The following is a 113,674-nucleotide window of genomic DNA, read 5'->3' as shown; positions in this document are numbered from 1 at the left end:
ATCTACCCACATCATGCCGCGACCGCCGCCGAGCTGCTGCAGAAATCCGACATGGCCATGTATGCCAAGAAGCGGGACGGCAAGAACGGCGCACAGCTCTTCGACAAAGCCATGCTCGACCGCGCCCGCAGCCGCGCCGAGATCGAGGCCAATATCGAAGCCGGTCTCTCCGAGAACTGGTTCGAGGCGTTCCTGCAGCCAATCGTCAATCTGAACGGCCGCGGCGTCGCCGGTTTCGAGGCGCTGATGCGGCTCAACCATCCGCAGAAGGGCCTGATGCCGCCGGCCGAAATAATCAGCGTCGCAGAGGAGACGGGCAAGATCGTCCGCGTCGGCAACCTCATCATGGAAAAGGCGATCTCCAATCTCGCGAAAATCTCTCGCATATCGGGGATGCAGGATACCTACCTTGCCATCAACTTCTCGCCGCTGCAGTTCGAGCCGGCGCTGCCTGCCCGTCTTGCTGCGATCGTCGGTCGCCACGGCATCCGCCCCGAGCGCATCGTCGTCGAAATCACGGAAGCCGTGCTGATGCACGACAACCCGCAGATTCGCATGATTGTCACGGAACTTCGCCGCTTCGGCTGCCGCATCGCGCTCGATGATTTCGGCACCGGCTACTCGTCGCTGAGCTACCTCAATCGTTTCCCTGTCGATATCATCAAGATCGATCAGTCCTTCACCCGCGCGATTAACGACGGCGACGACGACGTGCGCCAGAAGAGCCGCATGCTGATTGAAGGCATCACCACCCTGTCCCACAAGATGAACTGCACCGTCATTGCTGAGGGCATCGAGACGGAAGAGGAATGCCGCACGCTTCACCAGATGGGTCTGGACTACGGCCAGGGTTATCTCTTCCATCGTCCGCAGCACGCAGCCGCACTCATCGAGGAACTGATGGCCCCGCAGTCGGCCGTCGCGCGCGCCTCATAAACGAAGACCCAAGGAGATGAGACGATGAAAAAGCTCCTGCTTCTCGCATGCCTGGCGCTGCCCTGCGCGGCTCACGCACAGACGGTTGCCTTCACGACCGAGGATTACGCTCCCTTCAACTATCGCGAAGGCAAAGAGATCAAGGGCGCGACCGTCGAGCAGGTCGAGAAGGTGATGGCCGCGATCGGCGTCGACTACACGATCGAGGTCATGCCTTGGGCGCGTGCTTTCAGCCTTGCCCGCACCGCGCCGATGACATGTGTTTTCGCCACCGCCCACAACAGCGCGCGCGACCCACTGTTCAAATGGGTCGAACCGCTGCTCATCGACCGAAACATCCTGATCACCCGCAAGGGTTCGGGCATCACCGCCAGCAATCTCGAAGAGGCAAAGAAATATACGATCGGCACCCAGCGCGAGGACTACACCGAGACGATCCTGAAGGAGAAGGGTTTCACCAAGCTGGACGTCGCCAGTGACTTCAACGCCACACTGCGCAAGCTGCTCAGCGGCCGCATCGACATGATGCCGATCTCCGAACTCTACTTCGAAAAGCTGAAGGCCGATCAGCCGGTGGAGATCGTAACCGTGCTCTCCTCCCAGCCAATGGGCATCGCCTGCGAGAAGAGCTTTCCCGACGATCTGCACGCCAAGATGCAGGCTGCCCTCGACAAGCTGATCGCTGATGGCGACCAGAGGCAGATCTTCCAGAAATACGGCATGAACCTGTCGGACTGATGCCGCTCGGTGCGCCCGCCGCCCTTTCCGCTTGACTTTGCTCCCGTTTCCGGGTGGTGAACGTCGGAAAAGCTTAAGCGAGGACGACAGGCCATGCTGATCATTGCGGGTCTCGGCAATCCCGGCGGCAAATACGCCGGCAACCGCCACAATATCGGCTTCATGGCCGTCGACGCCATCCATCGGCGCCACAGCTTCTCCCCCTGGTCGAAGAAGTTCAAGGCGGAAATTGCGGAGGGAGAGCTTGGCGGCGACAAGGTCCTGCTGATCAAGCCGCAGACCTACATGAACCTCTCCGGCGAGGCCGTCGGCGAGGCGATGCGCTTCTACAAGCTCCAGCCCGCCGACCTCGTCGCGATCTATGACGAACTCGACCTGCCCCCTGGCAAGGCGCGGCTGAAGACCGGCGGCGGCCATGGCGGCCATAACGGCATCAAGTCGCTGGACGCCCATTGCGGCAAGGAATACCGGCGGCTGCGCCTTGGCATCGGCCATCCCGGCGTCAAGGAAATGGTGCAGAACCACGTGCTCGGCGATTTCGCCAAGGCCGACAAGGTCTGGCTGGAGCCGCTTCTCGATACGCTCGCCGACAATGCCGACATGCTGGTGCGAAACGAGGATTCGCAGCTGATGAACAAGATCGCGCTGGCGCTCGGCGGCAAGGCCGAGGAAGAGAATCCGCGAAAGGAAAGCAGGGATAGCGACAAGAAGCCGGCCGGCCAATCGCATATCCGCCAGGCCCGCAACAGCAATCAGCCGAAGCTGCCGACCAGCGGCCCGATGGCCGAGATGCTGAAGAAGATGTTCGGCAACAAGGGGGAATAAGACGGATGCCGGACCAGGATCTTAACATCCCTCCGGCGCCGGCAATCTTGTCCGCCAACCTCGCTCAGCCCGGCATGACCTGTTCATCGGCTTTGCTGGCAATTTTGCTGCTGCGACCTCGCGGTGATCATCGTCCCAAATCTGACGCGGAACGCCGGCTGTTACAAGGTGATGCGGCTCACCGGCTATAAAAACCCGGCGACGCTGCGCTTCTACGAGACTTGCCTCTTCCTGCAGGACAAGACGGGCTATCAGATGCGCCGGCCCTGAGCCCAGCTATTCCTCAGGCTCGGTGGTGAACATCAACGGAAAGCCCATCTCCTTGGCAAGGTCGATGCCCTCCTTGGCCTTGGTCTCGGCAATATCCTTAGCGCAGACGACGACCACGCAGGAGCCGAGCTTGTGCGCCGTCATCATCACCCGATAGCCGGTCTCCTCGCTCATGCGGAAAACGACCTTCAGGATCACGATGACGAATTCGCGCGGCGTATAATCGTCGTTGACGAGAATGACCTTGTAGAGCTTCGGCCTGTCCAGCTTCGGCTTCACCTTGGTCTTCGGTTTCAGGGCAACGTCATTGTCACTCATCGGAAAATCCACCCGTTGATGACATGAAAAGGCGGAAGAAACATCCGCCGGACTATATTGCACCGTCAGCACGGCAGTTCAATGACGGATATCACTCCGACGAGAGCAGCAGGCAGGCTCGCCCGGCGCTTTCGACGATGGCGGCAGCCTTCCTGTTGAAGGTCGCGAATACTTCGCCGCCAAGCCTGCGGCCTTCCAAGACGATGACGCCATCGGCGAAATCCCCGCCGGCATCGAGGAAGGACAATCCAGCCTCGACAGCTGCTCTATCGTAGACGACCTTCCTGTCGGCTATCAACAGCCGGATTGTCGCGGCGATCTCGGCGGCGCTTTTGCGATAAATCCGACCGACGACCCAAACGAACTCGCAGAACGTCAGGTTGGAGACGAACAGCTGCTCAGCCTCGCGCATCAACATCCTTGCACGTTCCGTTTGCTTCGGATCGTCATCCACGGCCGCCCGCACGAGCACATTCGTATCAACGATCATCAGCGACGCCGACCTCGCCAGCCCCGCCCGCCTTTATGGCCTCATCGATCTCCTTGAGCGTCGCATGGACATTGCCCTTGTTCTCGATACTTCCGAAGAAACTCTCGATGGAGCCGCTGGCCGGCTGCGTTTTGACCGCAACGACCTCAAGCTTGCCACCAGGCAGGAGATCGACATCGATCTTGTCGCCGGGCCTAATCCTGAGGTGCCGAAGCACTTCTTTTCTCAAGGTGACCTGTCCTTTTGCCGTCACTGTCAGGGTTGTCATGTCAGCTCTATCCTTTCCGCCAAAGGTAAGGCTAAACCGCCTTACCTTCAAGCCGGCCGGCCTTGCTTTTTCGATTCGTGCCGCAAACCCTTGACCCGAGCCGGCCATTCCCGCATAGGCAGGGCAAAGTTTACCACTAGATATGGATCAAGCCATGGGCTTCAAATGCGGCATCGTCGGTCTGCCGAACGTCGGCAAATCGACCCTCTTCAACGCGCTCACCAAGACGGCGGCCGCGCAGGCGGCGAACTACCCCTTCTGCACCATCGAGCCGAACACCGGCGAAGTCGCGGTGCCCGATCCGCGCATGCGCAAACTTGCCGACATCGCCAAGTCGAAGGAACTGATCCCGACCCGCATCTCCTTCGTCGACATCGCCGGCCTCGTCCGCGGGGCCTCGAAGGGCGAAGGCCTCGGCAACCAGTTCCTCGCCAATATCCGCGAAGTCGACGCCATCGTGCACGTGTTGCGTTGTTTCGAGGACAGCGACATCACCCATGTCGAGGGCCGCATCAATCCTGTCGCCGATGCCGAGACGATCGAGACCGAACTGATGCTCGCCGATCTCGAGAGCCTGGAGCGCCGCACTGAGCAGACGCGCAAACGCGCCACCGGCAAGGACAAGGAGTCGATGGCGATGCTGCCGATCATGGAAGCCTCGCTGAAGCTCTTGAACGAAGGCAAGCCGGTGCGCACGCTTCTGTCGAAGCTCGATGCCGAGGAGATCGCCATCCTCAAGGGGCTCAACCTTCTCACCTCGCATCCGGTGCTCTACGTCTGCAACGTCGCCGAAGGCGATGCCTTGACGGGCAACGAATTCACCGCCGCCGTCGCCGCCATGGCGAAGGAGCAGGGTGCCGAAACCGTCATCATCTCGGCGGCGATCGAAGCTGAGGTGGCGCAGCTTGCCGAAGAGGAAGCCAAGGAATTCCTCTCTGCCCTCGGCCTTGACGAGGCCGGCCTCGACCGGCTGATCCGCGCCGGCTACAAGCTGCTGCACCTCATCACCTATTTCACCGTGGGTCCGAAGGAAACGCGCGCCTGGACGATCGAGCGCGGCACCAAGGCGCCGCAGGCCGCCGGCGTCATCCACTCGGATTTCGAACGCGGCTTCATCCGCGCCAACACCATCGCCTACGACGATTACATCAAGTACAACGGCGAAGTTGGCGCCAAGGATGCCGGCAAGGCGCGCGACGAAGGCAAGGAATACGTCGTCCAGGACGGCGACGTCATCCACTTCCGCTTCAACACCTGATCAGATCGCTGCCGCCTTAACCCGGCGGCAGCCTGTTTGCGATTGCCGGCGGCAGTGTCCTGAGCACCAGCCGCCGAAGCGGCATCCAGCCCGTTCCGATAATGAGCACAATCGCGCCCACGACAATCAGCGTCGTGAAGATGTAGGTATCGACAGTCGCATTTCCCTTCCGCACGACGCTGAAGATCGCAGCGCCGAGGGACAGCAGCCCCGACGTGACGAAGGCGCGACGATCAATGACGAGACCGATCAGCATCAGCGCCGCCACGGTCGCGACGACCACAGGCGTCCGGGCCGACATGTTCGCCAGGTCGAAGATATGGCCGCTTTCCCCGAACGACAGCAGGGAGACGGTGCTGTAGAGCAGCGCCGGCGCCGCACCGAGATGCAGCCAGAATGCGATATCCGAACGCGTCGTCCGCCGCAGCCGGTCGCCGAGGTCGAAATAAAGCGCTGTCGCGAAGAGGCCAAGCGCACAGACGAAAGCTACCGCGGCCAGCACGCCAAGATGATCGACGAAAAACGCGGGATTGCCGCTTAGCCATTGCACAAGGCGCAAAAGCAGCGTGAGCACCAGGGCAAGCGTCGATATGATAGTGAGCGCCAGCGACAAGGGCACGCGATAGCGGGCATAATAGACGCCGAGAATGATCGGAAAGCCGGCGACGAACTGCGTCACATCCGCGCCGATTTCGGAGGTCCAAGGCGTGAAGACGCGGGACATCAGGAAAAATATCCAGCAGAACAGCGCGATCGCCAGGCTGACCGCCGGCAGGGCGAGCCGCTGGCGGCGCACCAGAATTTCCGAAAGCACGATGATGGCGACCGGCACGGCGTAAAGCGGCGCAAGTCCCCAGAGGCCGACGAGCGCGACGATAACGCCGATGGTGATCAGAACGTCGTGAAACCCTCGCACGAAACGCGGCGTCTCCGTATCCGACCATGCCTGCCCCTCGGCGACAGCTGCCGGCGGCGCCCCGGCGACGACGGCCACGCCACGCTCGGCAAGGAAGGGCAGAAGCCGCCCGCCCGCTTCCGGCGAAATCAGGCCCTGGCGCGCCGCCTCGTCAAGAATCGACCTCAGTTCCGTCATACCGGTTTGTCTCCCCGGAATCATTGAGCCCGCGCGAATGCTATTGTAAGCACTAGAGCATGATGCCGAAAAGCGTAAGCGGTATTCGGATAATATCGTGCTCTAACTCTTTAATGTAGAACAGGATTTAGATTTTAGGCCAGCGGCCTGAATATATCCTGTACTAGGCGCTTGATATGACGGAGGAGAAAATGCCGGCAGAAAAGCTGTCTTTCGAGGATTTCGAGCCCGGCCGCCGTTTCGCCCTCGGCCCCAAGCTGGTGCTCGCCGCAGAAATCATCGAGTTCGCCAGCGAATTCGACCCGCAGCCGATGCATCTCGACGAAGCTGCCGGCCGCGCCAGCATCCTCGGCGGACTTGCCGCTTCCGGCTGGCATACCTCAGCAATGCTCATGCGCATGATGGCCGACAGCTATATATTGAACGCCCTCTGCGAGGGGGCGCCGGGCATCGATCTGATGGAATGGCGAAAGCCGGTGCTCGCGGGCGATACGCTGCAGGGCCATTCGAGCGTACTCGAAACGCGGCCGATGCGCTCGCGCCCCGGCATGGGCATCGTCAAATTCCGCCACGTGCTGGAAAACCAGCGCGGCGAACTCGTCTGCCTTTCGGAGAATTCGGTCATAATCCGCATGCGCCCCCCGCAGGACGCCGATATGAACCCGGAGCTGCCGGCATGAGAATGTCCGAACTTTATCCTTTCGGCGCGAAGGCCGAAATCGGCAGCTATGCCTTCACCGAGGAAGACATCATCCGCTTTGCCGGACGCTACGATCCGCAGCGTTTTCATATCGACAAGGAAGCGGCGAAAGACACCCTTTTCGGCGGCCTCTGCGCCTCGGGCTGGCATACCACGGCCGCCTGGATGCGGACCTTCCTCGCCTTCTGGAAAAAGCAAAGCATCGCGCTTAGGGAAAGAGGCCTGACGGCACCGAACCTCGGCCCCTCGCCCGGTTTTCAGAAGCTGCAATGGCTGCGGCCCGTCTTTGCAGGCGACGTCGTGAGCTATTCCGTCGCCCTTCTCTCCAGCCGGCCGCTCGCGTCGCGGCCGGGGTGGCACCTCAACACCATTCTCTGCGAAGGCGTCAATCAGAACGGCGATCCGGTGATGCGCTTCGAAAGCGGTGTGCTGGAGTACGACTGACCCCGTCGCAACAGGGGTCAGTGTCCAGTGAATTCGACCAGCGTGTGCACCACGACGCCGAGTTCTTCCAGCTTCCTGCGACCGCCAAGATCGGGCAGGTCGATGACGAAGCAGGCGCCGACCACTTCCGCGCCCATTTGGCGCAGAAGCTGCGTCGCCCCCACGGCCGTGCCGCCGGTGGCGATGAGATCGTCGACCAGGATCACCTTCTCCCCAGGCTCGACCGCATCACGATGCATCTCCATCTCGTCGACGCCATATTCCAGGCTGTAGGCGATCCGCACGGTGTCATGCGGCAGCTTGCCCTTCTTGCGGATCGGCACGAAGCCCGAGGAAAGCTGGTGCGCCACCGCACCGCCGAGGATGAAGCCGCGAGCCTCCATGCCGGCGATCTTGTCGATCTTCAGGCCCGCATAAGGCTGCACGAGTTCGTCGACCGCGCGGCGGAAAGCGCGGGGATTGCCGAGCAGCGTGGTGATGTCGCGGAAAATGATGCCGGGCTTGGGATAGTCAGGAATGGAGCGGATGCTGGCGGCAAGCTCCGAAAGCATATTGTTCATGGAAAGTCCGTATCTGCGAGCGCATAAAACCGGCTGCACCCTATCAATTGCCGGGGGTGGAACCAACAAAAAAGGCGGCTCGCAAGCCGCCTTTCGAATTCGGACACGGAACGCTCAATGTTCCTTGTTGGCGTAAACCGAGCGCTTTGTCAGGTAGATCAGCACCGTAAAGATCGCCAGGAACACCATGACCATGAAGCCGGTGCGCTTGCGCTCCTCGAGATGCGGTTCAGCGGCCCACATCAGAAAAGCGGAAACGTCCTTGGCGTACTGGTCGACAGTCGCCGGCGCGCCGTCGTCATAGGTTACCTGGCCGTCGGAAAGCGGCTTCGGCATAGCGAGAACGGCGGCAGCATGGAAATACGGGTTATAATGCGCGCCCTGCGCCACCTGGAAGCCGGACGGCGGCTCTTCATAGCCGGTCAGCAGCGAGTAGATGTAGTCCGGGCCGCTTTCCTGATACTGCGTAAAGATGTCAAAGACGAATTGCGGGAAGCCGCGCTCGACCTCACGGGCCTTGGCGATCAGCGAAAAATCAGGCGGAGCCGCACCGTTGTTGGACGCAGCCGCCGCTTCAGCATTGGCGAAGGGCGATGGGAAATGATCCGAAGGGACTGCCTTGCGGGTGAACATTTCGCCGGCCGAGTCCGGCCCGTCCTGAACTTCGTAATTGGCAGCGAATGCCTTCACCTGTGCCTCGGAATAACCGAGTTCGTCGAGCGTGCGGAAAGGCACGAGGCTCATCGAATGGCAGGCAGAACAGACTTCCGTGTAAACCTTGAGACCGCGCTGGAGCTGAGCCTTGTCGTAGTGGCCGAAGGGGCCGGCAAAGCTCCATTCCTGCTCCTTTGGCTCCTTTAGCGGATAGTGCGGCGTCGCGCCTTCCTCGTGATGCGCGGGAGCTGCACCATTCGCGGGCGTCGCTTCCTCGGCGAAAGCGGCACTGCCAAGGAGAGCGGCGACGGCAAGCGGCAGAATGCTTGCAACAAGCGTTTTCATAGTTCTATTCCCTTCCGTCGCTCGCTTACGCATTGGCCGCCGCGGCGGCGCCAGTGGTCTTGTTGCGCTTTTCAAGCACCGCTTCAGTGATCGAGTTCGGGATGCGGCGCGGCGTTTCCACCAGACCCAGAACTGGCATCGCGACCAGGAAGAAGGCGAAGTAGAGAAGCGTGCAGATCTGCGACACGATGACGTAGCTGCCTTCCGCAGGCTGCGAACCGAGCCAGCCGAGGATGATCGCGTTGAACACGAACAGCCAGAAGAACAGCTTGTACCAGGGACGATAGACCGCCGAGCGGACCTTCGAGGTGTCAAGCCACGGCAGGAAGAAGAGCACGATGATTGCGCCGAACATCACGAGCACGCCACCGAGTTTGGAGTCGATCGGGCCGATGTTGAAGGTGATCGAACGCAGCATCGCGTAGAACGGCAGGAAGTACCATTCGGGAACGATGTGGGCGGGCGTCTTCAACGGATCGGCCGGGATGTAGTTATCGGCGTGACCGAGGAAGTTCGGCAGGTAGAAGACGAAATAGGCGTAAACGAGCAGAAAGACGGAGACGCCGAGGGCGTCCTTCATCGTCGCATAGGGCGTGAAACGCACCGTGTCCGTCTTCGTCTTGACCTCGACGCCGGTCGGGTTCGTCTGGCCGGTCACATGCAGCGCCCAGATATGCAGGACGACGACGCCCGCAATCATGAAAGGCAGCAGGTAATGCAGCGAGAAGAAACGGTTCAGCGTCGGCTGATCGACGGCAAAGCCGCCCAGCAGGAACTGCTGCACCCATTCGCCGACCAGCGGGAAGGCCGAAAAGAAGCCGGTAATGACGGTCGCGCCCCAGAAGGACATCTGCCCCCAGGGCAGGACGTAGCCCATGAAGCCCGTCGCCATCATCAGCAGGTAGATGACCACGCCCAGGATCCAGAGGATTTCGCGCGGTGCCTTGTAAGAGCCATAGTAGAGGCCCCGGGCAATGTGCAGATAGACGGCGACGAAGAAGAAGGATGCGCCGTTGGCATGCAGGTAGCGCAGCAGCCACCCGTGGTTTACGTCGCGCATGATCTTTTCAACGGAGTTGAAAGCGATCGTCGTGTCGGCGGCGTAGTGCATGGCGAGCACGACACCCGTCAGGATCTGCACGATCAGCATCACGGAAAGCATCGCGCCGAAGGTATAGGCGTAGTTCAGGTTTCTGGGAACCGGATATGCCACGAAGCTGTCATAGACCATGCGCGGCAGAGGCAGGCGCGCATCGACCCATTTTTCGAAGCCGGTTGATGGTTCGTAGCTGGAATGGCCACTCATAAATCAGTCTCCCCTCAACCGATCTTGATTTTGGTATCGGACACAAATGAAAAGGTCGGAATCGCCAGGTTCTGCGGCGCAGGGCCTTTGCGAATGCGGCCGGCCGTGTCGTAGACCGAGCCATGGCAGGGACAGAACCAACCATTGTACTCACCGGCCTGACCGAGCGGAACGCAACCGAGATGGGTGCAGGTGCCGATCATGACGATCCAATTTTCCTTGTCCTTGCCACCCGAACGGTCAACACCGGTTGCCTGCGCTTCAGGTGGAAGGTTTGCGTTGCGCGCGATCGGATCCTTGAGATCCGCCAGCGGAACATCAGCTGCCGCTTTCACCTCCTCCGGTGTGCGGTTGCGGATAAAGATCGGCTTGCCGCGCCACTTGACCGTCAGCGACATGCCGGGCTCAAGGCTCGCGACATCGACTTCGATGGAGGCAAGCGCCAGCGTCGATGCATCCGGACGCATCTGGTCGATGAACGGCCATGCGACAGCAACGGCGCCGACAGCGCCCGCCATACCAGTGGTGAGATAAAGGAAATCACGGCGAGTGGGCTCTGCTGAAGCCTCGCTTGTCGTTACGTGTTCGCTCACGGCTTAACCATCCTCTGCGCAATTATCGCGGAATTCCGCCCCGCCCCCTCTGCTGACGAATCGATCTGGACACATTTCGGCCATAGATTCCCCGGCAATCCGGCGCGTTCTAAGCTTGATCGCAAATTATGTCCAGCCTTGGCAAGGGGATGAGGGCACAATGTCGCGGGAAATTTCAGATGAATTTTTTACGGCAAACACCCGCTTGCCCTTATGTTGCATTGCAACACAAAAGCCACCGTGTTAGGCGCAACCGCAACGATGCCAGCCAGCCGGACCCGAGCGGATGAGAGACACGATCTTTTGCGTAATGAGCGTTCTCACAACCCTCGTTCTCGCTATCATCTCGCTGCGCTATGCCAAAGATTTCTATCTGCTTTCTCTTTTTTATAGCTTCCAGATCCATCTGGCAGCGGCCGCAGCAGTGGCCTCCGGCATAGCCCTCCTCTTCAAGCGCCATTGGTACGCGCTGCTGACACTTGGCGCATCGATGGTTCTCGCCGTCCACGGCATCGTGATGGCGCGTGAATTCGTCGAGCCTGAGGTAGACGAGAGCCGCCCTGCTCTCTTCAAGCTGATGTCCTTCAATATAGAGAATGACAATTTCGCAAACGGCGCTGATATCGCCGACATGGCGATCGGATCCGGCGCCGACGTCGTCAACATCCTCGAGGCCGAACCGGTATTGTCCGAATTGCCGCGACTGCTGAAGACATACCCCTATTACGTCGGCTGCGGCGTCGGCATGGAGCAATGCGATACGCTCGTCCTGTCGAAGCGCCCGCTGATCGAACCTCGCATCCGCAGCCTCGGCCTGCTGTGGCGCAACCGGCTGACGATCTCGACGATCGATTTCGACGGCCAGAAGGTCAACTTGCTCGCCGCGCACCTGACCAAACCCTATTATGACGAATTCCACGGCCTGGAAGTCGAAGATCTCGCCGAGATTATCTCTTCGCTGCCGGGACCGCTCGTGCTTGCTGGTGATTTCAATACGTCGATTCTGGCGCCGGATGTGCAGTATCTCATGCGCAGCCAAGGCTTGGGCACAGCATCGCTGGAGCCTGCGACATGGCCGATCGCCGCCGGCCCGCTCGGCATTTCGATCGATCACGTCTTCAGCAAAGCGCCCCTGCGGCTGAAATCGGTCCGCCGCATCGAGAACAGTTTCGGATCAAACCATTTTGGCCTCATGGCGGAATTCGTCCTCGATCCTTGAGCCTGCATCCTCGTCGGACGCGAGAAATCCGCCGGACTGGCGTGCCCAGAGTTCCGCATAGAGCCCGCCGCGGCGAAGCAGCTCGTCGTGGCTGCCCTCCTCGATAATCCGGCCAAGGTCGACGACGATCAGCCGGTCGAGCGCGGCGATCGTCGAAAGCCGGTGGGCGATTGCGAGCACTGTCTTTCCCTCCATGATCCGATGGAGATTGGACTGGATCGCTTCCTCCACTTCCGAATCGAGCGCCGACGTCGCTTCGTCGAGAACCAGGATCGGCGCGTCCTTCAGCATGACTCGCGCGATGGCGATGCGCTGCCGCTGCCCGCCCGATAGTTTGACGCCGCGTTCGCCGACATGCGCATCGAAACCTCTACGGCCCTGCTGATCCTGCAGGCGCGCAATGAAGTCCACAGCTTCGGCGCGTCGGGCCGCGTCGACCAGCCGCTCCTCGCCGGCATCCGGTCGTCCGAACAGGATATTGTCGCGCACGGAACGGTGCAGCAGCGACGTATCCTGGCTGACGACGCCGATCTGCATCCGCAGCGATTCCTGGGTCACGGCCGATATATCCTGACCGTCGACCAGGATGTGGCCGTCCTGGATGTCATAGAGGCGCAGCAGCAGATTCATCAGCGTTGATTTGCCGGCGCCCGAACGCCCGACGATCCCGACCTTCTCGCCCGGGCGGATGGTCAGGGAGAAATTCTCGACGGCGGGCTGCTGACCCTTGCCGTAGCGGAAGGAGACATTGTCAAAGCGGACGCCGGGCTGGCGGATCACCAGGCTCTTCGCATCCGGCCGATCGACGAGCCCGAGCGGCTGCGAAATCAGTTCGGCGGCGTTCTGAATGGTGCCGAGATTGCGCATGATGCCGTTGAACTGCGTCATCAGCCTGCCGAGCAGGAAATTCAGCCGGAGCACCAGCGCCAGCGAGAACGCCACCGCGCCCGAGCTGACGAGGCCGCGCAGCCAGAGATCGACGCTCAAGCCCGCCATCGTCACGATCATCAGGCCGGAGAGCAGCGCCATGGAGGCCCTCACACCGGTAATGAACCGCGTGAAGCGCAGCACCGTGTCCTGATAGATATCGAAACCTTGGCGCATGTAGCGGTCGCTCTCTTCATCGCGCGCGAACAGCTTCAGTGTCTGCATATTGCTATAGGCGTCGACCATCCGGCCGTTCAGCATCGATCCGGCCTCCGCCGTTTCGCGCGAGTGATGGCGGATCCGCGGGACGAAGTGGCGGGCAAGCAGGCTGAAGGCGCCAAGCCAGAACAGCACGACGGCGGCGAGCGTAAAGTCCAGCCTGGCGACGAGCACGAGCGTCGTTACCGCATAAATTCCGACAAACCAGACGCTTTCCATCAACGAGGTGACGAGATCCCCGGTTGCCTGGCCGGCCGACCAGACCTTGGTGACGATACGCCCGGAGAAATCGCTCTGAAAGAACGACAATGATTGCCTTGAGACATGGAGATAAGATTGCCAACGTGCTAGATTGTAGAAGCCCGGCGTGATCACCTGCTGATCGACGAGGGCAATCAGGAAGGCAACGACGAAGCGCACGAGCCCGATGAGAGCGAGCATGCCGAACAGCTCGCCGCCATGGGCCGCGATAAGACCGCTCCAGCCGGCGCCGGGCGCAATACTAGCGAGAATATCGACGAGGCGTCCGACGAACCAGAAGAGTGCGGCCTCGATTGCCGCCGACGTGCCGCCGAGAATGAGCATGGCGATGAACGGCATCTTCGCCTGGCCGATGTAGAACCAGATGAAACCGAGCGTAGCGCGCGGCGGCTGCAAGTCGTCGCGCCGGCGGAACGGATCGATCCAGGTTTCAAACAGGCGGAAGAGGGGTCGCAGAAACATGCAAGCGATATAGGCGGATTGAGGGGAGTGGCAAAGGGAATGAAAAGCGGACGCAACCTTATATTTTGGTAATAGACGATAACATCGGCGGCATCGCCATTGATTGCCCCCGAACCCGTCACAATCTGACGATAGGATCGCGCTTAACCGGAGAGACGTCATGGAAACGAAAATGCTCGATGCGCATATTCCGCTTCCGCTTGCAGAAAGGTTGGATGCCCTGGCTCTCGACCTGGCGTTGCCGCGCGACGAGATCGTCATCGAGGCTATCGCCGCCTGGCTCGACAGCGAGGAGCGCCGCCGCATCGTGGCGCTGCGCACGATCGCGGCCGCCAACAGCATCGTCGTCGTCGGACATGACCGCGTGATCGACTGGGCCGACAGTCTTTGAAAAGAACGCCGGCACGAGCGCATCCGGTCTTCGACAATCGTCTCGCGAGCACAAATCATCGAAATCATGAAAATGCCCTCCCCGCTCACGCCGGGAGGGTCGATTCTTATTCCGCGGCCTCTTCCGCCTCTTCGGCATGATCGGAGAGGAAGCCGCCGGACTGGCGGTTCCAGAGGTCGGCGTAGATGCCGCCGCTTCCGATCAGTTCGGCGTGCGAACCGGCCTCGACGATCCGCCCCTTGTCGAGCACGATCAGCCGGTCCATCTCCGTCAGCGTCGAAAGCCGGTGGGCGATCGCGATCACCGTCTTGCCCTCCATCAGGGCGAAGAGGTTTTCTTGGATCGCCGCCTCGACTTCGGAATCGAGTGCCGAGGTTGCCTCGTCGAGCACGAGGATCGGCGCATCCTTTAGGAAGACGCGGGCGATCGCGATCCGCTGCCGCTGACCACCTGAGAGCTTGACGCCGCGCTCGCCGACCTGCGCGTCGAGCCCCTGGCGGCCCTGCATGTCAACGAGCCCTTCGATGAACTCCCAGGCATTGGCGCGTTTGGCCGCTTCGATCACTTCGGCGTCGGTGGCCTCCGGCCGGCCATAGGCGATGTTGTCGCGGATCGAACGGTGCAGCAGCGAGGTGTCCTGCGTCACCACGCCGATCAGCGAACGCAGGCTCTCCTGCGAGACGCCTGATATATCCTGCCCGTCGATCGTGATGCGGCCGGCCTCCAGGTCATAGAAGCGCAGCAGCAGGTTCATCAGCGTCGTCTTGCCGGCGCCGGAACGACCGACCAGACCCACCTTCTCGCCTGCCTTGATGTCAAGCGACAGATTGTCGATGACACCCTTGCCCTTGCCATAGTGGAAGCGAATGCGATCGTAATGGATCGCCCCCTTCTTGGCCGTCATTGCGGGCGCATTCGGCTGGTCGATGATGTCGTGCTGCTTGCTCATCATCTCCATGCCGTCATAGACCGTGCCGATATTCTCGAACAGCGCCGAGACTTCCCACATGATCCACTGCGACATGCCGTTGACGCGCATGGCAAGACCGATGGCGATGGCGATCGCTCCGACCGAGATCGCCCCGTTCAGCCAAAACCAGATCGACAGGCCCGAGACGACAAAGAGCGCGACGCAGTTGTTCAGGTAGACGCTGATATGGAACAGCGTCACCTTTCGCATCTGCTTGTGCACGGTCTGCAGGAACTCGTCCATGCCCTGTTTGGCATAAATCTCCTCGCGTCCCGCATGCGAGAACAGCTTGACGGTTGCGATGTTCGTATAGCTGTCGACCACGCGGCCCGTCATCATCGAGCGCGCATCCGCCTGCTGGGCCGCGATCTTGCGAAGCCGGGGCACGAAGTAAGAGACGATGCTGACATAGACTGCGAGCCAGATGAGGATCGGGATCATCAGCCGCCAGTCGGCCGCGGCAATCACGATGATCATCGTCAGGAAATAGCTGACGACATAGACGAAGACGTCGAGGATCTTCATCACCGTTTCGCGCACGGCCAGCGAGGTCTGCATCACCTTGGTCGCGACACGCCCGGCAAACTCGTTGGCGAAGAAGGTCATGCTGTGGCGCAGCAGGAAGCGGTGCATCTGCCAGCGCGCCATCATCGGATAATTGCCGAGCAGCATCTGGTGCATGATGAGGGAATCGAGCCCTGCCGCCAGCGGCAAGCCGACCAGCACCAGAGCCGCCATCCAGAACAGCTTGTGGCCTTCCGTCTGCAGGAAGGTGGCGCGATCGGCATTGGTCAGCCAGTCGACGATGTCGCCGAGGAACTGGAAGAGCGCCACTTCGCCGATGGCAATCAGCGACGTCAGCACCGCCATCAGGCCGAGCCACGGCGCTGCCGGCTTGCTGTAATGCCAGCAGAAGGCAAAGAGACCTTTCGGGGGGGCGACGGGCTCCTCGCTCGGAAAGGGATTGAGTCGCTGCTCGAACCAGCCAAACATGAAATTGCTCCGAAACATCACCGTTCCGGCTCCCGGCTTCGCGCCATCCCGGCGCATGCAAGCACATATGGGAACCGGACGTTCAAGGGGCGAGGCTGAAACAGCCGCACAATGGATCAAAAGGGAAGTTTTAGAAAAAAGCCCGCTCTAGCGGTGCCATGTCGCCTTGATCGGCATCACGGCAGGAAAGCGCGTAATGAGCAAAATATTCATGCGGCCCTCCCTGCTGGCGTTCGAAGATGTGCATGCATAACGCGAAAAGTGCGAAACTTCCAGACCTGAACTTGCGCAAATAGCACGTTTTAGGGCCAAACCGCGTCCTGTTGCGCCGAAATCACAGTTGTATTAGGCCTCCCCGCGTCTAAACGAACAAGCGGCGTATACATGGCGAACCTCAGACTTGCACTTTATCAGCCGGACATTCCCGGCAATACCGGCACGATCCTGCGCCTTGCAGCCTGCCTCGGCTTTGCCGTGGATCTGATCGAGCCCGCCGGCTTCGACGTCTCCGACCGCAACCTGAAACGATCGGGCATGGATTATATCGCCGCCGCCGCGCTGACCCGCCACGTCAGCTGGGACCGCTTCGAGACCTGGCGCGCCACATCAGGCCGGCGCCTGATCCTCGCCTCGACCAAGGCCGCCGACCGCTACACCGACTTCGCCTTCCGCCCGGATGATGTCCTGCTGTTTGGGCGCGAAAGCGCCGGCGTGCCGGATCACGTGCACGAGAGAGCCGACGCCCGCATCCTCGTTCCGATGGTCGAAGGCCAGCGGTCGATCAATGTCGCAATCTCGGCGGCCATGATCGTCGGCGAGGCGATGCGCCAAACCGTCTGGGCTTGATCGGCGGCTGTCTGAACGGATTGCCGAATATATCAACAAGTGTCGGAAATCGACATTGTCAATCGATCAAACCGGCGTATATTCATTAGCCGGACAATCAAAGCCCCCGCACGATCTTCACAATTTCAATAACTTGGGAAGATTGGCCATCAGGCCGATGCCCATAGACTGACGAAAGCAGAATAAAACAAGAAAATGGATTCTACGATCATCATGATCAACCTGTTCGGAGCCGTGGCGCTGCTGCTGTTCGGCCTCGCGCAGGTGAAGGACGGCGTGTCCAGGGCCTTCGGCGCCCGGCTGAGAACGGGGCTGGCGACCGGCACGCGCGGCGGCCTTCGCTCATTCCTGTCGGGACTTGTCGCGACCGTCGCGCTGCAGAGCTCGACGGCAACAGCGCTGATGACCGCCTCCTTCGTCGAACGTGATCTGATCAATCCGCGCATGGCCCAGCTCGTCCTGCTCGGCGCCAATGTCGGCACGGCGATCACTGCATGGATCGTCGCGACAGGCATCGAATGGCTCTCACCGCTCCTGATCCTCTCCGGCATCGTGCTTTACCGCGGCCGCTCCAGCACCCGCCAAGGCGGCGGCGCAGCGCTGATCGGGATCGGCCTGATGCTGTTGTCGCTGCATCTCCTGAGCCTTGCGACGGAGCCGATGCGCGCCTCCCCCGCTCTCGCCGCTTTCATCAGTCTGCTGGATGGCGCTCTGCCCGTGGCGCTCCTTTTCTCGGCAGCGCTCGCCTTCGTCTCATCGTCCAGTCTGGCTGTGGTGGTGCTCATCCTATCGCTCGCCTCGGCCGGCCTGATCTCTGCCGAACTCGTCATCGTGCTCGTGCTCGGCGCCAATCTCGGCGGCGCGATACCGCCCGTCGTCGCGACGATGTCCGGGCCGGTTTCGGCGCGACGCGTCACGTTCGGCAATCTCGCCGTCCGTGCGCTCGGCTGCATAATCGCCCTGCCGCTCGCGGGCTACGGCGCGGAATTCATTCAGGTGCTGCCCTTCGGACCGTCAAAGCTCCCAGTCGATGCGCATCTGCTTTTCAATGTTCTGCTCGCCGCCCTCGCCTGGCCCTTTTCGAGGCCGCTCGCCACGCTGATGACCCGTCTGGTTCCGGATCAGGCCGAGCCGGACACGGCTCCGAAATATCTGGACGCCCATGAGCTTTCGACGCCCGTCATTGCTTTGACAAGCGCCACCCGCGAAGTGCTCGGCATCGGCGACCTCATCGAGCGCATGCTGATCCGAGTCTCCGAGGCCTTCGAAGGCAATGACTCTTCCAAGCTTTCCGAAATCGCGATCCTCGAAGAGCGTGTCGACAAGCTGCAGCAGGCGGTGAAGGTCTATCTCTCGAAGCTCGGCCGCGAGGGGCTCAGCGACGAGAACGCCCGCCGTTCGATCGTTATCATCGATTATGCCATCAATCTCGAACATATGGGCGATATCATCGAGAAAGGCTTGCTGGAGCAGATATCGAAGAAGATCTCGCTCGGGCTCAGGTTTTCCGACGACGGTCATCAGGAATTGCGTAAGCTGTTCGACCTGACGATCGACAATCTTCGTGTCGCCCAGACGATCTTCGTCACTCGCGATTTCAATCTTGCGCGTCAGATGATGGAGACAAAGGTAGAGGTCCGGCGCATGGAGAAACAGTCGGCCGAACACCATCTGGAGCGCCTGCGTGACGGACGCGCCGACAGTCTGCAGACAAGCTCGCTGCATCTCGATATGCTGCGTGACCTGAAGAGGATCAACGCCCACATCGTCTCGGTGGCGCATCCGATCCTGGATGAAAGCGGCCTTCTGATCGAAAGCCGCGTGCGTGCTGTCGCGGAGTGACGGTCAGTCGGCCGAAGGCAGACGGCGCATGGTGAATTCGATCTGGTCGCCGTCGAGCTGACGCCAGCTTTCGACCTCGGTCCAATAGGCCGCTTTCGGATATTCGTCGAACCATTCGCGCGCCTTGGCGCGGGCATCGAGGAGGCCGAGGCAATATGTCTCACGCACGAAATGGTCTTTCTTGCGGGCAGGATTTTCCGCCCGGTGTCTCGCAATTCTGCGCTTCAGGCCGTCGAAGGACGGAGGTCCTGGAATTTTTGCCATCAACCCTACCTCTGCCGAAAAGATAGTATCGAAACCCTTGCTTTGCGAGTCGAATCTCGATGCCCCGGCCGCAGCCTTGGCGAGAGGCGGCGCCACCTGCTAGATGTGGCGGGCAACAGGGAATGAGCGAGTCGCATCCTGAACGGATGCCGGCCGCGGAGGCGTGACATGGAAAGACCGGAACTGCCGATCGGCTTGCCTGCGGATATCGAAGAGAAGAAGGCGGCCGCCCGCAACTGGTTCGAAGGACTGCGCGATACGATCTGCGCCTCCTTCGAAGCCCTCGAAGACGAACTGCAAGGCCCCTTGTCCGATCAGGAGCCCGGCCGCTTCGTCGCCAAGGACTGGTCGCGTGAAGAAGGCGCCGGCGGCGGTGGCCGCATGTCGATGATGGAAGGCCGCGTGTTCGAGAAGGTCGGCGTCCACACCTCTACCGTTCACGGCGAATTCTCACCGGACTTTCGCACCCAGATACCGGGTGCCAAGGACGATCCGCGTTTCTGGGCCTCGGGCATTTCGCTGATCGCCCATCCCGTCAACCCCAATGTTCCCACGGTGCATATGAACACCCGCATGGTGGTCACAACAAGCCGCTGGTTCGGCGGCGGCGCCGATCTGACGCCGGTGCTGTCGCGCCGCCGCACCCAGGAGGATGAGGACAGCCAGCTCTTCCACAAAGCCATGGAAATCGCCTGCCGAAACCATGCCGTCGCCGATTACGATGCCTACAAGGGCTGGTGCGACGACTATTTTTTCCTCAAGCATCGCAACGAGCCCCGCGGCATCGGCGGCATCTTCTTCGATTGGCTGCATTCGAGCGAAGAAGCCGGCGGCTGGGACGCCGATTTCGCCTTCACGCGCGATGTCGGCAGGGCTTTCGCCATGGTCTATCCGAAGATCGTTCGCTCCAACTTCAACAAGTTGTGGACGGAGGCCGATCGTGACGAACAATTGATCCGCCGGGGCCGCTACGTCGAATTCAATCTGCTGTATGATCGCGGCACGATCTTCGGCCTGAAGACCGGCGGCAACGTCGAATCCATTCTCTCCTCGCTGCCGCCTGTCGTGCGCTGGCCGTGAGACTGTAAAATCTCATCGATTATTCGAACTGAGGGACCTTCATAAAAATTCAGTGAGTCCTAACTTTATATGTACGTGCGTAACAATCGGAGGAGGATTGTCATGACGACAGAAAGCGGCTCGCCTGCGTCCACGGATGTCCAGGAAACATTCCGTGCAATCGACACACCCGAGTTCCTTATCCGCATTGCCGAGAAACTGCGGGCCAAGAGTGGCTCCGATCTGCCGCTGTGCTGCTTCATCGAGCAGGTCAAGCTGCAACTGGCCGGCGGAAAGTCGCCGGAGGAACTGCAGAACGACGCAGCCAACAGCAACACGCCCGGCCATCTCTCGGATACTTTCAAAGCCTGGGCGATGCCCGACTGAACACCTTCTCCGGTCGCCACCTCCTGCCGGCCGGAACCTTCTCTTCGCACGTACATTTCATCAATCGCGTGAGAACGCGATGGCCGTTGCGTTCCAGACAGAGGAGAAAACCATGCGACTTTTCGAATGTGGCACGCTCGTTCCCGGCTGCGCCTGGCACACCCGGGCGGATAATGACGCAGAAGTGGTTCGCCGCGCCGTTGAGCACCTGAAGACTGCTCACGGCGAAACGATCATACGCGAAAACATGGTTGACAACATCAAGGCACGCATCCGCGACGAGGCCACCGCCGCCTGAGAGCGGGTGCCCGCGTCCTGGCAGCGACGACTATGACAGCGCCGCATCCACCCGATGCGGCGTATAATCCCTATTGGATGCGTTCCTGCAGCCGGGCGAGCAGTGCTGGCCGGTCAGCGGCGAAATTCTCCTCTACCCACTGGTTTTCCAGCACCGCAAGCAGTTCCCCGACGCGGGGACCGGATGCGATGCCCGCCGCAATCACATCGCCGCCATTTAGAGGAAATTGCGGCTTCTTCCAGTTCACGGCCTGATCCAGGAGCTTGCCGAGCCGCGCGGAGCGCGCCATTTCGCCAAGATCGCCTTCGGCCTTGCCGCGCGCAACGCCGAGCGCCAACTTCAGCCGCGTCGTGATACCGTCCGCGCCGTTGCGGTAAAGCAGTCGCTCGAAGGCGGCCGGCGATATCTCGTCATTGACCGGTTCCGCTTTCGCCCAGGCCGTCAGGGTGGCGGCTTCCGCATTCGAGAGCTTCAGCCGGGCCGCAAGCGCCGTGAGCCGCGCCGCATCGGGCGGCACGATCGCCGCAAGGCGCAGCAGCGGATCGGGCGTCCAGCCGAGCGCCTTTTCGGTGGCAACGAGAGAAGGGATTGCATCGATCCCCCACCGCTCCGATTCCGGCAGGATTTCCGTCAGCACCGCCACCTGCCGCATCCAGAGCAGCGCCCGGCCGGGATCGCCGGCACCAAGCAGCTTTCTAAGCTCCGACCAGACGCGCTCGGCCGAGAGCGTCTTCAGTTTCGAACGCGCCGCAGCACAGGCTTTCAGACCCTCGGGATCCGGCCGCCCGGAACCGTAATAGGCGAAGAAGCGGAAGAAGCGCAGGATGCGCAGATAGTCCTCGGCGATACGCCTTGCCGCATCGCCGATGAAGCGGATTTTGCGCGTCTCGATGTCCGCAAGCCCGCCGACGAGATCCACCACCTCGCCCTTGGCATCGGCATAGAGCGCGTTGATCGTCAGGTCGCGCCGTTCGGCATCGGCCTTCCAATCGGTGCTGAAAGCGACCTTGGCGCGGCGTCCGTCGGTCTCGACATCGGTACGCAGGGTCGTCACCTCGAAGGGCTTGCCGTCGATGACGAGCGTCACCGTGCCGTGCTGCAGCCCTGTCGGCACCGCCTTGATGCCGGCCACTGCTGCCCGCTCCATGACAATTTCGGGCGCCAGCGTCGTGGCGATGTCGATATCGCTGACCGGCAGGCCCATCAGGCTGTTGCGCACCGCGCCGCCAACCACCCGTCCTTCCCCGTCATCGGTATTGAGAAGTGCCAGGACCCGGGCGAGCGCCGGATCGCGGAACCATGCCTGGTCGGCAATGCCGGTCATGCGTAAAGCCTTTCGTAGAGCGTGCGGACGATGCCGGCGGTGATGCCCCAGATCATTCTGGTTTCATAGGGCATGCGGTAGAAATGCCGGTCGATGCCGTCGATCACGCGCCTGTCGCGGTTATGATTGGCCGGATTCATCAGGAAGGAGAGCGGCACCTCGAACACCTCGTCCACCTCGGCCGGGTTCGGCGTCAGCGCGAAACCCCGCTTAACGACGCCGAGCACGGGCGTGATGCGGAAGCCGGTCGAAGCGAGATAATTCGGCAGCCTGCCGACTGTCTCGACGAAGGAACCGGGCAGGCCGATTTCCTCCTCCGTCTCGCGGATCGCCGCCATTTCGGGCGAGATATCGGCCGGATCGATCGAGCCGCCGGGAAAGGCGATCTGACCGGAATGTTTGCGCAGCGTCGCCGTGCGCTTGGTGAAGATCACCCGCGCTTCCTCGCCGTCGTCGACGACGGGCACGAGCACGGCGGCATCGCGCAGCTTGAAGGTCGCAATCTCCTCCACGATATCGGGGTTGAGGATATGGTCGCCGTGATCACGCCAGGCATGGTCCACCGGCCCGCCATTCTGATCGAGCGCACGGCGGCGGAATTCAGCTGCTGAGAACAGCGGATAACGTTGGGTGATCGCATCGTTCATCGGGAAAGCGCATCCAGTTCGTCGGCCGGCATGACGGGAAAGACCTCGCCGGCGGAGCAGACCGCAAACATCGCCCGCCCCTCCACGTCGAGCGTCTCGCCGAGTGCCGCCAGTTCATACATCACCGCACGCGACACCAGCGCCTCCAGCCGCCCGCGCACATGCAGATAGGGTTTCAGTTCAGCATTGCCGCCCGCAATGGCAAAGCGCAGCCGATGCCCTCCTCCCGCCTCCACGACATCACCGACATTGGTGCGGAATGTCAGTACCTGTTTGCCCTCCCGCTCCGTCACGCTCATCTCCACGGCGACGAACGGCGCGTCCACGACCCTGATCCCGACCTTTTCCACAGGAGTTACGAGATAGGTCTTTTCGTCCTCGTCCTTGCGCAACACCGTCGAAAAAAGCCGCACCAGCGCCGGCCGGGCGATCGGCGTGCCCATGTAGAACCAGGTGCCGTCGGCCCTAATCTCCATGTCGATATCCCCGCAGAAGGGCGGATTCCACCGTTCGACCGGGGGCAATCCTCGTTTTTTGCCGGCGGTTTCCTGCGACGCGCGCGAAATCAGCGCGGCAAGCCCCGCCGCATCCGCCTGTCCGCTGATTTCTTCGGCTGCCATTCTTCCGTCCCGGTTTGTCCTTAACGAAGTGAAGTCACGAGATAGTCATTCGTAACGAACTTGTCAGCCCGTCGCATCTCCATAACTCTATCGAGTATGAGGCAGATGTATAAGTCCGCCGATTCGCTGCCGAATGATTTCAGCCGTTGGAGATGCCCGTGGGTATGATGAAGACCGAAGCCAGCCTCGATGAAAAGGCGATCGTCGCCGCCGCCGAAAGGGCGCTCTCCGATATCGCTGCCATCCGCGGGGAAGTCTCCAAAGTGATCTTCGGTCAGGAGAGCGTCGTCGAGAACACCATCCTCGCCGTGCTATCAGGCGGCCATGCCCTGCTCGTCGGCGTCCCCGGCCTTGCCAAGACCCGCTTGGTGACGACACTCGGCGAGGTGCTCGGCCTTGCTGCCAACCGCGTCCAGTTCACGCCAGACCTGATGCCTTCCGATATTCTGGGGTCGGAGGTGATGGATCAGGACGACAGCGGCCGCCGTTCCTTCCGTTTCGTCAAAGGCCCGGTCTTCGCCCAGCTCCTGATGGCCGACGAAATCAACCGCGCCTCGCCGCGCACTCAGTCGGCGCTTCTGCAGGCGATGCAGGAATATCACATCACCATCGCCGGCCAGCGCTATGACCTGCCGGCTCCCTTCCATGTGCTCGCCACCCAGAACCCCCTGGAGCAGGAAGGCACCTATCCTCTGCCCGAGGCCCAGCTCGACCGCTTCCTGCTGCAGGTCGACGTCAACTATCCCGAGCTCGCCGCCGAGCGACAGATCCTGCTCGAGACCACAGGCCTCGGCGAAACCCGGCCAGAAGCCGTCATCGATGCGCAACGGCTGATCGAAATCCAGGCCCTGGTGCGCCAGATGCCGGTGAGCGAGACGGTCGTCGACGCCATCCTTTCGCTGGTGCGCTCCGCCCGCCCCGGTCAGGGGAATGCCTCGACCGACAAGAACGTCGCCTGGGGTCCGGGCCCGCGCGCCGGCCAGGCGATGATGCTCTGCGCGCGCGCCCGCGCGCTCTACGAGGGCCGCCTCGCCCCGTCCCTCGATGATATCTTCGCGCTTGCCGAACCCATTCTTCAGCACCGCATGGCGCTGACCTTCGCCGCCCGCGCCGAAGGCATGTCGGTGCGCGACGTCATTGCCGGCCTGGTCAGGCAGGCAAAGGGATAAGGAAGCCGGACGCGTGGCATCTATCGGACAGACCGTCAACCCGACGTCAGGCAGCGATGCCCTCTCCCGCGCCAGGCAGCGGGCCTCCCTGATGCCGGACTGCCTGGTGGAAGCCAAGCGCATCGCCAATACGGTGATCGCCGGCTGGCACGGCCGTCGCAAACGCGGCATCGGCGAGAATTTCTGGCAGTTCCGGCCCTATGCAGAGGGCGAGAGCCTGTCGCGCATCGATTGGCGCCGCTCTGCCCGCGACGACCATACTTATGTGCGCGAGCGCGAATGGGAAGCAGCGCACACCATCTGGCTCTGGTGCGACATGTCGCCCTCGATGATGTACAAGTCGAGCTACGGCAGCGTCTCCAAGGAAAGCCGGGCGCTGGTCGTCATGCTGGCGCTTGCCGAAATCCTTGCCCGCTCCGGCGAACGCATCGGCTGCCCCGGCATCATGGAACCTGCCTCCACCCGCAATGCCGCCGAACGCCTCGCAGCCGCGCTCATGCACGCGCCGCTGACCGGCGGACTGCCGGAAACGGGAATGATCCGCGGCTGGAGCGACCTCGTGCTCATCGGCGATTTCCTCGACGACGCTCCTGTTATCATGGAGCGGCTCGGTCCGCTTGCCCGCCGCGGCCTGCACGGCCACGTGGTCGAGATATCGGACCCCGCCGAAGAGATCTTTCCCTATAGCGGCCGCACCGAATTCATTGATCCGGAGACGGGGGCCAAGCTCATCTCCGGCCGCGCCGAACACATCCGCGAGACCTATCGCAACGCCTACCTCGCCCGCAGGGAGAGCCTCGGCCAGTCGCTGCGCCATCTCGGCTGGACCTTTACGACCCACCGCACCGATCATCTTGCCTCGGAGGCGCTGGTCGCGGTCCACATGTACCTCTCCGGCATGCCGGCCAAGGCAACGCATGGAGGGCTGCTATGAACGCCCTCCCCTTCGCTTTCGCCTATCCCGCCATTCTCGGCGCCCTCATCGCCTTGCCGGTCATCTGGTGGCTGTTGCGGCTGACGCCGCCACGTCCGAAAACGGAGGTCTTTCCGCCGCTGAAGATCCTTGCGTCGGTGCTGAAGCGCGAGGAAACGCCGGCGCAAAGCCCCTGGTGGCTGACGCTGCTGCGCATGCTGCTCGCTGCCATCATCATCCTTGCGATTGCCGATCCGGTCTTCAATCCGCGCACCAATTCTCTGGCATCGGGCGGCCCGCTCGTCCTCTTCGTTGACAACAGCTGGGCGGCAGCACCCGATTGGGAGCGCCGAGTCCAGACCGCCGACGCGCTGGTGGACGATGCCGAATCCGCCGGCACGCCGGTAGCGATCGCCTTCACCGCCGATCCGACCAACGATGCCGTGCCCGGCACCGCAGCCAGCGCCCGCGACAAGCTGCGGGCTGCCGAGCCGCGGCCGCTGGTTCCCGATCGCGAGCGCGCTTTCCAAGCGCTGCGCGCGGCGCTCAATGGCGTCAAGCCCGGCACTCTCGCCTTCCTGACCGACGGCGCCGCCGCCAAGGCCGATGATCCGACGGTGCGCAGGCTCGCCGAGCTCCAGCCCGCCGATCTGCGCCTGATCGAGGGCGATGCCACGAAGACGGTTGCCGTCACCGCGGCCAGCAATGCGGCCGACGCCATGACCGTAAAGGTCACACGGCTCGACAGTTCGCGCCCCGCATCAGTGGCGCTGAACGCCGTCGATGCCCAAGGCCGCTCGATCGCCAACGGCAGGGTGGATTTCCGTCCCGGCCAGAGCGTTGCCACGAGTTCGATCACCGCTCCCTTCGAGATGCGCAACGATTTCGCCCGCATCAGCGTCGACAACGGCGCGACGGCAGGCGCGGTCCACCTTCTCGACGACGCGTTCAAGCGCCGCCGCGTCGTCCTCCTGTCCGGCACCGGAGCCGATGAATTCCAGCCGCTGCTCTCGCCGCTCTACTACATCCAGCGGGCGCTGCAGCCCTATGCGGATCTCATCCAGCCCACCGATTCCGATCTGGCCGTCGCCATACCGAAGCTTCTCGCCAACAACCCTTCGATCATCATCATGGCCGATATCGGCCGCCTGCCGGAGGAGACCTACGAACCTCTGACACGCTGGATATCGAATGGTGGCATGCTCCTACGTTTCGCCGGCCCGCGCATGGCGGCGGCACCTGCCGACGATCCGCTCATTCCCGTCATCCTACGCCAGGGAGAACGAGCGCTGGGCGGGACCTTGTCCTGGAGCGAACCGCAATCGCTGGCCGAATTTCCGAGCATCGGCCCCTTCGCGGGCATACCGCGTCCCGCCGATGTCGTCGTCAAACGGCAGGTGCTCGCCGAGCCGACACCCGACCTTGCCGAACGCACCTGGGCCAGCCTCGCCGACGGCACGCCGCTGGTGACGATGAAGCAGCTGGCATCCGGCCAGATCGTCCTCTTCCACGTCACCGCGGAAGCGACCTGGTCCGATCTGCCGATCTCGGGCACTTTCGTCGATATGCTGCGTCACCTCCTGCAGATATCGCGCTCAGGCGGTGTGACGTCCGAGGCACGCAGCAGCGCGCGTGTCTCCGAGACCCTTCCGCCCTACCGCATGCTGACGGCCAAGGGTGTGCTCGTTTCCGAGACTGGCTCGGCGCGACCTCTGATCCCCAGGGCCGGAGCCGAACCGACGGCGAATTTCGACAATCCGCCCGGCCTCTACGGTTCGGAAGATGGTTTCACCTCATTGAACGTGCTGCCCGAGAACGCCGAACTGACGCCGCTCGATACCGCTGGAACCAACGCCGTGCGCGAAGGCTTGATCGGTGGCGAAAGCTGGTCGGCAAAGCCGGCTCTTTTCCTGGTCGCCTTTCTGCTGCTGCTCGCCGACAGCCTGATCGTCCTCTTCATGAACGGCGCTTTCTCGCGATTGCGCCCGGCCGCTCGCGCCGTGGGCGTGATCGCCGTCGTACTCGGCGCAGGCTTCCTGCTGCAGCCCGGCACACTTCACGCCAACGACTCCCGGCCCGATGACGACCTCATTCTGGAGAGGCTTGACAACACGCATCTCGCCTATGTCGTCACCGGCGAGCAGGAAGTCGACAATATATCCGAGCGCGGCCTTGAGGGCTTGACCCAGTTCCTGACCTTCCGCACGACGTTGGAGCCGGCGCCGCCCGTCGGCCTTGACCTCACCAGGGACGAACTCACCTTCTACCCGATCATCTATTGGCCGGTTTCGGCAACGGCGCCCATGCCGTCATCGGCCGCGATCAGCCGCATCGACGCCTATATGCGCAACGGCGGCACCGTGCTTTTTGACACGCGCGACCAGCTCAGCGCTCTGGACAATGGCGGCAATGTCAGCGCTAACGGCCAGCGGCTGCAGGAAATCCTCGCCAATCTCGATATACCGCCGCTCGAACCGGTTCCATCGGATCACGTGCTGACGAAATCCTTCTATCTCCTGTCGAGCTTTCCCGGCCGCTATGCCGGCAGCCCGCTTTGGATCGAAGCCCGCCAAGGTGGCCGCGAAACGACCGAAAAATCGGCGGCGACGGCCGACGGGGTTTCGCCGATCCTGATCACCGGCAATGATTTCGCCGGCGCCTGGGCAGTCGACGAAAACGGCACGCCGATACTGCCGACCGTGCCCTCGGATGAAGGGCAGCGTGAATATGCCTACCGGGCCGGCGTCAACATCATGATGTACATGCTGACCGGCAACTACAAGACGGACCAGGTTCATGTTCCCGACCTTCTCGAACGGTTAGGGCAATGAGATGACCTTCGATTTCTCACCCTTCCTGCCCTGGCCGATTCTGGCCGCACTGGCCGTCGTCAGCGCTCTTATCGCCGCCTTTGCGATCTGGCGCGGCATTCGCGGCGCCTGGATCAGGACACTGGCCGCCCTCGCCCTGCTGACCGCCCTTGCCAATCCCGTACTGCTGCAGGAGGATCGAGATCAGCTGTCGACGATCGTCCCCGTCATCGTCGACCGGAGCCAGAGCCAGCAGACGCCCGAGCGCATGAAGATGACCGATGACGCGCTTGCGGCGTTGAAAGGGCAGCTTGCCCGCTTCCCCCAGATAGAACCCCGCTTCGTCGATGTCGAAGGCGACGTCAACTCCGACGTTCCGTCCACCCGCCTGTTCGACGCGCTGGCAGCCAACATCGCCGACGTCCCATCCGCCCGCATCGGCGGCGCCATCATGCTGACAGACGGCGAAGTCCATGATGTCCCGGCCGCCAATCAGGCGCTCGGCTTCGATGCGCCGATCCATGGTCTCGTCACCGGCAAGCCTAAAGAATTCGACCGTCGCATCGAAGTCATCAAGGGACCGCGCTTCGGCATCGTCAACGAGGAGCAGCAGGTCGTCCTGCGCGTCTTCGACGATGGTCCGAGCCCCGGCGGCACGGCCGACGTCACGGTGAAGCTGAACGGCGACGAGATCGCTACCTTGCAGGCAACGCCCGGCCAGGATACGCCTTTCTCCTTCAAGGTGCCGGCTGGCGGCAGCAACGTGCTCGAATTTTCCGTCGCCGCGCTTCCCGGCGAAGTCACCACCGCCAACAACCGCGCCGTCCACGTCATCGACGGCATTCGCCAGAATCTGCGCGTCCTGCTCGTCTCCGGCGAGCCGCATGCCGGCGAGCGCGCTTGGCGCAACCTCCTGAAATCCGACGCCTCGGTCGATCTCGTTCACTTCACCATTCTGCGTCCGCCGGAAAAGCAGGACGGCACGCCGATCAACGAGCTGTCGCTGATCGCCTTCCCGACGCGTGAACTGTTCATCGACAAGATCAAGGATTTCGACCTGATCATCTTCGACCGCTATCAGGACCGCGCCAACGTGCTGCCGATGCTTTATTATGACAACATCGCGCAATACGTGGAGAACGGCGGCGCGCTGCTGATCGCCGCCGGTCCGGAACATGCGAGCCCAGAGTCGATCGCGATGACGCCGCTCGCCTCCGTGCTGCCGGCAGAGCCGACTGGCCGGATGATCGAAAAGGCCTTCTATCCTCGCCTCTCCGAGGAAGGGCGCAAGCATCCGGTCACGCGCGGCTTGGACGGCTCCGGCGAGGACCCGCCGCATTGGGGCCGCTGGTTCCGCAGCGTCGATGTCGAACGGCCGCAGGGCGAAACGATCATGGTTGGCGCCGACAACCATCCGCTGCTGGTGCTGAACCGCGCCGGCCAAGGCCGCGTCGCCATGCTGCTTTCAGATCAGGGCTGGCTCTGGGCGCGCGGCTTCGAAGGCGGCGGTCCAAATGTCTCGCTGTATCGCCGCATCGCTCATTGGCTGATGAAGGAACCGGCGCTCGAGGAAGAAGCCTTGACGGCGCGCGCCTCCGGCCGAACCCTTGAAGTCACCCGCCAGACAATCGGCGACAATCCCGGTAACGCCACCGTGCGTTATCCCTCCGGTAAGACCGAAACCTTGCCACTCACCCAGACGGAACCCGGGCTCTACAAGGCCGAGAAACGCATGTACGAGGTCGGCCTCTTTGAAATCCGTAACGGCAAGTTATCGACGCTTGTGCACATCGGCGCCGTCGATGCGCCGGAATTCAAGGCAATGATCTCGACGACCGATGTGCTGAAGCCTGTCGTTGACAGGAGCAAAGGTCTCGTGACCCGTGTCGCCAGCGAAAAGGGCGCGATCAGCGTTCCGCCGATCCTGCCGGTGCGCGGCCAGATCCGCGTCTCCGACAACGAGCGTATGATGATCCGCATGACCAACGAAACGGTCCTGAAGGGAATCAACACGTTGCCGCTCTTTGCCGGCTTCGCCGGCGTCGGCATCCTGCTGCTCGCTTTCGGCGCCATGTGGTGGCGCGAAGGGCGATAGTCGCATGCCGGAATTCGAGCTTACGGCATCGCCTTCGGCTGTGGAGCTCGCGGCCATCACCGATGCGCTCTCGGCCTTCAATAACAGCGATGTCGGCCCTTCGGACCGCCAGCCGCTCGCCGTCCTCGTCCGCGATACCGACGGCAAGGTGACCGGCGGCCTGTCGGGATTTACTGCCTGGGGCTGGCTCTTCACCCAAATGCTTTACATCCCCGATACGCTGCGCGGAACGGGCATAGCCGGCAGGATCCTCGCAAAAGCGGAAGACGAGGCCAAGGCGCGAGGATGTCGTGGCGCCTGGATCGATACCTTCAACCCGCAGGCTCTCCGCGCCTATCTGCGCCAGGGTTATGAAATCTTCGGCGAGCTTGAGGATTTCCCGGAAGGCCGCACCCGCAGCTTCCTCCGGAAAAATCTCTGATCATCCGCGCCAGGCGATTATGCCTTTCAGCCGCTCGTGCACACCCTCGGCGATCGGAACGACCAGCACCCGGCCGGGATCGACGGGACCTGGAAAGGCAAGCGCGTTATAGGCCACCTTCTCGAAGCCGAGCGGACCGTAATAGGGCGGATCGCCGACGAGGATGACGGCTTCCGAACCCTTGCGCCGCGCAGCTTCCACCGCGATCCGCACCAGTTCTCGGCCGATACCTATGTTTTTGTGCGAGGGTCGAACGGCAAGCGGGCCAAGAAGATGTCCCTTCACCGTGCCGGCCAGCACCGGCGTCATGCGCACGGAGGCGATCGTCTCGCCGTCGTCAGCGCAGATGAAGGAGAGCGACAGGTCGTGCGGCCCCTGCTCGCGGATACGCGCGGCCGCCCGCGCGAAGCGGCCCGGACCGAAGGCTTCTTCATTGATATGTTCGATGGCGGCGTCGTGGGACGCGTCTTCGGTGAGGTAGACGAGATCGTGCTTGTACATGATGGCAGAAACCGGTTGGACGGATTGATGGGTCTCGAACACGCCTTCGGCGTTCGGGAGCATCAGCGTCGTCGCGGGTTTCTGGAAATGAACATCAGGCAGGCGTTCCTCAAATCGTGAAAAGGCCGATAGCAGGAAAAATTTCCGCCGTCCAACGCAAAATGCACACCCGATCCTGCTGGCGTGGGGGGCGTGACGCACTGTTCAATCTTTACCGCCTGCAAAGCCCCACTATCTCAGCTAACTTCGATTCCAACACGGCAATCAAGGGAATGAAGATCATGGGAATGCTTGTGGACGGCGTCTGGCACGACATCTGGTACGACACGAAGGAGAGCAAGGGGCACTTCAAACGGCAGCCCTCGCAATTTCGCAACTGGGTGACGGCGGACGGCGAGGCCGGGCCTTCCGGAAGCGGCGGCTTCAAGGCCGAGGCCGGGCGGTATCATCTCTATGTCTCCCTCGCCTGCCCCTGGGCCCATCGCACCTTGATCTTCCGCAAGCTGAAGAAGCTGGAGGAGCTGATTTCGGTTTCTGTCGTGGATCCGCTGATGCTCGAGAATGGCTGGGAGTTCAAGATCGGTGACGGCGCTGCCAGCGACCATCTGTTTGGCGCTGGGACGCTTTGGCAGATCTACGTCAAGGCGGATCCGCACTATTCCGGCCGTGTCACCGTTCCCGTCCTCTGGGACAAGCAGACCGGCACGATCGTCAACAACGAATCGGCCGAGATCATCCGCATGTTCAACAGCGCCTTCGACGGGCTGACGGGTTCGAAGGCCGATTTCTATCCGGAGGATCTGCGTGCCGAGATCGACATGCTGAACGCCACCGTCTACGACACCGTCAACAACGGCGTCTACAAGGCAGGCTTTGCCACAACTCAAGAAGCTTACGAGGAAAATGTCGGCAAACTATTCGAAACACTCGACATTCTCGACGAACGCCTGGGCAAGGGCCGCTACCTTTTGGGCGACAGATTGACGGAGGCCGATTGGCGCCTCTTCACCACACTGGTGCGTTTCGACCCGGTCTATGTCGGCCACTTCAAGTGCAACATTCGCCGCATCGCCGATTATCGCAATCTGCCGGGCTATCTCAGGGATCTCTATCAGACGGCAGGCGTTGCCGAGACGGTAAACCTGCAGCACATCAAGCAGCACTATTACCGCAGTCACAAGACGATCAATCCGACCGGCATCGTCCCGGTCGGCCCGGCGCTTGATCTCGACAGCCCGCATGGCCGCGCTACAGCGCCGCGCGTCTTTTAGACGCGCAAAGGACGCTGTAGAACTTTAAATTGCTGCAATGCGGCCTAAAGCTTCTCACCAGCGGTGGTCGGGTTCCTGCTCGCCCCGAAGCTCGGCGAGGCGGCGATGCGTCGCCTCGGTCGTGCCCTCGGGCAGGCTGTCGAGCGAAAAGAACCCGCTGTCGGAAATCTCCCAGTCCGGCGGCCGCGGCGCCGTCTGCTCGACGGTCACGCGATAGAATACGACGTGGTCGCGCCGGGTGGTCGTGGTGTTGAAATAGACTTGGACCAGCCGAGGTTTCCCGATGATTCTGAGGTTGCCCTCCTCGCGCAGTTCCTTGGCCAGCGCTTCTTCCGCCGTCTCGTTGCGCTCCAGCCCGCCGCCGGGCATATGCCAGCCGCCGATATAGCTGTGGCGCACGAGGAAGATCCGGCCGTCCGCATCGAAGCAGGCGGCCCTGACGCCCATCGTCATGCCGCGGGCGAAGGAGAAATAGACATGCAGCAGGCGCAGGGCCAGCCTGATGTGAGGGGGCCGCTTCTCTTTATCCACCTTCGTCCCGTTTCGGCTCTTCGTCGCGCCGGATGTGTTTGATTTGTCAATAAGCTGGTCTATGTCTCGTAGCATGTTCAAGCTCGCGCATATTTCCGACGTCCACCTCGGACCACTGCCCCGTCTTTCCATTCAAGAGCTGTTTTCCAAACGCATAACCGGCTTTGTGAACTGGCATCGAAATCGACGCAAGCACCTTTTCGCCAGCACGCTGGATCTGCTGCTCGATGACATCCGCGCCCATCAGGCCGACCATTTGGCCGTCACCGGCGACCTCGTCAACCTGGCGAGCGGCATCGAGATCCGCGCCGCCGCCGCCTGGCTGCGCGTGCTTGGTGATCCCGCCGACACCTCGGTCGTTCCGGGCAATCACGACGCCTATGTGCCGGGCGCTTACGAAAAGTCGATGCGCGCCTGGTACGATTATGTCCGCGGCGACCTCGCCCCGCCGCAATGGCAGGAAGACCGCCGCATCTTTCCCTATCTGCGCGTCCGCGGCAAGGTTGCGATCGTCGGCTGCTCCACGGCCGTCGCCACGCCCCCCTTCGCAGCCTCCGGCTTTTTCAGCGCCCGCCAGGCCCGCGATACGGTGAACATGCTGCGTGCGGCCGGCGAAGCCGGTCTCTTCCGCGTCGTCATGATCCATCATCCGCCGATCCGCGGCGCCACCGCCTTCTACAAACGCATGATCGGCATCCGCCGCTTCGCGGCCGTGATTTCGACCGGCGGCGCCGAGCTCGTGCTGCATGGCCACACGCATCTGAATACGCTGCACTGGCTGCGCGGCCAGGTGCAGCCGGTGCCAGTCGTCGGCATAGCATCGGCCTCGCAGGGACCGGGCAGCATTAAGCCGCCGGCGGCCTACAACCTCTTTTCCATCGATGGCTCTCCGGGCGCCTGGGAACTCACCGGCAAGCGCTTCAGCCTGAACCGGACAGGCGATGCGATGATGCCGGAAAGCGTCGATATTTTCGCCCCTTAGCGCTGGCTTCGGACTCTTTTTATGCAGTAGGTGAATCAATCTCGGAAGGCCCTTTGCCACTGTCGCAACATTTGCCACGGACGCGGCCTACCCTCTTGGTATTTTTGCCGGTAAGCGTACAATCCGACCGACTGCATTGCCTCAGAACGGAGCCGCCAATGACTTCCCCCTTCCATCGCCCGTGCAGAACAACACTTGCCGCCGGCTTTGCCTTCGCCATCGCGACGGCCGCTTTCGCCGTCGGCGACAGCAACGACGACACCAATCCGCCGCCGAAGACCCAGACGACCAAAACCTGCACCGGCGGCAAGGTCTGGGACAAGGCCAAGAAGGAATGCGTCACCCCGAAGAAGAACAGCTTCAACGATGACGATCTCTATAAGTTCGCCCGCGAATTCGCCTATGCCGGCCAGTATGAGAATGCCATCGCCGTGCTCAACCTTGCCCGTAGTCAGAACGACCCGCGGATTTTGAACTATCTTGGCTATGCCAACCGCAAGGCCGGCCGCATGGAGCTCGGCATGTCCTATTACCGCAAGGCATTGAAGGCGGATGAGAATTATATTCTCGCCCGCTCCTACATGGGCATGGCGCTGGTGGAACAAGGAGACATCGAAGGGGCGCGCGTCCAGCTCGTCGAAATTCGCGACCGCGGCGGCGAAGACACCTGGGCCTACCGCGCGCTGCTGCAAAGCTTGAACGGTTACAGGACATATTGACGCAAGCTTTGCGGTCTAGATTAGGAAAACCCCTTGGGAAGGGGATAAGGTGACCGAATGCTTGCGAAGTGCAGTGGATTTGCTTCATAAAGCATCTGCATCCCCGGTGCCGACAAAGCCGGTTTCGCGTCCGATGGCGAAGCTTTCGTCCGCGAAGCCATTGTGAATGCTTCTTGGATAGACAATGCGTCAGCCCGCAACGACCATCGACCTCCGGCGTGATCTCGTCGGCCTTCTGCCCCACCTTCGCCGCTTCGCGATCACGCTCGCGGGCGAAGCCGGCGTGGCCGACGAACTTATCCAAGCCGTTTGTCTGCGTGCCATTGCCAAGGGGCACCAGTGGAATGGCGAAGGCCGACTGGAAAGCTGGATATACACGCTTGCCCGTCAGCAGTGGACGGAGGACAGCCGCAAGCGGAAGCCGAAGGCGTCGGCACGCGGCAACGTCACCGACATCCGAGAGGCTGCCCGTGAACGCTCGGCCTCGGTCGATCCCGACGCCATCCATCACATGATCGCCGAAATGCCGGACGGCGTTTCTTCGGTCTTCCTGCTCGTCGATGTCGAAGGACATAGCTATCAGCAGGCGGCCGACATCATGGGAATTTCGACGGCAAGCGTCGTCTCCCAGCTTGCCACCGCAAGGCTGCATTTCGCCGGACTTGCCGGCACCCACCCCATCCACAGGTACTGAATTGCTCGATCTTAGGAAATTGCCGCTCGAAGCCCAGCTCACCGCCCTTCTCGACGGCGAGGTCTCTCCCGAGCAGCGGCACGAACTGGAACAGCGCCTGGCAAGCGACGAGAATGCGCGTCGTCTGCATGAAAAGCTGCGCCATGGCGCCGATTTCGGCCGCCGCCGCCTCGACGATGTCCTGAAGGAGCCGGTGCCGCTCGCCCTCGTCCGCTCGATCAAGAGCACCCAGCCGCCAAAGACGCCGATCGCCCAGCGCGCCATGCGCCCCCAGGTGAAACTGGCCCCGAGCGGCCCGCAGGCGCTGGCAGCCGCTCTTATCCTCTTCGTCGTCGGTTGCGGCATCGGCTACTTTGCCGGCACCACCCCCGATGCCGACGAGATCGCCACCACGACCGCCACGGCGCCTGCCAATACCAACGACTGGCTCGGCGACGTCACCGCCTATCAACGCCTGCTGATCCGCCAGCCCCGTCACCTCGTCGAAGTGCCGGCATCACAGGCCGAAGAAATCTCCAGCTGGCTGACGACCGCCATCGGCGTGCCTTTCCGTGTGCCGGATCTCAGCACCGAATCCTGGACCTTCCAGGGTGCCCGCGTCATTCTCGGCGACAATCGCCCCGTCGGTCAGCTCGTCTATTCCAACAGCGACGGCGACATCATCTCCATCTGCTTCCGCAAGGACGCGCAGCCGCCTGAAACCGACGACTTCAAGGAAACGATCAAGGACGAGATTGGCCTGGTGACCTGGCACAATGCCGGCACCTCCTATGTTCTCGCCGGCCCCTCCGCCGAAGCCACCCTCGGCCAGCTCGCCATGAAGATCGCCACGGCGATCTGATCGGCAGATCGACGATTTGACGCGATAGGGGAAATCGACGTTCAGCGCCAGCGGCCCCCTCGTCCGCCTGCCGGCACCTTCTCCCCACTGGGGAGAAGAGACTCGCGGCGACGGTCTCGGTTTCCCCCTCTCCCCGGCGGGGAGAAGGGGCCGTAGGGCGGATGAGGGGGCCACACGGCACGCCTTTCACTGCTTTCGCTTGCGCTTAGCGAAGGCGGAACGAAGTCAACCTAATCGTCAGGCCGCGTCCTACCAAAACGATCGCGGCCTGAACCTTTCGCAGATCAAGCCTTGCCGGCTTTCACCTCGAGCACCCGGTTGGCCGCCGAGACGATCGCTTCCAGCGATGCCGCGACGATGTTGGTGTTGATGCCGGCGCCGAAGAGTTTGCCGCCGGGATAGGAGGTCTCGACATAGGAGATCGCCGCCGCATTCGAGCCGTGCTGCAGCGAATGCTCGGAATAGTCCTCGACCGACATTTCGATGCCGAGATAATGCGACAGTGCGTTGATGAAGCCGTCGATCGGGCCGTTGCCGCGCCCTTCGATGCGCTTGGTCTCGCCATTATCGGTGATTTCAGCTGCTACGATCCGCTGGCCTTTGCGCTCGGTGTCGGGATAGGTGTGGTGGTCGACGAACTTGAGGCGCGCCTCGGGCTGCGTCACGTAACGCTCGATGAAGCGGTCGTAGATGCGCTTCGAGGGAAGCTCCTTGCCCTCGACGTCGGTGATGCGCTGGATATCTTCACGGAACTCGACCTGCAGGTTGCGCGGCAGGTTGAGCCCGTAATCCTGCTGCAGGATATAGGCGATGCCGCCCTTGCCGGACTGCGAGTTGATGCGGATGATCGCCTCGTAGGAACGGCCGACATCGCGCGGATCAATCGGCAGATACGGCACTTCCCAAACGGGATGGTTGGCGACCTGTGCGGCCTTCATGCCCTTGTTAATCGCATCCTGATGCGAGCCGGAGAAGGCCGTATAGACCAGCTCGCCCACATAGGGGTGACGCTCTGCAATCGCCATCTGGTTCGAATATTCGAACACTTCCTTGATCCGCTCGATATTCGAGCAGTCGATCCCGGGATCGACGCCCTGCGTGAACATGTTGAGCGCCATTGTCACGACATCGACATTGCCGGTGCGCTCGCCATTGCCGAACAGCGTGCCTTCGACGCGGTCGGCGCCTGCCAGCAAGGCCAGCTCGGCGGCGGCGATGCCGGTGCCTCGGTCGTTATGCGGATGCAGCGATACGATCAGGTTCTCGCGTTTGTCGAGATTGCGGCACATCCATTCGATCTGATCGGCATAGACGTTCGGCGTCGCCATCTCGACAGTGGACGGCAGGTTGATGATGAGCTTGTTGTCCGGCGTCGGCTTGACGACCTCGATGACGGCGTTGCAGATCTCCAGCGCCACCTCCAGCTCGGTGCCGGTGAAGCTCTCGGGCGAATATTCGAAACGATAGCCGCCGCCGGCCTTGGCTGCCATGTCGGTGATCATCTTGGCGGCGTCGACGGCAATCTGCTTGATGCCCTGCACATCTTTGGCGAAAACGACGCGGCGCTGCAGCTCGCTGGTCGAGTTATAGAAATGCACGATCGGCCGGTTTGCGCCTTCCAGCGCTTCGAAGGTGCGGGTGATGAGCTCCGGGCGGCACTGTACCAGCACCTGCAACGAGACATCGGCGGGCACGTTACCCTCTTCCACGCACCAGCGGGCGAAATCGAAATCGGTCTGCGAGGCGGAGGGGAAACCGATCTCGATTTCCTTGAAGCCCATCTCGAGCAGCAGATGAAACATCCGGGCCTTGCGGTCGTGGCCCATCGGGTCGACCAGCGCCTGATTGCCGTCGCGCAGGTCGACCGAGCACCAGACAGGCGCCTTGGTGATGGTCTTGGTCGGCCAGGTGCGGTCGGGAATATTCACCTGCGGATAGGGCCGGTACTTCATCGCGGCATCGGGCATGCCCTTCGCGGAGGATCGGCTGTTGGTATTGTCCATTGTCTTGTCTCCTCGTGCCGGCATTTGCCCCGCCTCTTAGCCGATCGCATCGGACTTGGCGATAAACAAATGCGGACCTTCGTCGGTCGTTGGGTCAATTTTGAAAGTGAGTCGCGAGGAGCGATACCGGGCGGGCTTTCGGCCGCCGGGCGCTCCTCAACGGACCCGGCAACCGCGCGTAAGGCCGAGGAGAAGAAGCGAGGTCACGGCGCTCGAGACGTCACGCAGGGCGATGCGGCCGCGTGCAATCGTCTCGGAAATCTTGGCGCCAGAGGTCTTCATGGCCGCGCTTATAACCTTGGGCAGCGAAACTGGCAAGCCCTCGCGGCCCGCCGCCTTCGTTACCCGGACTGAGGCCGGTCTTTCCAAACCCTCACCAGCTGCGACAGCACGAGCATCAGCCCGCCGGCGATCAATCCCCAGAAAGCGCCGGAGATGCCGCCGAAGGAAACGCCGGATGCGGTGACGAGGAAAGTGATCGCCGCCGCCTCGCGCGATTCCTGCGCCTGGAAAGCCGACATCGCCGAGGATGAGAAGGCCCCGACCAGCGCCAGCCCCGCCACCGCCTCGATCAGAACGGGCGGCGCCAAGGCGACAAAGGCCGTCACCGCGCCGGCAAGCAGCCCGAGGATGATATAACCGACGCCGGCGATCAGCGATGCCCAATAGCGCCGCTTCGGATCGGCATGGGCGTCATGCCCGGCGCACATGGCCGCGGTGATCGCCGCCAGGTTGACGGCATGGCCGCCGAAAGGCGCCGACAGCAGCGAAAAGAAGCCGGTTACGGCAAAAAGCGGGCCTGGCTTCGGATCGTAATGATTGACCTTCAGCACCGCGATGCCCGGAATGTTCTGCGAGGCCATGGTGACGATGAAGAGTGGCAGCGCGATCGAGATGAAGGCCGCAAAGCTGAATACCGGCCGGACGATTTCCGCCGTCGGCATCAGCGATCGTTCGAGCGAGGCGAAAGCGCCATCGGGAATATCGATGCCGAAGGCGAGCACCAGCACGAAGGCTGCGAGCGCGGCCGGCACCGCCCAGAGCCGCTTGAAGGCACCGACGACGATCCAGGAAATGACGATCGGCAGACCGAGCAGCGGATTGAAGCCGATCGCCTTCACCGGCGCGAAGCAGAGACCGATCAGCACACCGGCGAGCATCGCATTGGCGAGCGGCGCAGGAATGGCGGCCACCGCCCGGCCGAGCGGTTTGAACAACCCGGCAATGATGATCAGTACGGCGCAGATCAGGAATGCGCCGACCGCTGCATTGAAACCGCCCTCAATCGCTCCGGTGCTTGCCAGCAGCGCCGCCCCCGGCGTCGACCAGGCGATGCTGATCGGCAATCGGGTGACGGCGCTGAGCACGATCGCGCAGACGCCCATGGAGATCGACAACGCCATCAGCCCCGAAGCGGCCTGCGCATCCGTCGCACCCACCGCCTGCAGCCCGTGCAGCACGACGGCGAAGGAGCTGGCGGAGCCGACGAAAGCGGTAAGCAGCCCCATGAACAGGGCCTGGACGGAAAAATCTTTGAGCATGGCGGACTCTGAGCTGCGGGAATGGCGCATGGAGCATGATGGCTGCCGCCTGCGCAAGTCCAGATTGAGGGCTTTCCGTCCAGCTCTGCTGGTCGATGACCTCAAGCCATCTGAAAGCAAGACACCCCTGCCTGCGGTCGGCAGGCAAGGGCGTCTTGAACGCTTCAGTCCAGAAAACTCAGATGTCGGCTTGCGACGTCACGATCCGCGAAACGAGGCCGTAATCCTTCGCCTCTTCGGCAGAGAGCCAGTAGTCGCGATCCGTATCCTTGGCGATCTTGTCGATCGGCTGGCCGGTAGCCTCCGCCATGATCTTGTTCAGACGCTCGTTCATCTTGATGATCTCGCGTGCCTGGATCTCGATGTCGGACGCCATGCCGCGCGTGCCGCCCGACGGCTGGTGCAGCAGGAAGCGCGTATTCGGCAGGCACAGGCGCCGCTCTTTGGGAGCCGCGACGTAAATCAGCGCGCCGGCCGAAGCGACCCAGCCCGTACCGATCATCCAGACCTTCGGCCTGATGAACTTGATCATGTCATGGATGGAATCGCCGGATTCGACGTGACCGCCGGGCGAATTGACATAGATGCGAATGTCTTCGTCGCTGGCCGCGGCAAGCGCGACGAGCTGCGAGCAGACCTTCTGCGCCAGTTCCTGGTTGATCGGTCCATAGATGAAGATCGAACGCGACTTGAAAAGATTCGCCTCCGTTTCCTTGCCGAGCGGCAGTTCCTTCGTCTTGTCGTCCTGTTCTTCGTCGTTCATTCGAACCTCTCGGAGATGAATTCGGGTTCCTCGCACATAGTGCGACTCAATGCCTAAAACAATGCGGGAAAAACACAAGGCACCGAAGCGGTGGAGATATCCTTAAGAAGCCGCGCATCGTTCCGCAAGCCTTACTGAAATGTAACGGTTGGAAGGCTTTGAAAAGCCGGAATCGGTTCCTACCTCACCTCTCACATGGCAACCGCCAAATGAAATCAACAGGAGACCGGACATGTCACCGGAAGAACGCCAATTGCTGACCGCCCTCTTCGACCGCGTGCGCACCGCGCAAGCCCAGCCGCGCGATCGCGAAGCCGAAGCCCTGATCGATCAGGCGACGCGCGAGCAGCCGTCCGCCACTTATTATCTCGCCCAGGCCGTCATCGTGCAGGAAAAAGGGCTGGAAGCGGCCGCCAACCACATCAAGGAACTCGAGGAGCGCGTGCGGCAGTTTGAAGCCGGAGCCAGCGAGCACCACCAGGCAGAACAGGGCGGCGGCTTCCTGAGTTCGATCTTCGGCAACACCCAGACGCAGCAGCCCGCGCCTGTCCCCTCCAACCCCGGCCCCTGGAGCCAACCGTCCCGCGCCTATGACGAGCCGCGCGGCTACGATCGCCAGACGCCGCAGCAGCCCGCCGGGCCCTGGAGCCAGCAGGCCTACGCGCCGTCTGCCGGCGGCAGTTTTCTACGCGGCGCTCTCGGCACGGCAGCCGGCGTTGCCGGCGGCATGCTGCTTGCCAACTCGTTGAGCGGCATCTTCGGCAATCACATGTCTTCGCTCGGTTGGGGCTCGCCCTTCGGCGCCAACCCGTTCGGCAATGCTACCGCACCGACCGAAGAGACCATCATCAACAATTATTATGGCAATGACGACACCCGTCAGGCCGCGGATAATGCCGGCAATGACAATGACGACGATGTGCAACAGGCCGATTACGACGATGCGGACGATTACAGTGATGACTCGTCCGGCGACGTTACGGATGTCTGAGGTTTAACGGGCGGAAATGGGCGGCAGTTGGTTTTACATTGCCGCCCCGTATCCCGGCCCTTCGCTTGGGCTCAGGGCGTTCGTCGCTGCAATCGATTCACTCAAATCGATTGCTCGGGCTACGCCCGAGCGCGCCTCACCCACGGCCACGATAGGTTGCGACGCCCTGCTCCGGCAGCCACACACCTTCCGGCGGCTTGCCCGTCTGCCAGAAGACGTCGATCGGTATGCCGCCACGCGGATACCAGTAAGCGCCGATCCTCAGCCACTTGGGGTCGACCAGTTCGACGATGCGCTTGGCGATGTAGATCGAGCAATCCTCGTGGAAGGCGCCGTGATTGCGGAAGGAAAACAAGAAGAGTTTCAGGGACTTCGATTCCACCAGCCATTCGCCGGGGATGTAGTCGATGACGATATGGGCGAAATCCGGCTGCCCCGTCATCGGGCAGAGGGAGGTGAATTCCGGCGCGGTGAAGCGCACGACATAGTCGGTGCCGGCATGATTGGACGGCACTTTTTCCAGCACCGCCTCCTCCGGCGATTTCGCGGTTTCGGTTTGCTGACCCAGCATCGACAGGCTGGAAACATCGGTATTCGGCATCATGCCTCCTTGACGACTTTGACGCGGATGCCATGGGCCTTTTCGCCCTCCGGCTCCACATGAATGGCTATTTTGGCGCCCTCATGCACCGCTCTGATGGCATCCTCAAGGCGGTCGCATATATCATGCGCCTGCCGCACGGACATAGTGCCAGGCACCACCATGTGAAAATCGATGAAAGTGACGGCGCCTGCCCGCCTCGTCTTCAGGTCATGCACGCCGATCGAACCCGCCGCATGGGTGGCGATCGCCTGCTTGATCGCTTCTTCTTCCTGCGGCTCGACCGCCTGGTCCATCAGACCGCCGATCGATTGCGAGATCACCCTCCAGCCTTGATAGAGAATGTTGATGGCAACGAGAATCGCAAGAACCGGGTCGAAGATCGCATTACCCGTCGCCAGGGCCAGCAGCAGGCCGACGAGCACGCCGACGGATGTCACCACATCCGACATGATATGCTGTCCATCCGCCGCCAGCGCCGCCGAGCGATGTTTGCGTCCGGTCCGGATCAACAGGCTCGCCCAGACCGCATTGATGACGCCAGCCGCCAGATTGATCGCAAGGCCGAGCATCGGTGCATCGAGCATGCGCGGCGCAGCGAGATAGCCGACCGCCTCGTTGACGATCAGCAGCGCGGCAACGACGATCAGCACGCCCTCGGTGACCGCGGAGAGATATTCCGCCTTATGATGGCCGAAGGGATGGTCTTGATCGGCCGGCTTCTGCGCATAACGGATCACGAAGAAAGCGACGAAGGCGGCAACAACGTTGACCGTGGATTCGAGCCCATCCGACAGCAGCGCCACCGATCCGGTCACCCACCAAGCCACCATCTTCAGCCCCATGACGCCGAGCGACAGCGGAATCCCCCACATCGCCAGCTTCCGAACCGTCAGATCGCCGTTGTCGTTCATATCGTCCTCCTGCGGTTGCGAATGAATTGCAGGATCCAAGCCATTGAAATGCAAAACCGCCCACGCGAATGTCGCGCAGGCGGCCCAGTTGAGGGTGATATGGGCGATGATCGAGGATTTGTCAAAGAGAATGACGCGTCCTTCACAGCTGTGGCCGCGTGCCGATGTGAAAGCAGTGCAGGCACACGATACGCGATCTTCTACATCGCCGAGAGAGCGGGATCGGACTGGAGAGATTGCGGCCACCGCAGAAGAGCGGCCTGGCCTGCCGACGTCAGGGCGTAGACGCCTTTTTCCTGGCGCTGGAACCATCCATAGACATTGTCGCGCAGGATCGGACCGGCCTTTGGCGTAAGCGCCTTCATATCCCGCGGGCGCACAATTCCCCGATCGAGCGCGGCCGCGCAGAGCAGCGCCTGCTGGCGATAGGCCGTCATGATCGGCGCCCGCGAGCCGCCGCCAACGGCAGGATCGCCGCGACGGCGCTGATGCTCTTTGACGAGGCGCGAACGCCGCTTGGGATTGGTGCGCGGCATCGGCGAGATGGAACTGACGATGACGCTGACCTCGCCGCCATCCGAGACGCCGAGCATGCCAATGCCGAGCCGCCTGCAAAGGTCGCGGTAGCGCTTGTCCGTCTCTCGCCCACGCCCCTTGGCCGAAACCCGCGCCGCGATCCAGACCTCATCACTCATCGCCGCGCGATCGACCGCCTGGAGAAGAAGTTCGAGGTTGAAGGTGAGCTTCAGTTCGCAGACGACCACGACCGGCGGCTCGCCATAGCTCAAGCCAACGAGATCGCATCCGCCGACCTCGCCCTTGACGGCGTAACCCGCCGCCTCCAGGAAGGCTTTGACCGGCAGGTAGAGCGACGTCTCCATGGGAAAATCGCGCTCAGGCGGCGTTGAGATCGGCAATCTCACCATACCGCGCGAGCAGTCGCGGCGAGCTCATGTCGCCGGTCTCCTCATCGACGATGACGGCATAGGCCGCGACCCCGACGAAACGCTCGGCCATCGCCGAGGCGATCTTTTCCGCACTGACGGCGTTCGACGCCTGCCGCATTTCGCCTGGCACGAGATTGCCGCGGTTCTTGCGGTAGGGAAGGACGATGAATTTCTCGGCACTGGCCACGGCGATAATTCCCGGTTGATCGTTCCGGAAATGTTCTGATTTTCCTGGCAGAGTCAACCCTCGCCCCGTCCGCGTACGGAAGGGGCGAAATGATACTTGGTTTAAGCCGCCTTCGTCTTCACCTTGCGCGCCAGGTGCGCCACGACATTCTCGATCATCCGCATGCCGGCATCGCCGCCGAGCGTCATGATCGATTCGGGGTGGAACTGCACCGCGGCAATCGGCTCCTTGGCATGTTCAATACCCATGATCGTGCCATCGTCGCTTTCCGCCGTGATGATGAACTCACGCGGCAGGGTCGAGGGATCGGCGAAAATCGAGTGGTAGCGGCCGACCGTCACTTCCTTCGAAAGGCCGGAGAAGACGATGCCCGGTTCCAGCACGCGGATGCGCGACGGCTTGCCGTGCATCGGCAGCGCCAGATGGCGCAATTCCCCACCATAGGCTTCGGCGAGCGCCTGCAGGCCGAGGCAGACGCCGAAGATCGGCAGGTTGCGGGCCCGCGCCTTCTTGATCGTCGCCTTGCAATCGAAATCCTTCGGCGTTCCGGGCCCGGGCGACAACACGACCAGATCCGGGCTCAGCCGGTCGAAGATCTCTTCCGGCACCGGCGTCCGCACGGTCGAAACCGTTGCCCCCGTCTGGCGGAAATAATTGGCGAGCGTATGGACGAAACTGTCCTCATGGTCGACCAGCAGGATGCTGACGCCCTTGCCGACGCTGGCGACGTCGCGCTGAATCTTGCCGGAATTGCCGGTCTTGGCGTCTCGGATGGCGGAAAGCATGGCGGAGGCCTTCAATTCGGTTTCGGCTTCTTCTTCCTCTGGAATGGAATCGTTGAGCAATGTCGCACCGGCACGCACCTCGGCGATGCCGTCCTTGATGCGCACGGTGCGCAGCGTCAGGCCGGTGTTCATATCTCCATTGAAACCGACCATGCCGATCGCCCCCCCATACCATGCGCGTGGGCTTTTTTCATGGCTCTCGATAAAGCGCATCGCCCAGAGCTTCGGGGCGCCGGTGACGGTCACCGCCCAGGCGTGACTGAGAAAACCGTCGAAGGCATCCATGTCGTCGCGCAGCCGGCCTTCTATATGATCGACCGTGTGGATGAGGCGCGAATACATCTCGATCTGCCGGCGGCCGATCACCTTGACGGAACCGGGCTCGCAGACGCGGCTCTTGTCGTTGCGGTCGACGTCCGAGCACATGGTCAGCTCGGACTCGTCCTTCTTCGAATTCAAGAGCTTCAGGATCTGTTCGCTATCGGCGATCGGGTCGTCGCCGCGCTTGATCGTGCCCGAGATCGGGCAGGTCTCGATGCGCCGTCCGGAGACCCGCACGAACATTTCGGGCGAGGCGCCGACCAGATATTCCTGATTGCCGAGATTGATGAAGAAGGAATAGGGCGACGGATTGATCGCCTTCAGCCGCTTGGAAATGTCGGAAGGCTTGCTTTCGCAGCGCTCCATGAACTTCTGCCCAGGCACGACCTCGAAGAGATCACCCTTGCGGAAGCTTTCCTTCGCCTTGACGACGAGCTCGGCATATTCGCCCGGCCGGTGGTCGCTCTTCGGCGGAATGGCATCCGTCTGCTTGAAGGGCTCGGGCGCGATATCTTCCGCCTTGCCTTCGGTCGTCACGCCGTCCTTCGCGAAATCATACCGGTCGATCCAGGCCTTGGCGGCATAGTTGTCGACGACGAGAATTTCATCCGGCAGGTAGAGCACCATGTCGCGCTGGTCGGAAGGGCGCGTCAGTTTCAGATCGATCGCGTCGAACTGGAAGGCGATGTCATAGCCGAAGGCGCCGTAGAGCCCGAGGCTCGCATCCGCCTGCGAGTAGAAAAGATCGCTCACGGCCCGCAGCACTGTGAACACCGTCGGAATCTTCGAGCGCTCTTCCTCGGTGAACACCCGGTCCGGCGTCTTGACGGAGAGGTCGAGCCGCCGGGCTGAGGAAGCGCCGAGCACGAGGTCAGGGACGGTCTGCAGCCGTTCGGTCACGAAACCGAGGAGCACCTCGCCGCGTTCATTATAGGCTTCGATCCAGACGTTGCGCCCGAAGGAAGAGATGCCGAGCGGCGGATCGACGACGGCGGTGTCCCAACGGGTATAACGGCCCGGATATTCGTAGTTCGACGAAAACACCGCGCCGCGGCGCTCGTCGAGCTTGTCGATATAGGAAGAGACCGCATCGGCATAGGGGATTGCCCGCCGCTGCCGGGTGACTGATATGCCGCCCTTGGTCTCGTAGAGTTCCGCACCATCATCCCGCAGGATCGTTACCATTGTTCCACTCCGTTATCGGGGCCCGGACGACAGGCGGCGATAAAACAAAAAAGCCGCCTCGAAGTTTCGGGCGGCTCACTCGTCGTCTTTGGACACGATTGGTCGAGGCCGCCTCAGCGAGCCCACCACCAAACAGCAATGTTCAAGGACGTAATCATGGAAAATTGTTAGCCTGAGATCAGCCGCCGCGCAAGAGGCGATTGCGCAATGAAAAAGGGCGGCCCGAAAGCCGCCCCTCCCCAGCCGTGAAAGTGTGTCGCCGGCAATCAGAATGTCTTCGTGAGCGACACCTTGAAGGTACGGCCCGGCTCGGAATACCAATCGCGAGGCTGCGATGCGGTCGAGAGACCAGGTTGACGTCACGTACAGCCAGCGCATTGAAATATTTCTGGTCGAAAATATTGTAGACACCAGCTTGAACGAGCAGGCCGGGCAACTGTTCCGGCGTCCACCAGCCGTTCAGGTCGATGATTGCGTAACCGTGCGCATCGAAGGTTGTGTCGTTGGTGTTGGTGACGGGTGTATTGAGATGGTCTGTGAGCATGCCGGCAGATAGCTTCGAGGACAGATCGAAGCCGAAGGTGTCATTGCTCCAGCCGCCGCCCACAATCGCCTTGAACGGCGCCACCGAGCGCAGGCGCTGGGTGGTTTCTTCATTCCTGCCGTAGGCATAGGCAAGCGAGCATGCAGATTGATGCCGTTATTGAACGTCTTGACGGCACTTGCTTCAACACCCGAGATCGTCGCCGCAGCCACGTTGGTGTAATTGAAGCTCTGAAGCCGGTCGCGTCAACGCTCGTCACCGTCTCGATGAAATTCTGATAACGAGTGTGGAAAGTGGCGATCCGCCCGGTGAAAACATGACGATAACAGTCAACACAAATCGCCCCGCCTTATGTTGGATATTATTGTCAGGTTTTTGCGATCGTCAAAAATGTTGCACAATTGCAACGAAAAACGCTCTCATGCGTTGCCTCTAGCCACCAATATTAGGAATCGCATGGATTGAGAAAATTTTCGACTTTGGCGATCCTCCTCGCCGCTACCGCCTTTCTGGCTGGTGCCCGCCTGCCCCCGCACGGCCCATTGCCAGAGCCTCGGCCCGATGCCGGGCAGACGGCCGCCCCCACCCGCCCGTCCTCAGAAAAAGCGGAACCCTCCGCGCCTGAACAGGTGCCGGCCCCTCAGCCGAAACCTGACGTAAAGGAGCCGGAGACATCCGCACCGGACCAGCCGCCTGCCTCGCCAGCCGAACCGGCAAAGCCTGAGCATTCAGAACCGATGCAGGGCCCGCCGCTTCCGCCGGGCCAGCTAGAGAGCCCGCAGACTCCACCGGAAGAAAAGCCGCCCGGCGAGCAGACGCTTGAAGAGCAGCATCTGACGATCGAATCCGAGAGTGACGCCGAGCATGCCGAATGCACGTCTGCACTCAAGGCTCTGGGTGCCGTCTTCAAGGAAACGCCGCGCATCGATGACGGCAACGGCTGCGGCATCGACAAACCGATCATCGTCTCGGAGGCTCTGCCCGGTATCGCCGTCAAACCGGAGGCAACGATCCGCTGCCCGGCGGCACTCGCACTTGCCCGCTGGATGAAGGAGAGCGTCGTCCCTGCCGCTTCCGCCGCCCTGCCGGAGCAGGGTCGCATCACTGTCGTCAACCAGGCTACCGCCTATATGTGCCGCCTGCGCAATGGCGCCGAGACAGGCAAGATCTCCGAGCATGCCCGCGGCAACGCCATCGATATTGCCAGCTTCCATTTCGAAAAGGGCGAGGATGTCGCCGTCCGCTCCCGTCGCGAGGACCCAACGCTGACCGGTGCCTTCCAACGCGCCGTCAGCGCCGCCGGCTGCCTCTATTTCACGACCGTACTCGACCCCGAAAGCGACGCGGCCCACGAAACCCATTTCCATCTCGACATCATCGAAAGGAAGGGCGGCTATCGTTATTGTCATTAACGTCGAAGGTCAGGACCCCATCATCAAACAAGAACTGGCGGGGAACGTAGACGGTGCGGCATATTCCCGTCTCCCCTCGGGGAGAAGAGAGGATTGAGAGGCCGCATCCCGTCCCTTCACCACGCCTGATCAGAACAACCCCTCGATATAACCCTGCTCATTCAAAAAAATCCGTTCCGCTGAGGGCGATTTCGGCAGGCCGGGCATCGTCATGATTTCGCCGGTGATGGCGACGACGAAGCCGGCGCCGGCTGAAAGCCGTACCTCCCGCACGGAGACTATATGGCCTTCTGGCGCGCCGCGCAGGTTCGGATCGGTGGAGAAGGAATATTGCGTCTTCGCCATGCAGACCGGCAGCTTGCCGTAGCCCTGCTCCTCCCATGTCTGCAGCTGATCGCGCACCGCCTTGTCGGCGGTCACCTCGCCGGCATGGTAGATCTTCGAGGCGACGATCTCGATCTTTTCGAACAGCGAAATGTCGTCGCCGTAGAGCGGCTGAAATTTCGCTTGGCCGGATTCGGCCAGTTCCACCACCTTATGCGCCAGCTCCTCGATACCGGCCGAACCCTTCGCCCAGTGCTGGCAGAGGATCGCTTCAGCGCCGAGCCGCGACACGAATTCCTTCACCGCCGCGATCTCGGCATCGGTATCCGAAACGAAATGATTGATCGCGACGACCACGGGCACGCCGAAGCGGCGCACATTGGCAACGTGGCGGCCAAGATTGGCGCAGCCCTTTTTCAACGCCACGACATCCTCAGTGCCGAGATCCTCCTTCTTGACGCCACCATTCATCTTCAGCGCCCTGACGGTCGCGACGATGACGGCCGCGTCCGGCCTCAGCCCGGCCTTGCGGCATTTGATATTGAAGAATTTCTCAGCCCCGAGATCCGCTCCGAATCCCGCTTCCGTCACCACGTAATCTGCGAGCTTCAGCGCCGTCTTCGTCGCCGTCACCGAATTGCAGCCATGGGCTATATTTGCGAAGGGACCGCCATGTACGAAGGCCGGATTGTTCTCCAGCGTCTGCACGAGGTTCGGCTGCATCGCATCCTTGAGCAGCACGGCCATGGCGCCGTCGGCTTTCAGATCGCGCGCATGCACCGGCGTCTTGTCGAAGCGGTAGCCGATGATGATGTCGCCGAGCCGCCGCTCCAGATCCTTCAGATCGGTGGCCAGGCAGAGGATCGCCATCACCTCGGAAGCGACGGTGATGTCGAAGCCGCCCTGGCGTGGAAAACCGTTGGCGACGCCGCCGAGCGAGGAGACCATGCTCCTTAGCGCCCGGTCGTTCATGTCCATGACCCGCCGCCAGGCGATGCGGCGAATGTCGATATTCTCTCCATTGCCCCAGTAGATGTGGTTGTCGATCATCGCCGCCAGCAGATTGTGCGCCGAGGTGATCGCGTGGAAATCGCCGGTGAAATGCAGGTTGATATCTTCCATCGGCACGACCTGCGCATAGCCGCCGCCGGCCGCCCCGCCCTTGACGCCGAAGCAGGGACCGAGCGACGCCTCGCGTATGCAGACGATCGCCCTTTTACCGATCCGGTTCAGCCCGTCGCCGAGGCCGACTGTTGTCGTCGTCTTGCCCTCGCCGGCCGGCGTCGGATTGATCGCTGTGACGAGGATCAGCTTGCCGTCCTTCTTGCCCGCCTGCGCCGCGATGAACTCGGCGCTGACCTTTGCCTTGTCGTGACCATAGGGGACGAGCTGCTCGGCCGCCATGCCGAGCTTTGCCCCAATATCGAAGATCGGCCTCTTGGCCGCGGCGCGCGCGATTTCGATATCGGATTTGATTGATGGCATGGATGCTCCTCCGTCCCGGCCTTTCGCGGGCGCGAAAGCGCTTGTCCTCGCCACTGGGATATCGAAATATCGGCATGCTGTGAATAGCGCTCGCCTTGCGACCGCCCTGCTGGATCATTATGTGGCGCTCAACGATCGCGGCTTCTTAAGGTAAAGACATGAAAGCACTGGAACTCATCATCGAGCGCATCATCCTGTCGAGCCGCTGGATCCTGGTCGCCTTCTATATCGGCCTGGTGGCGGCGCTCGCCGTCTATGCCGTTTCCTTCGGCTACAAGTTCCTGAAAATCGCCGCCGATGTTTTCGTGCTCGACGAGGCGGAAATGATCCTTGCCATGCTCGGCCTAATCGATGCCGCCCTCGTCGCCAGTCTGATCGTCATGGTGATGATTTCAGGCTACGAGAATTTCGTCAGCCGTTTCGACGAGGCCAGCGATGCGGACAACGAGGTTTCCTTCCTTGGCAAGCTCGATTCAGGTAGCCTCAAGATCAAGGTCGCCTCCTCGATCGTCGCCATCTCCTCCATCCACTTGCTGCAGGTCTTTCTCAATGCCGACAAATACGACGACGGCAAGATCATGTGGCTGACTCTGATGCACCTCGCCTTCGTCGCCTCGGCCGTCATGCTCGGCTTCCTCGAGAAGCTCATGAGCGTGACATCGAAGAACGATTTGAAGGACAAGGGATAGAGGGACGACGAACTGGTTGTCACGTCAGTGCGTGGGCAAACCGGCTGTCATGGCGTTCCCTTCCGCGTCAATTCGAGGCCCCAGCAACAGGAACGATCTCTGCCTCAGCTTTTCTGGGGCATCGAAGACTTTCCTTGGCATCGGGTCCACACAGGCGATCGCCGGGCTCATCACCATAAGGGATGATGCCATTGACGATGCCAAGCTCGAGCGCCTGCGCACGAGGGATTTCTTTTCGCTCAATCGAGGTCGCGATCATCATCGCCTCGAAAGACTCGGCATTGACACCCATTTCTTCGAAATAGGCGAAGAATTTCGTAGATTCAGCCGTCGTGGGTCTCACAAGGCCGATATCGGAATATCCGACAATCCGCGGCGTTCCGCTCATCAAGACGAGAGCACAGGTCGAAAGGCAGTATGCACCGCCGGCAGAGACCTCCCCCCCGGTCGACCCGCTTTTGGCCATGCTCGCCTTGCAACGCGGATTTAGGGTCGGGCAGTTCGGCAACCGTGTTCTGCCAACCGAGGTCTCCAGACCTGCAGCACGGATGATGCGTCCCATTGCGAAAGCCGCATCCATGTCCCCGCCATTGGACTGAAGCACGACCGGCAACTTTCTTTCGCCGAGCGTCTTCAAGATCGCCTTTAGCCGAACCGGGGTATCCCGCGTTATGTCTCCTTCCGCAGAAATCCACTGCGTGCACTCCTCCTGACAATTGCCATGATGCATCAGGAGAAAATCCATCGGCTGGGTTGTTGGCAGTTTCTCGCTTGTGTCTGCGACTGCAGACTGCCCGGGCGCCCCAGCTGCTTCGACCGCCGAATGGCCGTGGCAGGCGGCATCAGTGGCTGCACCCGGCCCGCAGAGCGGCATTCCCGGCCACTCATTGTAAGCCAGCATGTCGGTGTTCAGACCCATGCGAAGTGCATCTGCGGGCAGTACGATCGTGATGCGATCAGGAGCCGTACTCATCATCAAAGCGATCAGATCACCGCTGACGCCCATCTCCTTCAAATAGATCTTCAGGGCAGCAGTGGCCTTCTTGCCGAGCTTGGTGGAGCTGCTCTGTCCCGCCGCCTTGCGTCCAACCTCCTTGCGCGAAATTTCCGTCTTCTTGCCGTTCACGATCTTATATTCGATGCGATAGGAGATACGCACCCTGTTGTAGACGGTCGTGATCTGGTGGACGCCGATGAAGGCCCATTGCGACGAGACGCGCGAGATGCCGCCGGCGAAGGCCAGGGGACATGCAGAAAAGCAGTATGCACCATCCGAATAGGTGACGCCGACCGAGCTGCCATCCTTGGCGATAGCCGCAGCGCAGCGCGCATCATCCTCCGGGCAATCCTTCAGTCGCGTCCCCCCGATAGCTGTTTCCAGGCCTGCCTTGCGGATCATCCGGCCCATCGCATAGGCAGCATCCACCTCACCGCCTTCCGACTGGAAGACGACAGGCAGTTTCCTGTCCCCGATTTTCTTCAGAACTTTCCTAAGCTGGGTGGGAGTATCGGAGGTTATGCGGCCCTCCGCCGATATCCATTCAGGACAGTCTTCCATGCAGAGGAGGCTGCGCACGATGATGAAACGCATCGGGGGTTGCCCTGCCTGCTTCTTCTGCCCAGCCGCCTGCGAAGGCGCGGCACCGAGCGACAAGTTCAACAAAAGAACAACAAGTACTGCCAGAGAAAACAGATGCTTAAAATGCCAACCAGGTGCAAAGCGCACGATTAAATCGCCTCAGTTATACATGATGATACGCTTATCAATTGCATCGTGCCGCAGCAAGCCGGATTTCGACGCCTCCCGCCGCCCAGGCTCTTCCGGCGCGATTCTCTTCCTGCGTGGAGCAGGAAGAATCCCCAGCTATCCCGCCGCAGCAGAAGTCAAAGATACCACAACGCTACTTGCGCAAGCCGCAACTCAACCGATGCGCGCGCAGTTGTGACTATTTCTGTGCGTTTCGGGCTGATCGGCTTGACAAAAGGCAATTGGGACTAGCTTCCGGCGGTGTTTGTGTATTTGATAGCGTTAACATTGAGGCTGCCGGAGGCGTACAAATGTCTTACATGACCACCTCTGAAAGACAGTCGTTGCTTTCGGCGGAACTTGCTGTTGCAGGAACACGCAGCCTGTTTGCGCAAGGGCTCGGCAGAGTCTCCGCGGCCTTCGGACTGTCCTATGCGACGCTGATGCACGCTCCCTCACCGGAAGACCTTCTCCTAAAGCCGCTGCTGATCGAAAGCTCGCTTCCCGCGGCCTATATCAGAGATTTCGATCGCGCCAACATGATGCGTGGTTGCCCTTTCGGCGTACGGTTGAGGGAGTCGGCCGTGCCGCAGGCCTGGCACCTCAGCGATGCCGTCAATGGACAGGCCTTTCCGGCCGAACTGCGCGCCTTGATGCTGCGCCATGCGATACCTGCGGGCGTTGCCATGCCGACCATTGCAGTCGATGGCCGGCGCCTGGTCTTCTGGTTCTGCGGCGAGCGTGCGGCGCTCAGCCAGAGCGAGGTCAACGAGCTGGCGATCATCACTCTGCATGCCCTTGACGCGTTCAATGCGGTCAGACGCAACGAGGAAAGCGCGCACAATGCGCTGTCGGCGCGTGAACTTGAAGTGGTGCGCTGGACGGCACAGGGCAAGACCTCGATCGAAATAGGCCAGATCCTGACGCTCTCGGACCATACCGTGAACGCCTATATGACCAATGCGATCAAAAAACTCGATTGCGTCAACCGGACCCAGTTGGTAGCCAAAGCAATTCGATTAAAGCTGATCAGCTGAAAAATCAGAAGAGGATCGGCACGTCATCCTGTGAATAGGGGGAATCGTGTCTCTTCGCTTCGAGCAGCCTAGCTGCGCGTCGTTGGCTTTGAAGATCATACCGCATGCCGCTGACGACCGACGCCCTAACGATCGAGCACCGACCGGATCTCGACGAGGTTCGAGCGCACCCTCAGGATATAGAAGCCCATGGTGGCGAGGTGGCTCGGCATGATCCAGCCGTCTTCGCGACCATTCGAGATGATCGCGGGCTGGATGCGCAGTGCCGCCTGGAACTGCCGCGTGGTGCCGCCCCAGATCGCGCCCAGATTGCGCTCCCGCACGACCTGCGAGAAATCCGCCTGCGCGGCGGTCAGGATGGCGTAATAGGCATAGAGTTGGCCGTAGGCGAACCAGAATCGATCGTCGGCGCGCGTGTCGAACCAGCCGCGATTGTGGTGTTCCGAGCGCTCGGCAAGCATGTCGGAGGTGCTACCAAGATCGTTGGCGATGCGGTCGATGAACTGCATGAGGTTGTCGGCGCGGCCGTCGAAAACAGCGTTGCAGGCGGCGAGATCTGTGTTGAACTTGCGCAGGTCTCTTATCGCCGTACGGTAGAAGGAAGGCGTCGGCGTCTTCGGGCCGAAGGGATTGAGCCCGAAATACCAGCTGTATTCGTCGAACTGCAGATTGCCGCGTGCGCTCTGCAGGTCATTGTTGATGCCAGACGTGCCACGCACGCGCCCGAGCGTGTCGACAAGCTCCGCCGAAGTCCGACGAACGGCTTGGTTGATACCGCGCTGGAACGAGGCCTTGTTGTCGAGGAAGGGCGTGTGGTCCCAGTCGATGCCGAAGAAGCCCATCTTGTAGAGCAGCATGGAGGAAATCCATGCATTCTGGTCGACGTTAAAATCGGTCAGGTCAGCGGCGACATCGACGATAGCCGAGCGCTGGCAGGTCTTGGCGGTCCCAGCACCCGCCCCTTCGGCGACCGGCAGTTCCTGCCCGGCGGGTACCTTGCGTTCGGAAAGCCGATATTGATCGACGAAAGCGGTGTTGAAATTCGTCCACACCTGCGTCTGCCAGAAGAAATAGCCGTAGAGCATGACGAAGAGGGCGACGAACGCGACGATCGGCAACTGGATCATCCAGCTCCGGCGCTGATACCAGCCATGCGCGGCGAGGAAGGGCCAGAAGGCCCAGGCGGAAAACAGGCGGGCCCAGCGGCCGATCGTCTGGCCGATCAGCCTGAAAAAACCGGCAATCCGGTCAAGCATCGTCGTCTCCTGTCAGGCGAGGCGAACACTACAGCGCCGCGCGCTTTTACACGCGCTAAGGACGCTGTAGCACTTTGAGTTGCTGCATAATTCCTTAAATCGGTTCCGAGTTAAGGAATTAAGCAGGAGGACATCGCCGCCCCGCTGCATCCACATATGCGCTCGCCCGCCCGAGCACAACACGAGCCGCCCGATTTTTACGAATGAAAGCAGCGCGAACAGCGCGGCGTCACGGATCAGGAGCGCAGAAATGGCAACCTGAAGCGGAAGGACCTGCGGGCGGCATCGATGAGCGGCGCTCCCGACACTGCCTGCGACGGCTCGGCCCAAGCAGGAAACTTTCCTGCGGCTTCCAGGTCGACGCGGCTCTTGCGCCGCTCCAGATCCTGGGCGACCAGCATCCCCTTCTCGAACAGCCTGATCGGCGCTGCAATATCGGGGAAAAGCTCCGGCTTGATCCTGGCCTTCATGCCCGGCCGGTCGGTATCGACCTGCGCCTGATAGATGATCAGCCGCTCCTCGACATCGATCATCAGCTTGCGCAGCAAGACGTTGCAGGTACCGATCCGGCCATTCAGCGAATCCACCAAAGCCTGGAACAGGCCGATGAAGCGCTCGCGCCGCTGGCTGTCCTCCCGCATCTCGTGCTCCTCCGCGGAAATTCGTTCGGCCTCCGCCTTCAACGCCCGCCGCTCTGCCTCCATCTGTTCCCAGTGCGCCCTGTTGCCATAGACGCCGATACGGCCCTGCGTCGTCAGTGCTTTGGCGTTGAGCTCCTTCATCTTCAGTCGGGCGATGTCGATCGAATCGACCAGCCGGCGCCGTTGCTCGACAATGCCTACGAGACCGTGTTCGGCTATCTTGTGGCGTTCGATGATCGAGGTGCGCTGGCTTACAATCAGCCTGGCGAGCGCGTCGGATTTCGCGAGGAGATCGAGCAGCCGCTCGATGGCAGGCGCCTCGCGCACGCGTTCGGTATACATGCGCCACATCCGCTGGCGCGATGTCCAGCCGGCCATTTTCTCGCGCAGCGTCAATCCGCGGGAACTGTCGAGATCGGCCGAAACCTCCCCCGTCATCCGGTCCAATGTAAAGACCAGCTCGGCAAGCAACGCATCGAGCGCCGCGCCATCGGCGATATGGGCCTGGAAGCGCGCATTCTGTTCGAGAAAAACCTCGTCGGCCGATCGTGTTTCGTCGCTGTCAAAGCCGCGGATGCAGGCTTCGCAACAGGCTCCCTCGGCCGCAATCTTTTCGGCAAGGCCGCCTGCGGCTTCGTACTGACTGTCGAATGGCGGAGCTTTGCGCACCTCATCCCTCCGGAGAATCGTCCGCCCAAGCTAGCCGCTCCAAACGCCGAAGAAAACCGGCTCTGTCACCGCCTCACACCGGCTCGGCGATCCAGACCCCATTCATTTCGTCGTCCCAGTGCCTGCGGCAGAGCGAGACATATTTCTCATTGCCGCCGACATCGATCTGCGCGCCTTCGTGCAACACCTTCCCCTGCGCGTCCAGCCGCACCACCATCGTCGCCTTACGCCCGCAGTGGCAGATCGTGCGCACCTCGCGCATTTCGTCGGCGATCGCCAAAAGCTCCTGGGAGGCCGGAAACAGCTTGCCCTGAAAATCCGTCCTCAGCCCGTAGACCATGACGGGGATGCCGAGTCGGTCGACGATGCGGGCAAGCTGCCAGACATGGAGAGGCGTCATGAAATGCGCCTCGTCGACGAAGACGCAGGAGATCGGCGCCCCTTCACTCTGCGTCATGACCAGCCGGAACAGATCCTCGTCCGGCTCGAAGGGTATGGCGCTCGCCTCCAGCCCGATCCGCGAACCGATGACGCCGCGGCCGGCGCGCTCGTCGAAGGCGGCGATCAGCTGCAACGTGCGCATGCCGCGCTCCTGATAATTATAGGAGGCTTGCAGCAGCATCGTCGACTTGCCGGCGTTCATCGTCGAGTAGTTGAAATAGAGCTTTGCCATCGGATTTCTCCCTGATCGGTTTATTGAAAGCTCGGATCGGCAAAGAAAAGCCCCGCAACGGCAATAATCACAGGAATTGACGCCCGAAACCCGCCGAAAGGCGCAAAAAACCCGCGACTGCGAAAAATCTGCGAACGTCGCAATCGCACCCGTCGATACGACGCAAACACACTGAGGTCGCTTGTCAAACTGGGCTATTGGTGATTGGCTTGGGGACCTAAAGACTGGGAGTCTAAAATGAAAACAACAAGCGCATTCAAACTCGTCACTGCAACTGCCGTCGCCGCCCTCTCCGTTGCGACCGCCGCTTTCGCCGCCGATCCCGACAGCTGCTCCACCGTCCACTTCTCCGATGTCGGCTGGACTGACATTACCGCCACGACGGCGACCGCCTCCGTCGTCCTGAAGAGCATCGGCTACCAGACCGACGTCAAGGTACTCTCGGTGCCGGTCACCTATACCTCGCTGAAGAACAAGGACATCGACATCTTCCTCGGCAACTGGATGCCGACGCAGGAAAAGGACGTCCGGCCCTATATCGATGACAAGTCGGTTGAATCCTTTGGCCCCAACCTCGTTGGCGCCAAGTACACGCTCGCCACCAACGCCAAGGGTGCTGAGCTCGGTATTAAGGACTTCAAGGATATCGCCGCCCACAAGGACGATCTCGACGGCAAGATCTACGGCATCGAACCCGGCAATGACGGCAACCGCCTCGTCATGGATCTGATCGAAAAGAACACGTTCGGCATGAAGGATATGGAAGTCGTCGAATCCTCCGAACAGGGAATGCTCGCCCAGGTCGCTCGCGCCGAGAAGGCAGGCAAGCCCGTCGTCTTCCTCGGTTGGGAACCCCATCCGATGAACACCAACTTCAAGCTGACCTATCTCACGGGCGGCGACGACGTCTTCGGTCCCGACTTCGGCGGCGCCAAGGTCTACACGAATGTCCGCGCCGGCTACCTCGGCGAATGCCCAAATGTCGGCGCGATGCTGAAGAACCTGACGTTCTCCCTCGACATGGAGAACCAGATCATGGGTAAGATCCTGGACGACGGCAAGGAGCCGGAAGCCGCAGCTACCGAATGGCTGAAGGCCAACCCGTCGGCGCTCGAGCCCTGGCTCGCCGGCGTCAAGACCCGCGACGGCAAGGGCGACGCTCTGGCGGCCGCCAAGACCAGCCTCGGCCTTTGATCACATGAACGGGGTGGTTCGCCGCCCCGCTTCATTTTTGTCCGATTGTTATTTTTCTGGATAGGCGCGCTCTTGAATTGGATCACCGACTCTAAGATTCCCATCGGCCCATTGGCCAAATCCTTCGTGGACTGGCTGACCTCGAATGGCGAATGGTTCTTCAACCAGCTTGCCTTTCTGCTGTCGCACGTCATCGACGGCCTGCTCTTCGTGCTGCAAAAGCCGCATCCGCTGATCGTCATCGCGATTATTTCCGCCCTCGCCTTCTGGCTGCGGCGGTCGATCGCGATCACGCTCTTCACCTGTCTTGGGCTGCTGCTCATCATGAACCAAGGATACTGGAAGGAGACGACGGAGACGCTCGCCCTCGTGCTCGCCTCCACCTTCGTCAGCATGGTGATTGGCATTCCACTCGGTATCGCGGCCGCCCGCCGCGCCTGGGTCTATGCCGCCATGCGCCCGGTACTTGATCTGATGCAGACCATTCCGACATTCGTCTACCTGATCCCGGCACTGATCCTGTTCGGCCTTGGAATGGTTCCGGGCCTGATCGCGACCGTCATCTTCGCGATCCCCGCTCCCATTCGATTGACACGTCTCGGCATTATCTCGACGCCGCCCTCCCTTGTCGAAGCCGCGGTCGCCTTCGGCGCGCGGCCGATGCAGGTGCTGCGCAAGGTCGAGCTCCCCTTCGCGGCGCCGCAGATCATGGCGGGTCTCACACAGACTATCATGTTGTCGCTGTCGATGGTGGTCATCGCCGCACTCGTTGGCGCTGATGGTCTCGGCGTGCCGGTCGTGCGTGCGCTGAACACCGTCAATGTCGCAAAAGGCTTCGAAGCCGGTCTCTGTATCGTCATCCTGGCGATCATTCTCGACCGCATGTTCCGCACGGCGGGTGAAGGAGACGGCGCATGACCGCGGTAAGCTTCAAGGATGTCAGCATTATCTTCGGCGATCGGCCGGAAGCCGCTCTTGCCATGGCCGACCAGGGCAAAACGCGTGACGAGATCGGCGCCGCGACTGGCCTGGTGCTCGGCGTCGCCGATGCGTCGCTGACGATCGAGGAAGGCGAGATCCTCGTGCTGATGGGCCTTTCCGGTTCGGGCAAGTCGACCTTGCTGCGCGCCGTCAACGGGCTCGCTCCCGTGGTGCGCGGCGACGTCGCGGTCTCCACGACCACCGGCCTCGTCAATCCTTACAAATGCAATGCCAAGGCGCTGCGCGAACTGCGCACCCACACCGTCTCCATGGTGTTCCAGCAGTTCGCCCTGCTGCCCTGGCGCACCGTCGCGGAAAATGTCGGCTTCGGTCTCGAACTCGCCGGCATGCCGGAGGCCGAACGCAAGGCCCGCGTCGGCGAGCAGCTCGAACTCGTCAACCTGACGAAATGGGCGAACCGCAAGGTCAACGAATTGTCCGGCGGCATGCAGCAGCGTGTCGGCCTTGCCCGCGCCTTTGCCACCGGCGCCCCGATCCTGCTCATGGACGAGCCTTTCTCGGCGCTCGACCCGCTGATCCGCACCCGCCTGCAGGACGAACTCCTGGAGTTCCAGCGGCGGCTGAAGAAGACCATTCTCTTCGTCAGCCACGATCTCGACGAGGCTTTCCGCATCGGCAATCGCATCGCCATCATGGAGGGCGGCCGGATCATTCAGTGCGGAACGCCGCACGACATCGTCAAGAACCCCGCGGACCAGTATGTCGCCGACTTCGTGCAGAACCTCAACCCGATCAACATGCTGACCGCCGCCGACGTCATGCAGCCCGGTCTCGGCCAGACGGCGGCCGGCATGAGCGTCAGCGCCACGGCCCGTGCCGCAACTCCGCTCGTCGATGTCCTCGACGTACTCGCCCGCCAGCCGGGCAGCATCGGCATCGTGGAAAACGGTACGGTCATCGGCACGATCACCGCCCAGGATGTCGTCGCCGGCCTCACGCGTCATCGCCGCAAGGAGGACGCTTGATGTTTTCGATCCGCTTTGCCACAAAGCGGGTATGAAAGATCAGCCCTCGCCCTTACGCGAAACCGACGACGAGGCCCGCAGGCTCGCCCGCGTGCTGTTGCGCTCCGCACGGTACGCGGCGATTGCCGTTCTCGATCCCGATACTGGTTTTCCCTTTGCCAGCCGAGTGCTCCTCGCCACCGATATCGACGGCGCCCCCGTCATCCTGGTTTCGAAACTTTCGGCTCACACAAAGGCGCTCGCAAGAGACCCGCGCGCCTCGCTGCTGACCGGCGAGCCCGGCAAGGGCGATCCGCTTGCCCATGGCCGGCTGACGACCCAATGCACGGCGGAGCCGATTGAGCATGGTCATCGGCTCCACGAGCGCATTCGCACGCGTTTCCTCGATCGCCATCCCAAGGCAAATCTCTATATCGATTTCCCCGATTTCCTCTTCTTCCGTCTCAAACCGGAGCAGGCGAGCCTCAACGCCGGCTTCGGCCGCGCCTACCATCTCGACGGCGGGGATCTCATCATCCAATCACCGGCAAACGAAGAGGTTGCCGCCAAAGCGGCCGAAATAGTGCGAGATTTAGTAGAGCGCCATTCCGATGTGGCGCAAACCCTTGCCATGCGCTTAAAAGCCCCGAAATCGGCTTCTTGGCGCATCTGCGGTATCGATCCGGCGGGTTTTGAGATCATTTCCAGCGACTTTTTGGTGCGATGCGAATTCGAAACGCTCGCTGTGGATTCCGATCACATTTGTTCAAACATATCTAAAATAGCATACTCGATACCTTAAATTTAGGTATATACAATCTTCGAGCCCAGTTGCTAATTTTGCCGCGGGCTCCGGCAGACAGCCCTTACCAGATAGATGATGTACGTTTCGCATTAGGAAGATAACAATATGGAAACCCCCGATTTGGCTGACCACACGAATGTGGCGGCAGCACTATTGTCAGCCATGGCCAATCCCAAAAGATTGCTGATCCTGTGCAGCCTGGTAAAAGGCGAGGTCGCCGTCGGAGTGCTTGCCACACAAGTCGGCCTTAGCCAGTCGGCGCTTTCACAGCACCTTTCGAAACTGCGCGCGCAGAAGCTGGTCAAGACCCGCCGCGACGCTCAAACCATCTACTATTCGAGTACATCCGAGCCGGTCATGAAGATCCTGGCGACGCTCGAAGACATCTACCTCGTTCCGAGCAGAAGCAGATCCGCAGCCTGATGATAGCGCTGACATGAACGTCGGCCGGTGCCGCGCCGTAGGAAATGCTCCCCGCAAATCTCGGCAACGTATTCAAGCAGCTGAACTCAAAACGACCGGCAAATCTCGCAATTTGCCGGTCGCGCTTTTTTGTCGGGACTTTTCTCGTTGACGCGTTGGGAAGCCCTGATAATTTGACCGGGCAGTAAAAATTCGGGCGACAAGCCCCTGGGAACGGGCCGCCAACGGTCAGGAGAACAGCATGTCCAACCGCCTCAATGCACCGAACGATCTTCGTGCCTTCTGGATGCCGTTTACGGCAAATCGCCAGTTCAAGAAGGAGCCGCGGTTTTTCGTCGGCGCCAAGGACATGTATTATACCACCCATGACGGTCGTCAGGTGTTGGACGGCACGGCTGGTCTCTGGTGCGTCAACGCCGGCCACTGCCGCCCGAAAATCACCGAAGCGATCCGCGAGCAGGCGGGCGAACTCGATTACGCGCCGGCTTTCCAGCTCGGCCATCCCAAGGCGTTCGAACTGGCGAACCGGCTGGTCGATATCGCTCCGGAGGGCATGAACCACGTCCTCTACACGAATTCCGGTTCCGAATCCGTCGAGACCGCGCTCAAGGTGGCGCTTGCCTATCACCGCGTGAAGGGTAACGGTTCGCGTTTCCGCCTGATCGGCCGGGAGCGCGGCTATCACGGCGTCAATTTCGGCGGCATCTCCGTCGGCGGCATCGTCGCCAACCGCAAGATGTTCGGCACGCTCCTGACCGGTGTCGACCACATGCCGCACACCCACCAGCCCGGCAAGAACAACTTCACCCGCGGCGAACCTGAGCATGGCGGTGACATCGCTACCGAACTCGAGCGCATCGTCACGCTGCATGACGCCTCCACCATCGCCGCCGTCATCATCGAGCCGGTGGCGGGCTCCACCGGTGTCCTGATTCCGCCGAAAGGCTACCTGCAGAAGCTGCGCGAAATCTGCACCAAACATGGCATCCTTCTGATCTTCGACGAAGTCATCACCGGCTTCGGCCGTCTCGGTGCCCCCTTCGCCGCGCAATATTACGACGTCAAGCCCGACATGATCACTACCGCCAAGGGACTGACCAACGGCGTCATTCCGATGGGCGCTGTCTTCGTCACCTCCGAGATCCATGATGCCTTCATGAACGGCCCGGAGCACATGATCGAGTTCTTCCACGGCTATACCTATTCCGGTAACCCGATCGCTTCCGCCGCAGCCCTTGCCACGCTCGACACCTATAAGGAAGAAGGTCTGCTCACCCGCGCCGGCGAACTTTCCAACTACTGGGCCGACGCGCTGCATTCACTCAGGGATTGCCCCAACGTCATCGACATCAGGAACACCGGCCTGATCGGCGCAATTGAACTCGACCCGATCGCCGGCGAGCCGACGAAACGCGCCTTCACCGCCTTCCTGAAGGCCTATGAGAGCGGGCTTCTGATCCGCACCACCGGCGACATCATCGCACTCTCCCCGCCGCTGATCATCGAGAAGCAGCATATCGAGGAACTCTTCGGCAAGCTGCGGACCATTCTTCAGAACAACATCTGAAGACGCTCACGAGGCTCTCATCAAAAGACCCGCGATAGACAATGTTCTCGCGGGTCTTTCCGTCTGAAAATGTAAACCTCAGTTCACAGAGGCGACGGAAAGGCAGAGGGCGAACTTTTTCAGGAGCTGGCGATCGAAATGCCCCTCGGCGCCGAACATCCATTTCAGTGCCTGGCTGGCACTCCACGGCGCCTTATATGGCCGCACAGAGGTAATGGCGTCATACACATCGCAGATCGTGGCCATCCGCGCGTGCAGGCTCACCTCGCTGGCGGGCAAGCTGCGCGGATAGCCTTTGCCGTCGATGCGTTCGTGATGATTGAGGCAAACGTCGAGAACGATGTCCGACATGCCCTCCTGCCGCGACAGGATCGCGTGCCCCTTCTCCGGATGGCCCCGAAGCAAGCCGATTTCATCCTTTTCCAGGGGCCCCGTCTTGTTCAGCACCTCAAGCGGAATTTCAAGCTTGCCGACATCGTGCAGCAAACCCGCGGTGCCGAGCATCTGAATCGTATGCTCGTCGAGTGCGAGATGACGGCTGAAAAGGATCATCAGCGCGCTCACCGAAATGGAATGCAGGAAGGTTACCTCGTCCTTTGATTTCAGGCGCGTGACGCTCAGGAACACCGCGGGGTTCTCATCCATCGACTTGGAGACGGACGAAATCACCGGCGCCACGTGATCTATGCTGACTCCATCGCCGTTCCGCAGCTTTGCGAAAGCCTCTTCCAGCAACTGCACGGATTTCTGGACGGTCTCGCGCGCGGCCTGAATGTCGATCTCGACGTCGCGGCCCGGCAGGCCGTTGGTATCGAGCCCCTTGCTGGTATTGATGACGACGCCGGCAGTGCCGCATTTACGAATTTTTGCAGCATCAATCTCACGCCGCAGGGAAAATCTGCGCTTGGACAAAAACGGATCCTGCCACAGGCCCTCGATAACCTCCACAAACATTCCGATACACACCTGACCGGCGTCGATACGCTTGAGCATGCAGATCTCTGTTTCCCGATAGGTCTATCTAATTCTTTGTATTGTTCTCTTTTTCAATGCGGCGGTATTCGGGGTCCCATGGATACTACTGCCATTGGCCAAACTAACGGTTAATAGGGAAATTAAAGACAACCTTATGGATGTGATTTTGTCCGGAAGCAGGTCGTGACCATTCGCCGCCTCGCGTTTGAAAATCGCGACAAAACGGAGAAAATGATCCGTTCCAACTGAATTTTCAGCCGGATCCGCCGAATTTTCCTTCCATTTTGTTATGAACTTGCGCAATCCCATCAAAATTTCTAGAAATCTTGCCATGAGCCCTCCCCGAGTCAAACATGGCCGGCGGGTTCGCTGATCGCACCGTTACCGATCGTCCTTGGCGCAGCCTCTGGAGTCTGTTGAATGATCGGGAAAGCCGGCGCGGCACATCATCGCGGGTCGACGACCCCATCCAAGGAGACAGACAATGACCCTCAAGACATTGACGGCGACCCTCGTCGCGTCACTCGCCTTTGCGCCCCTTGCTCATGCCGACATCACCATCGGCCTGATCGCGCCGCTGACCGGTCCCGTCGCCGCCTATGGCGATCAGGTGAAGAACGGCGCTCAGACTGCCGTCGACGAGATCAACAAGAAGGGCGGCATTCTCGGCGAGAAGGTCGTGCTGGAACTGGCCGACGATGCCGGCGAACCGAAGCAGGGCGTTTCCGCCGCCAACAAGGTTGTTGGCGACGGCATCCGCTTCGTCGTCGGCCCGGTGACATCGGGCGTTGCGATCCCGGTGTCGGACGTTCTGGCTGAAAACGGCGTGCTGATGGTCACCCCGACCGCAACAGCCCCGGACCTCACCAAGCGCGGCCTCACCAATGTGCTGCGCACCTGCGGCCGCGACGATCAACAGGCCGAAGTCGCCGCCAAATACGTGCTGAAGAATTTCAAGGACAAACGCATCGCCATCGTCAACGACAAGGGCGCCTACGGCAAAGGTCTTGCCGACGCCTTCAAGGCAACGCTGAACGCCGGCGGCGTCACCGAAGTCGTCAATGACGCGATCACCCCTGGCGACAAGGATTTCAGCGCCCTCACCACCCGTATCAAGTCCGAGAAGGTCGACATCGTCTATTTCGGCGGCTACCACCCGGAGGGCGGCCTGCTCGCCCGCCAGCTGCATGACCTCTCCGCCAACGCGATGATCATCGGTGGCGACGGCCTCTCGAACACCGAATTCTGGGCGATCGGCACCGATGCGGCGGGAGGCACGCTGTTCACCAATGCTTCCGACGCCACCAAGAGCCCGGACTCCAAGACGGCTGCCGATGCGCTCGCCGCCAAGAACATTCCGGCCGAGGCCTTCACCCTCAACGCCTATGCCGCCGTCGAAGTTCTGAAAGCCGGCATCGAAAAGGCCGGCAGCGCCGAGGATGCGGAAGCCGTCGCGGCTGCTCTGAAGGATGGGATGGAGGTTCCGACCGCCATCGGCAAGCTCACCTACGGCGAGACCGGCGACCTGACCTCGCAAAGCTTCTCGCTTTACAAGTGGGAAGGCGGGAAGATCGTCGCTGCGGAATAAATCAGGATATAGAGATTGCGACCGGGCGCTATAAGCGCCCGGTTTCGCTTGTGGGCATCGCATGTCGCTGCAGATCGGTTATAAGTTCCGGAATCGGTTGCAATATGAGCGGTGCCATGACCAACAGACTCGAACGTCTCATCGACCAGGGTGTGGGCCGTATCCCCGCCGACATCGTGCTGAAGGGCGGCAGCTTCTTCGATCTCGTCACCGGCGAAATCGTCCGCTCCGACATCGCCATCGGCGCCGACCGCATCGTCGGCACCGCGGGCGACTATGCGGGCGAGACCGAGATCGACATCTCGGGCAGAACCGTCGTTCCCGGCTTCATCGACACGCATCTGCACATCGAATCCTCGCTGGTGACGCCGCATGAATTCGACCGCTGCGTCCTGCCCTATGGCGTCACGACCGCTATCTGCGATCCGCACGAGATTGCCAATGTGCTCGGCACCGAGGGCATCGAGTTCTTCCTGGAATCGTCGCTGGAGACGATCATGGACATCCGCGTCCAGCTCTCCTCGTGCGTGCCGGCAACGCATCTCGAAACTGCGGGCGCTGACTTGCCGATCGAAAGCCTGCTGCCCTTCCGCGACCATCCCAAGGTGATCGGCCTTGCCGAGTTCATGAATTTCCCCGGCGTGATCCACAAGGATCCCATCTGCATGGCCAAGCTTGACGCCTTCCAGGGCGGTCATATCGACGGTCATGCGCCGCTTCTGTCCGGCAAGGATCTCAACGGTTATCTCTCGGCCGGCATCCGCACCGAGCATGAGTGCACGAGCGCCACCGAGGCGCTGGAGAAGATCCGCAAGGGCATGCATATCCTGGTGCGCGAGGGCTCGGTGTCCAAGGACCTCGCCGCGCTGATCCCGATCATCACCGAGCGGCTTTCCCCCTACCTCGCGCTCTGCACCGACGACCGCAATCCACTCGATATTGCCGAACAGGGCCATCTCGATCATATGATCCGCACGGCGATCGCCAACGGCGTCGAGCCCTTGGCGATCTACCGCGCCGCCTCGATCTCGGCCGCTCGCGCCTTCGGCCTTAGAGACCGCGGCCTGGTGGCGCCCGGCTGGCGCGCCGATCTCGTGGTTCTCGACAGCCTGGAAAGCTGCCGTGCAGAGATGGTTTTTTCCGCCGGCCGCCGCGTCACCGACGCGCTTTTTGCCACGCGCAGACCGGTCGCCCCGATCGGCCTCGACAGCGTCAAGGCCCGGCCGGTCAATGCCGCCCATTTCGGTGTGCCGGTCGCCGAGGGCGAAACATCGGTCATCGGCGTCATGCCGGGCAAGATCATCACCGAGCATCGCCGCTACCGCCTGCCGGCCAAGGGCAACGAGACGACGGTCGATCTAACCAACGACATCATCAAGGTCGCCGTCATCGAGCGCCACGGCAAGAACGGCAACCATGCCAACGGCTTCGTCCAAGGCTTCGGCCTGAAGAAGGGTGCGATCGCCTCCACCGTCGGCCATGACAGCCACAATATCTGCGTCGTCGGGGTCAATGAGGACGACATGGCCCGCGCCGCAAACCGCCTCGGCGAGATCAAGGGTGGTTTCGTCGTGGTCGAGGACGGCAAGATAACCGGCGAAATCGCCCTGCCCGTCGCCGGCCTGATGAGTCTGGAACCCTACGAGAAGGTGCGCGACACGCTGCACCATCTGCGCAAGGCCGCCTTGGCACTCGGCGCCACGCTGGAAGAGCCATTCCTCCAGTTGGCCTTCCTGCCGCTGCCCGTCATCCCGCATCTGAAGATTTCCGACCGCGGCATGGTCGATGTGGACAAATTCGCGCTGATCGGGTGAGTAGCGCCAGGGTTGGAGTGCTTACTGCCAGGCTTCCGGCAATTCACTCTCAACAGGTTTCGCAACGGGCACCGTCCCGAGCAGCTTCGAGAGGCCACCAACCCGCGCGCAGAACCCGTCCAGCGCCCCAAGCGTGACCGTTCCGGCTCCGTCCACAGCCTCGTACCCCGGCATGGTCAACGGCTCTCCGAACACCATGCCGTCAGGCAGGCGGAATTCCGCCGGTTTGCGCGTCAGGTTGAAAACGAACAGCAGTTTCTCTTCACCCTTTTCGCGGGTGAAGGCGAGCAGGTCCTGGTTGGTGCCGATGAAGGTCATCTCGCCGTCAACAAGCGCCGGCTGGCTCCTCCGGAAGGCGAGCGTCCTGCGGTAGTGGTGCAGCACCGAGCTGTTGCTGTCCTCCTGCGTATCCACCGAAAGCGCAGCCTGCTCGTAAGGCACCGGCAGCCAGCTCTTTTCAGCCGAGGTGAAGCCTGCATGCGCCTTGCTGGCTTCCCAAGGCATCGGCGTGCGGCATCCGTCGCGGCCCTTGAAGGCCGGCCAGAAGCGGATGCCGTAGGGATCGCGCAGATCCTCGAAGGCAAGCTCCGCTTCCGGCAGTCCGAGCTCCTCGCCCTGGTAAAGGCAGATCGAACCGCGCAGCGCCACAAGCACGGAGATCGCGAGCTTGGCGATGACGGGCCGCTCCTCTTCGGTCAGCGCGAACCGGCTGACATGGCGCATGACGTCGTGATTGGAGAATGCCCAGCAGACCCAGCCGTCGGTCACCACCTTCTGGAAGGCTTCGACGCAGCCGCGGATATGTGCGGCGGTGAAATCCGGTCCCAGCAGATCGAACGTGTAGCACATGTGCAGCTTATCATCGCCGCTCGTATAGGCGGCCACCGTCTTCAGCGAGCGTGCACCGTCGCCGACTTCGCCGACGGTCGTGCGATCCTCATAGCGGTCGAGCAGTGCGCGGAAGCGCTTGAGGAAGCCAATGTTTTCCGGCTGCGTCTTGTCGTAGAGGTGGTTCTGCATGCCATAGGGATTGGTGTCGGGCGCATCGAGGCCCCCATCATTGGTATCGGGCTCGTGCGGCGGATTGCTTCTGAGTTGCTTGTCGCAGAAATAATAGTTGACCGTGTCCAGCCGGAAGCCGTCGACGCCGCGATCGAGCCAGAACTTCACCGTCTCCAGCACCGCCTCCTGCACTTCTGCGTTGTGGAAATTGAGGTCGGGCTGCGACGTCAGGAAATTGTGCTGGTAATATTGCCGGCGCACGCCGTCCCATTCCCAGCCCGGCCCGCCGAAGATCGACAGCCAGTTGTTCGGCGCCGTCCCGTCCGGCTTCGGGTCGGCCCAGACATACCAGTCCGCCTTCGCATTGCTCCGGCTCGCCCGGCTCTCGACAAACCAGGGATGTCGGTCGGAGGTGTGCGAGATCACCTGGTCGATGATGACTTTGATGCCGAGCCTGTGCGCCTCGGCCATCATCTCGTCGAAATCGGCGAGCGTGCCGAAGATCGGGTCGACGTCGCAATAATCGGACACGTCGTAACCCATGTCGGCCATGGGAGACTTGAAGAAGGGTGAAAGCCAGATCGCATCGACGCCGAGGCTGGCGATATGCGGCAGCCGGCGGGTGATGCCTTTGAGATCGCCGAGCCCATCGCTGTTCGTATCCTGAAACGAGCGCGGGTAGACCTGATAGATCACCGCTCCGCGCCACCAGCCCGCATTCCCGCCTGCCTGCAATGCCATCGGCTACATCTCCTGCCTCGTTTGCGCTCGACACACTAAAGCGGACGAAACAAAAGACAACCACGTGAAGCCGTTATGAACGGAACCGCGACCGCCGCGACGTTTCGTCGCGATCCAACAAGAGGGAGACGCATATGGGCTTGTCCACAACCTCAATCCAGCCCCCGGATTTGGGGTTGCAACGCAAAGCCTTTGCGATAAGGTGCGCACTGACCTGCACGTAAGAGGTCGAAAATCGGGAACAGATGTCTAATAAAGGCGCAAAGCCTAGAAAGGTGGACCCACGATGAACCAGTTCACGAAAAAATTTCTCGCCTCCGCGATGCTTGGCACATTGCTGGCGTTTTCGGCGCACGCGGCGACGCTCAACATCCACAATGGCGGCGATCCGCAGTCGCTCGATCCGCAGAAACTTTCCGGCGACTGGGAGAACCGCATCGCCGGCGACATTTTCGAAGGCCTCGTCACCGAGGATGCCAAGGACAATCCAGTCCCCGGCCAGGCCGAAAGCTGGACCATCTCGCCTGATGGCAAGGTCTACACGTTCAAGCTTCGCGACGGCATCAAGTGGTCCGATGGCCAGCCGGTAACGGCAGGAGACTTCGTCTTCGCCTTCCAGCGCCTCGTCGACCCGAAGAACGCCGCCGATTATGCCTATCTGCAGTTCACCATCAAGAACGCCGAAAAGATCAACAAGGGCGAGATCACCGATCTCAGCCAGCTTGGCGTCAAGGCGATCGACGACAAGACGCTTGAGATCACCCTCGAAAATCCGACCCCCTATTTCCTCAATGCGCTGATGCACTACACCGCCTATCCGCTGCCGAAGCATGTCGTCGAGGCGAAGGGCCAGGATTGGGTCAAGATCGGCAACATCGTCACCAACGGCCCCTATAAGCCAGTCGAATGGGTTCCCGGCTCGCACGTCACAACAGTCAAGAACGACCAGTGGTACGGGGCCAAGGACCTGAAGATCGACGGCGCCAAGTTCTTCGTGCTCGAGGATCAGGAAGCCGCACTGAAACGTTACCGTGCCGGCGAATTCGACATCCTCACCGACTTCCCGACCGACCAGTACGAGTGGATGAAGAAGAACCTGCCGGGCCAGGCGCATGTCGCTCCCTTCTCCGGCCTCTATTATTATGTCGTCAACTCGCAGAAGCCGCCCTTCAGCGACAAGCGCGTCCGCCAGGCACTGTCGATGGCGATCAACCGTGAAGTCATCGGCCCGCAGATCCTCGGCACCGGCGAGCTGCCAGCCTATTCCTGGGTTCCGCCGGGCACCGCCAATTACGGCGAGCCGGCCTATGTCAGCTGGAAGGACCTGCCGTATAAGGACAAGGTCGCCGAAGCCAAGAAGCTGCTCACTGAGGCCGGCTTCGGCCCGGACAAGCCGCTTCACGCCGTTCTCAGCTACAACACCAACGACAACCACAAGCGCATCGCCGTTGCGATCGCATCCATGTGGAAGCCGCTTGGCGTCGACGTCGAACTCGTCAATGCCGAAACCAAGGTGCATTACGACCAGATGCAGCGTGGCCAGGTCGAAATCGGCCGTGCCGGCTGGCTTGCCGATTATAATGATCCGGACAACTTCCTGAACCTGCTGGTAACAGGCGTCCAGATGAATTACGGCCGCTGGTCCAATCCCGATTACGACAAGCTGATCAAGGACGGCAACGCGGAAACCGATCTGAAGAAGCGCGCCGAAATCTTCAAGAAGGCCGAGCAGCTGGCGCTTGATGAATCCGCCGCCCTGCCGATCTATTATTATGTCTCGAAGAACGTCGTCTCACCGAAGGTCGAAGGCTTCGTCGACAACATCCAGGACATCCACCGCACGCGCTGGCTGTCGATGAAAGAGTAAGGGAAAACGGTCCTTCCCGCCCCGCGCGGGAAGGACCGGCCCACGACCATGATCAAATACGCTCTCCGTCGCCTGCTGTCGACGATCCCCGTCATGTGGATCGCCGTGACAGCCTCGTTTTTCGTCCTGCGCCTTGCCCCCGGCGGCCCTTTCGATGGCGAAAGGCCATTGCCGCCGGTCATCCTCAAGAACCTCGCGGCCCACTACAATCTCGACAAGCCGCTGATCCAGCAATACCTGCTCTACGTCGGAGATCTGCTCAAGGGCGATCTCGGGCCCTCCTTCTCCAGTGAGGATTTCAGCGTCGCTCAGCAGATCATGATCGGTCTGCCCTATACTTTCACGATCGGCACGGCCGCTTTCCTGCTCGCCATCCTCGTCGGCGTGACCGTCGGCTGTCTCGGGGCGCTCTACCAGAACAAGACGCCGGACTACATTCTCGGCAGCCTCATCTTGATCGGCGTCGTGCTGCCGAACTTCCTCATCGCGCCGATCCTTCAATTGATCTTCGGCATCCACCTCGCCTGGTTTCCGGTCGGCGGCTGGGGTGACGGCTCGCTCAAATTCCTCGTTTTGCCGATCATCGTTCTGGCCCTGCCGCATGCCGGGCGCATCTCGCGCATCACCCGCGGCTCGATGATCGAGGTGATGAACCAGAACTTCATCCGCACCGCCAAGGCCAAGGGCATCGGCCCGCGGCTGACGGTGATGCGCCACGCGCTGAAGCCTGCATTGATGCCTGTCGTCTCCTATCTCGGACCGGCGGCAAGCTACCTTCTCACCGGCTCGCTGGTTGTCGAGAGCATCTTCGGATTGCCCGGCATCGGCCGCTACTTCGTCAATGCGGCGTTGAACCGCGACTATGGAATGGTTCTCGGTACGGTCATCTTCTACATGGTGCTGATCGTGTTCCTGAACCTTCTCGTCGATATCGCCTATGCGTGGCTCGATCCGAAAGTGAGAAACCGATGATCCTCAATCCCGCAAAGCGCGAGCTGCTCGCCCAGGAGCTTCTGCAAGCGGAGGGTCTCGCACCCGAAGGCCGTTCGCTGACCAAGGATGCGTTGCGTCGCCTGGCGCGCAACAAGGCCGCCGTGCTGTCGATCGCCGTCCTGGGGCTCCTGATCCTCGCCGCCTTCCTCGGCCCCTGGTTCATTCCCTTCAACTACGAGGATCCGGATTGGGCGGCCTTCCGCATCCCGCCCTCGATCGAGACGGGCCATTATTTCGGCACCGACCCGAACGGCCGCGACCTTCTCGCCCGTGTGCTCTACGGCACCCGCGTCTCGCTTGCCGTCGCGCTGACGGCGACCGTCGTCTCGGTCGTCATCGGCGTGCTTTATGGCGCGATCTCAGGTTATATCGGCGGCAGGCTGGATGCGATCATGATGCGCTTCGTCGACATCATGTACGCGCTTCCCTACATCCTCTTCGTCATCCTGCTGATGGTGATCTTCGGCCGCAACGTCTACCTGCTCTTTGCCGCGATCGGCGCGCTGGAATGGCTGACTATGGCCCGTATCGTGCGCGGCCAGACGCTGTCGATCAAGCATCGCGAGTTCATTGAGGCGGCGCGGGCCTCCGGGCAGCGGCCGTTCAAGATCATCGTCAAGCACATCATCCCGAACCTCGTCGGGCCGGTGGTCATCTTCGCGGCGCTGACGGTGCCTGAAATCATCGCCACGGAAAGCTTCCTTTCCTATCTCGGCTTCGGCGTGCAGGAACCGCTGACTTCACTCGGCACGCTTATTGCCGAGGGAACCGACGCCATGGAAAGCATGCCCTGGCTGCTGATTTTCCCGGCAAGTTTCCTCGTGATGCTGCTGCTCAGCCTGCTTTTCATCGGCGACGGCCTGCGCGACGCGTTCGACCCGAAGGATCGATAGAATGCTCCAAGAAAAAGACATCCTGCTCGAACTCAAGGACTACTCGATCACCTTCGCGACGCCCGACGGCGAGGTGAAGGCGGTCTCCAACATGAACCTCACCGTGCGGCGCGGCGAGCGCATCGCCATCGTCGGCGAGTCCGGCTCCGGCAAGAGCCAGACCTTCCTCGGCATCATGGGCCTCATCGCCAAGAACGGCAAGACGACAGGACAGGCGCTGCTCGAAGGCAAGGACGTGCTGTCGCTGAAACCGCGCGAGCTCGACCAGATCCGCGGCAAGGACATGGCCATGGTCTTCCAGGACCCGATGACGGCGCTGAACCCGTCGCTGAAGATTTCCCGGCAGCTGACGGAACAGCTCGAGGTTCACCGCGGCCTGACGGCGCGCGCCGCATCGGACGCTGCCCTCGACATGCTGAAACGCGTCGGCATCCCCGACCCAACGCGGCGCTTCCACCTTTATCCGCACGAACTGTCAGGCGGCATGCGTCAGCGCATCGTCATCGCCATGGCGCTGCTCACCAAGCCGAAGCTCCTGATTGCCGACGAGCCGACGACGGCGCTCGACGTTACGATCCAGGCGCAGATCCTCGATCTCTTCAACGATCTGACGGCGGAGATGAACACAGCGCTCATCATGATCACCCACGATCTCGGCGTCGTCGCCGGCCTCGCCGACCGCGTCGCCGTCATGTATGCCGGCCGCATTGTCGAGGAGGCGCCTGTCGACGAACTCTTCGATAGTCCCGCCCATCCCTATACGGCGGCCCTCCACGCCTCGATCCCGCGGCCGGACCAGGATGTCGACCACCTCGTCGTCATTCCGGGGCGCCCGCCGAACCTGCAGCACCTGCCAAAGGGCTGCAATTTCTCGCCACGCTGTTCGCAGGTTCAGGACGATTGCATCGACCGCCCGCCGCCGCTCGAAACCCTGGCGCCGCGCCACTGTGCGGCCTGCTACCACCCGTTCCCGCGTCGTGAGGAGTTGCTGAACCATGGCTGAGCGATCGCTGCTGAGAGTCGAAAACCTCACCACCCAGTTCGAACTGCCGGCGAAAGGCCTCTTCAAGCCGCCGGTCTTCCTTACCGCCGTCAATAATGTCAGCTTCGACCTCGCCGAAGGCCGCACGCTCGGCGTCGTCGGCGAATCCGGCTGTGGCAAATCCACACTCGGCCGCTCCATCCTGCGGCTTTTGAAATCGCAGAGGGGCCGCATTCTCTGGCAAGGCCGCAATCTTCTCGACCTGTCGGAGGAGGAAATGCGCGCCGCGCGCCGCGACATGCAGATCATCTTCCAGGATCCGATCGCCTCGCTCGACCCGCGCATGACGGTTGGAGACATCATCGCCGAGCCGCTCACTGTCTTCGAACCGAAACTTTCGAAGTCCGAGCGTACCCAGCGGGTGCGCGACATCATGGGCGCCGTCGGCCTGGTGCCGGAGATGATCAACCGCTATCCGCACGAATTCTCCGGCGGCCAGGCGCAACGCATCGGCATTGCGCGTGCGATCATCACCAAACCGAAGCTCATCGTCTGCGACGAGCCCGTTTCGGCTCTCGACGTTTCGATCCAGGGCCAGGTCATCACGCTTCTGCGCAAGTTGCGCAAGGAATTCGGGCTGACGCTGATCTTCATCAGCCACGACCTCTCGGTCGTGCGCCTGATCTCCGACGATGTGCTGGTGCTCTACCTCGGTCGGGTAGTGGAATCAGGCGACTGCGCCACCGTCTTCGATCATCCGGCCCATCCCTATACACAGGCGCTCTTTTCCGCCGCGCCGATCCCGGATCCGAAGCTCGCGCGCCTGCGCACCCGCATCCGCCTCCAGGGCGATCCGCCCTCGCCGCTCAACCCGCCGAAAGGCTGCGTCTTCTCTCCCCGCTGCTGGAAGGCAACCGACATCTGCCGCACCGAAATGCCGCCGACCGAGGAGGTTCGTCCCGGCCAGAAGGCGGCCTGCTATCATATGGACAGGCCGTGAATGGAACGCGGGCCCTATGAAGCGGCCCGCCTTTTCCAAAGACTTCTCACGTCCCCTTCGCCGCGAAACGGCCAAAACACACTTACTTCGGAATCCATAGTCTCCGATAACAAAGAATTAGATGCGGATATGCTATCCCTGCCTCCGCCTGATCATGGGCCTGGGGAACGCATATATGAAATCGAAACTATCCGGATTGATCGCGCTTGCAGCCGCGATCATCGCCACCTCCGCCGTATCGTCGTATGCCGAAGATCTGAAATTCCAGCTCACCAACGGGACCAATTCCGTCCTGACGCGCTTCTACAGCTCGCCGACCGGCGTCAACAACTGGGAAGAAGACGTCTTTGGCGAGGATGTCCTCAATCCGGGCGAGACTGTGAACATCACCATCGCCGACGGCCGCACCGTCTGCAAATACGACATGCGCTTCGAATTCGACGAAGACTCGAACCTCGACACCACCGAAGACACGCAGGACCTTTGCGCGCTCGGCAGTTACACCATTCACGAATAGACACCCTTCGCCGGCGCCGCCTTCGCTTAGCCTGCGAAGGCGGCTTTCCGTTTCTGGTCGCAATGGCGCTCGCAATATCGACCCTTGTCACTCCGCCCGGCTCCGCGTATCAGCGCATGAAGCGTTTATTCAAAGCGATAGAGCGGCTGTTGCATCAGCGGCGCTCCGATGCCGGGAGGGCAAGGTGAACGGAAGACGGTTTCTGTCGATCGGTGAATGCATGGTGGAGCTCTCGCAGGCCGGCGACGGTCTGCTGCGCAAGGGCTTTGCCGGCGATACCTTCAACACCGCCTGGTATGCTCGCGCTTGCCTCGGTCCCGATTGGTCGGTCGATTATTTCACGGCGCTCGGTGACGACGCCATGTCGGACGAGATGGCTGCCTTTATCGCCGGAGCGGGTATCGGCACGAACCTCATCCGCCGCATCAAGGGCAGGACGCCGGGCCTCTACATGATCAACCTGAAGAACGGCGAACGCTCCTTCAGCTATTGGCGCGACAGTTCGGCCGCCCGCAGCCTGGCTGCCGATCCAGATCATTTGCGCGAGGCGGTGGAGAGCGCCGATCTCGTCTATTTCTCCGGCATCACCCTTGCCATCCTGCCGCAGGAGGATGCCGCGACGCTGCTCGCGGAGGTCCGCCGCGCCAAGGCAGCCGGCAAGCTCGTGGTGTTCGACCCGAACATCCGTCCCCGTCTGTGGTCGAGCTACGATGTCATGCACGCGACGATCAGCGAGGGCGCCCGCTCTTCCGTGCTCGTCATGCCGAGCTTCGACGACGAGGCCGCCCATTTCGGCGACGATTCCATCGAAGCAACGATCCAGCGCTATCTCGCACTCGGCGCCATCAATGTCGTCGTCAAGAACGGCGCCGACGGCGTCACCTTGAATTTCGCCGGTGAGGAGACCTTCGTTCCGGCCGAAAAGGTCGAAAACGTCGTCGACACCACCAGTGCTGGCGACAGTTTCAATGGTGCCTTCCTCGCACGCTATCTTGAGAGTCAGGACGCGCCGGCAGCCGCCCGCTTCGCCGCAGGCGTGGCGGCTCGCGTCGTCAGCGAGCATGGGGCCTTGGTTGCAAGAGAAAAACTCGGGTTGAGTGGTGGCTGAGCCCGCGCGTGACCGCCGCGCAGATATGCCATGCGCGGGCGCTCCCCGCCTTCTCAGCATTCTTCCCGGTTAAGGGTGTAAAAATCAGGACTTCGTCGGCCGATCTGTCTCGCGAACCGCCTCGTCATGATACCAGCAGCTGTCGAGTGCGGCGTCGCAGACATCAGCCGCCTCGCGCTCCATCAGCCTTGCGCGTTCGAACCGGTTTGCGGCCCGGGTCGGCTTGACGGGAAACTGGTAGATCGTCGCGGATTCGCGATGGAAACCGGTGGGCATGAGATCGCCTCCATTCCGTTCGGCGCATCGATATCAGGACTGCGACCATAGCATGATGCACATAGATTATGCAAATTGCACAAAATATATGCATTAGGTAACTATGATTGATCCATATGCTGTCTGCGCCCGAAGCTTCCGCCTATTTGTTCAACACTTCACCATTTCAAGCAAAACGCCCAAATTTTCATCCGGTTCCAAGGCGGAAAACCTCTTTATCCTCCTGAGGAATCAGCCTTCGACCGTTCAAACAGGCTTCTTTTCGAGAAAGAAAAAGCGCGGATCGAGCGGCTCATTGAAGATTTTTCTTTCGCCGGCGATCAAACTGGCACGCTACGTGCTTCACTAGGTGCATCCCCTGGCGGTCGGATGCGTTTGCGCGCCCAGATCATCCGGGTTTGCTCACCTTCGTCGCATTGAGAGAGTCACGATGACAAAATATAAGCTCGAGTATATTTGGCTCGATGGGTACACCCCGGTACCGAACCTGCGTGGCAAGACGCAGATCAAGGAATTCGACGCATTCCCGACGCTGGAACAGCTTCCGCTCTGGGGCTTCGATGGCTCGTCGACGATGCAAGCCGAAGGCCGCAGCTCCGATTGCGTGCTGAAGCCCGTCGCCATCTATCCTGACCCGGCCCGCACCAACGGCGTGCTCGTCATGTGCGAAGTCATGATGCCCGATGGCGTCACGCCGCACCCGAGCAACGCCCGCGCCACCATCCTCGACGACGAAGATGCCTGGTTCGGCTTTGAGCAGGAATATTTCTTCTACCAGAACGGCCGCCCGCTCGGCTTCCCCGAGCAGGGTTATCCGGCTCCGCAGGGCCCCTACTACACCGGCGTCGGCTATTCGAATGTCGGCGACGTCGCCCGCGAAATCGTCGAAGAGCATCTCGATCTCTGCCTCGCTGCCGGCATCAATCACGAAGGCATCAACGCCGAAGTGGCCAAGGGCCAGTGGGAATTCCAGATTTTCGGCAAGGGCTCCAAGAAGGCCGCCGACCAGATCTGGATGGCACGTTACCTCCTGCAGCGCCTGACCGAAAAATACGGCATCGACATCGAATATCACTGCAAGCCGCTCGGCGACACCGACTGGAACGGTTCGGGCATGCATTGCAACTTCTCGACCAAGTACATGCGCGAAGTCGGCGGCAAGGCCTATTTCGAAGCGCTAATGGCGCAGTTCGAAAAGAACCTGATGGATCACATCAACGTCTATGGTCCCGATAACGACAAGCGCCTGACCGGCAAGCACGAGACGGCTCCGTGGAACAAGTTCTCCTACGGCGTTGCCGACCGTGGCGCTTCTATCCGCGTGCCGCACTCCTTCGTCAAGAACGATTACAAGGGCTATCTGGAAGATCGCCGCCCGAACTCGCAGGGCTGCCCCTACCAGATCGCTTCGCAGGTTCTGAAGACGATCTCGGAAGTTCCGCTCGCCGGTTCGGCTTCCGCTGCCGCCTAACCTCCCAAGCGGCGCCGGTCTCCGACCGGCGCCGTCATTCTTTCTGCCTGAAAAACATCGTCGGCCGCTGGCATATTCGCGCCGATCGAGCCGCTAAACGCCTGAAAATACTGGCAAGCGGCTGTAATATTTCCATCATGGTCATGCCTCAAAATAGGCAAGCGGGAATCGCCGTTCCGGAACCCCGCTTTGGGGTTGAGCGTTGACAGATCACTGCAACGCGGATGGAAATCGCGACATGCTGCAACGTCCGGCAAACACTTATAGCGGCGAGAGCTGGGCCCATGCCGCAGCCGCCGGAAACCTGCCGGAAAGGCTGGTAATCGTTACCGACGCCTGGCATCCGCAGGTCAACGGAGTCGTTCGCTCGATCGAGAACACCAATCGCGAACTGGCGAAAATGGGTGTCGAGGTTGCGATGGTGACGCCGGAGCGTTTCCATAGCATCCCCTGCCCGACCTATCCGGAAATCCGGCTGTCGATTGCCAATTACCGACGTGTCGCGCGAGAGATCGAAAAGCACAATCCGACCTATGTGCATATTGCCACCGAAGGTCCGCTGGGATTGACCGCCCGCCGCTGGTGCCTGCGCAAGCGCATGCCTTTCTCCACCAGCTATCACACACGCTTTCCAGAATATGTGTCTGCCCGCCTGCCGATCCCGGAGAGCTGGCTCTATGCCTTCGTGCGTTGGTTCCACAATGGCGGCGCCGGCTGCATGGTCGCGACGCCAAGCCTTGCGCGCGAACTGGCCGCGAGAGGCATCAAGAACCTGATGCCCTGGACCCGCGGCATCGACGCCACGCAATTCCATCCGATGCCGCTTGAGCCGGAGCCCCTTGGCCTCCCTCGTCCGATTTTCATGACCGTCGGCCGCGTGGCGCTGGAAAAGAACCTGCCGGCATTTCTCGACCTCGACCTGCCAGGCTCCAAAGTCGTCGTCGGCGATGGTCCGGCGCGCGCCGAGCTGGAGCAGCGTTATCCGAACGTCCATTTCACCGGAGCGAAATTCGGCGAGGATCTGGCGAAAATCTACGCGCAGGCCGATGTCTTCGTTTTCCCCTCGCTCACCGATACCTTTGGTAATACCATTCTCGAAGCCCTGGCATCGGGCGTGCCGGTCGCCGCCTACCCGGTCACCGGCCCGCTCGATATCATCGGCGAGGACAGCGAGGTCGGAGCACTGGACGCCGACCTGCAGGCCGCGTGCCTGGCCGCTCTCTCCGCCTCGCGCACCAAGGCGCGTGAGCTTGCCATGCAATATTCTTGGGAAGCGGCAACGCAGCAATTCATCAACAATATTCGCGCGGCCAATGGGGTCATCACGCCCAAATGGAAAAAGGCCTGGCAATTTGCCAAGTCGCTTCCAAGAAGCAGAAAGCCCGGCGAAACCGCCGGGCCTCTCTCATCCGCAGACTGATCAGTTCTTTCTGTGCAGGGCGCTGCGAAGCGTGTCGTCGCCGCTAGACGAGCAGAAGAACGGGCGCGCGGCGCAACAATGCCGCGTAAGAGCCCAACCACCCTTAAACCCTACGTCCGCCTCTTCTTCGACTCGTACGGATTATCAGGCGAGCGGAAATGGATGCGGATCGGTACGCTCGGCATATCGAAATCGGCGCGCAGCCCGTTGATCAGGTAGCGCGTATAGGATTCCGGCAGCGCGTCGGAGCGGGTGCAGGAAATCATGAAGGCCGGCGGACGGGCCTTGACCTGTGTCATGTATTTCAGCTTGATGCGGCGGCCGGAAACGGCCGGAGGCGGATGTTGGATCTGCTGCGTCTCCAGCCAGCGATTGAGCCGCGCCGTCGAAATGCGCTTGTTCCAGACCCTGTCGGTATCGATAATCGACTGCATCAACTTGTCGAGGCCCCAGCCGGTCTGGCCGGAGATCGGCACAGCGCGGATACCGCGCGCCTGCGGCAGCAGCCGATCGGTCTTTTCGCGCAGATCCGCCAGCACCGCCTGCCGGTCCTCGATCATATCCCACTTGTTGAAGGCAAGTACGGCCGCGCGGCCCTCACGCAGCACGAGGTCGACGATCTGCAGGTCCTGCTTCTCGAAAGGGATCGTCGCGTCAAAGACGATGACGACGGTCTCGGCGAAACGGATGGCGCGCAGCGCGTCGGCCACGGAAAGTTTTTCCAGCTTCTCGGTCACCCGCGCCTTGCGGCGCATGCCGGCCGTGTCGAACATCTTGATAGTGCGGCCGCGCCAGTCCCATTCGACCGAGATGGAATCGCGGGTAATGCCCGCCTCCGGCCCGGTTAGCAGCCGGTCCTCTCCGAGGAAACGGTTGATCAGTGTCGATTTGCCGGCATTCGGACGGCCGACAATCGCCACCCGGAGCGGCTTGGTCTCGTCATAAGCGGGCTCTTCGTCCTCGTCCTCACCTTCATCGGCCGAGTGGGAGATATCAACGTCCGTGACGGCGACATCCTCCTTGGCGTAGGCACGGTCCTTGCCGATCGCCTCGACGATCGCGTCGCGCAGGTCGAGCATGCCCTGCCCGTGCTCGGCCGAAATCGGCGTCGGCTCGCCGAGGCCGAGCGTATAGGCGTCGTAGAAGCCGCTGTCGGAGCCGCGCGCCTCGGATTTGTTGGCGACGAGCACGACCGGCTTGCCGCGCCGGCGCAGCATTTCGGCCAGGGCAGTATCGACTGGCGTCAGCCCGTTCTTGGCGTCAACGACGAAAAGCGAAAGATCAGCCTCATCGATTGCCGCTTCCGTCTGCGCGCGCATCCGGCCCTGCAGGCTTTCCTCGTCGGCTTCTTCCAGACCGGCCGTGTCGATAATCGTAAAGGTCAGACCCATCAGCCGCGCGTCACCCGGCCGGCGGTCGCGCGTCACGCCGGGTGTATCGTCGACGAGCGCAAGCTTCTTGCCCACCAGGCGGTTGAAAAGCGTCGACTTGCCGACATTCGGACGACCGACGATGGCGACCGTGAAACTCATTCTTTTTCCTTAAAACTCAGCCCTGCGCGGCGGGCGCCTTGCCGGATGCGGTAATGAGATCAAGCATCATCTGAGCGCGATTGGCAACAGGACGCGGGCTGCCGGTGTCGTCGACAATCGACTGGAACCATTGCCGCGCCTGCGCCATGTTGCCGGCCTTGTAGGCGGCCAGACCGAGTGCTTCGCGCGCCGAATGGCGGAAGGCGCTGCTCGGCACGGCCATTTCTTCGATCGCGGCCGAAACCTGCTCATAAGAACCGTTCTCGATCAGCAGCCAGCCCGCGCGCATTTTGGCGGCATCGCGCACGGCAGCCGGAACGCTGTTGTCTTTGCCGATTTCGTTGAAGGCGGTGATCGCCGCCGCAGCGTCGCCCTTCTGCGCCTTGACGGTCGCCGCCCGCATGCGCGCCAGCACCGGATAGGCGCCATGGCCTTCCTTCTCCAGCTTTTCAAGCGCGGCCAGCGCCTCGTCGTTCTTGTTTTCGTCGGCAAGCTTCATCGCCGCCAGAAACTGGTCGCCGGCGCTGGAGGAGCGGTTGTCGTCCCAATATTCATAGAGAACCTTGCCGGCGGTGCCGGCGACGATCAGGATGGCGACGACAATGATATAGCGGCCGAACCGGCGCCAGGCGCCCTTCATCTGATCGGACCGCAATTCCTCGTTGACTTCACGGATGAAGCTGTCGTCGTTGAATGCCATTCTCGTCTCCGGCCGCGGAAATACCTATACGCATGTGCATGACACGCACATTTCCGGCCTTCTACCCCATTTTGCCGCCATTGTAAGGGGGATGTGAAAGATTCGTCACATGGCGAGCGGCGAAACGCCGATCAGCCATTCGTGCAGCTTCCAGATGATCAGCGCCCAGACGACGATGCCGATGACAAGGGCATAGAGGTCGTACTTGGCCGAGACGAAGGGCCGGCGCCTGATTTCCCCCGCCCGCTCGCGGCGCTTGAGCGAAATGCGCACGATCACGCCCCAGGCAAGGAACGCCGCAAACAGCAGGACCGACGACGTCTCGCCATTGGCAAGCAGATGCGCCAGCGCCCAGATCTTCACCGACAGCACCATCGGATGCTTGGTCTTGGTCGCAATGTGTCCGGCCGGCAACAGCGAGGCGACGAGACAGATCAGCGCGATCAACATCAGCGTAATGGTGATATGCGCCATCCAGACCGGCGGATTGTAGAGCATGCCGGTCACCTGCCTGGCCTGCCCGAATCCGTAGATCAACAGGGTCAGTGTGAGGATGCTCGCAACCGAATACCCGGCACGCCAGCCATTCTCGCCGAGGCGCGCGATCATCGAGCGACGCAGATCCGGAGCCACCACCCGCACCAGGTGCACACCGAGAAAAAGTATGATGCCGACGATAAGCAGTGCCATTGCGGTCCCTTCCGTGCAGTTTGACATGACTTAGCGGTTGGCGGGAAAAAATACCAGCAAGACCGCAGCTTCGCCGCAATTCTATCGGAGGGAAACCGCGAACAAATTGTCGCGGTGCCCATGTCTCGCCCTCTCCTCGCCACCTGTCTGATTGCCTCTCTCGTTCTTCCCGCGGTGGCAGAGGCGGCCGACCGGCCGAAGCAACTGGTCATCATCTCCTTCGACGGTGCCCACAACAACGCGCTCTGGCTGAAAAGCCGCGAGATGGCCGCCAGGAACGGCGCCCATTTCACCTATTTCCTTTCCTGCACCTTCCTGATGAACGAGGCGGCGAAGAAGGCCTATCAGGCGCCGCACCAGAAACCCGGAAAATCCAATGTCGGCTTTGCCCGGAGCGACGACGAGATCCGCGAGCGCCTCGGCAATATCTGGCACGCCCATCTCGAAGGCCACGACATAGCAAGCCATGCCTGTGGCCATTTCGACGGCCGCCTCTGGAGCGAGGCCGACTGGTCCGCCGAATACGCGACCTTCCATGCGACGTTGAAAAATGCCTGGAAGGGCGTCGGCCTCGAAGAACCCGCCGGCTGGCAGGATCTGGTCGATCACGGCATCAAGGGCTTTCGCGCCCCCTATCTCTCGGCGACGGCGGGCACCGACATGATCGCCGCCGAGAAGAAGGCGGGTTTCACCTATGACGCAAGCCTCGTCACCAAAGGCCCGGCCGTGCCTGTCGAAGAAGACGGCATCCTCCGCTTCGGCCTCCCCCTGATCCCCGAAGGCCCCAGCGAAAAGCCGATCATCGGCATGGACTACAACCTCTTCGTCCGCCATTCCAAGGGTGAGGAGGACAGCGCGGATTCGAAGGCATTCGAAGACCGCGCCTACGCCGCCTTCTCCCAGGCCTTCGACCGCCAATATAACGGCGACCGCATCCCCCTCCAGCTCGGCTTCCATTTCGTCGAAATGAACGGCGGCGCCTACTGGCGCGCGCTCGACCGCCTGGTCAGCGACGTCTGCATTCGGGCGGACGTAGCCTGTGTGAGCTATTCCGAAGCGATTCCGATGATCGAGGCGCGTGGGAAATTGGAGCGGACGTCGGGGCTCTGACGAAAGCTTTTGAGAACGGGGGGTGGTGCCGTGTGGCCCCCTCATCCACCCTGACGGGCACCTTCTCCCCTCTGGGAAGAAGAGGGAATCGCAAAGTCCACGAAAATTCTCTCGAGCGATGGATCAAGGCGAGGCATTGCCACGAGTCTCTTCTCCCCTCGGGGGTCCGAAGGACGGGTCGAGACCAGTGGCTCGACCCCGGTCGGTGGTGGCAGCCGGATGAGGGGGCCGCATGGCACCACCTCGCCCGCTCCAGCCAAATCCTAGGCATCAACCATCCGCATGCACGACACCAGCCTCGCGCTCCAGATAGTGTCGATCGATCGCAGGCAGCGGCTCGTCGTCAATGGCCGCCTCAAAGGCCTTGAGGCGCTTGTGGATGGAGAGCAGCTCAATGATCGTCGTCCAGGAATTGACCAGATATTGGAACGAATTGCTGACTTGGCCGAAGGCCGTCGAGATCTGCTGAAAGATGCCGTAGGTGATCGTCCCGGCCACGATCGTCGGCACCAGCATGAAGACCACGAAGAGCGCGTCCGCCTGAATGTAGAAATAGCGGGCGACATTGAAATACATGTAGTGGAAATACATGCGGAAATAGTTCCGCCGAACGTTGTTGAAAAGCTCCCTGACTGTCAGCGGCTGCGCCCGCTCCGCATGGTCCTCGCCATAGACGAGTTCCTTGCGATAGGCGGCTTCCACGCGCTGATTACGGAAGTTCAGGCCCGGCAGCTTGATACCGGCGACCGCCAGAAGCAGCGTGCCGAATGCCGACCAGAACAGCGCCAGCCAGAACAGGGAATTCGCCAGCGGGCCGATGACCGGCAGTTCAGTCACATAGTGCGACAGTGCCAGAAGGATCGGAAGGAAGACCACGAGCGTCATCACCGAATTGATGAGGCTGATGCCGAGACCCTCGAGCGTGCTCGAAAAACGCATCGTGTCTTCCTGCACGCGCTGTGAAGCACCTTCGATGTGCCGCAGCTTTTCCCACTTCGACATATAGAAATCGTTCATCGCGGCGCGCCAGCGGAAGATGTAGTGGCTGGTGAAGAAGTCGGTCATGATCGACACGAACATGCTGAGGAACGCGATCTGACAGAAGACCCACATCAGACTGTAGAAATTGTCGACGGAAATGCCCGGCTGCTTCGACAGGGCGTTCTGCAGAAGGTCGCCGAATGGGCGGCGCCAATTGTTGATCACGACCGTGATCTGCACGCCGAAATAGGTCACAAAAATGATGAGCGCAGAACCCCAGATCGACCACAGCTTCCAGGGATGGTGCAGCGCCTTCAGATGCCAAGCGCCGCAGAAGATGATCGCCGAGAGAAAGAAATAGCTGTAAAACCAAACATTTTCGGGCAGCAAGAAGAAGGAAAGATCGATCGGCTGCTGCTCTTCTGCAACCGGTGCAAATCCGAGCGACGCGCCGAGACCGGCCGCGAAGAAATACCAGCCCAATATTGAAATTAGCGTCCAGACGACAAGCGAAATGAAGAAAGGTTTCGGCTGGGGAAAGAAGGAATGAAACACGGGGAGCTTTGCTTTCCTGAACTGTGAGTCTCGGGAGTGTCGGAACACTGATTGTGCCGGAAACTAAGGCAGTTCGAAGGAAGCAGCAATGGGTTCAGCCGATTGTTACGCAGATGTAATCGGTTAGGCGATTTTCCTGATGACGGGCATTACGAGCGCCGCGCAGACAAGAAGTGCTGCGGCAGCGATCACCGTCGGCAGGGTAAAGCTGCCCGAGCGTTCGGCAATCCAGCCGGCAACAATCGGTCCGACGATCTGGCCGACGCCGAAGGCGGCCGTCATCATCGCCAGGATCCGCCGCGGACTCTTCGGGGAAAGCTTGCGGCCGATTTGCAGTCCGTAGGCCGTGATCGCCAGGAACGTCGCCCCGAATAGCGCCCCGCCGATCAGCGGCGCGACCGAAGGCGGCAGCGCTACGGTGGCGAGCACACCGGCGGCCTCGATGAGAAGCGCCGCGACATAGACGCCGCCGAGTCCAAGCGGTCTGACGAGCGGCTTCCAGGCAAACAGCGCCACCGCCGCCGTCACGCCGGCAATGAACCAGCAGAGAAATTCGACGAAAGCTCCCGTCGCCGCCATGCGTGCGATGGTGACGAGGAAGGTCGCGGTGATGACGTAGCCGAAGCCGAACAGGCCGTAGGACAGCGTGACAAGCACCATCGGCCGGCTCCAGTTGAGCGCCGGTTCCTTGCCCGACCGCGCTGCCTGTGCCGGCGCCGTGGGCAAGAGCCACCAGACGATGGCGAGACTTGCCGCGCAATAGAGCGCCCCGCCGATCCAATCGGCGCGCCAGCCGCCCGGCTCATCGTGAAAGCCAAGACCAATCAGGAGCACCATGACCGACGAAAGCGCAATGCCCGCTCCAGGCCCGCCGAAATGCGCCGCCTGCACATGGTCATTGCCGGCAGCAGCCCCGTGGCTGAGCACGATCGACGAGGTGAACACCATCGCGAAGGCGCTGGCAAGGCCGGCCAGGAGCCGGATGACCGCAAAGATCGCGACGGAATCGGTGGCCGCCATCGCAGCGAGCAGGATTGCGTTGGCAAGCAGTGCCAAGAGCGCCACCAGCCGTTCGCGCCCCGCCGCCCAGCCATAAGCCGCCAGCACGGCGCCAACGAGATAACCGACGAAATTCGCCGACGCGATAAAGCCGGCATCCGCCGCCGAAAGCGGCACGCCGCTCATCATGCCGGGCAGGATCGGCGTGTAGGAGAAGCGCCCAAAGCCCATGGCCGCCGCCATGGCGACGGCGCCGGCAGCGGCGATAGAGACGAGATTCGGCGCGGAGCGAGGCGGGCGGGAAAGCATGCACCGCTTATCGCGCTGCAACGCAAAGGCCACAAACGAGTATTTCTGATCGATCGATCAATTCTGCGAAAACTTGGATTTAACCGCCGTTTTTGAACCACAACAGCTAGGCGCAGATCGAAGCGCGGGAGCGAAGGGACGTGGCGGTCAAGACCAATGAACTGACATGTGCGCCCACCACAACCACCCTCATTTCCTGTGCTTGTCACAGGAATCCCGTGCGCCCAAGTCCTTGGGCGCTGGAGACTCTCTTCAATTGTATATGGGTCAATCACCGCGCAGACGCGCGGTGGCTGGATTCCTGTGACAAGCACAGGAACAAAAAGGAGAGGTGAGCGCTCCCCACGAAGCGACCTGAAGATTCCAAGCCCAAGGGCGAGCCCACTGACCCCAGCCCTACACCCGCCCATCCGGCAGCGTCAATATCACCGGCCCATTCCGCGTCGCAACCACCGTATGCTCAAACTGCACCGTCGGCGCCTTCGGATCGGCATAGAGCGTCCAGGCGTCGTCGCCGCCTTCGGCCCATGTCGCGCCGAGCGAAAGGAATGGCTCGACGGTGAAGACGAGGCCATCCGTCATCACACGCTTTTCCGAAGGATCCGGCCAGGTCGAGAGCTCGGCCGGCTCCTCGTGCAGCGAGCGGCCGACGCCGTGGCTCGCCAGATTGGCGACCAGCGTATAGCGGTTCTTCTGCGCGAAAGCGCCGACGGCGGTGCCGATCTTTGCCAGCGATTCGCCCGATTTCACCTGGTTGAGCCCGACCCAGAGCGCCCGCTTACCGTCGCGGCAGAGCCGCTCGATTTTCGGCTTGACGGGCGGCACCGCGAAGGAGGCGCCGGTATCGGCGAAGAAGCCGTCCTTCTCGGCCGAGACGTCGATATTGATGAGATCGCCGGCGCGGATGACGCGCGGGCCGGGAATGCCGTGGGCGATTTCCTCGTTGATGCTGATGCAGGTCGCGCCCGGAAATTGATAGCAGAACTCCGGCGCCGAGCGTGCGCCCGCATCTTCGAGCACCTTGCGGCCGATCTGGTCGAGCTCCAGCGTCGTCATGCCGGGCTCCATCGTTGCCGCCATCACCTGGATGGCATTGGCGCAGATGCGGCCGATCTCCTTGAGCTTCACCAGTTCGTCGTCGTTTGCGATAACCATTCGTCTGTTCCGCCCTTCCACAGGGCGGCCGCGGCCGCCTCAAACTGAGGCTTTCACTCCTTCGCTCTTTTCAGTCAATGCCTTTCTGACGATCGGCGCCACTTTCGTCCCGTAGAGCTCGATGCCACGCATGATCTGATCATGCGGCATCAGGCCGATCGCCATCTGCAGCAGGAAGCGGTCGTTCTTGAATATCGCGTGATGGGCGATGATCTTTTCCGCGACCCGCTCGGGATCGCCGACGAAAAGCGCGCCGTTCGGCCCGCGCGAAAGATCGAAATGCGCCCGGCTCGTCGGTCCCCAGCCGCGCTCGCGGCCGATGCGGTTCATCACCTCCGCCTGTGGTCCGTAGAACTGGTCGGCGGCTCTCTCCGTCGTGTCCGCGATGAAGCCATGGACATTGATACTGGTCTTCAGCTTCGCCTGATCCTGCCCGGCCCGGCGCGCAGCCTCGCGGTAGAGATCGAAGAGCGGCGCGAAACGGCGCGGCTCGCCGCCAATGATCGCGAGCGCCACCGGCAGTCCGAGCGCGCCGGCGCGCGCCACCGACTGCGGTGTGCCGCCAACCGCGATCCACAGCGGCAGTGGATCCTGCAGCGGCCTGGGATAGACGCCGCGTCCGTTGATCGCCGCGCGAAGCTCACCCTTCCACGCGACAGTCTCATCATCGCGCAGCGCCAGCAGCAGATCGAGCTTCTCCTCGAAAAGCTGGTCGTAATCCTCGAGGTTGTAGCCGAACAGCGGGAAAGACTCGATGAACGAGCCACGCCCTGCCATGATCTCGGCACGGCCGTTCGAAATGAGATCAAGCGTCGAAAACTGCTGGAACACACGCACCGGATCGTCGGAGGAGAGCACAGTAACCGCGCTCGTCAGCCGGATGTTTTTGGTCTTGACGGCCGCAGCCGCCAGCGCCACCGCGGGAGCGGACGCCGCATAGTCCGGCCGATGGTGTTCGCCAAGCCCGAAGACATCGAGCCCCACCTGATCGGCAAGCTCGATCTCCTCGATCAGATGCTTCAGCCGTTCGGCCCCTTCCGCTCCCTTGCTGCGGGAGGGATTGGGATTGACATCGGCGAATGTGTAAAGGCCCAGTTCCATCGTCGGCATCCTGTTGAACTCGATCCGGAGATAAGGATGGCGGCGATGGAGCGCAAACACAAATTGTGGAACGGATTGTTCGAGAATCTTGATAGGCGGCGGCAGTTATTAAAGGTTCGCACCCTCAGCTACATCTAACTGAGCGAACATTGTACGATGGCAAAGAGTCCCTGCGCCATGGACATGGCGCTGCTGGATTCCTGTGACGAGCACAGGAATGAGGGAGCAAATGGTGCGCACCTGGCCAACCATATCCCATACTATTCAGAGCGTTTTTGTTAGATGCTGAACTGCGTGAACCATCGTTGTTGACCTCTGCGACTGCCAAGAACTCCCTCATTCCTGTGCTTGTCACAGGAATCCAGCAGTCGCGCGTCCGCGCGACAGGAGACTTCTCCTCTCACAGGCCCAAGAGATGAAACGAAATGTCCTCCCATTCAGGATTCTCCCGCTCGATCAGATTGAGCTTCCACAGTCGCGGCCATTTCTTAATCGTCTTTTCGCGCGTGATCGCTGTCGTCAGCAGATCATGCTCCTCGAACCACACCAGTGTCTTGACACCATACTTCGACGTAAAACCCGGCGTCAGCTCATTCTGATGCTCGTATAGCCGGCCGGCAAGATCACGCGTCACGCCGGTATAGAGCGTGCCGTTGCGTCCGGATGCGAGGATATAGACGTACCCTTTCATACCAGCAGATTGGCACAGGATAGAATCTGAATTCAACGACTTCGAAGCACAGGTGGAATCATCTTCCAAACCGCCTCGTGCCACACTTGAAGCACGGGACGGCACAGCCTTCACCACGCCGTCCCCGCCGCTCACATTTTCGCCAACAATTCCGCCAACTGATCGGCCGCCTTGCCCCATCCCTCGTGGAAGCCCATCTTCTCGTGCGCTTCCTTGTCTTCGGCGCGCCAGTGCAGCGCCTTGGCTGTATATTTCGTCCTGCCGTTACCGAGGTCTTCGAGCAGAATGACACCGGTGAAGAAAGGCTTTTCGGCAGGCACCCAGGCGCTGGTATAGGCGTCGGTGAAGACGATCTTCTCATTCTCGACGATCTCGAGATAGACGCCATGATTCGGATACCGATTGCCCTCGGGATCCTGCATGACGACAACACTCGCGCCGCCGGGGCGCACATCGAGCGTCGCGTCTGCCACACTCCACGGGCGCGGGACGAACCACTGCTTCACGAGATCCGGATCGGTCCATGCCTTGAAGATCTTATCGCGCGGGGCGTGGAATTCCCTGATAAGGACGAGTTCATGTTGCGTGCTGGCGGTCATTTCAACATCTCTCCGTTTGAATGAAACCTGTTTCGTCTCAGGTTGTTACAAGGACGTGTAAACTTCGCCGTTCCGACACCACGAAGAATTAATTTGCAATCGGCTGCGCCGCCTCTTCCTGCATCTTGTCGATCTGCCGGCGGATATGCGCGGCTTCCGCCGCCGAATGGGCAAGCGCGATGGCATGGTCGAAGGCTTCGCGCGCCTGGCTGGTCAAACCGAGCTGCTTCAGCAGCCCGCCCCGCAGACCGTGATAATAGAAATAGCCTCCGAGTTTCTCGCCGAGCGGATCGATGAGATCCAGCGCCTCCTGCGGCCCATGCAGCTTGGAAACGACGACCGCGCGATTAAGCGTTACGACAGGCGAGGGCTGAATACGCTCCAACGCCCGGTAAAGCAGATCGATTTCCGTCCAGTCGGTGTCTTCGGCACGTTTCGCGCGCGAATGGATGGCGGCGATGGCCGCCTGAAGCTGGTAGGGGCCGGGCCGGCGGTGGCGTAGCGCCTTGTCGAGCAGCGCCAGGGCCTCATTGATGAAAAGCTGGTTCCAGAGAGAGCGGTCCTGATCCTCGAGCAGCACGATCTCGCCTTCGGCGCTGAAACGCGCCGGGCGGCGCGATATCTGCAGAAGCATGAGCGCAAGCAGCCCCATCAGTTCCGGTTCGGACGGAAACATGTGCAGCATCAGCCGTGCCAGCCGGATCGCCTCGTCGCTGAAGGCGGCCGCCTCATGTTTGGGATTCGCCTGGGTGTAGCCCTCGTTGAAGATCAGATAGATCATCGTGCTGACGATCGACAGGCGTTCGGCCCTCTCCTCAGGGCTCGGCGTTTCGAAAGGCACTCCCGCCTTGGCGACGCGCGCCTTGGCCCGAGTGATGCGCTGCTCCATGGCGCTTTCGGAGACCAGGAAGGCGCGCGCGATCTGCGTCACCGAAAGGCCGGAGACGATGCGCAGCGCCAGCGCGATCTGCTGCGTCGCCGGCAGATCGGGATGGCAGCAGATGAAGAGAAGCCGCAGGATATCGTCGCGATAATTGGAAGCATCCAGCCGCTCGGCAATGTCGCTTTCGGCATCCTCAGTATCGGAAATGACGTCCTCGTCCGGCAACGCCTGCAGCTTCGATCGTTTGCGCACCGCATCGATGCCGCTGTTGCGACCGACGAAAATGAGCCATGCCGCCGGATCGCGCGGCGGTCCTCTTTCCGGCCATGTCCGGATCGCCCTCAGGCATGCCTCCTGAAACGCCTCCTCCGCGGTATCGAGATCGCGGAAATAGCGCAGCAGCGCGCCGAGCGCCTTCGGGCGGGCCGAGGCAAGCGCGAGGTCGATCCAGGCAATGTCGGTCATGATGCAGCATCTCCCGGCCTGAACACGTAGAAAGGCCGAATTTCGTAAGAGGAGGAGCCGGGATTGACCGCGGATAGCTGTTTCGAGAAGGCGACCGCCTCCTCCAGCGTTTCGAAGTCAACCACGTAAAAGCCGAGAAGCGCCTCTTTCGTTTCCGCGAAAGGCCCGTCGATGACGAGAGCCTCGTCTTTGCCCTTGCGAACGGTCGTCGCCGCCGTCGTCGGCATCAGCCGACCAACGGGACCCAGCTTACCGGCTTTGGCAAGCGGCTCCTGCACGGCGTAAAGCTTTTCCATGACGGCAGCCTCCTCCTCCTTGGTCCAGGCGAAGACGGTTTCCTCATGGGCGTAACAAAGGATTGCATAAAGCATCGGTCACTCCTCTTTCCGAATGACGAAGGAGTAACCGCTTAGCCGACAGGCCGCATCAAAAAATTATCCGGGTCAGCGGCGGTTGCAGGAACCAAGGCGCTTACCGAAGGCTAGCCTTCGGTAAGCGTCCGCTTGACCGCATTCTTCCAACCCTTGAGTTTTGCCGCCCGCACCTTCTCGTCCATGTCAGGCTCGAAACGCCGGTCGCGTTTCCATGTCGCCGAAAACCCATCCCTGTCAGGCCACACCCCCGCCCGGCTGCCGGCGAGCCAGGCCGCGCCCAGCGCCGTCGTCTCCAGGATCACCGGGCGATCGACCGGCGCGTCGAGCAGGTCGGCGAGGCGCTGCATCGTCCAGTCGGAGGCGACCATGCCGCCGTCGACGCGGAGCACCGTATCTTCGGCGCCGTTCTTCCAGTCTTTCTGCATGGCGTCGAGCAGGTCGCGGGTCTGGTAGCAGACGGCTTCGAGCGCCGCCCGGGAAAGCTCAGCGGGCCCACTGTTGCGCGTCAGCCCGAAAATCGCGCCGCGCGCCTGGGCATCCCAATATGGCGCGCCGAGGCCGGTGAAGGCGGGCACGAGATAGACCTCCTGCGTCGGATCGGCCTTTTCGGCAAGCGTGTTGGTCTCGGCGGCACTGCCGATGATGCGAAGCCCGTCCCGCAGCCATTGCACGGCAGCACCCGCGATAAAGATCGAGCCCTCAAGCGCATAGGTCGTCTCGCCGTTGAGGCGATAGGCGATTGTTGTCAGCAGCCGGTTTTTCGAACGCACCATGTCTGTGCCGGTGTTGAGCAGCGCAAAGCAGCCCGTGCCGTAAGTCGATTTCAGCATGCCCGGCGCAAAACAGGCCTGGCCGATGGTCGCCGCCTGCTGATCGCCGGCGACGCCGAGGATCGGGATGGCAGCGCCGAATATCTCTAAATCGACCGTGCCGAAATCGGCGGCACAATCCTTGACCTCAGGCAGCATGGCGGCCGGCACTCTCAGAATGTCGAGCAGATCCTCGTCCCATGCATTTTCGGCAATGTTGTACATCAGCGTGCGTGAGGCGTTGGTGGCATCCGTGACGAAGCTCTTGCCGCCGGTGAGCCGCCAGATCAGGAAGGTGTCGATCGTCCCGAAGCAGAGATCGCCCCGGGCCGCACGCGCCCGCGCCCCCTTCACATTAGCAAGCATCCAGGAGAGCTTCGTGCCGGAGAAATAGGGATCAAGGATGAGTCCGGTCTTCGTTGTGAAAACCCGTTCCAGATCCTGCCGTTTCAGGTTGTCGCAGTAGCTCGCCGTGCGTCGATCCTGCCAGACGATGGCATTCTGGATCGGCCGGCCGGTCTCGCGCTCCCACACAACAACGGTCTCGCGCTGGTTGGTGATGCCAAGCGCGGCAATGTCCTTCGCCATCACCTTGGCTTCACGCAGCGCCATATGGATGGTGGAGACGACTGAATCCCAGATCTCCTCAGGATCATGCTCCACCCAGCCGGAGCGCGGATAGATTTGAGTGAATTCCTTCTGGCCTTTGCCGACGACCTGCATGGTGCCATCAAAAACGATCGCCCGTGTCGACGTTGTTCCCTGATCGATCGCCAGAACATATCCGCTCATGAAATCCTTCTCCCTGGAGCAATTCCAGCAAAAGCGCGTAGCGGTTTGCGTCCGGAATTGCGTGGATCAAAGAGATAGAGCATTTCCGTGATTCGGAGAAAAACGGAAATGCTCCACGCTGATTATCATGGCAAATCAATAGGACACGGATGCGGGCGAGAAAAGCGAATAAAGCGGAATTGCCAGCCTGCCGCCTTTGGGAATAACCTCGAGGCTAACGCTGCGACGCAGCATCGGCATTCACGGAGAAACAGCATGAGCAGATCAGTCGTCGTCACCGGCTCCACCAGCGGCATCGGTCTTGCGATCGCCACCGCCTTCGCCGAAACCGGCGACAACGTCGTTATCAACGGGTTCGGAAATGCCGATGAAATCAACGCGATCGTCGAGCGGCTTGAATCGGTATCGAAGGGCCGGGCAATCTACCATCCCGCCGACATGACCAAGCCCGCCGAGATCGCCGACCTGATCGAAACCGCCGCAAAAACCTTCGGCACCGTCGATGTCCTCGTCAACAATGCCGGCATTCAGCATGTCGAGAAGATCGAGGATTTCCCGGTCGAAAAATGGGATCAGATCATCGCCATCAACCTGTCGAGCTCCTTTCACACCATGCGCGCCGCCATTCCGCTGATGAAGGCCAAGAAATATGGCCGCATCATCAACATCGCTTCGGCTCACGGGCTCGTCGCCTCCCCCTTCAAATCCGCCTATGTGGCGGCAAAACATGGTATATTAGGCTTGACGAAGACAGCGGCGCTGGAACTTGCGGAGTTCGGCGTGACGGTCAACGCCATCTGCCCCGGCTATGTGCTGACGCCGCTCGTCGAAAAGCAGATACCCGATACCGCCAGGGCGCGCGGCATGACCGAGGAGCAGGTGAAGAGCGAAGTCATCCTCAAGGCGCAGCCGACGCGCGAATTTGTCAAGGCCGAGGAGATCGGTGCGCTGTCGATCTACCTTGCGAGCGATGCCGCCTGCCAGGTGACCGGAACCCACATCTCGATTGACGGTGGCTGGACGGCGGCCTAACCATTTGGAAAACATAACCGGGAATATCATGAACGACAGCATTCGCTTCATCCTGAATGGCGAGGACATCGAGCTCACCGATGTCGGGCCGACCGAGACGCTTCTCGATTTTCTGCGGTTGAAGCGGCGCCTCACTGGCACCAAGGAGGGATGCGCGGAAGGCGATTGCGGGGCCTGCACCGTGCTCGTCGGCCGGCTCGTCGACGGCAAGCTTGCCTATGAATCCGTCAACGCCTGCATCCGTTTCACCGGCTCGCTGCACGCCACGCACGTGGTGACGGTCGAGCACCTGGCCGGCCGGGATGGCGCGCTGCATCCGGTGCAGCAGGCGCTGGTTGATTGTCATGGGTCGCAATGCGGCTTCTGCACCCCGGGCTTCGTGATGTCGCTCTATGGGTTATGGCTGACAAAGGAAAAACCCGGTCGCCGCGAGATCGAAAAGGCATTGCAAGGCAATCTGTGTCGCTGCACCGGCTACGAGCCAATCGTCAAGGCCGCCGAGCAGGTGAGCCTGATGCGCCCGAGCGCGCTGTTCGACCCGCTGGAGCGCACGCGCTCGGAAATCATCGCACGGCTCTGGGCCATGCAGGCGAGCGGCACCATCCTGATTGCCAAAGGCGAAGACCGGTTGATCGTGCCGGCTTCTGTCCAGGCACTGGCCGAAGTTCTCTCGCAGGAGCCCGACGCGACCGTCGTTGCCGGCTCGACCGATGTCGGCCTCTGGGTGACGAAGCAGATGCGGCGGCTGAGCCCGGTCGTATTCATCAACCACCTGAGCGAATTGCAGACCGTCACCGAAAGCGAGGACGGCGTCACCATCGGCGCTGGCGTCAGCTACACCAGGGCCTTCGAAGCGATCGCCCGGAAAATCCCGGCGCTCGGGCGGCTGATCGACCGCATCGGTGGCGAGCAGGTGCGCAACATGGGCACGATTGGCGGCAACATCGCCAACGGCTCCCCGATCGGCGACAGTCCGCCGCCCTTGATCGCGCTCGGGGCGACGTTGACGCTGCGCTCCCTCGAAGGCCAGCGCAAAATCCCCCTCGAGGACTTCTTCATCGCCTACGGCAAACAGGACCGCAGGCCCGGCGAGTTCGTCGAGAGCGTCTTCGTGCCCTATCCCGCAAACAGCCGCTTTGCCGCTTACAAGATCACCAAGCGCCGCGACGAGGACATCACCGCCGTGCTCGGCGCCTTCCTGCTGACCCTCGACGACGCGGAGATCGTCACCGACATCCGCATCGCCTACGGCGGCATGGCGGCAACGCCGAAACGCGCTCGCACGGTGGAGACCGAACTGATCGGCAAATCCTGGACTGAAGCAACGATCGAGGCCGCCCGCCCCGCCTTCGACGTCGATTTCCAACCGCTCACCGACTGGCGCGCCACGGCGGAATACCGCCAGTTGACGGCGAAGAATTTGTTGACGCGGTTCTATCTGGAAACTGTCGGCGCGCCGGCGGAGCTGAAGCGGTTCGAGGAGGTGGCGTGATGGAGAAATTGATCAGAACGCCCGGAATGCAAGCCTTGATGGGAATAGTCGCGGTCTCCTCCTCTCCCTCATTCCTGTGCTTGTCACAGGAATCCAGCGCGCCCAAGTCCCTGGGCGCAGGAGACATTTCCTCAGCGTCATATGAGTCATTCACGGCGCAGACGCGCCGTGGCTGGATTCCTGTGACATCCCTCGGGCGAAGCCCTGAGGGCAAAGGAATGAGGGGGTGCGGAGTAGCCGCATTTCCTAACTCCGTTCGCGGAGGGCTGATCTAATGGACAAGTCCACCTTCGAAGACCCCAAAGTCGTCATCTCGGGCCCAATGTACGGCTCTCTGCGCCATGATTCCGCGCACAAACACGTTACCGGAACGGCCGAATATATCGACGACACCCCCGAACCCGCCGGCCTGCTGCACGGCGCGCTCGGCCTCTCCGACCGGGCACACGCCGAAATCCTCAGCATTGATCTCTCCGAGGTCGCCGCCTATCCCGGCGTCGTCTGGGTCTTCACCGGCAAGGACGTGCCCGGCGTCAACGACGTCAGCTCCAACGGCAGCCATGACGAGCCGCTGCTCGCCGAAACTTTGGTTCAGTTCCACGGCCAGCCGATCTTTGCCGTCATCGCCGAGACGCGCGAGGCCGCCCGCCGCGCCGCTTGGCTGGCGAAGATCGTCTATCGCGACCTCCCGCATTGGAGCGATATCGACGGCGCACTTGCAAACGGCAGCCCGCTGGTCACCACGCCGATGAGGCTGCAGCGCGGCGAGCCGGAAACGGAAATGCCGAACGCACCCATGCGGCTGAAAGGCCAAATGCGCATCGGCGGACAGGAGCATTTCTATCTCGAAGGCCATATCGCCGTCGCCTTTCCCGGTGAGGATGACGAGGTAACCGTCTGGTCTTCGACCCAGCATCCGAGCGAGATCCAGCACATCGTCGGCCATGTGCTCGACATCCCTTCGAACGCGGTGACGGTCAATGTGCGCCGCATGGGCGGAGGCTTCGGCGGCAAGGAAACACAGGGCAGCCAGTTCGCGGCCCTTGCCGCCCTTGCGGCCAAGAAGCTCGGCCGCGCCATCAAGTTCCGCCCCGACCGCGACGAGGATATGAGCGCCACCGGCAAACGCCATGATTTCCTCGTCGATTACGAAGTGGGCTTCGACGCTGACGGCCGTATTCACGCTGTCGATGCGACTTATGCGGCGCGTTGCGGCTTCTCCTCCGATCTCTCGGGGCCGGTGACCGACCGGGCCCTCTTTCACGCTGATTCCAGTTACTTCTACCCGCATGTGCATCTGCAGTCGAAACCCTTGAAGACGCACACGGTCTCCAACACCGCCTTCCGCGGCTTCGGCGGTCCGCAGGGCATGCTCGGCGCCGAGCGCTTCATCGAGGAGATCGCCTACGCCCTCGGCAAGGATCCGCTCGATATTCGCAAGCTGAATTTCTACGGCCAGCCGGGCTCCGGGCGCACGCTGACACCTTACCACCAGGAGGTCGAGGACAATATCATCGCCCGTGTCGTCGACGAACTGGAGGAGACGGCCGAATACCGGGCGCGACGCAACGCCATCATCGCCTTCAACCGCGACAGCCGCTACATCAGAAAGGGCATCGCGCTGACGCCGGTCAAATTCGGCATCTCCTTCACCATGACCGCCTTCAACCAGGCCGGCGCCCTCGTCCATATCTATCAGGACGGCTCGATCCACCTGAACCATGGCGGCACCGAAATGGGCCAGGGCCTCTATACCAAGGTGGCGCAGGTGCTGGCCGACAGCTTCCAGATCGATATCTCTAGGGTGAAGATCACCGCAACGACGACCGCCAAGGTGCCGAACACCTCGGCCACCGCCGCCTCCTCCGGCTCGGACCTGAACGGCATGGCGGCCTACGATGCCGCCCGCCAGATCAAGGAACGGCTGGTGGCCTTTGCCGCCGAAAAATGGGATGTGGCCCCCTCCGACGTCGTCTTCCTGCCAAACCGCGTGCGCGTCGGCGAGTTCGAGATCCCCTTCCGTGATTTCATCAAGCAGGCCTATTTCGCCCGCGTCCAGCTTTCAGCCGCCGGCTTCTACAAGACGCCGAAGATCCACTGGGACCGTAAGGCCGGCCGCGGCACCCCCTTCTATTATTTCGCCTACGGCGCCGCCTGCACCGAGGTCTCGATCGATACGCTGACCGGTGAATATCTGATCGACCGCACCGACATTCTCCACGATGTCGGCCGCTCGCTGAACCCGGCGATCGACCTCGGCCAGGTCGAAGGGGCCTTCGTCCAAGGTTTGGGCTGGCTGACGACGGAAGAGCTCTGGTGGGACGACAAGGGACGGCTGCGCACCCATGCCCCGTCGACCTACAAGATCCCGCTCGCCTCCGACCGGCCGAAAATCTTCAACGTGCGGCTGGCCGAATGGTCAGAGAATGCCGAAGCGACGATCGGCCGTTCCAAGGCGGTCGGCGAACCGCCCTTCATGCTGGCGATCTCGGTGCTGGAAGCCCTGTCGATGGCGGTCGCTAGCGTCGCCGATTATAACGTCTGTCCGAGACTCGATGCGCCGGCGACTCCGGAACGGGTGCTGATGGCTGTGGAGCGGATGAAGCGGGTGTAGGATGCGTCCGGCTGATTTGTTTTTTGAGCAGGACGGGCCGAGTGGGTGGCACCCCCCTCTGTCCTGCCGGACAGAGGGGGGGACCGCAGCCACATACCCATCGGTTGCCTTGCCATGAAGGACCTCCCCACCTTCCTCGCCGCCCACCCCGAGAGCGTCCTGGTCGACATCACCGGCACGCAAGGCTCCACTCCGCGCGAGGCCGGCGCTTTCATGCTTGTTTCGGCGAACGCCCTCTGGGGCACGATCGGTGGCGGGCAGTTCGAGTTCATGGCAATCGCAAAAGCGCGCGAGATTCTGGCTGGAACCGGCGGAACGGCCATCATGGACATCCCGCTCGGCCCCGAAATCGGCCAATGCTGCGGCGGGCGCACGCAACTGCGGTTTCGGCGGTTGACGCAAGCGCTGACGGATGAGCTCAAGGCAAGGCTTGCAGGCGAGATTGAGCGCCTGCCGGAGGTTTTTCTCTTTGGCGCCGGCCATGTCGGCCGGGCGCTGGCGGCAGCCCTTGCGCCGCTGCCGCTGTCGGTGACGGTCGTCGAAACGAGACAGCAAGAGCTTGCCAACCTGCCGGATGAAATCAAGGCCCGGCTCGTGCCAATGCCGGAAGCGTTGGTGAAAGATATTTCCGCCGGCGGCGCGGTCGTCATCCTGACCCATGACCACGCGCTGGATTTCCTCATCGCTCGCGAGGCGCTTGCGAGAACCGACCTCGCCTATACCGGCATGATCGGCTCCGCCACCAAGCGCGCCACCCTCGCAAGCTGGCTTTCACGCGAAGGCGACGGCGAGCACGGCTGGATGGAGCGGCTGACGCTGCCGATCGGCGGCTCGACGGTCAGGGACAAGCGCCCCGAAGTGATCGCCGCCATGACCGCTGCCGAGATCCTGACGGCGCTTGCGGCCTACCGCATGCGCTCGTCCTCATAATAGGGATCGCGCCCGTCGAGGAAACCGAGATCGCGCTTAACCCGATCGGGCGCGGCCGTAAGATCGAGGCGCGGCAAGCGGTGGAAACTGGCCATGAGCCAGCCGGCAAGACGTAGGAAAACACTGCTGTTCCGTTGCGGCTGGCTCTCTTCGATAGCATGGCAATCCATGACGTCACCTCATCAGATTGATGGTATGAGTTGCAGTCTGCCGCGAAAAATGCTGCAATTCCAATCGAACGATCGTCTGCCTGCATCAAGAGAACTTATCCATGAAACTTTCGAAGCAATTTCCGCTGAATGCGCTGCGCGTCTTCGAAGCCGCCGCCCGGCTTGGCAGCTTTACCAAGGCGGGTGACGAGCTCGGAATGACGCAGACGGCCGTCAGCTACCAGATCAAGCTCCTGGAGGATAATGTCGGCGAGCCGCTCTTCCTGCGTCGCCCACGCCAGATCGCGCTGACGGAGACCGGTGTACGGCTGGCCCCGAAGGTGACCGAAGCCTTCGCCATGCTGCATGACGCGATGGCGACGGCGCGCGACAGCGTCGAAGGCACGCTCGCCATCAGCTCGACCCATACCTTCGCGTCGAAATGGCTGGCGCCGCGCCTCGGCTCCTTCCATTTGAAGCATCCGGCGATCGCGGTTCGGTTTCAGGCGACCTCCGACATCATCGACTTCGGCCGCGAGCAGATCGACGTCGGCATCCGCTGGGGCGACGGTAACTGGCCGGGGCTCGCGCTGCACCGGTTGATGGGCCTGGAGTTCACGCCGATGCTGAGCCCCAAGCTGGCGGAATCGGCAGGGGGCATCAAAGAGCCGCGCGATCTGCTGAAATTCGATCTCTTCGATGCCGGCGACATCTGGTGGAAACAATGGTTCGAGGCTGCCGGCGTCACCGATACGGATCTCGATCGACGCCCGCGCAACCAGCTGGGCTCGCAGGCGATGGAAGCCGACGCGGCGATGGCCGGCCACGGCATCGCCATCCTTCACCCTGCCTTCTATGAGGCCGAAATCGCGCTCGGCCGGCTCTACCAGCCCTTCGATCTAACCCGCAGCGACGGCAAGGCCTACTGGCTCGCCTATCCCGAAAATCGCCGCAACGTACCGAAGATCAAGGCCTTCCGCAATTGGATCCTGGAGGAGATGAACGCCGCCGGAACCTGACCCGACAAACGCATCAGGGCCAATCAACCTGAACAGGGCTTAGTAGGTTCGGCTTCAAAATCCCATTTCCGGCGCGTAGAAGCAGCGCGGCGTGTTCTCGTTGGGGAACAGACAGAGGTGATAATCACCATCGCCGGACTGCATCGCCTTCGTCATCGGCAGCAGAAAGACGTGAGCATGCGTGACCAGCCGGTGGTCGCCCGGCATCAATGTCACACGATATCCGTTTGGTGTCACCGCGACGCTTTTGGACGGAATCATCTGGCAATCGCCATTATGACTGTCGCCATTGCAACAATAGGGGTCATAACTCCACCCCGAAGGTGCGTCGTGAGCCATCGCCAACGATGCGTATGCCATCATTACACACGTCAGAATGCTGCGCATGGGCATCTCTCCGTCGATGAATGCGCCGCCGATCTCCAACGGTTCTTGTTATTTCATGCCGGCGGCCTGCAAACCTAACTGTATCCGCTCATCATAGTTTCAAGATCCGCCAATTTTAGCAGATCCAATATGAGACAGTAATAATGCATGGCCTTCTCGGCAGCTTTTAGGCACGAGGGTAACAGATCGGCTGTGCGTCCGCGATTGGCGACCTCGGCAACATCGCTGGCGACTGGCGTGACCCGCGACGCTCGCCATGTTGCAAAGGGCATGTGCGGTTCATCATTCTCCTCTTCCCTCCCCGGCAAATTTTCCGCAATGTCACGAGTCGGAGGAAGATAGGGGAACTCGATGTATGAATATGCCATAGCATGGGAATGGCTCGCCTTCGCGGCGCGCTGGTTCCATGTCGTTACCGCGATCGCCTGGATCGGATCGTCCTTCTATTTCATCGCGCTCGATCTCGGACTGGTGAAACGCCCGCATCTGCCGCCCGGCGCCTATGGCGAGGAATGGCAGGTTCATGGCGGCGGCTTCTATCATATCCAGAAATATCTGGTGGCGCCCGCTCAGATGCCTGAGCATCTGACCTGGTTCAAATATGAGAGCTATTTCACCTGGATCTCGGGCTTCCTGATGCTCTGCATCGTCTATTATGGCGGTGCCGACCTTTTTCTCATCGATCGCCACGTCCTTGATATCACGCCGACGGTCGCAATCCTGATCTCGTTGGCGTCACTGGCCTTCGGCTGGGTCGTCTACGATCTGCTGTGCAAATCCCCGCTTGGCCGGGATACCTGGGGTCTTATGGCAGTGCTCTATGTCGTGCTCGTCTTCATGGCCTGGGGTTATACGCAGCTTTTCACCGGCCGCGCCGCCTTCCTGCATCTCGGTGCCTTCACTGCGACCATCATGTCGGCCAACGTCTTCATGATCATCATTCCGAACCAGAAGATCGTCGTCGCCGATCTCATCGCCGGGCGCACGCCCGATCCGAAATACGGTCAAATTGCCAAGCAGCGTTCGCTGCACAACAACTATCTGACGCTGCCCGTCATTTTCTTCATGCTGTCGAACCATTATCCGCTGGCCTTCGGTACGGCGTTCAACTGGGTGATTGCGGCGCTCGTCTTCCTGATGGGCGTCACCATCCGCCACTGGTTCAACACCACCCATGCGAGGAAAGGCCGCCCGACCTGGACCTGGATCGTCACCGTCGTCCTCTTCATCCTGATCATGTGGCTTTCGACCGCGCCAAAGCTGTTGACCGGCGATGCGGATACGGCGGCGGTCGCCCCCGCCTTCCGGCACTTCGCCGGCGATCCGCATTTTCCTGCCGTCAAGCAGCTGGTCTCGACGCGCTGTTCCATGTGCCATGCCGCCGAGCCCGCCTATGAAGGCATCGTGCGGCCACCGAAAGGCGTGATGCTCGAATACGACGCGGAAATTGCCGCCCATGCCCGGGAAATCTATATACAGGCAGGCCGCAGCCATGCCATGCCACCCGGCAACGTGACCGATATTACGCCGGACGAACGCAGGCTGCTCGTCGCCTGGTTCGAAAGCGCAGTCGAAGGCAAAAAACAATGACGTCGACACTTCTTCGCGGCCGCCTCCTCTCTTTCCATCGCGCGCCCCTGAGCCTCGCCGACAGCCAGAGTTATCTCTACGAGGAAGACGGCGGCCTGCTGATCGAGGACGGGCTGATCGCCGCTGTCGGCCCCTATGCCGAGATCAAGGCGAAAGCCGCCGAAGGCACGGCCGAGATCGATCACCGCCCGCATCTGATCCTCCCCGGCTTCATCGACATGCACCTGCATTTTCCGCAAATGCAGGTGATCGCCTCCTATGCCGCCAACCTGCTCGAATGGCTGAACACCTACACTTTCCCCGAGGAATGCCGCTTCGTCGAAAGCGCGCATGCCGAAAGGATCGCCACACATTTCTACGACGAGTTGATCCGCCACGGCACGACGACGGCGGTCGCCTACTGCTCCGTGCACAAGACCTCGGCCGACGCCTTCTTCGCCGAGGCGATGAAGCGCAATATGCGCATGGTTGGCGGCAAGGTGATGATGGACCGCAACGCCCCCCAGGGCCTGCTCGACACGCCCGAGATGGGTTATGACGAGACCCGCCAGGTGATAGCGGACTGGCACGGCAAGGGCCGCAACCACGTCGCCATCACCCCGCGCTTCGCCATCACCTCGACGCCGGCGCAGATGGAAGCGACAGCAGCGCTCGCCCGCGAATTTCCCGACCTGCACATTCAGACGCATCTGTCGGAAAACCACGACGAGATCAAATTCACCTGCGAGCTCTATCCCGAGGCGATCGACTATACCGACATTTACGCCCGCTATGGTCTGCTCGGGCCGAAGAGTCTCTTCGGCCACGCCATCCACCTGTCCGAACGCGAGGCCGATGTCATGAGCGAGGCCGGCGCCGTCGCCGTTCACTGCCCGACCTCCAACCTTTTCCTCGGCTCCGGCCTCTTTCCATTGAAGGCCTTGGCGCGACGCGAAAAGCCGGTCCGCATCGGTGTCGCAACCGATATCGGCGGCGGCTCCAGCTATTCGATGCTGAAAACAATGGACGAGGCCTATAAGATCCAGCAGTTGCTTGGTGAACGGCTGAACCCGCTGGAAAGCTACTACCTGATGACCCGCGGCAATGCCGAGGCGCTGTCGCTCGCCGGCCGGATCGGCACGCTGGACCCTGGCACCGAAGCCGACCTCGTCGTCCTCGACGCGGCCGCGACGCCGGCCATGGCGCTGAAGATGGAAACGGTAAAAACCCTGCCCGAGGAACTCTTCCTGCTTCAGACGATGGGCGACGACAGAGCGATCGCCGAGACCTACGTTTCCGGCATTGCCTTGAAAACGGGGCTTTGACGATATCGGTTCCCGCCAACAAGGTACAGTGAAGACCGTCTGGGGCGGCCGTTTCCCGTAACGCTCCTTTTGGGATTCATGTTATGGGCGATGGTCGCATTTATACGTGTAGAAGGTTCGATTCATGGCCACTCCGCTCACCATTGACGATCTGAAAAAACTCGCGCAGCGCCGCGTGCCGAAAATGTTCTTCGACTATGCGGATTCGGGCGCCTGGACGGAATCCACCTATCGGGCGAATGAAAGCGATTTCGGCGACATCAAGCTGCGCCAGCGCGTGCTGGTCGACATGAGCGACCGCACGCTCGAAACGACGATGATCGGCCAGAAAGTGTCCATGCCGGTGGCGCTCGCGCCGACCGGCATGACCGGGATGCAGCATGCCGACGGCGAGATGCTGGCCGCGCGCGCAGCGGAAGAATTCGGCGTTCCCTTCACGCTCTCGACGATGAGCATCTGCTCGATCGAGGACGTCGCCTCAGTGACGACGCGTCCCTTCTGGTTCCAGCTCTACGTGATGAGAGACAAGGATTTCGTCCTCGACCTCATCCGTCGCGCCAAGGCCGCGAAATGCTCGGCGCTGGTGCTGACCGCCGACCTGCAGATCCTCGGCCAGCGCCACAAGGACCTGCGCAACGGTCTCTCGGCCCCGCCGAAATTGACCGCGAAACATCTCTGGCAGATGGCAACCCGGCCCCTCTGGTGCCTTGATATGCTGAAGACGAAGCGCCGATATTTCGGCAATATCGTCGGCCATGCAAAGAATGTCGCCAATGTCGCCTCGGTGCCGACATTTGCGCACGAGCAGTTCGACACGCGGCTGTCCTGGTCGGATGTCGCCTGGATCAAGGAACAATGGGGCGGCCCGCTGATCATCAAGGGCATACTCGATCCGGAGGATGCGAAGGCCGCAGCCGACACCGGCGCCGATGCGATCATCGTCTCCAATCACGGCGGCCGCCAGCTTGATGGCGCCCCCTCCTCGATCAGCATGCTGCCGAAGATCGTCGATGCCGTCGGCGACCGCATCGAAGTCCATCTCGATGGCGGCATCCGCTCCGGCCAGGACGTCTTGAAGGCCGTGGCGCTTGGCGCCAAGGGTACCTATATCGGCCGCCCCTTTCTTTACGGGCTCGGCGCCATGGGAAAGGAAGGCGTCACCCTGGCGCTCAACATCATCCGCAAGGAAATGGACATCACCATGGCGCTCTGCGGCAAGCGCGACATCAACGACATAGACTCGTCGATCATATCAGGGCGGCAATGACCTGCTCTGATTGCGCGGGCGAGGCCGGCCAGACGTGCTGGCGAGCCTCTCAATCACCTGCCGTGCCATTCAGCATAGCGGCTGGCCATCGGCGGCATTGAACAGAAGGATCGCGAAAATCACGAGATAGATGGCGAGCGCAAAACGCTGCCGCCAGATGATGCGGCGCGATCCAGCAATCCGCCGCTCGAGGCCACGCGCGGCCCCGTCAAACTTGCGAAGCTGCATCCGGGACAGCACGTCGTCGACGGCGGCGAGAGCGGCGGCCTCTGTCTCGTGGCTCGACGCGAGGCGGAACAACAGCGCATCGAAAAGGAGATGGATCGCCAGCGCAAGGACGATCCCGCAGAAAACGAGCATCAAGAGCCAGCCGAGCCCGGGAGCGAAGCCTCGATATCCCCCGAGGATCGGGCCGGCGGTCAGCGGCAACAGCGCCGTCAGCCCGCAGACGATCGAATTGCGGCCGAGACTTCGCGCCGCCGCCGAGGCCGTGGCATTCCACTGCGTCATTGCAAGCCCTCCGTCACGGCATGAATGCTTTCCAAGGGCAGATGAACCCGCCGCCCCGCCCGTTCGATCAGCCGCAGCGCTTCGGCTGGATTTTCACAACGTCGGCTGATGAGCAGCCAACGCACGATGACGCCGGCGCTCCGCTGGAAACCGAGCGCACAGCAGACAAGAACCGGTCCCTGGTGGCGGGCAACCTCGATAAGGTCCGCCGCGGCAAGCGTCTGGATCTTGTCGAGGCCTATGAGATCAAGGGTGGGAAAGCTGCACCATTGCGTTGACGTCCCGCTCGGGCGCTGAAGTTCGCCGGTAAGATCGATCACCGTGGCAAAACGGTCGGCCTCGTGGCGACGCGGAAAACGGCCGAGATGGACGCCATCGGCGATCGCCACGGATGCCGGCATTCTGCGTGTCCAGAGCCAAACGTTGATGAGAGCGCCGAGCCGGTAGGGCGCCAGTAGCCAGCGACTGGTAAGTGCGGCTCGACCATCGGCACGTTTCAGAAATATCTGCGGGCCGGCGCCGAGATATCCGACTGCGACGATCGCCAGCGCAACGGCCGGCCAGAGCAACAGAAGCGCTGCAGGCGATAGAGGAGTAAAGAGTGCTGCGATGCCGAGAAATGCCAGGGCACCGCACAGATAATAAGTGCCGAGACGGCGCGACTTCGGATCGCCGCTCAACGCAAAATCGGCAAGAGGGGAACGGGCATCGCGCGGGAAAAGCCAGGTGGCAAAAAGGCCGAGCAGCACGCCGGTCGGTATGTCCATGACGTGATGCTGCCACGTCGTCAGCACGGAGGCACCGATGAGGAAGCACCAGACATGCCAGGCAAGCCGCGCCCTCCGCGGCAGCCGGCCGCGCAGATGGTCCCAGATCACCACCAGCAGCGCGATATGCAGCGACGGCGCCTGGTTGAACGGCTTATCGAAGCCGCCGAGGACGGCGAACATGAAACCAGGCAGGCCGCTCGTTGCCGGCCGCACGAAGATCGCTTCGAGCGGAAACACGATAAAGCAGGCGACCGCGATCAACTGGATCGTCAGATAACGCCTCGCCAGCATATCCACATCGCGCGGCGTCGTGTTGATGAACAGGCAGAGCCCGTAGAACAGGTTGATCGACCAATATGGAATGATCGTCCATCCGAGAAACGGAATGGCGCTTTCCCATGTGAAGGCGATGTTCGGCACATCAGCGCGTTGCGACGCCAGCCAGTTGGCGCCGCCATAGGTCAGATAGAAGAACGGCGCCAGGAAGGCGAGCCAGAGTGCGGCCCGCTTCAGGACCGGCGCTGTCCGGGAAAGAGGAGAACGTGCCTGCTCCAACGGCTTTGCCCTCAAACTCTCTCCGCCAGCGAGACGGTGAAAATGCCCCACTGGTCGATGCGCTGTTCGATCTTGCGGAAACCGGCGGCGGCGACCAGCTGGTCCATTTCTTCTTGCGTCCGCCGCCGCATCACCCACGCCTGGCCGCCGCGGTGGGAGGTGAGCGCGCGGGCGATCATCTCCAGTTGCGGATGCCATGGCTGGTTGGTGTAGATGAGCAGGCCACCGGGCTGAATCGCGCGGGCGATCCCATCGAGCGAAGCGGCGATCATCGCATTGTCGGAAAACAGCTCGTAAAGGCCGGAGACGATCGCGAGATCCGGAGCCGGCGTGATTGCAGCCAGCCCCTCGCCGTCAAAGGCGTCCTGCTGGCGGAAGCTCACGAAATCACCCAGTCCACGCGCGGCGATGCTGTTGCGGCCGGCCTCGACGTTGATGGGGGAATAATCCTGCAGCCGCACGCTATCGGGACGCACGACAGCCGTCTCGATGGCATCGAGGACATAACGGCCGTGCCCGGCCGCGATGTCGAGCATGTGGGTGCTCCGGCCGGCTGCCTTCAGGCGCTGCAGCCCCAGGTCGATCAGTTCCTGCAAGTGCAGCTTGCGCTGCCTGATGCCGCGCCAGCCGATCGCCTCGAGGAACACCTTGTCGATTAATCGCCCGCCGGGACCGAGCCCGCGCGGCTCGTTCTCGTAAACGTAATCGAGCGTCGAGCCGGAATCGAAACCGGTCTTCACCCCGGTCTTTATGCCTTCGGACACCAGCGCGCCGAGCCTGATGTTGAGACGACTGAGCGCCCAGTAGATGCCGCGCGGGGATGTGGCCTCCAGAGGGCTCGCGAGCCGGTCGGCCTCGTCCTTGGTATAGCCCTGGACATGGGCTGTGCGAAGGTCGGCAGGCGCCCGAGGCTCGGCGAAACGCGCATCGATGAAACGGCGGATCTCGGCGAGCGCAATCGCGCGGTCCTTTTCGCCAAGCGTGTCATGGTAGAAGCCGGCGAGCACATGCCGTTCCTTGATGCGGCTGCCGAGGTTTTCGTAAAACCGGTGCTGCGGCGCATGCCGCACCACCCAGTCGCTGCCGGAAATCAGCAACTGGGTCGGAACGGTGATGGCGCGGGCGTCGTCGACGACGCGGGCTGCCGCCTCATAGAGTTGCAACAGAATGTTGGAGGCAATCGGCCTAGATATCAATGGGTCGGCTTCAAAGGAGGCGATGCGCTCGGGATCATGCGTCAGAAACCTCGCCTTGACATAGGAATTGACGAAGAACGTTCCCTTGAGCTTTTCCCGGAGCGCAATGCCTTCCCTGGCAAACGGCACGTAAAGCTTGACGCTGAAGGCCGGCGAGGCCAGCACCAGCGCACGGATCGGCGGCGCATAGTCGTGCACCCAGGTGCTGGCCAGCACCGCGCCGACGCTCTGCGCAATGACGGCGATGTTTTCGACAGCAGTGCCGCTGGTCTCGCTGACATGACGGACGAAGCAATCGAGATCACGCGCCGAGGCGGCAAAGGATGGCGAATAACCGCGCTCTCCCGGCGAACGCCCGTGGCCGCGTGCGTCCCAGGCGTAGAAGGCAAAATCATCGAGGCCGAGTTCGGTGGCGAGATGGGCGACCCGGCCGCTGTGCTCGTGGCCGCGATGGAGAAGAATGATCGCGCCCTTCGCTACAGCGCCGGTCGCAGGCCATGTCCGATAAAACAGTCGGGTGCCGTCATGCGAGACAAATTCGGATTCACGCACTGGTCTGGCCGTCAAGGCCGGTTGCACGCTATCGGCAGTTTGCAGCATGATCTTCTCCAATTCTGATTGATGGATGAGTTGCAACCATTAGCGGCAACAGTGATTTGCTTTTATTGCAAAAGTCTAGCTGCAAATGTAAGTCCTTGAGAAGACCGACATGGAATGGGACTTTCCTCACAAGTACGACGATCTGCACGTCCGAGCCGATAGACTATGATCATGCCACGAAATTCCACTGAGGTAGCATGTCCGTTTACCAATTGAAGTCCCGATTTCAGGATATTCTCCGCCCTCTGGTGCGCTCCCTGGCGGCACGAGGCGTCACCGCCAATCAGGTGACCTCGGTTGCTGCCGCCATCTCGGTTGCACTTGGCCTTTTTCTGAGCGTCGCCCCGCTTCCGCATTGGTTTCTCTTGGTGCCTGTATGGTTTCTGCTGCGCATGGGCCTCAATGCCATTGACGGCATGCTGGCGCGCGAACATGGGCAGACGAGCATTTTGGGCGCCTATCTCAACGAGATCGGGGACGTCGTGTCGGATGCCGCCCTTTATTTGCCGTTTGCGCTCATCGATCCGAACGATCTGATGCCGGTCATGGCTGTCATATTCCTCTCGGCGCTGACGGAAGTTGCCGGCATCCTCGGTCAAACGGTCGGCGCAAGCCGGCGTTACGACGGGCCGCTGGGCAAGAGCGACCGTGCGGTGCTGTTCGGCGCGCTCGGCATCTTTATCGCGGTTGGAGGTACATTTGCAGCGTGGACCTCGTGGCTTTGGGCAGTTGTGGCTCTGCTTCTCGTATGGACCACCATCAACCGTATCCGCGCCGGTATTCGTGAGGCGCAAACGGCCGCCGGATAGGAAGCGGAGCCGATCGGGCGCTGGTCCTTGCATCGGCAAGCTATTCCGGAAACTATGTCGAACGCTGTTTCTTTCGAGTTGCTTGGCACGTGCTCCTTCCAAACCTCCCTCCGTTAAAACCAGGTTGTATTTTCAGCGCAACCTCTTGAAAGCACAAAAGCGGTGCTTTATGTTTTATGCTATGGCAAACATAGGTAAGACATCTCACCCATCGCTGCTGCGCTACACACTGGCGCCGGATCATCAGGCCCGGCAGGCGCTTGACGACACCATTGCCGCCTATCGCAGGATGATCGACATCCTCACTGAGATCATCGACGACAAGGCGGGCGCCAATCTCGTCGTCCTGCATGAGCTTGCCTATGAAACCGTTCGCGACCAGACGGGCCTGCCGGCACGGCTGGTCACACTCGGCCTTCGCGATTTCGCCGCCAATCGCGGCGTGATCGCCGATCCGCCGCAGCTGCCGCTCGACGACAAGCTCTTCGCCATCAAAGGCCCTGCGGACCTGACGATCGCCACCGTGCACGGACGCGTTGCCGTACCCTTCGACGTCGCAGGTTATTCCAGGGGATGGGAGAGTATTTTTCCGGCCTATCTTGTTGCCGGCCACAATCATTACGAGATTCACATCGGCGTCACGCCGAATTCCGCTCGGATGGAGGAAAACATGGCGAATGAAGGCATTCTTTCACGCATGGGTCGCCTGATCGCGGGCATCGCGAATGCAGCGGTCGACAAGGCGGAAGGCGTCAACAAGATCGCCGTTATCGAACAGGCAATCCGCGAGATCGATGCGGCGGCGGACGAGGCCCGCACCGACCTCGGCAAGGCGCGCGCCGAGGAATACCGTATCCAGAGCCGCAGGGACGAAATCGTCGAGGACATAAACGCGCTCGATGAAAAGATCCGCCTCGCCGTCTCCTCCGGGCGCGACGATCTCGCAAAGGCCGGCGTCGCCCGCCAGATCGATCTGGAATCCCAGATCGCCGCGCTCGACAAGGCGCTGGCCGATGCCAGCGAGCAGGTGGACGACGGCCAGAAAGCCCTGCAGGCTGTGCTTGCAACGCGCCGCGAGGCCGACGCCCGCCTTGCCGATTTCAAGCGTAGCATCGCCCAGCATCCCGAACAGGCCGCGGCCGGGCACGGCAGGCCCACGCCGGGCGCGGGTGCGGCCCGCGCCGCCGCCGCGGTCTCGCGGCTGACCGGCGTTCCATCAGACGAGCATATCCATAGTTCCGAACTGGACGAACTCGACCGGCTGCACCGCGAACAGGCAATCGAGGCGCGCCTCGCGCGCTTCAAGGCGGATAACCGGTAACGCCGATGGCACTTCTCTTCGCCCCCGAATGTGCTCCCTTCGCCATCGCCGCCGCCGTGCTCGCAGGCCTGACCGCAATCGAAATGCTTGCGACCGTCATGGGTTTTTCGATCATGGAATTTCTGGGAAAACCGGATTTCCATGGCCATGACGGGCTTTCGGGCTATCTGTCCTGGCTCAATGTCGGCGGCGTTCCCCTGCTCATCCTCATCATGCTGGCGCTCGGCTTCTTCGCCATGACGGGCTTTGCCATACAGGCCGTCGCCAACGCCTTCTGGGCCCCGCTTCCTGCCGCCGTCGCCGCCATTCCCGCCATCCTGGTCACGGTTCCCATGGTCAGGGCATCGAGCAGGACCGTGGCGCGGATCGTGCCGCACGACGAGACCTATGCCGTCGATCTCGACGCGCTGATCGGCCGGACCGCCGAAGTATCGCTCGGCCCGCTCGACCAGGGACTGCCCGGACGCGTCCGCGTCAAGGACCAGCATGGAAACTGGCACGTGCTGAGAGCCAAGGCCGCCAGAGACCAAGGCCCTCTCAAGGTCGGCACCGAGGTTCTCCTCGTCGATCGCAAGGCAGATGTATTTATCGCCATTCCCGCACTGGCGGATCCCGCTGCAGCGGATAATCAATCTTTCAGGGAGCAGCCATGATGTATGACATTATTCTACCGGCCAGCATCGGCATCGTTCTGATCTTCGGCATCGGTTTTGTCCTCGCCTCTCTCTATACGCGCTCCAGCCGCGACGAGGCCTATGTGCGCACCGGTCTCGGCGGCCAGAAGGTCGTGCTCGACGGCGGTTCAGTCGTTCTGCCGATCTTCCACTCGATCGCCCGGGTGAACCTGAAGACGCTGCGCCTCGAAGTCCGCCGCGGCGAAGGCGATGCGCTGATCACCAAGGACCGCATGCGCGTCGATATCGGCGCCGAATTCTACGTCCGCGTCAAACCCGACGGCTCCTCGATCGCGCTGGCCGCCCAGACGCTTGGCAGCCGCACCAACGACGCCGAGGCGCTCCGCATCCTCATCGAAGCGAAATTCGTCGATGGCCTTCGCTCGGTGGCGGCGACCATGAACCTCGACGCGCTGCAGGAGCAGCGCATGGATTTCGTCAAGGCGGTGCAGGAAGCCGTCGGCGCCGACCTCCAGTCGAACGGTCTCGAGCTGGAATCTGTGTCGCTCACCCGCCTCGATCAAACGGACATCAAGCATTTCAACGCCAACAACTTCTTCGACGCCCAAGGTCTGGCGGCGCTGACCCGCATCACCGAGGGCCGCAAGAAGGAGCGAAACGAAATCGTTCGCGATACCGAAGTCGCCATTGCCCAGAAGGATCTGGAAGCCCGCCAGCAGTCGCTGGCGATCGAACGGACGAAGCGCGAAGCCGAGCTCAACCAGGAACGCGACATCGCCAACAAATCCGCCGCGACCCGCGCCGAAACCGCGCAGCAGGAACAGGCGGCCAAACGCGCCGAGGAGGAGGCCCGCATCGCCTCCGAACAGGCGATCGCCGAGCGCGAGGCAGCCGCCAAGCAGGCCCGCGAAAGCGCAAACATCGATGCCGCCCGCGCCGTCCAGCAGCGCGATACCGAAGCCAAGCGCGACCTTCAGATCGTCGCCCAGGAAAGCGCCATCGCCGTTGCCAACAAGAGCCGCGAGGAATCCGAGGCGAAGGCCACTGCCGAAATGGCCCGCGCCCGCGCCATCGCGGCAGAGGAAAAGGTCGGCACCGCCAAGGCCATCGAAATCGCCGAGCGCGAAAAGCAGATCGCCGTGATCGACGCGCGCAAGACTGCCGAAACCGAAGCCACCGCCGTCACCGTCGGCGCCGAAGCCGAGAAACAGGCCGCGATCGACCAGGCGGAAGCCATCAAGACGCTTGCGACCGCCGAAGCGGATGCGGCGATCATCAAGGCCAAGGGCATTCTCGAAACCGGCCGGGCTCAGGCTGAAAGCGAAGCCCTGCTCAACGAAGCCCGCAACAAGCTCAGCCAGACCATCATCGAGTTCGAGATCACTCGCGAGCGTATCCGCATCATTCCCGAGGCACTCGCCGAGGCGGTCAAGCCGATCGAGAAGATCTCCGACATCAGGATCTTCGACACCGGCGGCATGCTCGGCCGCGGAAACGGCGCGAACGGTGAAAGCGGCATTGGTCTCGGCGATGGGCTGGCCGGCCAGTTGCTCTCCTATCAGGCCAACAAGCCGATCCTCGACAAATTGTTGAAGGAGGCCGGCTTCGACGGCGACAATGCCATTTCATCCCTGCTTGGAAAGCTTGATGGCGCAAAACCGGTAATTTCAGCCGCGGCTCCTGCAAAACAGGCAACCCCGCCTGCCACGCCAGTAAAGCCTGTGGCACCGGCCGCGGCTCCTGCACAGACGATCGCCCCTCAGGCGCCGGAGAAGGATTGATCAGAGCGCAGACAGGTCCGGGCTATCGCACCCAGCCTGTCGCCAGCGCGCTCGCCCAGTCGGCACGGCCCCTTTCGGCGGCCAGTGCCGACATCGCCATATGGTCGTAGGCGACGTTCCTGAACTGCCATGTCCATCCCGCCGCCGTCTTTTCTAGAATGGCATAGCCGGCCAACGGATGGCCGGCTTCGACCTTG

At 61.5% G+C, this 113,674-nt stretch carries 110 protein-coding genes and 2 pseudogenes (2 of these 112 running past the window's edge); 59 read left to right on the top strand and 53 right to left on the bottom strand.

What is annotated here, in order from left to right:
• The 4 genes and pseudogenes from HJC00_RS17900 to HJC00_RS17885 form a co-directional block, all read left to right on the top strand.
• A protein-coding gene (locus tag HJC00_RS17900) for an EAL domain-containing protein (protein WP_210630469.1) crosses the window boundary here: on the top strand, positions 1-936 show its end. 1,416 nt of this gene lie to the left of the window's left edge; the window shows 936 of its 2,352 coding nt (coding positions 1,417-2,352); its start codon lies off the left edge, out of view; its stop codon occupies positions 934-936.
• A gap of 24 nt (positions 937-960) precedes the next feature.
• Positions 961-1,674, top strand: coding sequence for an ABC transporter substrate-binding protein (locus tag HJC00_RS17895; RefSeq protein ID WP_210630468.1), 714 nt, complete (start codon positions 961-963; stop codon positions 1,672-1,674).
• A 93-nt stretch (positions 1,675-1,767) separates the two neighbouring features.
• The gene (gene pth / locus HJC00_RS17890; protein WP_210630467.1) at positions 1,768-2,499 is read left to right on the top strand and encodes an aminoacyl-tRNA hydrolase; all 732 of its coding nucleotides are present in this window, start codon (positions 1,768-1,770) and stop codon (positions 2,497-2,499) included.
• Positions 2,496-2,769: pseudogene (locus tag HJC00_RS17885) on the top strand (hypothetical protein). Before pth ends, HJC00_RS17885 begins: the two are co-directional and overlap by 4 nt.
• 6 nt (positions 2,770-2,775) lie before the next feature.
• Here HJC00_RS17885 and clpS read toward each other — a convergent pair.
• The 3 genes from clpS to HJC00_RS17870 form a co-directional block, all read right to left on the bottom strand.
• The gene (gene clpS / locus HJC00_RS17880) at positions 2,776-3,087 is read right to left on the bottom strand and encodes an ATP-dependent Clp protease adapter ClpS (protein ID WP_210630466.1); all 312 of its coding nucleotides are present in this window, start codon (positions 3,085-3,087) and stop codon (positions 2,776-2,778) included.
• A gap of 91 nt (positions 3,088-3,178) precedes the next feature.
• A complete protein-coding gene (locus HJC00_RS17875; protein WP_221146965.1) occupies positions 3,179-3,577 on the bottom strand; it encodes a type II toxin-antitoxin system VapC family toxin in 399 nt (132 codons plus the stop codon).
• Positions 3,567-3,845, bottom strand: coding sequence for an AbrB/MazE/SpoVT family DNA-binding domain-containing protein (locus HJC00_RS17870; RefSeq protein WP_221164423.1), 279 nt, complete (start codon positions 3,843-3,845; stop codon positions 3,567-3,569). The genes HJC00_RS17875 and HJC00_RS17870 overlap by 11 nt, the downstream gene beginning before the upstream one ends.
• Before the next feature lie 154 nt (positions 3,846-3,999).
• Here HJC00_RS17870 and ychF point away from each other — a divergent pair, with 154 nt between their 5' ends.
• A complete protein-coding gene (ychF, locus tag HJC00_RS17865; RefSeq protein WP_221164422.1) occupies positions 4,000-5,103 on the top strand; it encodes a redox-regulated ATPase YchF in 1,104 nt (367 codons plus the stop codon).
• 16 nt (positions 5,104-5,119) lie between these two features.
• On the opposite strand, the gene HJC00_RS17860 is transcribed toward ychF, so the two are convergent.
• The gene (locus tag HJC00_RS17860) at positions 5,120-6,196 is read right to left on the bottom strand and encodes a hypothetical protein (RefSeq protein WP_221164421.1); all 1,077 of its coding nucleotides are present in this window, start codon (positions 6,194-6,196) and stop codon (positions 5,120-5,122) included.
• A gap of 191 nt (positions 6,197-6,387) precedes the next feature.
• Here HJC00_RS17860 and HJC00_RS17855 point away from each other — a divergent pair, with 191 nt between their 5' ends.
• On the top strand, positions 6,388-6,876 hold the full coding sequence (locus HJC00_RS17855) for a MaoC family dehydratase (RefSeq protein ID WP_221164420.1): 489 nt from the start codon (positions 6,388-6,390) through the stop codon (positions 6,874-6,876).
• Complete coding sequence (locus HJC00_RS17850) at positions 6,873-7,340, top strand: MaoC family dehydratase (protein WP_221146962.1); 468 nt, start codon at positions 6,873-6,875, stop codon at positions 7,338-7,340. Before HJC00_RS17855 ends, HJC00_RS17850 begins: the two co-directional genes overlap by 4 nt.
• 17 nt (positions 7,341-7,357) lie before the next feature.
• Here the strand turns inward: HJC00_RS17850 and HJC00_RS17845 are convergent, their stop codons facing one another.
• The 4 genes from HJC00_RS17845 to petA all read right to left on the bottom strand — a co-directional run bounded on the left by HJC00_RS17845 (position 7,358) and on the right by petA (position 10,798).
• Entirely contained in the window at positions 7,358-7,900 is a 543-nt protein-coding gene (locus HJC00_RS17845; protein ID WP_210630460.1) for an adenine phosphoribosyltransferase, read from the bottom strand.
• Between the two features lie 114 nt (positions 7,901-8,014).
• Positions 8,015-8,899: a cytochrome c1 gene (locus HJC00_RS17840; protein WP_210630459.1), complete on the bottom strand. Its 885-nt coding sequence runs from the start codon at positions 8,897-8,899 to the stop codon at positions 8,015-8,017.
• 25 nt (positions 8,900-8,924) lie between these two features.
• Positions 8,925-10,205 (bottom strand): cytochrome b N-terminal domain-containing protein, encoded by a 1,281-nt coding sequence (locus HJC00_RS17835; protein ID WP_221158088.1) that lies wholly within the window; start codon positions 10,203-10,205, stop codon positions 8,925-8,927.
• A 14-nt stretch (positions 10,206-10,219) separates the two neighbouring features.
• Positions 10,220-10,798 (bottom strand): ubiquinol-cytochrome c reductase iron-sulfur subunit, encoded by a 579-nt coding sequence (gene petA, locus HJC00_RS17830; protein ID WP_011426278.1) that lies wholly within the window; start codon positions 10,796-10,798, stop codon positions 10,220-10,222.
• Between the two features lie 286 nt (positions 10,799-11,084).
• On the opposite strand from petA, the gene HJC00_RS17825 reads away from it, so the two are divergent.
• Positions 11,085-12,017, top strand: a complete 933-nt coding sequence (locus HJC00_RS17825) for an endonuclease/exonuclease/phosphatase family protein (RefSeq protein WP_221155646.1) — start codon at positions 11,085-11,087, stop codon at positions 12,015-12,017.
• On the opposite strand, the gene HJC00_RS17820 is transcribed toward HJC00_RS17825, so the two are convergent.
• Positions 11,973-13,886: an ABC transporter ATP-binding protein gene (locus HJC00_RS17820; RefSeq protein ID WP_221158087.1), complete on the bottom strand. Its 1,914-nt coding sequence runs from the start codon at positions 13,884-13,886 to the stop codon at positions 11,973-11,975. The genes HJC00_RS17825 and HJC00_RS17820 overlap by 45 nt on opposite strands.
• Positions 13,887-14,046: 160 nt before the next feature.
• Here HJC00_RS17820 and HJC00_RS17815 point away from each other — a divergent pair, with 160 nt between their 5' ends.
• Positions 14,047-14,277: a CopG family transcriptional regulator gene (locus HJC00_RS17815; protein ID WP_210630456.1), complete on the top strand. Its 231-nt coding sequence runs from the start codon at positions 14,047-14,049 to the stop codon at positions 14,275-14,277.
• Between the two features lie 106 nt (positions 14,278-14,383).
• Here the strand turns inward: HJC00_RS17815 and HJC00_RS17810 are convergent, their stop codons facing one another.
• The gene (locus tag HJC00_RS17810) at positions 14,384-16,240 is read right to left on the bottom strand and encodes an ABC transporter ATP-binding protein (RefSeq protein WP_221146961.1); all 1,857 of its coding nucleotides are present in this window, start codon (positions 16,238-16,240) and stop codon (positions 14,384-14,386) included.
• Positions 16,241-16,624: 384 nt separating this feature from the next.
• Here HJC00_RS17810 and HJC00_RS17805 point away from each other — a divergent pair, with 384 nt between their 5' ends.
• Positions 16,625-17,086, top strand: coding sequence for a tRNA (cytidine(34)-2'-O)-methyltransferase (locus tag HJC00_RS17805; protein ID WP_221164419.1), 462 nt, complete (start codon positions 16,625-16,627; stop codon positions 17,084-17,086).
• 195 nt (positions 17,087-17,281) lie between these two features.
• A complete protein-coding gene (locus tag HJC00_RS17800; protein WP_221158085.1) occupies positions 17,282-18,928 on the top strand; it encodes a Na/Pi cotransporter family protein in 1,647 nt (548 codons plus the stop codon).
• A gap of 3 nt (positions 18,929-18,931) precedes the next feature.
• Here HJC00_RS17800 and HJC00_RS17795 read toward each other — a convergent pair whose 3' ends face one another.
• On the bottom strand, positions 18,932-19,192 hold the full coding sequence (locus HJC00_RS17795; protein ID WP_221164418.1) for a hypothetical protein: 261 nt from the start codon (positions 19,190-19,192) through the stop codon (positions 18,932-18,934).
• Between the two features lie 168 nt (positions 19,193-19,360).
• Between HJC00_RS17795 and hemF the strand changes: the two genes are divergently transcribed.
• From hemF to HJC00_RS17780, 3 genes are all read left to right on the top strand, one after another.
• Positions 19,361-20,272, top strand: coding sequence for an oxygen-dependent coproporphyrinogen oxidase (gene hemF / locus HJC00_RS17790; protein WP_210630452.1), 912 nt, complete (start codon positions 19,361-19,363; stop codon positions 20,270-20,272).
• A 102-nt stretch (positions 20,273-20,374) separates the two neighbouring features.
• Positions 20,375-20,638 carry a hypothetical protein gene (locus HJC00_RS17785; protein ID WP_210630451.1) on the top strand — a complete coding sequence of 88 codons (264 nt, stop codon included), beginning with the start codon at positions 20,375-20,377 and terminating at the stop codon, positions 20,636-20,638.
• 112 nt (positions 20,639-20,750) lie between these two features.
• Entirely contained in the window at positions 20,751-20,936 is a 186-nt protein-coding gene (locus HJC00_RS17780) for a DUF1059 domain-containing protein (protein ID WP_064806262.1), read from the top strand.
• 70 nt (positions 20,937-21,006) lie between these two features.
• Here HJC00_RS17780 and HJC00_RS17775 read toward each other — a convergent pair whose 3' ends face one another.
• From HJC00_RS17775 to HJC00_RS17765, 3 genes are read right to left on the bottom strand one after another with little or no spacing between them, the layout of a single operon-like run.
• Positions 21,007-22,260, bottom strand: a complete 1,254-nt coding sequence (locus HJC00_RS17775) for a CCA tRNA nucleotidyltransferase (RefSeq protein WP_221158084.1) — start codon at positions 22,258-22,260, stop codon at positions 21,007-21,009.
• Positions 22,257-22,907, bottom strand: a complete 651-nt coding sequence (locus tag HJC00_RS17770; protein ID WP_210630449.1) for a CoA pyrophosphatase — start codon at positions 22,905-22,907, stop codon at positions 22,257-22,259. Before HJC00_RS17770 ends, HJC00_RS17775 begins: the two co-directional genes overlap by 4 nt.
• Positions 22,904-23,527, bottom strand: a complete 624-nt coding sequence (locus tag HJC00_RS17765) for a DUF1285 domain-containing protein (protein ID WP_221158083.1) — start codon at positions 23,525-23,527, stop codon at positions 22,904-22,906. Before HJC00_RS17765 ends, HJC00_RS17770 begins: the two co-directional genes overlap by 4 nt.
• Before the next feature lie 158 nt (positions 23,528-23,685).
• Between HJC00_RS17765 and HJC00_RS17760 the strand changes: the two genes are divergently transcribed.
• Genes HJC00_RS17760 through HJC00_RS17740 form a run of 5 tightly spaced genes read left to right on the top strand, consistent with a single transcriptional unit; the run spans position 23,686 to position 30,935 of the window.
• On the top strand, positions 23,686-24,696 hold the full coding sequence (locus tag HJC00_RS17760; protein ID WP_210630447.1) for a MoxR family ATPase: 1,011 nt from the start codon (positions 23,686-23,688) through the stop codon (positions 24,694-24,696).
• A 13-nt stretch (positions 24,697-24,709) separates the two neighbouring features.
• Positions 24,710-25,630 carry a DUF58 domain-containing protein gene (locus tag HJC00_RS17755; protein ID WP_210630446.1) on the top strand — a complete coding sequence of 307 codons (921 nt, stop codon included), beginning with the start codon at positions 24,710-24,712 and terminating at the stop codon, positions 25,628-25,630.
• Complete coding sequence (locus tag HJC00_RS17750) at positions 25,627-28,440, top strand: DUF4159 domain-containing protein (RefSeq protein WP_221146957.1); 2,814 nt, start codon at positions 25,627-25,629, stop codon at positions 28,438-28,440. The genes HJC00_RS17755 and HJC00_RS17750 overlap by 4 nt, the downstream gene beginning before the upstream one ends.
• A gap of 1 nt (position 28,441) precedes the next feature.
• Positions 28,442-30,514 carry a hypothetical protein gene (locus tag HJC00_RS17745; protein WP_221158082.1) on the top strand — a complete coding sequence of 691 codons (2,073 nt, stop codon included), beginning with the start codon at positions 28,442-28,444 and terminating at the stop codon, positions 30,512-30,514.
• A 4-nt stretch (positions 30,515-30,518) separates the two neighbouring features.
• Positions 30,519-30,935 carry a GNAT family N-acetyltransferase gene (locus tag HJC00_RS17740; RefSeq protein ID WP_210630443.1) on the top strand — a complete coding sequence of 139 codons (417 nt, stop codon included), beginning with the start codon at positions 30,519-30,521 and terminating at the stop codon, positions 30,933-30,935.
• On the opposite strand, the gene HJC00_RS17735 is transcribed toward HJC00_RS17740, so the two are convergent.
• Positions 30,936-31,499, bottom strand: a complete 564-nt coding sequence (locus HJC00_RS17735) for a GNAT family N-acetyltransferase (protein WP_210630442.1) — start codon at positions 31,497-31,499, stop codon at positions 30,936-30,938.
• Between the two features lie 218 nt (positions 31,500-31,717).
• On the opposite strand from HJC00_RS17735, the gene HJC00_RS17730 reads away from it, so the two are divergent.
• Positions 31,718-32,707, top strand: coding sequence for a glutathione S-transferase family protein (locus tag HJC00_RS17730; protein WP_221155634.1), 990 nt, complete (start codon positions 31,718-31,720; stop codon positions 32,705-32,707).
• Between the two features lie 54 nt (positions 32,708-32,761).
• Here HJC00_RS17730 and HJC00_RS17725 read toward each other — a convergent pair whose 3' ends face one another.
• Positions 32,762-33,238, bottom strand: coding sequence for an NUDIX domain-containing protein (locus HJC00_RS17725; RefSeq protein WP_210630440.1), 477 nt, complete (start codon positions 33,236-33,238; stop codon positions 32,762-32,764).
• A gap of 73 nt (positions 33,239-33,311) precedes the next feature.
• On the opposite strand from HJC00_RS17725, the gene HJC00_RS17720 reads away from it, so the two are divergent.
• The 4 genes from HJC00_RS17720 to HJC00_RS17705 all read left to right on the top strand — a co-directional run bounded on the left by HJC00_RS17720 (position 33,312) and on the right by HJC00_RS17705 (position 36,474).
• On the top strand, positions 33,312-34,220 hold the full coding sequence (locus HJC00_RS17720; protein WP_210631583.1) for a metallophosphoesterase: 909 nt from the start codon (positions 33,312-33,314) through the stop codon (positions 34,218-34,220).
• A 158-nt stretch (positions 34,221-34,378) separates the two neighbouring features.
• The gene (locus HJC00_RS17715) at positions 34,379-34,939 is read left to right on the top strand and encodes a hypothetical protein (RefSeq protein WP_210630439.1); all 561 of its coding nucleotides are present in this window, start codon (positions 34,379-34,381) and stop codon (positions 34,937-34,939) included.
• Positions 34,940-35,123: 184 nt separating this feature from the next.
• Positions 35,124-35,633, top strand: coding sequence for an RNA polymerase sigma factor (locus HJC00_RS17710; RefSeq protein ID WP_210630438.1), 510 nt, complete (start codon positions 35,124-35,126; stop codon positions 35,631-35,633).
• Between the two features lies 1 nt (position 35,634).
• Positions 35,635-36,474 carry an anti-sigma factor gene (locus tag HJC00_RS17705; RefSeq protein WP_210630437.1) on the top strand — a complete coding sequence of 280 codons (840 nt, stop codon included), beginning with the start codon at positions 35,635-35,637 and terminating at the stop codon, positions 36,472-36,474.
• A 284-nt stretch (positions 36,475-36,758) separates the two neighbouring features.
• Here the strand turns inward: HJC00_RS17705 and leuA are convergent, their stop codons facing one another.
• From leuA to HJC00_RS17690, 4 genes are all read right to left on the bottom strand, one after another.
• A complete protein-coding gene (gene leuA, locus HJC00_RS17700; RefSeq protein ID WP_210630436.1) occupies positions 36,759-38,477 on the bottom strand; it encodes a 2-isopropylmalate synthase in 1,719 nt (572 codons plus the stop codon).
• Between the two features lie 156 nt (positions 38,478-38,633).
• The gene (locus HJC00_RS32645) at positions 38,634-38,759 is read right to left on the bottom strand and encodes a hypothetical protein (RefSeq protein ID WP_259665256.1); all 126 of its coding nucleotides are present in this window, start codon (positions 38,757-38,759) and stop codon (positions 38,634-38,636) included.
• 59 nt (positions 38,760-38,818) lie between these two features.
• Positions 38,819-40,048: a benzoate/H(+) symporter BenE family transporter gene (locus tag HJC00_RS17695; protein WP_210630435.1), complete on the bottom strand. Its 1,230-nt coding sequence runs from the start codon at positions 40,046-40,048 to the stop codon at positions 38,819-38,821.
• Between the two features lie 148 nt (positions 40,049-40,196).
• On the bottom strand, positions 40,197-40,781 hold the full coding sequence (locus tag HJC00_RS17690; RefSeq protein WP_221146954.1) for an ATP-dependent Clp protease proteolytic subunit: 585 nt from the start codon (positions 40,779-40,781) through the stop codon (positions 40,197-40,199).
• Positions 40,782-41,013: 232 nt separating this feature from the next.
• On the opposite strand from HJC00_RS17690, the gene HJC00_RS17685 reads away from it, so the two are divergent.
• Positions 41,014-41,772 carry a DUF2076 domain-containing protein gene (locus HJC00_RS17685; RefSeq protein WP_210630433.1) on the top strand — a complete coding sequence of 253 codons (759 nt, stop codon included), beginning with the start codon at positions 41,014-41,016 and terminating at the stop codon, positions 41,770-41,772.
• Between the two features lie 136 nt (positions 41,773-41,908).
• On the opposite strand, the gene queF is transcribed toward HJC00_RS17685, so the two are convergent.
• The 6 genes and pseudogenes from queF to HJC00_RS17655 form a co-directional block, all read right to left on the bottom strand.
• The gene (queF, locus tag HJC00_RS17680) at positions 41,909-42,373 is read right to left on the bottom strand and encodes a preQ(1) synthase (RefSeq protein WP_210630432.1); all 465 of its coding nucleotides are present in this window, start codon (positions 42,371-42,373) and stop codon (positions 41,909-41,911) included.
• Entirely contained in the window at positions 42,373-43,287 is a 915-nt protein-coding gene (gene emfA / locus HJC00_RS17675; RefSeq protein ID WP_210630430.1) for a cation diffusion facilitator family transporter, read from the bottom strand. Before emfA ends, queF begins: the two co-directional genes overlap by 1 nt.
• A 200-nt stretch (positions 43,288-43,487) precedes the next feature.
• A complete protein-coding gene (locus tag HJC00_RS17670; RefSeq protein ID WP_221155632.1) occupies positions 43,488-44,168 on the bottom strand; it encodes a DUF2161 domain-containing phosphodiesterase in 681 nt (226 codons plus the stop codon).
• A 13-nt stretch (positions 44,169-44,181) separates the two neighbouring features.
• The gene (locus tag HJC00_RS17665; protein ID WP_210630427.1) at positions 44,182-44,421 is read right to left on the bottom strand and encodes a hypothetical protein; all 240 of its coding nucleotides are present in this window, start codon (positions 44,419-44,421) and stop codon (positions 44,182-44,184) included.
• Positions 44,422-44,522: 101 nt separating this feature from the next.
• Positions 44,523-46,712 (bottom strand): anthranilate synthase, encoded by a 2,190-nt coding sequence (locus HJC00_RS17660; RefSeq protein WP_210630426.1) that lies wholly within the window; start codon positions 46,710-46,712, stop codon positions 44,523-44,525.
• A 266-nt stretch (positions 46,713-46,978) separates the two neighbouring features.
• A pseudogene (locus tag HJC00_RS17655) lies at positions 46,979-47,569 on the bottom strand (TonB-dependent receptor domain-containing protein); the annotation flags it as partial.
• A 148-nt stretch (positions 47,570-47,717) separates the two neighbouring features.
• Between HJC00_RS17655 and HJC00_RS17650 the strand changes: the two are divergent.
• On the top strand, positions 47,718-48,668 hold the full coding sequence (locus tag HJC00_RS17650; protein ID WP_221146953.1) for an extensin family protein: 951 nt from the start codon (positions 47,718-47,720) through the stop codon (positions 48,666-48,668).
• 129 nt (positions 48,669-48,797) lie between these two features.
• Here HJC00_RS17650 and HJC00_RS17645 read toward each other — a convergent pair whose 3' ends face one another.
• Positions 48,798-50,477: a formate--tetrahydrofolate ligase gene (locus HJC00_RS17645; protein WP_210630424.1), complete on the bottom strand. Its 1,680-nt coding sequence runs from the start codon at positions 50,475-50,477 to the stop codon at positions 48,798-48,800.
• A 158-nt stretch (positions 50,478-50,635) separates the two neighbouring features.
• Here HJC00_RS17645 and HJC00_RS17640 point away from each other — a divergent pair, with 158 nt between their 5' ends.
• The gene (locus tag HJC00_RS17640; RefSeq protein ID WP_210630423.1) at positions 50,636-51,166 is read left to right on the top strand and encodes a TIGR00645 family protein; all 531 of its coding nucleotides are present in this window, start codon (positions 50,636-50,638) and stop codon (positions 51,164-51,166) included.
• A 67-nt stretch (positions 51,167-51,233) separates the two neighbouring features.
• Here the strand turns inward: HJC00_RS17640 and HJC00_RS17635 are convergent, their stop codons facing one another.
• Positions 51,234-52,757, bottom strand: coding sequence for a hypothetical protein (locus tag HJC00_RS17635; protein WP_259672283.1), 1,524 nt, complete (start codon positions 52,755-52,757; stop codon positions 51,234-51,236).
• On the opposite strand from HJC00_RS17635, the gene HJC00_RS32640 reads away from it, so the two are divergent.
• Together HJC00_RS32640 and HJC00_RS17630 are read left to right on the top strand one after the other, a co-directional pair.
• On the top strand, positions 52,744-53,112 hold the full coding sequence (locus tag HJC00_RS32640) for a hypothetical protein (RefSeq protein ID WP_259672282.1): 369 nt from the start codon (positions 52,744-52,746) through the stop codon (positions 53,110-53,112). The two genes, HJC00_RS17635 and HJC00_RS32640, sit on opposite strands and share 14 nt — an antisense overlap.
• A 112-nt stretch (positions 53,113-53,224) precedes the next feature.
• Positions 53,225-53,950, top strand: a complete 726-nt coding sequence (locus HJC00_RS17630) for a LuxR family transcriptional regulator (RefSeq protein WP_210631582.1) — start codon at positions 53,225-53,227, stop codon at positions 53,948-53,950.
• A gap of 125 nt (positions 53,951-54,075) precedes the next feature.
• Here HJC00_RS17630 and HJC00_RS17625 read toward each other — a convergent pair whose 3' ends face one another.
• The 3 genes from HJC00_RS17625 to HJC00_RS17615 all read right to left on the bottom strand — a co-directional run bounded on the left by HJC00_RS17625 (position 54,076) and on the right by HJC00_RS17615 (position 57,189).
• Positions 54,076-55,206 carry a DUF2333 family protein gene (locus HJC00_RS17625; RefSeq protein WP_210630421.1) on the bottom strand — a complete coding sequence of 377 codons (1,131 nt, stop codon included), beginning with the start codon at positions 55,204-55,206 and terminating at the stop codon, positions 54,076-54,078.
• 236 nt (positions 55,207-55,442) lie between these two features.
• Positions 55,443-56,516: a hypothetical protein gene (locus HJC00_RS17620; RefSeq protein ID WP_221146951.1), complete on the bottom strand. Its 1,074-nt coding sequence runs from the start codon at positions 56,514-56,516 to the stop codon at positions 55,443-55,445.
• A gap of 73 nt (positions 56,517-56,589) precedes the next feature.
• Positions 56,590-57,189, bottom strand: a complete 600-nt coding sequence (locus HJC00_RS17615; protein ID WP_221164416.1) for a thymidine kinase — start codon at positions 57,187-57,189, stop codon at positions 56,590-56,592.
• Between the two features lie 237 nt (positions 57,190-57,426).
• Between HJC00_RS17615 and HJC00_RS17610 the strand changes: the two genes are divergently transcribed.
• The 6 genes from HJC00_RS17610 (at position 57,427) to HJC00_RS17585 (ending at position 63,124) form a co-directional block, all read left to right on the top strand.
• Complete coding sequence (locus HJC00_RS17610; protein ID WP_210630419.1) at positions 57,427-58,383, top strand: choline ABC transporter substrate-binding protein; 957 nt, start codon at positions 57,427-57,429, stop codon at positions 58,381-58,383.
• 72 nt (positions 58,384-58,455) lie between these two features.
• Entirely contained in the window at positions 58,456-59,301 is an 846-nt protein-coding gene (choW, locus tag HJC00_RS17605) for a choline ABC transporter permease subunit (protein WP_210630418.1), read from the top strand.
• Positions 59,298-60,350: a choline ABC transporter ATP-binding protein gene (gene choV, locus HJC00_RS17600; protein ID WP_210630416.1), complete on the top strand. Its 1,053-nt coding sequence runs from the start codon at positions 59,298-59,300 to the stop codon at positions 60,348-60,350. The genes choW and choV overlap by 4 nt, the downstream gene beginning before the upstream one ends.
• Before the next feature lie 31 nt (positions 60,351-60,381).
• Positions 60,382-61,131 (top strand): HugZ family protein, encoded by a 750-nt coding sequence (locus HJC00_RS17595; protein ID WP_221146948.1) that lies wholly within the window; start codon positions 60,382-60,384, stop codon positions 61,129-61,131.
• A gap of 108 nt (positions 61,132-61,239) precedes the next feature.
• The gene (locus HJC00_RS17590) at positions 61,240-61,557 is read left to right on the top strand and encodes a helix-turn-helix transcriptional regulator (RefSeq protein ID WP_064684394.1); all 318 of its coding nucleotides are present in this window, start codon (positions 61,240-61,242) and stop codon (positions 61,555-61,557) included.
• Between the two features lie 241 nt (positions 61,558-61,798).
• Complete coding sequence (locus HJC00_RS17585) at positions 61,799-63,124, top strand: aspartate aminotransferase family protein (protein ID WP_221164415.1); 1,326 nt, start codon at positions 61,799-61,801, stop codon at positions 63,122-63,124.
• Positions 63,125-63,202: 78 nt separating this feature from the next.
• Here the strand turns inward: HJC00_RS17585 and HJC00_RS17580 are convergent, their stop codons facing one another.
• Complete coding sequence (locus HJC00_RS17580; protein ID WP_210630411.1) at positions 63,203-64,117, bottom strand: HD-GYP domain-containing protein; 915 nt, start codon at positions 64,115-64,117, stop codon at positions 63,203-63,205.
• Positions 64,118-64,141: 24 nt separating this feature from the next.
• A complete protein-coding gene (locus HJC00_RS17575) occupies positions 64,142-64,432 on the bottom strand; it encodes a hypothetical protein (protein WP_210630410.1) in 291 nt (96 codons plus the stop codon).
• A 151-nt stretch (positions 64,433-64,583) separates the two neighbouring features.
• Here HJC00_RS17575 and HJC00_RS17570 point away from each other — a divergent pair, with 151 nt between their 5' ends.
• Together HJC00_RS17570 and ade are read left to right on the top strand one after the other, a co-directional pair.
• The gene (locus HJC00_RS17570; protein ID WP_210630408.1) at positions 64,584-65,687 is read left to right on the top strand and encodes a branched-chain amino acid ABC transporter substrate-binding protein; all 1,104 of its coding nucleotides are present in this window, start codon (positions 64,584-64,586) and stop codon (positions 65,685-65,687) included.
• 116 nt (positions 65,688-65,803) lie between these two features.
• A complete protein-coding gene (gene ade, locus HJC00_RS17565) occupies positions 65,804-67,501 on the top strand; it encodes an adenine deaminase (protein WP_210630406.1) in 1,698 nt (565 codons plus the stop codon).
• Positions 67,502-67,522: 21 nt separating this feature from the next.
• Here ade and HJC00_RS17560 read toward each other — a convergent pair whose 3' ends face one another.
• Positions 67,523-69,244: an alpha-glucosidase family protein gene (locus tag HJC00_RS17560; protein ID WP_221164414.1), complete on the bottom strand. Its 1,722-nt coding sequence runs from the start codon at positions 69,242-69,244 to the stop codon at positions 67,523-67,525.
• 286 nt (positions 69,245-69,530) lie between these two features.
• Between HJC00_RS17560 and HJC00_RS17555 the strand changes: the two genes are divergently transcribed.
• The 7 genes from HJC00_RS17555 (at position 69,531) to HJC00_RS17525 (ending at position 76,604) form a co-directional block, all read left to right on the top strand.
• Entirely contained in the window at positions 69,531-71,111 is a 1,581-nt protein-coding gene (locus HJC00_RS17555) for a peptide ABC transporter substrate-binding protein (protein WP_221102657.1), read from the top strand.
• 48 nt (positions 71,112-71,159) lie between these two features.
• Complete coding sequence (locus HJC00_RS17550) at positions 71,160-72,083, top strand: ABC transporter permease subunit (RefSeq protein ID WP_210630401.1); 924 nt, start codon at positions 71,160-71,162, stop codon at positions 72,081-72,083.
• Positions 72,080-72,997 carry an ABC transporter permease gene (locus HJC00_RS17545; protein ID WP_210630399.1) on the top strand — a complete coding sequence of 306 codons (918 nt, stop codon included), beginning with the start codon at positions 72,080-72,082 and terminating at the stop codon, positions 72,995-72,997. Before HJC00_RS17550 ends, HJC00_RS17545 begins: the two co-directional genes overlap by 4 nt.
• A 1-nt stretch (position 72,998) precedes the next feature.
• Positions 72,999-74,000, top strand: a complete 1,002-nt coding sequence (locus HJC00_RS17540) for an ABC transporter ATP-binding protein (RefSeq protein WP_221123027.1) — start codon at positions 72,999-73,001, stop codon at positions 73,998-74,000.
• Positions 73,993-74,979 (top strand): ABC transporter ATP-binding protein, encoded by a 987-nt coding sequence (locus tag HJC00_RS17535; RefSeq protein ID WP_210630396.1) that lies wholly within the window; start codon positions 73,993-73,995, stop codon positions 74,977-74,979. Before HJC00_RS17540 ends, HJC00_RS17535 begins: the two co-directional genes overlap by 8 nt.
• Positions 74,980-75,154: 175 nt before the next feature.
• Positions 75,155-75,496 (top strand): hypothetical protein, encoded by a 342-nt coding sequence (locus HJC00_RS17530; RefSeq protein ID WP_210630395.1) that lies wholly within the window; start codon positions 75,155-75,157, stop codon positions 75,494-75,496.
• Positions 75,497-75,680: 184 nt separating this feature from the next.
• Positions 75,681-76,604 (top strand): sugar kinase, encoded by a 924-nt coding sequence (locus HJC00_RS17525; protein WP_221123028.1) that lies wholly within the window; start codon positions 75,681-75,683, stop codon positions 76,602-76,604.
• Positions 76,605-76,688: 84 nt separating this feature from the next.
• On the opposite strand, the gene gstI is transcribed toward HJC00_RS17525, so the two are convergent.
• Positions 76,689-76,880 carry a glutamine synthetase translation inhibitor GstI gene (gene gstI, locus HJC00_RS17520; RefSeq protein ID WP_064804193.1) on the bottom strand — a complete coding sequence of 64 codons (192 nt, stop codon included), beginning with the start codon at positions 76,878-76,880 and terminating at the stop codon, positions 76,689-76,691.
• Positions 76,881-77,310: 430 nt separating this feature from the next.
• Between gstI and HJC00_RS17515 the strand changes: the two genes are divergently transcribed.
• Together HJC00_RS17515 and HJC00_RS17510 are read left to right on the top strand one after the other, a co-directional pair.
• Positions 77,311-78,351, top strand: a complete 1,041-nt coding sequence (locus HJC00_RS17515) for a glutamine synthetase beta-grasp domain-containing protein (RefSeq protein WP_064804195.1) — start codon at positions 77,311-77,313, stop codon at positions 78,349-78,351.
• Between the two features lie 238 nt (positions 78,352-78,589).
• Complete coding sequence (locus HJC00_RS17510; RefSeq protein ID WP_221164413.1) at positions 78,590-79,771, top strand: glycosyltransferase family 1 protein; 1,182 nt, start codon at positions 78,590-78,592, stop codon at positions 79,769-79,771.
• 110 nt (positions 79,772-79,881) lie between these two features.
• Here HJC00_RS17510 and der read toward each other — a convergent pair whose 3' ends face one another.
• The 3 genes from der to HJC00_RS17495 all read right to left on the bottom strand — a co-directional run bounded on the left by der (position 79,882) and on the right by HJC00_RS17495 (position 82,693).
• Entirely contained in the window at positions 79,882-81,303 is a 1,422-nt protein-coding gene (der, locus tag HJC00_RS17505; protein ID WP_210630388.1) for a ribosome biogenesis GTPase Der, read from the bottom strand.
• Between the two features lie 16 nt (positions 81,304-81,319).
• Positions 81,320-82,003 carry a tetratricopeptide repeat protein gene (locus tag HJC00_RS17500; protein ID WP_210630386.1) on the bottom strand — a complete coding sequence of 228 codons (684 nt, stop codon included), beginning with the start codon at positions 82,001-82,003 and terminating at the stop codon, positions 81,320-81,322.
• A 105-nt stretch (positions 82,004-82,108) separates the two neighbouring features.
• Positions 82,109-82,693: an NnrU family protein gene (locus HJC00_RS17495; protein WP_221164412.1), complete on the bottom strand. Its 585-nt coding sequence runs from the start codon at positions 82,691-82,693 to the stop codon at positions 82,109-82,111.
• Between the two features lie 120 nt (positions 82,694-82,813).
• Between HJC00_RS17495 and HJC00_RS17490 the strand changes: the two genes are divergently transcribed.
• On the top strand, positions 82,814-83,803 hold the full coding sequence (locus tag HJC00_RS17490) for a polysaccharide deacetylase (RefSeq protein ID WP_221155624.1): 990 nt from the start codon (positions 82,814-82,816) through the stop codon (positions 83,801-83,803).
• 270 nt (positions 83,804-84,073) lie between these two features.
• Here HJC00_RS17490 and sbmA read toward each other — a convergent pair whose 3' ends face one another.
• From sbmA to glpK, 9 genes are all read right to left on the bottom strand, one after another.
• Positions 84,074-85,339, bottom strand: coding sequence for a peptide antibiotic transporter SbmA (sbmA, locus tag HJC00_RS17485; RefSeq protein ID WP_210630380.1), 1,266 nt, complete (start codon positions 85,337-85,339; stop codon positions 84,074-84,076).
• A gap of 123 nt (positions 85,340-85,462) precedes the next feature.
• Positions 85,463-86,647 (bottom strand): YbfB/YjiJ family MFS transporter, encoded by a 1,185-nt coding sequence (locus tag HJC00_RS17480; RefSeq protein WP_210630378.1) that lies wholly within the window; start codon positions 86,645-86,647, stop codon positions 85,463-85,465.
• Positions 86,648-87,043: 396 nt separating this feature from the next.
• Positions 87,044-87,802 (bottom strand): type I methionyl aminopeptidase, encoded by a 759-nt coding sequence (gene map, locus HJC00_RS17475; RefSeq protein ID WP_221123035.1) that lies wholly within the window; start codon positions 87,800-87,802, stop codon positions 87,044-87,046.
• Between the two features lie 39 nt (positions 87,803-87,841).
• Positions 87,842-88,903, bottom strand: a complete 1,062-nt coding sequence (locus HJC00_RS17470) for an LLM class flavin-dependent oxidoreductase (protein WP_210630375.1) — start codon at positions 88,901-88,903, stop codon at positions 87,842-87,844.
• Positions 88,904-89,303: 400 nt separating this feature from the next.
• Entirely contained in the window at positions 89,304-89,594 is a 291-nt protein-coding gene (locus tag HJC00_RS17465; RefSeq protein ID WP_210631581.1) for a GIY-YIG nuclease family protein, read from the bottom strand.
• Positions 89,595-89,725: 131 nt separating this feature from the next.
• Positions 89,726-90,193: an SRPBCC family protein gene (locus tag HJC00_RS17460; RefSeq protein WP_221123038.1), complete on the bottom strand. Its 468-nt coding sequence runs from the start codon at positions 90,191-90,193 to the stop codon at positions 89,726-89,728.
• Positions 90,194-90,281: 88 nt separating this feature from the next.
• Complete coding sequence (locus tag HJC00_RS17455; RefSeq protein ID WP_210630372.1) at positions 90,282-91,541, bottom strand: RNA polymerase sigma factor; 1,260 nt, start codon at positions 91,539-91,541, stop codon at positions 90,282-90,284.
• Positions 91,538-91,912, bottom strand: a complete 375-nt coding sequence (locus tag HJC00_RS17450; protein ID WP_210630371.1) for a YciI family protein — start codon at positions 91,910-91,912, stop codon at positions 91,538-91,540. Before HJC00_RS17450 ends, HJC00_RS17455 begins: the two co-directional genes overlap by 4 nt.
• Positions 91,913-92,022: 110 nt before the next feature.
• A complete protein-coding gene (gene glpK / locus HJC00_RS17445) occupies positions 92,023-93,516 on the bottom strand; it encodes a glycerol kinase GlpK (RefSeq protein ID WP_221164411.1) in 1,494 nt (497 codons plus the stop codon).
• Positions 93,517-93,771: 255 nt separating this feature from the next.
• Here glpK and HJC00_RS17440 point away from each other — a divergent pair, with 255 nt between their 5' ends.
• The 4 genes from HJC00_RS17440 to xdhC all read left to right on the top strand — a co-directional run bounded on the left by HJC00_RS17440 (position 93,772) and on the right by xdhC (position 99,584).
• Positions 93,772-94,548 (top strand): 3-hydroxybutyrate dehydrogenase, encoded by a 777-nt coding sequence (locus HJC00_RS17440; RefSeq protein WP_221123040.1) that lies wholly within the window; start codon positions 93,772-93,774, stop codon positions 94,546-94,548.
• Between the two features lie 28 nt (positions 94,549-94,576).
• On the top strand, positions 94,577-96,040 hold the full coding sequence (gene xdhA, locus HJC00_RS17435; RefSeq protein WP_210630368.1) for a xanthine dehydrogenase small subunit: 1,464 nt from the start codon (positions 94,577-94,579) through the stop codon (positions 96,038-96,040).
• A 274-nt stretch (positions 96,041-96,314) separates the two neighbouring features.
• Positions 96,315-98,654, top strand: a complete 2,340-nt coding sequence (gene xdhB, locus HJC00_RS17430; protein ID WP_221164410.1) for a xanthine dehydrogenase molybdopterin binding subunit — start codon at positions 96,315-96,317, stop codon at positions 98,652-98,654.
• 114 nt (positions 98,655-98,768) lie between these two features.
• Positions 98,769-99,584 carry a xanthine dehydrogenase accessory protein XdhC gene (gene xdhC / locus HJC00_RS17425; protein WP_210630366.1) on the top strand — a complete coding sequence of 272 codons (816 nt, stop codon included), beginning with the start codon at positions 98,769-98,771 and terminating at the stop codon, positions 99,582-99,584.
• On the opposite strand, the gene HJC00_RS17420 is transcribed toward xdhC, so the two are convergent.
• Positions 99,560-99,754 carry a hypothetical protein gene (locus HJC00_RS17420; RefSeq protein ID WP_210630365.1) on the bottom strand — a complete coding sequence of 65 codons (195 nt, stop codon included), beginning with the start codon at positions 99,752-99,754 and terminating at the stop codon, positions 99,560-99,562. The genes xdhC and HJC00_RS17420 overlap by 25 nt on opposite strands.
• A gap of 101 nt (positions 99,755-99,855) precedes the next feature.
• Here HJC00_RS17420 and HJC00_RS17415 point away from each other — a divergent pair, with 101 nt between their 5' ends.
• On the top strand, positions 99,856-100,752 hold the full coding sequence (locus tag HJC00_RS17415) for a LysR substrate-binding domain-containing protein (protein WP_210630364.1): 897 nt from the start codon (positions 99,856-99,858) through the stop codon (positions 100,750-100,752).
• 54 nt (positions 100,753-100,806) lie between these two features.
• Here the strand turns inward: HJC00_RS17415 and HJC00_RS17410 are convergent, their stop codons facing one another.
• Positions 100,807-101,139, bottom strand: a complete 333-nt coding sequence (locus HJC00_RS17410) for a hypothetical protein (RefSeq protein ID WP_011426364.1) — start codon at positions 101,137-101,139, stop codon at positions 100,807-100,809.
• Positions 101,140-101,490: 351 nt separating this feature from the next.
• Between HJC00_RS17410 and HJC00_RS17405 the strand changes: the two genes are divergently transcribed.
• The 3 genes from HJC00_RS17405 to HJC00_RS17395 all read left to right on the top strand — a co-directional run bounded on the left by HJC00_RS17405 (position 101,491) and on the right by HJC00_RS17395 (position 105,300).
• Positions 101,491-102,729 (top strand): urate hydroxylase PuuD, encoded by a 1,239-nt coding sequence (locus tag HJC00_RS17405; RefSeq protein WP_221164409.1) that lies wholly within the window; start codon positions 101,491-101,493, stop codon positions 102,727-102,729.
• Positions 102,726-104,033, top strand: a complete 1,308-nt coding sequence (gene guaD, locus HJC00_RS17400) for a guanine deaminase (protein ID WP_221164408.1) — start codon at positions 102,726-102,728, stop codon at positions 104,031-104,033. Before HJC00_RS17405 ends, guaD begins: the two co-directional genes overlap by 4 nt.
• Before the next feature lie 124 nt (positions 104,034-104,157).
• Positions 104,158-105,300, top strand: coding sequence for an alpha-hydroxy acid oxidase (locus tag HJC00_RS17395; RefSeq protein ID WP_210630361.1), 1,143 nt, complete (start codon positions 104,158-104,160; stop codon positions 105,298-105,300).
• A gap of 69 nt (positions 105,301-105,369) precedes the next feature.
• Here the strand turns inward: HJC00_RS17395 and HJC00_RS17390 are convergent, their stop codons facing one another.
• The 3 genes from HJC00_RS17390 to HJC00_RS17380 are packed head-to-tail and all read right to left on the bottom strand — an operon-like array spanning position 105,370 to position 108,931.
• Entirely contained in the window at positions 105,370-105,810 is a 441-nt protein-coding gene (locus tag HJC00_RS17390; RefSeq protein ID WP_210630360.1) for a hypothetical protein, read from the bottom strand.
• Positions 105,807-107,135, bottom strand: coding sequence for a phosphatase PAP2/dual specificity phosphatase family protein (locus HJC00_RS17385; RefSeq protein ID WP_221123044.1), 1,329 nt, complete (start codon positions 107,133-107,135; stop codon positions 105,807-105,809). Before HJC00_RS17385 ends, HJC00_RS17390 begins: the two co-directional genes overlap by 4 nt.
• 11 nt (positions 107,136-107,146) lie before the next feature.
• On the bottom strand, positions 107,147-108,931 hold the full coding sequence (locus tag HJC00_RS17380) for a bifunctional alpha/beta hydrolase/class I SAM-dependent methyltransferase (protein ID WP_221164407.1): 1,785 nt from the start codon (positions 108,929-108,931) through the stop codon (positions 107,147-107,149).
• A 197-nt stretch (positions 108,932-109,128) separates the two neighbouring features.
• On the opposite strand from HJC00_RS17380, the gene HJC00_RS17375 reads away from it, so the two are divergent.
• The 4 genes from HJC00_RS17375 (at position 109,129) to HJC00_RS17360 (ending at position 113,477) form a co-directional block, all read left to right on the top strand.
• Entirely contained in the window at positions 109,129-109,740 is a 612-nt protein-coding gene (locus HJC00_RS17375; protein WP_210630357.1) for a CDP-alcohol phosphatidyltransferase family protein, read from the top strand.
• A gap of 181 nt (positions 109,741-109,921) precedes the next feature.
• Positions 109,922-111,061: a PspA/IM30 family protein gene (locus tag HJC00_RS17370; protein WP_221164406.1), complete on the top strand. Its 1,140-nt coding sequence runs from the start codon at positions 109,922-109,924 to the stop codon at positions 111,059-111,061.
• Positions 111,062-111,066: 5 nt separating this feature from the next.
• Entirely contained in the window at positions 111,067-111,714 is a 648-nt protein-coding gene (locus HJC00_RS17365; RefSeq protein WP_221146935.1) for an OB-fold-containig protein, read from the top strand.
• The gene (locus tag HJC00_RS17360) at positions 111,711-113,477 is read left to right on the top strand and encodes a flotillin family protein (protein ID WP_221164405.1); all 1,767 of its coding nucleotides are present in this window, start codon (positions 111,711-111,713) and stop codon (positions 113,475-113,477) included. The genes HJC00_RS17365 and HJC00_RS17360 overlap by 4 nt, the downstream gene beginning before the upstream one ends.
• Before the next feature lie 22 nt (positions 113,478-113,499).
• Here the strand turns inward: HJC00_RS17360 and HJC00_RS17355 are convergent, their stop codons facing one another.
• Positions 113,500-113,674, bottom strand: the end of a protein-coding gene (locus HJC00_RS17355; protein WP_210630354.1) for a metallophosphoesterase. The gene runs 566 nt beyond the window's last position; only the last 175 of its 741 coding nucleotides appear in the window; its start codon lies beyond the right edge, outside the window; it ends in the stop codon at positions 113,500-113,502.

The sequence above is a fragment of the Rhizobium sp. NLR22b genome, assembly GCF_019685295.1.
In the GTDB taxonomy this organism is placed as follows: Bacteria; Pseudomonadota; Alphaproteobacteria; order Rhizobiales; family Rhizobiaceae; genus Rhizobium.
The sequence above is the reverse complement of the archived record's forward strand: the minus strand, read 5'-3'. Positions and strand labels throughout refer to the sequence as shown.

Coding starts and splice junctions, on each gene's coding strand:
- HJC00_RS17895 (WP_210630468.1), top strand. CDS start 961: ATGAAAAAGCTCCTGCTTCTCGCATGCCTGGCGCTGCCCTGCGCGGCT.
- pth (WP_210630467.1), top strand. CDS start 1,768: ATGCTGATCATTGCGGGTCTCGGCAATCCCGGCGGCAAATACGCCGGC.
- clpS (WP_210630466.1), bottom strand. CDS start 3,087: ATGAGTGACAATGACGTTGCCCTGAAACCGAAGACCAAGGTGAAGCCG.
- HJC00_RS17875 (WP_221146965.1), bottom strand. CDS start 3,577: ATGATCGTTGATACGAATGTGCTCGTGCGGGCGGCCGTGGATGACGAT.
- HJC00_RS17870 (WP_221164423.1), bottom strand. CDS start 3,845: ATGACAACCCTGACAGTGACGGCAAAAGGACAGGTCACCTTGAGAAAA.
- ychF (WP_221164422.1), top strand. CDS start 4,000: ATGGGCTTCAAATGCGGCATCGTCGGTCTGCCGAACGTCGGCAAATCG.
- HJC00_RS17860 (WP_221164421.1), bottom strand. CDS start 6,196: ATGACGGAACTGAGGTCGATTCTTGACGAGGCGGCGCGCCAGGGCCTG.
- HJC00_RS17855 (WP_221164420.1), top strand. CDS start 6,388: ATGCCGGCAGAAAAGCTGTCTTTCGAGGATTTCGAGCCCGGCCGCCGT.
- HJC00_RS17850 (WP_221146962.1), top strand. CDS start 6,873: ATGAGAATGTCCGAACTTTATCCTTTCGGCGCGAAGGCCGAAATCGGC.
- HJC00_RS17845 (WP_210630460.1), bottom strand. CDS start 7,900: ATGAACAATATGCTTTCGGAGCTTGCCGCCAGCATCCGCTCCATTCCT.
- HJC00_RS17840 (WP_210630459.1), bottom strand. CDS start 8,899: ATGAAAACGCTTGTTGCAAGCATTCTGCCGCTTGCCGTCGCCGCTCTC.
- HJC00_RS17835 (WP_221158088.1), bottom strand. CDS start 10,205: ATGAGTGGCCATTCCAGCTACGAACCATCAACCGGCTTCGAAAAATGG.
- HJC00_RS17825 (WP_221155646.1), top strand. CDS start 11,085: ATGAGAGACACGATCTTTTGCGTAATGAGCGTTCTCACAACCCTCGTT.
- HJC00_RS17820 (WP_221158087.1), bottom strand. CDS start 13,886: ATGTTTCTGCGACCCCTCTTCCGCCTGTTTGAAACCTGGATCGATCCG.
- HJC00_RS17815 (WP_210630456.1), top strand. CDS start 14,047: ATGGAAACGAAAATGCTCGATGCGCATATTCCGCTTCCGCTTGCAGAA.
- HJC00_RS17810 (WP_221146961.1), bottom strand. CDS start 16,240: ATGTTTGGCTGGTTCGAGCAGCGACTCAATCCCTTTCCGAGCGAGGAG.
- HJC00_RS17805 (WP_221164419.1), top strand. CDS start 16,625: ATGGCGAACCTCAGACTTGCACTTTATCAGCCGGACATTCCCGGCAAT.
- HJC00_RS17800 (WP_221158085.1), top strand. CDS start 17,282: ATGGATTCTACGATCATCATGATCAACCTGTTCGGAGCCGTGGCGCTG.
- HJC00_RS17795 (WP_221164418.1), bottom strand. CDS start 19,192: ATGGCAAAAATTCCAGGACCTCCGTCCTTCGACGGCCTGAAGCGCAGA.
- hemF (WP_210630452.1), top strand. CDS start 19,361: ATGGAAAGACCGGAACTGCCGATCGGCTTGCCTGCGGATATCGAAGAG.
- HJC00_RS17785 (WP_210630451.1), top strand. CDS start 20,375: ATGACGACAGAAAGCGGCTCGCCTGCGTCCACGGATGTCCAGGAAACA.
- HJC00_RS17780 (WP_064806262.1), top strand. CDS start 20,751: ATGCGACTTTTCGAATGTGGCACGCTCGTTCCCGGCTGCGCCTGGCAC.
- HJC00_RS17775 (WP_221158084.1), bottom strand. CDS start 22,260: ATGACCGGCATTGCCGACCAGGCATGGTTCCGCGATCCGGCGCTCGCC.
- HJC00_RS17770 (WP_210630449.1), bottom strand. CDS start 22,907: ATGAACGATGCGATCACCCAACGTTATCCGCTGTTCTCAGCAGCTGAA.
- HJC00_RS17765 (WP_221158083.1), bottom strand. CDS start 23,527: ATGGCAGCCGAAGAAATCAGCGGACAGGCGGATGCGGCGGGGCTTGCC.
- HJC00_RS17750 (WP_221146957.1), top strand. CDS start 25,627: ATGAACGCCCTCCCCTTCGCTTTCGCCTATCCCGCCATTCTCGGCGCC.
- HJC00_RS17745 (WP_221158082.1), top strand. CDS start 28,442: ATGACCTTCGATTTCTCACCCTTCCTGCCCTGGCCGATTCTGGCCGCA.
- HJC00_RS17740 (WP_210630443.1), top strand. CDS start 30,519: ATGCCGGAATTCGAGCTTACGGCATCGCCTTCGGCTGTGGAGCTCGCG.
- HJC00_RS17735 (WP_210630442.1), bottom strand. CDS start 31,499: ATGCTCCCGAACGCCGAAGGCGTGTTCGAGACCCATCAATCCGTCCAA.
- HJC00_RS17730 (WP_221155634.1), top strand. CDS start 31,718: ATGGGAATGCTTGTGGACGGCGTCTGGCACGACATCTGGTACGACACG.
- HJC00_RS17720 (WP_210631583.1), top strand. CDS start 33,312: ATGTTCAAGCTCGCGCATATTTCCGACGTCCACCTCGGACCACTGCCC.
- HJC00_RS17715 (WP_210630439.1), top strand. CDS start 34,379: ATGACTTCCCCCTTCCATCGCCCGTGCAGAACAACACTTGCCGCCGGC.
- HJC00_RS17710 (WP_210630438.1), top strand. CDS start 35,124: ATGCGTCAGCCCGCAACGACCATCGACCTCCGGCGTGATCTCGTCGGC.
- leuA (WP_210630436.1), bottom strand. CDS start 38,477: ATGGACAATACCAACAGCCGATCCTCCGCGAAGGGCATGCCCGATGCC.
- HJC00_RS32645 (WP_259665256.1), bottom strand. CDS start 38,759: ATGAAGACCTCTGGCGCCAAGATTTCCGAGACGATTGCACGCGGCCGC.
- HJC00_RS17695 (WP_210630435.1), bottom strand. CDS start 40,048: ATGCGCCATTCCCGCAGCTCAGAGTCCGCCATGCTCAAAGATTTTTCC.
- HJC00_RS17690 (WP_221146954.1), bottom strand. CDS start 40,781: ATGAACGACGAAGAACAGGACGACAAGACGAAGGAACTGCCGCTCGGC.
- HJC00_RS17685 (WP_210630433.1), top strand. CDS start 41,014: ATGTCACCGGAAGAACGCCAATTGCTGACCGCCCTCTTCGACCGCGTG.
- queF (WP_210630432.1), bottom strand. CDS start 42,373: ATGCCGAATACCGATGTTTCCAGCCTGTCGATGCTGGGTCAGCAAACC.
- emfA (WP_210630430.1), bottom strand. CDS start 43,287: ATGAACGACAACGGCGATCTGACGGTTCGGAAGCTGGCGATGTGGGGG.
- HJC00_RS17670 (WP_221155632.1), bottom strand. CDS start 44,168: ATGGAGACGTCGCTCTACCTGCCGGTCAAAGCCTTCCTGGAGGCGGCG.
- HJC00_RS17660 (WP_210630426.1), bottom strand. CDS start 46,712: ATGGTAACGATCCTGCGGGATGATGGTGCGGAACTCTACGAGACCAAG.
- HJC00_RS17645 (WP_210630424.1), bottom strand. CDS start 50,477: ATGCCATCAATCAAATCCGATATCGAAATCGCGCGCGCCGCGGCCAAG.
- HJC00_RS17640 (WP_210630423.1), top strand. CDS start 50,636: ATGAAAGCACTGGAACTCATCATCGAGCGCATCATCCTGTCGAGCCGC.
- HJC00_RS32640 (WP_259672282.1), top strand. CDS start 52,744: ATGATGAAACGCATCGGGGGTTGCCCTGCCTGCTTCTTCTGCCCAGCC.
- HJC00_RS17635 (WP_259672283.1), bottom strand. CDS start 52,757: ATGCGTTTCATCATCGTGCGCAGCCTCCTCTGCATGGAAGACTGTCCT.
- HJC00_RS17630 (WP_210631582.1), top strand. CDS start 53,225: ATGTCTTACATGACCACCTCTGAAAGACAGTCGTTGCTTTCGGCGGAA.
- HJC00_RS17625 (WP_210630421.1), bottom strand. CDS start 55,206: ATGCTTGACCGGATTGCCGGTTTTTTCAGGCTGATCGGCCAGACGATC.
- HJC00_RS17615 (WP_221164416.1), bottom strand. CDS start 57,189: ATGGCAAAGCTCTATTTCAACTACTCGACGATGAACGCCGGCAAGTCG.
- HJC00_RS17610 (WP_210630419.1), top strand. CDS start 57,427: ATGAAAACAACAAGCGCATTCAAACTCGTCACTGCAACTGCCGTCGCC.
- choV (WP_210630416.1), top strand. CDS start 59,298: ATGACCGCGGTAAGCTTCAAGGATGTCAGCATTATCTTCGGCGATCGG.
- HJC00_RS17595 (WP_221146948.1), top strand. CDS start 60,382: ATGAAAGATCAGCCCTCGCCCTTACGCGAAACCGACGACGAGGCCCGC.
- HJC00_RS17590 (WP_064684394.1), top strand. CDS start 61,240: ATGGAAACCCCCGATTTGGCTGACCACACGAATGTGGCGGCAGCACTA.
- HJC00_RS17585 (WP_221164415.1), top strand. CDS start 61,799: ATGTCCAACCGCCTCAATGCACCGAACGATCTTCGTGCCTTCTGGATG.
- HJC00_RS17580 (WP_210630411.1), bottom strand. CDS start 64,117: ATGCTCAAGCGTATCGACGCCGGTCAGGTGTGTATCGGAATGTTTGTG.
- HJC00_RS17575 (WP_210630410.1), bottom strand. CDS start 64,432: ATGGCAAGATTTCTAGAAATTTTGATGGGATTGCGCAAGTTCATAACA.
- HJC00_RS17570 (WP_210630408.1), top strand. CDS start 64,584: ATGACCCTCAAGACATTGACGGCGACCCTCGTCGCGTCACTCGCCTTT.
- ade (WP_210630406.1), top strand. CDS start 65,804: ATGACCAACAGACTCGAACGTCTCATCGACCAGGGTGTGGGCCGTATC.
- HJC00_RS17560 (WP_221164414.1), bottom strand. CDS start 69,244: ATGGCATTGCAGGCAGGCGGGAATGCGGGCTGGTGGCGCGGAGCGGTG.
- HJC00_RS17555 (WP_221102657.1), top strand. CDS start 69,531: ATGAACCAGTTCACGAAAAAATTTCTCGCCTCCGCGATGCTTGGCACA.
- HJC00_RS17550 (WP_210630401.1), top strand. CDS start 71,160: ATGATCAAATACGCTCTCCGTCGCCTGCTGTCGACGATCCCCGTCATG.
- HJC00_RS17545 (WP_210630399.1), top strand. CDS start 72,080: ATGATCCTCAATCCCGCAAAGCGCGAGCTGCTCGCCCAGGAGCTTCTG.
- HJC00_RS17540 (WP_221123027.1), top strand. CDS start 72,999: ATGCTCCAAGAAAAAGACATCCTGCTCGAACTCAAGGACTACTCGATC.
- HJC00_RS17535 (WP_210630396.1), top strand. CDS start 73,993: ATGGCTGAGCGATCGCTGCTGAGAGTCGAAAACCTCACCACCCAGTTC.
- HJC00_RS17530 (WP_210630395.1), top strand. CDS start 75,155: ATGAAATCGAAACTATCCGGATTGATCGCGCTTGCAGCCGCGATCATC.
- gstI (WP_064804193.1), bottom strand. CDS start 76,880: ATGCCCACCGGTTTCCATCGCGAATCCGCGACGATCTACCAGTTTCCC.
- HJC00_RS17515 (WP_064804195.1), top strand. CDS start 77,311: ATGACAAAATATAAGCTCGAGTATATTTGGCTCGATGGGTACACCCCG.
- HJC00_RS17510 (WP_221164413.1), top strand. CDS start 78,590: ATGCTGCAACGTCCGGCAAACACTTATAGCGGCGAGAGCTGGGCCCAT.
- der (WP_210630388.1), bottom strand. CDS start 81,303: ATGAGTTTCACGGTCGCCATCGTCGGTCGTCCGAATGTCGGCAAGTCG.
- HJC00_RS17500 (WP_210630386.1), bottom strand. CDS start 82,003: ATGGCATTCAACGACGACAGCTTCATCCGTGAAGTCAACGAGGAATTG.
- HJC00_RS17495 (WP_221164412.1), bottom strand. CDS start 82,693: ATGGCACTGCTTATCGTCGGCATCATACTTTTTCTCGGTGTGCACCTG.
- HJC00_RS17490 (WP_221155624.1), top strand. CDS start 82,814: ATGTCTCGCCCTCTCCTCGCCACCTGTCTGATTGCCTCTCTCGTTCTT.
- HJC00_RS17480 (WP_210630378.1), bottom strand. CDS start 86,647: ATGCTTTCCCGCCCGCCTCGCTCCGCGCCGAATCTCGTCTCTATCGCC.
- map (WP_221123035.1), bottom strand. CDS start 87,802: ATGGTTATCGCAAACGACGACGAACTGGTGAAGCTCAAGGAGATCGGC.
- HJC00_RS17470 (WP_210630375.1), bottom strand. CDS start 88,903: ATGGAACTGGGCCTTTACACATTCGCCGATGTCAATCCCAATCCCTCC.
- HJC00_RS17465 (WP_210631581.1), bottom strand. CDS start 89,594: ATGAAAGGGTACGTCTATATCCTCGCATCCGGACGCAACGGCACGCTC.
- HJC00_RS17460 (WP_221123038.1), bottom strand. CDS start 90,193: ATGACCGCCAGCACGCAACATGAACTCGTCCTTATCAGGGAATTCCAC.
- HJC00_RS17455 (WP_210630372.1), bottom strand. CDS start 91,541: ATGACCGACATTGCCTGGATCGACCTCGCGCTTGCCTCGGCCCGCCCG.
- HJC00_RS17450 (WP_210630371.1), bottom strand. CDS start 91,912: ATGCTTTATGCAATCCTTTGTTACGCCCATGAGGAAACCGTCTTCGCC.
- glpK (WP_221164411.1), bottom strand. CDS start 93,516: ATGAGCGGATATGTTCTGGCGATCGATCAGGGAACAACGTCGACACGG.
- HJC00_RS17440 (WP_221123040.1), top strand. CDS start 93,772: ATGAGCAGATCAGTCGTCGTCACCGGCTCCACCAGCGGCATCGGTCTT.
- xdhA (WP_210630368.1), top strand. CDS start 94,577: ATGAACGACAGCATTCGCTTCATCCTGAATGGCGAGGACATCGAGCTC.
- xdhB (WP_221164410.1), top strand. CDS start 96,315: ATGGACAAGTCCACCTTCGAAGACCCCAAAGTCGTCATCTCGGGCCCA.
- xdhC (WP_210630366.1), top strand. CDS start 98,769: ATGAAGGACCTCCCCACCTTCCTCGCCGCCCACCCCGAGAGCGTCCTG.
- HJC00_RS17420 (WP_210630365.1), bottom strand. CDS start 99,754: ATGGATTGCCATGCTATCGAAGAGAGCCAGCCGCAACGGAACAGCAGT.
- HJC00_RS17415 (WP_210630364.1), top strand. CDS start 99,856: ATGAAACTTTCGAAGCAATTTCCGCTGAATGCGCTGCGCGTCTTCGAA.
- HJC00_RS17410 (WP_011426364.1), bottom strand. CDS start 101,139: ATGCGCAGCATTCTGACGTGTGTAATGATGGCATACGCATCGTTGGCG.
- HJC00_RS17405 (WP_221164409.1), top strand. CDS start 101,491: ATGTATGAATATGCCATAGCATGGGAATGGCTCGCCTTCGCGGCGCGC.
- guaD (WP_221164408.1), top strand. CDS start 102,726: ATGACGTCGACACTTCTTCGCGGCCGCCTCCTCTCTTTCCATCGCGCG.
- HJC00_RS17395 (WP_210630361.1), top strand. CDS start 104,158: ATGGCCACTCCGCTCACCATTGACGATCTGAAAAAACTCGCGCAGCGC.
- HJC00_RS17390 (WP_210630360.1), bottom strand. CDS start 105,810: ATGACGCAGTGGAATGCCACGGCCTCGGCGGCGGCGCGAAGTCTCGGC.
- HJC00_RS17380 (WP_221164407.1), bottom strand. CDS start 108,931: ATGCTGCAAACTGCCGATAGCGTGCAACCGGCCTTGACGGCCAGACCA.
- HJC00_RS17375 (WP_210630357.1), top strand. CDS start 109,129: ATGTCCGTTTACCAATTGAAGTCCCGATTTCAGGATATTCTCCGCCCT.
- HJC00_RS17370 (WP_221164406.1), top strand. CDS start 109,922: ATGGCAAACATAGGTAAGACATCTCACCCATCGCTGCTGCGCTACACA.
- HJC00_RS17365 (WP_221146935.1), top strand. CDS start 111,067: ATGGCACTTCTCTTCGCCCCCGAATGTGCTCCCTTCGCCATCGCCGCC.
- HJC00_RS17360 (WP_221164405.1), top strand. CDS start 111,711: ATGATGTATGACATTATTCTACCGGCCAGCATCGGCATCGTTCTGATC.